Here is a 115,343-nt window from a genome sequence, read left to right as displayed (position 1 = left end):
CGTCCTCGCCGTCGAGGAAGTCAAGGGACACGTTCTCAAGGTCGAGGACGTCCTTGCCCAAGCGGGCGGTGGCCATCTTGCTGAGTGCCACGGAGTCGCGGGGATCCGGTACATCGGCGATGAGGTCGTTGGCGGCTTCGATGCGGAATTTCGGCTTGGCGGTCCGGGCGGGGGCGCCGCGGCGAAGCCAGGCCAGTTCCTTTTTGACCAGTTGCTGGCGCTTGCCTTCGACGACGGCGGCCATCCGGTCACGCTCGGCGCGCGCCAAAACGTAGGCGGCGTAACCGCCGTCGAACATGTCCACCATGGCGTCGTGGACTTCCCAGGTGTAGTTGCAGACTTCGTCGAGGAACCAGCGGTCGTGGGTGACCACCAAGAAGGCACCTTGGTTGGCTCGCCAACGCGACTTGAGGTGGCGGGCAAGCCAGGCAACACCCTCGACGTCGAGGTGGTTGGTGGGTTCGTCCAGCATGATGACGTCGTGGTCTTCAATGAGCAGCTTGGCCAACGCGACACGGCGTTTCTGTCCACCGGAGAGGGCGTGGACGTTGGCGTGCCAGTCGACGTCGCCCACCAGTCCGCCCATGACTTCGCGGATTTTGGGGTTGGCGGCCCATTCGTGGTCCGCGCGGTCGCCGACGATCGCAGCGCCCACGGTGAGGTCGCCGTCTAGCACGTCTCCTTGGTCAAGGTAGCCGACGGTGACGTCGCCGCGTTTGGTCACGCGGCCGGAATCGGGCGTTGAGCGCAAGGCGAGCAGGCGCATCAGGGTTGATTTGCCGTCGCCGTTGCGGCCCACCATGCCGATGCGGTCACCGTCCTCCAAACCGAGGGTGACGCCGTCGAGGACAGTGCGGGTCGCGAACGAAACCGTGAGGTTTTCGCCGCCGAGCAGGTGGGCCAATGGGTACTACTTTCTACTGCTGGAATGCGGTGCAAAAAGCCGGAGGGGTACTACAGGAGGGTATCGGAGATGATCCGGGCGCCGGGAACGGGGCCGTGCACCGCGACCGCGGTGTGGCCCCGGTGGGTCAATTCTTCGGCGAGTACAGAGGCGGAGACGGAGTCCCGCGCAAGTAACGCAATGGTGGGGCCGGAGCCGGAGACCATTCCGGCCAACGCCCCGCGTGCTTCGCCGAGGCCGATCGTGTCACGCAGTTGTGGAGCGAGCGTGATGGAAGCCCTTTGGAGGTCGTTGATGAGGACCCGGCTCAGCGTCTCGGGGTCACCGTGGCGGAGGGCTTGGAGAATGGTGGGATCCACGTCCACGGGCTCCGGAATGTCTACCCCTTCGGAATCCCGGAGTCCGTCAAGGGTGCGGAACACATCGGGAGTTGATAGCCCGTAATCGGCAAAGACCAGCACCCAGTCCATCTGGGCTTTTGCCAGCGCCGGGGAGAGTTTGTCGCCCACGCCAAGGCCGACGGCGGTGCCCCCCAGGAGCGAGAACGGCACGTCTGCGCCCAACTCGGCAGCCAGGTGCGCGAGTTCTTCGCGGGACAGTCCGCTGTTCCACAAGGCATCGCACGCGAGCAGCGTCGCTGCGGCATCTGCGGAACCGCCGCCCATGCCACCCGCAACGGGTACGCGCTTGGTGATTTCCAGGTGCACGCCCGTGGGCTTTTCGGACATTTCCGCCATGATGGCGGCGGCCTTGTAGGCGAGGTTGCGTTCGTCCAGCGGTATCTCGACGCCGTCGAGGTCCAGGGTGCTGTCCGGGCTGATGCTGACGGTGATTCCCTCAGCCTCGGTACTGGTTGCCGCTACTTCCTCGTAGAGGGAAACGGCGAGGTAGACGCTGGCCACCGAATGGTAGCCGTCGGCGCGCAGGGGGCCCACGCTCAGGGAGACGTTGACCTTTCCGGGAGCTTTGACCCGCACTGTCCGGGCATGGAAGCGGTCCCCCACGAACGGCAGGCTGCTCGGCTTACGGGTGCCCGGCGTCATGCGTCCACGGGGTGGCGGGCTTCGGCGATTTTGACGTACGCGGAAATATCCAGGACTTCACCGCGGGCAGTCGGGTCCACTCCGGCAGCAACGAGGCAACGCTCCGCTTCTGCTGCGCTCCCTGCCCAACCGGCCAGGGCTGCGCGAAGGGTCTTGCGCCTCTGGGCGAACGCTGCGTCGATGACGGCGAATACCTGTTCCCGGGTGGCGTGCGTCTGCGGCGGGTCATGGCGGGTGAACGCCACGAGTCCTGAGTGTATTTTGGGCGCGGGCCAAAACACGTTCATGCCGATGACACCTGCCTTGCGCATGTGGCCGTACCAGGCGGCCTTCACGGACGGCACCCCGTAGATCTTGGATCCCGGAGTTGCTGCCAAACGGTCGGCTACCTCGTCCTGCACCATGACCAGGCCGTGCTGCAGGCTCGGGAAATGCTGGAGCAGGTGCAGCACCACGGGCACGGCAACGTTGTAGGGCAGGTTGGCTACCAGTGCCGTGGGCGGCACCGGCAGTTCGGTAACTTTCATGGCGTCCGAAAGCACCAGGTGGAAGTTCTCTTCAGCGTGCGGCCGCCAAGCCCGAACGGTTTCCGGCAACTTCCTGGCCAGGACGGGGTCGATTTCCACAGCCACCACCGATTTGGCCGCGTCCAGCAGGCCCAAGGTGAGGGAACCCAGCCCGGGGCCGACCTCCAACACGGTCTCGCCGGCGTCGATATTGGCGGCGGACACGATCCTGCGGATCGTGTTGCCGTCAATCACAAAGTTCTGGCCCAGGGTTTTTGTAGGGCGTACACCGATTTCCTCGGCGAGCCGTCGAATGTCTGTGGCGCCCAGCAAAGGCGCGACGGCGGCGGGATCGGAATTCGGTTCAGTCACCTAGGTATCGTATCGCCTGCGCGGACCTAGGCTGCGTGCGCGCAGCCCCAGTCGCTGAGGCCGTTCTTTGCGTAGAGGCGGTTGGCGATGTCGATTTGCTGGGCTTTGGTGGCGAGGCTGGCGTTGGCAGCGTAAGCGCCGCCACCGTTGGCCAACCACGTAGGACCGGAGAATTGAAGGCCGCCGTAGTAGCCGTTACCACTGTTGATGGACCAGTTTCCACCGGATTCGCACTGGGCGATCCTGTCCCACATGGCCTCGTTCGGGGCGCCGGTGGGACCGCTGGACGTGGGTGCTCCTGCGGTGGCCTTGGCCGGGGTGGCGACAGGGCGTGCCTTGGTGCCGACGCTGACCTGCTCGGTGACAGGCTTGGTGGTGACGTCGCTGGAAACGAGGGTGCGGGATGCCTCGCGGCCATCAACCATGACCAACTTGAAGTTCTTCGTCAGTGAGCCGGGTACGCCCTTCTGCGTGACCTTCTCTTCGCCCTTGAACAGGTCGGCGGAGTCGGTCTTCACGCTGTCGAAAGGAACTTCTTCGGTGGCCTGGTCGGTCTTGCTGGTATCCACGCGTGAAACCTTGATGACCATGTCCTGGACGATCGGAGCGTTGTCCGGCTGGGACACGCGATCGTTGGCTCCGACGGTGATTTTGGCGTCCTTGAGGACTGTGGCGACGTCGGGCGCCGTCGTCGTGGTGCTGGTGTCCTTGCCGTCAGCGACGAGGCTGATGGTCTTGGGAGTGGAGATCGACACGAAGGAGCCGGTCACCTGGAGTGAGGCTTCCTTGGGCTGGGACACTTCGGCGGAGCTTGCCACTCCGAGTTCGCTCACCAGACCTGCCACATCCGGAGCGGTGGTGTTGACCGTCTTCCGGGCACCGTCCAACTCAATAGAGACGGCTTTGGCCAGGTTGACGTTGACCACAGAGCCGTTCTCGACCTTGCTGTCCAATGCAGGGGAAACGCGGTCTGCGTCCTTCAGCTCGACCTTGGCTGCCTTGACCACCTGGTCTACAGTGCCGCCGAAAGTCTGGATGGAGCTCACTTTGCCGTCGACGTTAAGGGTGACTGTCTTGTTGTTGCCCACGAAGGCGACGACACCGACTACCAGCGCTGCAACAACCAGCAACTGGGCTCCGACTTTGAGGAAGCTGAACTTGCCATCCGTTGTGAAGAACTTGATCACGATTGCCCATTACTCTCAGACCATCCGGGCACGGGGAAAAGCACAGAAGAAATGCCAGCGGCAAAACGGAGGGGCCAGACTACAAGCCTGGTCCCACTCCTGCTGCCGGCATCTGCGCCGCCAAAATCATTCAACTTGTGGGCACGGAATCAACCCGCCCAGTTGTCCGAAGGCCTTCCCCGACCCCGGCTATTTGTTTAACACAGTAACCGATCTGTTATAAAGCGACCAAGACATCTGCATACCCGGTATCCATTGGAGCGGCCCTCCGCCAGCCCTCAAACAGGCATCAGGCCCATGATCCGTAGGCCCGCAGCGTGTTTTCGGCCAACCGCGAACACAGCTCGGCGAGGTCATCTCCTGTCACTTCCGCCATGGAACGGACTGTGTAAGGAACCATGTAGCTCGCGTTCGGCCGTCCTCGATGCGGGTGCGGAGTCAGGAACGGCGAATCCGTTTCCACCAGAATCCTGCTGGGCTCGGCGATTGCCAATGCCTCCCGGAGGTTCCCCGCGTTCTTGAAGGTCATGGTCCCAGCGAATGACATGTACCAACCGTTGTCGTTACAGATCCGGGCCAGTTCCGCGTCGCCGGAGAAACAATGGAAGACCACCCGCTCCGGGGCTCCCTCCTCCCCCAGCACCTGCACCACATCATCGTGGGCGTCGCGGTCGTGGATCTGCAGGGTCAGACCCAGCCTTTTTGCTATGTCGATGTGGCGCCGGAACGAGTACCGCTGATGGGCCAAACCTTCGCCGTGGGTCCGGAAAAAATCCAGCCCGGTCTCGCCTATGGCCCGGATTCGCGGGTGGGATGCCAATTCCTCGATCTCTGCGAGCGCCGCTTCCAGCTCACCGCGGCCTGCATAGATGGGCGCATCGTTGGGGTGTATGGCCACGGCTCCGAGCAGGCGCGCATCGCTCTCCACGGCCTGCACCGTGAACCGGGACGACTCAAGGTCGCAGCCCACCTGCACGGCGCCCTGCACGCCCACGGCCTCGGCTGCGTCCATGGCGTCCCGCACGGAGACTTCGATGAGGCCGTGCCGGAAGTCCAGGTGGGTGTGGTTGTCCATGACTGGCACTGGCAGGGGTTCGGGCGCCGGTGGATATTCCTTTCGGGCATCCGTGGGTTCGGTTGCATCGGCTGGCACGCGGTACGGAGCAGGGGCGAGGGAGTTGCACATCTTTCCACCTTAATCGGACCGCGGTCCTTGGAACGGAGGAGATAAATTCCACTTGGCACATAAATTCCGGAAGCACTCTGTCAGCGACGGCCAAACTCTGGGTAGTCTGGAACGGAAAGGCGGCCAGCACCAGCGGGTTTGCTGTTGTGTGGCCACGGCTGAAGGGCAATCCATGGAGTCCAAGCGACAAGTCACTGTTGAACCCTCGCCCCTCCATGACCAGGCCTACAGTGAACGTCCCCACGATGGCGCTGCCCTGAACGGACACAAGCCGCAGGTCATGGACTCTGAACGGTTCCACGACGCAAGTGAACGCATCCTGGCCTCCATCGGCCAGGTCATCGACGGGAAAGCGGACGCGGCCAAGCTGGCACTGACTGTCCTGCTCGCCCAAGGACACCTTCTTCTGGAGGACGTGCCGGGCGTAGGAAAGACACTCTTGGCGAAGACATTGGCCAGGACCGTGGACTGTACGGTCTCACGCATCCAGTTCACCCCTGACCTCCTGCCCTCGGACGTCACGGGCGTGTCCATCTATAACCAGTCCTCACGGCAATTCGAGTTCCGGCCGGGTGCCGTTTTCGCGAACATCGTGATCGGCGATGAAATCAACCGCGCCTCCGCCAAGACCCAGTCAGCCCTGCTGGAGTGCATGGAGGAGCACCAGGTGACAGTGGACGGCCGCTCCTACCAGCTGGGTCTTCCCTTCATGGTGGTGGCGACGCAGAACCCTATCGAGATGGAAGGCACCTACCCCCTGCCTGAGGCCCAACGCGACCGGTTCATGGCCCGGATCTCCATGGGTTATCCGGACAAGGATGCCGAAATCGAGATGCTTGAGACGCACCAGGCATCCTCGCCGCTGGTCAACGTGACCCCTGTGGTGACGGCCAACGAGGTTGCTGCCATGATTGCTGCCGTCCAGCAGGTCTATGTGTCCACGGCCATCAAGGAATACACGGTTGCCATCGGCCGGGCTACCCGCGACAGCGCCCGCCTTCGCCTGGGTGCAAGCCCCCGCTCCCTGTTGCAGCTGTTGCGTGCCGCCAAAGCCACAGCAGCCCTCGATGGACGTGACTTCGTCCTCCCCGACGACGTGTTGGATGTGGCCGAGTCGGTGCTGGCACACCGGATCATCCTGGACCGCAAGGCAGCGAGTTCCGGCGACACACCGCAAAGCATCCTCCGTGGCATCCTCGCTTCCCTGCCGGTGGCACAGGAAACGCCCGGCCAGGGCCGCAGGGACCGGCACACCGCTTAGGAGGCGGGCATATGGCACTCGTGGATCGGCTTCCCAAGCACTTGTTCACCAATCGCGGATGGGGACTGCTGGCTGCGGGCGCCCTGGCACTCGGTTGTGCGTACGTCATGGGCAGGCGCGACCTGCTGACCTTGGCGGTCCTCCTCCTTATCCTGCCGTTGGTCTCGCTGGCAGGCGTCCGGGTGCTCAAGCCGAAGTTCCAGGTGTATCGGGAGTTCAATCCCTCCACAGTGGAAACAGCCAACACCACCACGGTTCGCCTGGCCGTTGCCCGGTCCACGTACACCAGCGGCCACGTAATCATGGAAGAGCAGCTTCCGCCCCGGTTCGGCGAACCTCCCGCTTTTCGTTTCCCGGCCCGGTCGGCTTCCGGCGGCACCAGCCGCTATGAATACCATTTGCGGTCGGGCAAGCGGGGCCAGTTCCGGATCGGTCCGGTCACCGCTGAGTTCAGCGACCCTTTCGGCCTGTCGTTGCGCCGCCATTCCATTGACGACGGCGACGTCCTCACGGTGACGCCGGCCGCCGTCGAACTTCCCGCTACGGGCTTGGCGGGGGCGCGCGGCAACGACGGCGTAACTGCGACACGGATCCGGGCCAACCCCAGCGACGACGACATCATGACCCGCGAGTACCGGCACGGGGACCCGATGCGCCGCGTCCACTGGGCTGCCACCGCCCGCCATGGCCAACTCATGGTTCGGCAGGAGGAGTCCGTCACCACACCGGAAGCCACCCTGATCCTGGACCAGCGGTTCACCGCGTTTTCGGGCGGCCCTGGCTCCGGGTTCGGAGCCCACGACGACGACTCGGACCTGGTGACCAGCCCCAGCTTTGAGTGGATGGTCACCGCTGCCATGTCCATCGCCGGGCACCTGGCGGAGCGGAACTATTCCCTGCGGGTCCTGGATTCCTTTGGCGGCCCGGCCTTCCTCCGTTCCCGTTCGGCGCCGGAGCCGGACACGGAGGAGTTCGCAGGTGTTGGCGGCTTGCATGCGGTCGCGGAGGGGCTGGCCGCCATAGAGCTCAGTGGCCCCAGGCACGTCCGGGGCGACCACCATCGGATGGAGCATTCCCGCGCGGACCAGCGGAGCCAGGGCAACCACGGTCCTGACCACCGCGAGTCCGGTGCCAGCGCAGCAGAGGACTCCGTGTTCGATGACCGGCTGATGGACAAGCTCGCGGCACACCGCCTGCGGGGCCCGTTGTTGGCCTTGGTCGGGACCATGACCGCCGCCGAGGCACGGGCCCTCGCCCCGGCCGCAGCCTACGGTGCGAATGCTTTCGCCTTGGTCATGACCGACTCTTCACGCAGCAACGACGACGTGCTGGAAATCCTGCGGCAAGCCGGCTGGCGGGTCGCCGCCGTAACGTCCCGGACGTCCCTGGTCGCAGCATGGTCCTCCTTCGATGAGGGCGGCATCGTCGCGGCTGCAGGCGCAGCCATGGACGTGCGGCGTGGGGCGGCGGTGCCCCGATGACTGCCACTTCGCACCGCTCACCCGAACCCGCGACCCAACCCGGCGGAACACCCGGTCAGGACCAGCCCAGGAGGACCCAGCCACGGCGGCCTGGGCCTGGGTTGTATCCGTGGGTCATGGCCGGATCCATCGCGGTGGCAGTCCTTGGAGCCGCGTTGTCCTTGAACGGTGTGCTGAGGGGCTGGGCCTGGTTCATGCCGCTCATCACCACCGTCGCGGTGGTTTCGCTTGCCCTGGCCGGGCTGCGGGCCCTCGGCGCCCGGCCCATCCTGGCCACCCTCGGCTCCTTGGCGAGCCTCACGGGGGTGCTGAGCTTCATTTTCTGCCGCCAGGACAGCCTGGCTGGTTTCATCCCTACCCCCGGTACGTTGACCGCCGTCGGGCGCCTCATCAAGCGCGCCGGCGAGACTGTAGTCTCCGAGAGCGCTCCGGTGGCGCCCAACGCGGGCATCGTCTTTGTGATGTGTGCCTGCCTTGGCCTTCTGGTGATCCTGGTGGATGCGCTGGCTGTTCCGCTGGCCATGCCGGCTGCCAGCGGAATTGGGCTGATTGCCATCATGGTGGTTCCGGCCACCATCAAGCCCCAGAGCGTGGGCATGCCAGGGTTCCTCGGCGCGGCAGTGGGATATCTCCTCATCCTCGGTTGCAGCCATTGGTTCGCCCCCGACGCCCGGTTCCAGACAGGGACGGGGCGCGGTTCCGGCCAGTTTCGCCGATCCGTTGTCACGGGCGGGCTGGCGCTCGCTTTGGCCATGGTGGTCCCGCTGGCCATTCCCGGCTTCGAGACGGGTACGTTCCCGCAGGGATCGAGGCTAAGTCCGTGGGGCACTTCCAACGGCCTGAACCCCATGATCACGTTGGGCAACAGCCTCCGCAGCCCCATTGGTTCGGGTCGGATAACGTATGCCACAAGTTCCGGCTCCGCACTGTATCTGCGTTCGGTCACCATTGACCATTTCGACGGCGAGACCTGGGCGCCGGATGACCGGGCAGCGCAAAGACGGGCCGGTGCCGACAGGATCGAGACCGGCTACTCGGTCCAGGGCGAAGTCGTAAACGCCGTGACCTCAGTGAACGCGGGCCTGTTCACCAGCCCCTACCTCCCTGTGCCCTTCGCGCCGGCGTCAGTGAACGGGCTCAACGGAAACTGGACCTGGGATCCGCAGACCCTCAGCATCATGAGCTCGGAGACAACCACCCGCGCCCAGCGCTACGTCGTTTTCTCTGCCGCACCCAAGGTCACGGCGAAAGCTTTGGCCCAGGCTGCGCCCACACCCAAGGGGATCTCCGATGACTTCCTGCGGATTCCCAACGGCCTGCCGGAGATCGTCCGGCAGACCGCAGATGCGGTGACACGCCCTGCGGCGAATAATTACGCCAAGGCATTGGCCATCCAGAAATACCTGCGCTCCGGTGAGTTCACCTACTCGCTGCAGGCCCCCGTCCAAAACGGCTACGACGGAAACGGCCTCTCGGTGCTGGCTGACTTCCTTGCCGTGAAGAGCGGATACTGCGTGCACTTCGCATCTGCCATGGCCGTGATGGCGCGGGCTGAGGGCATCCCAAGCCGGATCGCCGTAGGCTACGCGCCCGGCCGCCTCACCGGCGAGTCAGTTGCGCTGGTGGGCCAAGGGTCGTTCCCGGAGTACGAAGTTGATGCCCGGGACGCACACGCCTGGCCGGAACTGTACTTTGAGGGCCTTGGCTGGGTTCCTTTCGAACCCACGCCGTCGCGGGGCGTCGTCCCGGAGTACGCCTCGGAGAGCTCCACCGCGGGGAACCTCAGCACCAACGCGGATGAAAAAGACGTCCCCACCACGCAGGCCCCACCGGCAACCGCTCCTGTGCCCCTGCCCGGCGTTGACACGCCGGCAACGACGACAGCCAGCGCCAACCCGTACCCCGCCATGGTTGCCATCGCTGCCGGGGTCCTGCTGCTGATCGGCTTCCTGTGCTCGCCCCGGCTGAGCAGGTCCCTGCTTCGCCGGCGGCGCCTCAACCGGAAGGCTGCCGAGGAGTCCCCCGTCGTTCCGCCGGGTGCTCTTGATACAGCACCGCAGCTGGCATGGGATGAACTGCAGGACCTCGCCACTGACTATGGGGTGGAGTCAACGCCCAGCGAGACGCCAAGGCACTTCTCCGCCAAGCTCCGCTCGAGTCCCGCTTTGGGCGAGGTTGGCGGGATGGACGACGCCGCGCACGCAGCGGTTGCCTCGCTCACCTCGGACTTCGAACGGCAGCGCTATGGTCGCCCCGCAGAGGCCGCCCCGGCAGCGGCGACGCGCATCGCCGTCGTCCGTGAATCGCTGCGGAACAACGCTACCTGGTTGGTGCGCTTTCGCGCGGACTGGCTGCCGCCGTCGATGATGCGCCGCTGGGTCCACGCCCTGGGTGCGCCGTTCCGGGCTGTTGGGGCGCTGGGAAAGCGGCTCGGGTGGACGGTGGCCCGGTGGTGGCGGGCGCTCCGGGGGCTGCTGCCCGAGCGCCGCTGACGCGCCCGGCCACACTGTTGCCCGTTCGACAGCAAAGAGCCCGACGCCGGAACTTGTGGTTCCGGGGCCGGGCCCCTGCCTGTGTCTGCCGTTCTTGTTGCGAGAGCGGCAGACCGGATCCTGTGCAGCCTAGTCGGCGTAAGGGTCCGCGATACCTACGTACTGGGTGTAGAGGTACTCTTCGATGCCTTCGGAGCCACCTTCGCGGCCCAGGCCGGACTGCTTGACGCCACCGAACGGAGCAGCGGCGTTGGAGATGACACCGGCGTTCAGGCCAAGCATGCCGGTTTCAAGGCGTTCGCTGATCCGCAGGCCACGGTTGAGGTCCTTGGTGAAGACGTAGGCAACCAGCCCGTATTCGGTGTTGTTGGCCAGGCGAACCGCGTCATCCTCAGTGGAGAACGTGATGATCGGGGCAACCGGCCCGAAGATCTCTTCACGCAGGATACGGGCGTCCTCGGCCACGTTCTTCAGCACGGTGGGCTGGTAGAAGTAGCCGGGACCGTCAACTGCGGCACCACCGGTGACTGCCTCAGCGCCGCCTTCTACTGCTTCGGTCACCAGCGCGTGCACGCCGTCGCGGGCCTTGCCGTCAATCAGCGGACCGACTTTGGACTCTGCTTCGGTGCCGCGGGCCGTGGTCAATGCGCCGATCCGGGCTGCGAACTTCTCTGCGAAGGAGTCGGCGATGGACTCGTGCACAATGAAGCGGTTGGCTGCGGTGCATGCCTCGCCCATGTTGCGCATCTTCGCGGCGATGGCGCCCTCTACGGCCTTGTCCAGGTCAGCGTCCTCGAAGACGACGAACGGGGCGTTGCCGCCAAGTTCCATGGACGTGCGCAGGACCTTGTCCGCGGCTTCGCGGATCAGTGCCTGGCCGACCGGCGTGGAACCGGTGAAGGAGATCTTGCGGAGACGGTCGTCCTTGATCAGCGGGCCGGTAACAGCGCCGGCCGTGGAGGTCTGGATGACGTTCAGGACGCCGGCCGGAAGGCCCGCTTCCTGCATGACCTGGGCGAACAGCAGGCTGGTCAACGGGGTGAGGTTGGCAGGCTTGAGGACCATGGTGCAGCCAGCGGCGACGGCCGGGGCTACCTTGCGGGTGGCCATGGCCAGCGGGAAGTTCCACGGGGTGATCAGCAGGCAGGGACCAACCGGCTTCTTCTGCACGAGCAGGCGGTTCTTGCCATCCGGTGCTGCGGAGTAGCGGCCGGAGACGCGGACCGCTTCCTCGGAGAACCAGCGCAGGAACTCTGCGCCGTAGGTCACTTCGCCGCGGGCTTCGGCCAGGGGCTTGCCCATTTCCAGGGTCATCAGGAGTGCGAAGTCTTCTGCACGCTCGGTGACGAGCTCGAAGGCACGGCGCAGGATCTCGCCGCGTTCGCGTGGGGCGGTGCGGGCCCAATCAGCCTGGGCGGCAGCTGCGGCGTCGAGGGCCGCGGCGCCGTCTTCAGCACCGGCGTCGGAGATGCTGAGCAGGACCTTGCCCGTAGCGGGGTCCTCAACATCAAAGGTCTTACCGGATCCTGCCGGGCGCCACTGACCGTTGATCAGCAGGCCGGTGGGAACGGAAGCCAGCAGTTCGCTTTCGCGTTCAACCGTGACAGTCATGGCGACTCCTTCGTCTTGGGTGCTTTGGAGTGTTGCACCACTAGGGTTCCTTGCCAGAAGTGGCTTGAATTACTGCCACGGTACTGCCCAGCCGGAAGGAGTGTCTACGCCTTCGCGCACTGCCAAGCGGGCGCCTATTTGTGCAGCTGCACAGCGTCGATCAGCGGGCTGCCAGGACCGCCGAGTACAGTTCCCGTTTGCTGACGCGGGCGTCCTCTGCCACCGCTGCCACGGCTTCCTTCAGGCGGATACCCTGGGAAATCAGCTCGTTGACAGCTGCAACGTGGTCCTCGGGCTTGCCGGGTTCCTGTTCAGGCGCACCACCGACAACCACGGCAATTTCACCGCGGACCTCGTTGTTTTCAGCCCATTCGAGGAGTTCACGGAGGCTACCGCGGATGACTTCCTCGTACGTCTTGGTCAGTTCACGGCAGACAGCGGCGCGACGGTCGGCACCGAAGCGCTCATGCAACGCCCGGAGCATCACTTCGAGCCGGTGCGGCGCCTCGAAGAAGACCATGGTGCGGCGTTCGTCGGCGAGGTCGACCAGGCGGGAGTTCCGCTCACCGGACTTGCGCGGCAGGAACCCTTCGAAGCAGAAACGGTCCGTGGGCAGGCCGGAGAGGGCCAGTGCCGTAAGCACGGCGGAGGGGCCGGGAACCGCGGTGACAGTCAGTCCGGCCGCGACCGCTCCTTCAACCAGGCGGAAGCCAGGATCCGAAACCGCAGGCATGCCGGCGTCGCTGACCATGAGGATGGTCTTGCCTGCACGCACGTGGTCCAGCAGTTCGCCGGTCTTGGCCACCTCGTTGTGTTCGTGATAGCTGATGACCCGGCCGGTAACCTCCACGCCCAGTGCCGTAACCAGCCGGTGCAGGCGCCGGGTGTCCTCCGCTGCCACGATGTCCGAAGTCCCAAGGAGCTCAATGAGGCGGGTCGATGCGTCGCCAACATTCCCGATCGGGGTCGCCGCCAGTACGATCCTGCCAACACCCGGGGTTCCGCTGGATGGTGGACTCTCCAAAAGGGGCGCCCCGTCCATATCTTCTTCGCCGAAAGGAGCCAGGTCCGGGGTGTTGCGTTCTTCGTCCACCTGCCAAGCCTAATGCCGCACGGCCCTCCGCGCCGCACCTCAACGCTGGCATAAGGATCGAAAGGTAGCATGGGCGGGTGAACCAGTCGCCCGTTCCTGCCACAGCTTCCGGCACTCCCGAGGCGTCTTCCGCGACCGCCGAAACAGTCGGCCCCGAGGCCCTCGGTGACCCTCAGCAGTCCGGCTCGGCGGGCAACGCCGGAACTCCAGGCCCTGACGGGTTGGCGTCGGCCTCGACAAACCCAGCCTCGCCAACCCCAAGCGCTCCCCTGCCTGGCCGCGGCTTGGAGCGCCACCGGTGGATAGCCCGGCCCGCGGAGGCGTTCACCGCCACCTCGCTGCGCGCCCGTCTCATCGGCGAGGTGCAGAGCTGGCGCGACTACCCGGCGTCGTTGCGTTTGTGGTTCTGGCTGATCCCCACCATCACCGCGGTACTGGGCGGAATCCTGCGCTTCTTCCGCCTCGGCGAGCCACACAGCCTGGTTTTCGACGAAACGTATTACGTCAAAGACGCTTACTCCTACTTGATGAGCGGCTACGAGCGGAGCTGGCCGGCCCAGGCCAACGACTCATTCAACGCCGGCAACCCAAACGTCCTGCTCAACACGCCCGAATATGTTGTCCACCCACCGGTGGGCAAATGGATGATCGCGTTCGGGATGTGGCTGTTCGGCGGCGACAATCCTTTCGGCTGGCGTTTCAGCGCAGCACTGACGGGCACGCTGACGGTGTTCCTTGTCTCGCTCATAGCGTTGAAGCTCTTCCGCTCCCACACCCTGGGCGTTGTTGCCGGGCTCCTTCTTGCGATCGACGGCCACCACCTGGTTCTCTCCCGGACCTCACTCCTTGACATCTTCCTGGCGTTCTGGATTCTCGCCGCTTTCGGCGCCCTGTTGCTGGACCGCGACGACGGCCGACGCCGGCTTGCTGCCCGGCTCGCCGCGCAGGCGGCTGCTTCGCCGGGGCGTATGCCCACCCCCAGCCAACTCGTCGCTGGCCCATGGTTGGGAATGCGCTGGTGGCGGCTCGTCGCCGGCCTGTGCCTTGGCCTGGCGGTGGGCACCAAATGGTCAGCGCTCTTCTTCGTTGCCGCGTTCGGCCTGATGACAGTCCTTTGGGACATGAGCGCGCGCCGTGTCGCCGGCATCCGCAGTTGGTTCAGCGCCGGCATCATCAGGGACGGCCTGCCTGCGTTCGTCACCATCATCCCCGTCGCTGCCCTCACCTACGTGGCCACATGGACAGGTTGGTTCCTCTCCAAGGACGCCTACTACCGCCAGTGGGCAGCCACCAATCCGGCCCCCGGCTGGGATTGGTTGCCAAACTCTGTGCGGTCCCTGGCGCACTACCACCTGGAAGCGTTCAAATTCCACCAAGGCCTCAGTGCCGACCACCCGTATGAGTCGAGCCCGTGGACATGGCTGGTCATGGGACGGCCTACGTCGTTCTACTACCAGTCCCCCAAGCAGGGCACGGCGGGCTGCGTCGTGGAAACCTGTTCCTCGGCTATCCTCCCGGTGGGGAACCCGGTGGTCTGGTGGGGTGGAACCATCGCGTTGGTCATCCTGTTGTTATGGTGGGCCGGGCGCCGGGACTGGCGTGCGGGAGCAATCCTTGCCGGTGTTGCAGCTGGCTATCTGCCGTGGTTCATGTACCCCGAGCGCACCATGTTCATCTTCTATGCGGTGTCCTTCGAGCCGTTCCTGGTCCTGGCCTTGGCCTATGTGCTTGGTTTGGTTCTGGGGCGCAGCAGCGACCCTCCATGGCGGAGGCGATCAGGGCTTTACGTTGTGGGTTTGGTGTTGGTGCTGGCAGTTCTTGCAACCGCGTTCTTCTACCCGGTGCTGACTGCCGAGGTGATCAGCTACCAGGAGTGGCGGATGAGAATGTGGATGCCGTCGTGGATTTAGGAGGCAAGAAGTGAGGGAAGCAAGCACGGATCTTCTGGTGGAGGTCGATCCCGACACCAACGTGACGGACCTCCTCCTTGAACGCTGTGCCAAGGATCCCTTCGGCATCCTCTACGCCCATAACACCCCCAACGGCTGGTTGAACGTGTCGGCAGCCAGGTTCCTCGCCGACGTCACGGCCTTGGCCAAGGGGCTGATTGCCGGCGGCCTGAACCCTGGCGACCCTGTGGCGGTACTGTCGCGGTCAAGCTTCGAGTGGACCCTGGTGGACTTTGCCATTTGGATGGCCGGTGGAGTGACCGTGCCCATCTACGAGACGTCCTCTGCCAGCCAGATTGAGTGGATACTGGCCGATTCCGGGGCACGCCGGATCTTCGTGGAGGACGCGGGCAAAGCCAGTCTCGTCCACGATGTGGTGGACAAATCTCCGTCGCTGGGAGACGACCCCGTCACCATTGTGCGGATGGAGCACGACGGCGACGCCCCCAACCTGACCAGCGTGTCCGCCGTCGGCGTCGGAATCATGGACTCCGAGCTGGAGCGGCAGCGCAGCGCCGCGACGCTCGCCGACGTCGCCTCCATCGTTTACACCTCCGGCACCACGGGCAAGCCGAAAGGCTGCGAAATCACGCACGGCAACTTTGTCCTGGTGGCGCGCAACGTCATTCCTTTCCTGCCCGAATTGCTGATGCAGCAGGACGCCCGGACGTTGATGTTCCTGCCACTGGCGCATGTTCTCGCACGTGCTGTCCAGGTGGTGTGCCTCACGGCGGGCATCACCCTGGGGCACAGCGCCGGCGCCAGCGGGCTCATGGCCGACCTCGGAACGTTCAAGCCAACGTTCCTGCTGGCAGTCCCCCGCATCTTCGAGAAGGTCTACGCCGGCGCCGGACACAAAGCTGCCATGAGCGGTAAGTCCGCGCTCTTCGCCGCAGCCTCGGCAACCGCTGTTGAATATTCGACGGCGGTCGACCTCGCCGCGCGCGGCAAGGGGCCAGGCCCCGGTTGGCTCCTGAACCTCAAGCACAGTACCTTCGACAAGCTCCTGTACCCGAAGGTCCGTGAGGTCTTCGGCGGCCAGGTGGGTTACACCGTATCTGGCGCCAGTCCCCTGAGCCTGCGTGAGAACCACTTCTTCCATGGCGCGGGGGTCCCCGTGCTGGAAGGCTACGGCCTGACCGAGACCACGGCACCTTGCACGGTCAATACGCCCAGCATGACAAGAATCGGCACAGTGGGGATCCCCTTGCCCGGGACCACCGTGAGGGTGGCCCCGGACGGCGAAATCCTGGTCAAGGGAATCGGCGTGTTCAAGGGTTATCACGGCAATCCGGCCGCCACCGCCGAGGCTTTCGTCGATGGATTCTTCCGGACGGGCGATCTCGGCGAATTGGACGAGGACGGCTTCCTGACCATCACGGGACGGAAAAAGGACCTCTTGGTCACGGCCGGCGGGAAGAACGTGGCTCCGGCTCCCTTGGAGGAGAAGCTCCGCGAACACCCATTGGTGGGCCAAGCGGTGGTAGTGGGCGACGGCAGGCCGTTTGTCGCAGCACTGGTAAGCCTGGATCCTGAAGGGCTCGCCGACTGGTGTGCCGTAAACAAGGTGTCCCTCTCCGTCGAGGAAGCGGCCGGGGACAGCCGGGTGCAGGCCGCGGTTCAGTCCGCAGTGGACGAGGCTAACAAGCTCGTCTCCGAAGCCGAGTCCATCCGGAAGTTTGCCTTCATCACTGCTGACCTCAGCGTCGAGTCCGGGCACCTGACGCCGTCGCTGAAGCTCAAGCGGGCCGCCGTCGTCAGCGACTTCGCGCCCATCGTGGAGAAGCTCTACGGAAAGTAGCTCCGGCACCTAGGCAGGCTCAAACCACCACCTAGTTGCACCGTTCTACCACCTAATTCGGCCGTATTTGCCACCTAATTGAGCCATTGACAATCTAAGGGCTCCTCCTCCCCTCATAACGTTGGCCCCACGAACCAGACGTTTAAGGGGGGGGGATTAATGGCAGTTCCATCAACAGGACCGAGACAGGCGCTCTACTACTCCCGCGCGCGGGCAACATTGTTGCCCCGATCCATCGGGTTCACGATCATCGCATTCGGGGTGCTCTTCATAGCGCTTTCACTGACTCAACGGCGCCTCGATTTTCTACTTCTGCCGTTGATCGCCTTTCCGTTGGGCTCTTTCGTCGGATTCATGACGGCGACCGTGAAAGTGGACGAACACAGCGTGGTCATCGCGTTCTGCGACATCTTCAAACGGACACTGCGTCGCGACGAAATCGCAACGGTGACCACGGACAATGCAGCTGGTCCAAGCGGCTACGGGGTCCGGTACATGGGACCTGGCGCGGTCGGCTACCTCGTGGGAGGTCCGGAGATCAATATCCAGATGAAAAGCGGCAAGACCGTCATCGCCAGCACGAACCGCCCTGAACAACTCATTCGTATTCTGACCGAAGCAGAGAGCTAGTGCCCGCTTAGCGGTCCCTTAGCGGCGGGACTCCGCCTCAGCATCGTGTACTCCGGCTGAGCCAGAGTCCTCATCGGTTTCCGGCATCGACGCGTCAGCCTCGACGCCCTGACGGCCAGCGATGCCCGCGCGACGCCGCTTTGTCGGCCACGTGAAGATGAACGTCAGCGTCGCCACCAGGAACACCAGGGCACCGATGACGATCCCGGCATCCACCCAGAACTGTCCCGGGAAGAGTCGGATGAGGGTGTCATCCAGGGAGAACGTCCACGTCCCGTTGGCGAAGAAGATCCTGTGGAACTCGGTAAAGAACTGCTGCCAGCTCAACGCGGCCAGGACAGCGAGGCCGATGATGATGACCAAGGTGACGATGGATCCCGCGAACAGGCCGCGGCGGATTCCGCCGTTGCTTCGCTTACGCAGGTACAGGATGCCGATGATGCTGAGGATGATCAGCAACAGACCAGCCGCGAAAGAAGTCAGGATGACCACTTTCACATCGGCCATGTGTGCCACTTCGCTGTCCTTGAACAGCTTGGTCCCGTCCTGGTTCATCAAGCCGCCCAGGTACCGCGGACCGGCCCAGTTGCTGAGGTAGTCCACCGCGTACGACCCGAAGGTCATGCGGTCATCGGTGCTGAAACCGTAGCCATCGCCGGGGAAACCGGGACGGTTGTACTCCACCCAGAGGAACAGCGGGCTGGTGACCGCCCTGACAGCGAGCACCAGGAGGATCACGGGGTAGAACACCGCCAACAGCACCTGGAAGATCCGGGGACCCACCGGCTTGACCTTCGCCGCCTGCTCGCGTTCGGCATTGCGCCGGGCTACTTCGTCTTCAGGCGGTCGGACCTGAAGGGCCGACGTCGGCAAAGGCTCCGAATAGTGCGACGGTTCCTTATCCGCTGAAGTACTTGCAAGTGTGTCTGCGAAAAGCGGCGGTTCCGGCTCGGCGTCGGCCGCTTCAGCGGCTTTCCGATCGGCGCGGGTTTCCGGCTGTGCGGTGCTTTCTGAAGCCGTGGGAGTCGCGCCCGTCGTAGTTGCCGGCGCGGGCTGGGCAGCCTTGGGAGTGGGGGCAGCCGCGGGTTCGGGGGTCACTGCCGAAGCACCGGAGGACGTCTTTGGCTTCATCCAGTCGAACGCCGGTTCGTTGGGGTCCTCAGGGACGTCCGTGTCAGGCTCTTGTGGTTTTGGGCTCTTGTCGCTCACAGCGGGTTCACTTCCGTAGGCATGCACCGGCGGCGGTTGGGGACTGCCGGCTCTCTTGTCTGCATTCGAGCCTACCGCCCGCCATGACGCAGACACGCGGAGCCACCCCGCCTGCGACCAGATCGCAACGCAACCGTAAGGTCTATGCCGCGATACTCCGGTAGCCGGCGTCGTGGGCGTCCAGGTCTCCAGTCACACCGGACCGGACCGCCTTCCGGCCCAAAACCAGGGTGTAGGTCCAGTAAGCAGCCAGCACGAACGCGCCGATGCCGATTTTGGCCCACACCGGCAGTTGGCTCGGCGTTACAAAACCTTCAACGATGCCGGATACCAACAGGACCAGCACCAGGCCCAGGGCAACAGTGATCAGGGAGCGGCCCTCATCGGCGACCGCCTGCAGCCGCGTCCGCGGACCGGGCCTCACCATGGCCCAAAAGATCTTCAGCCCCGCCGCGCAGGCAATGAAAACGGCGGTGAGTTCCATGAGCCCATGCGGGAGGATGTAACTGAAAAAGATGTCCAACTTCCCCGTCGCCAGGAAAAGCCCAGCCGCGATGCCCACGCCCTGCGCATTCATGAAAAGGATGAACGGAACCCAGAAACCCGTTACTCCGAATGCCACTGCCTGGGCGGAAATCCAGGCGTTGTTGGTCCACACCGCGCCGGCGAACGACGCCGCGGGATTTTCCGAGTAGTAGTCAATGAAGTCTTCCTCGACGTACTGCTTCACTTTCGCGTCGCTTGCCACAGCCCTCAACGCTTCCGGGGAGGTGCCGATCCAGAGCGCATACGCCCCTGCAACCAGCACGAAGGCCACCCCGCACCACACTGTCAACCAACGGATCCGGTAGAAGGCGGCCGGGAGGGAAATGACGAAAAAGCGCGCCAGGTCTTCCATGAAATTCGAGCGGGCGCCGGTAAACCTGGTGCGGGCCTGCGCCAATGCGGCAGAAAGGGACGCTGACAACCCGGACTCAGGCGCCACGGACCGGATCAGTGACAGGTGCGCAGACACGGTTTGGTACAGACGAAGCAATTCGTCCGCCTCAGCCCCCGTAATCCGGCGTTTATGCGCCAGGAAGTGAAGCCGCGACCATTTGTCCCCATGCACGGCCGAGAAGGCATCTATGTCCACGCCACCACCCTAGCGCCCTTATCCGCCCACCGGGCCTGAACCGCCGCTAGACTCATTGGTGCGGGCACGCCGCCCGCAGCATGGGGGGCGATCTTGAGTTCCATCATTACTGGTGAGGCAGTTGTCCTTGAGCTGCGCCCGGCGTCCTTCGCCTCCCGAGCGCTGGGGCTCATCCTGGACGTCATCTCACAGGTGGTCCTCGCTATCCTCCTCATCATCCTGGTCTCCGCCGCCGCCAGGGACCTCGACGAAGCTGCCGTCCGGGCCCTGATCCTCAGCAGCGTGATCTTCTCAGTCATCGTTGTACCCGTCACCGTCGAAACGCTCACCCGTGGGCGGTCCTTGGGAAAGCTCGCAGCGGGACTACGCATAGTGCGCGACGACGGCGGCGCCATCCGGTTCCGGCACGCCCTCATCCGTGGGCTCCTCGGCTTCCTGGAGATCTACCTGACCTTCGGGGGCCTCGCCATCTTCGTGGCCCTGTTCAACGAGAAATCCAAACGCCTCGGGGACATCGTCGCCGGCACCTACTCGCTCCGGCAACGTGTCAGCTCGAAGCCGCGCATCATGCCCGTCGCCCCGTCCTACCTGCAGGCATGGATCGCCATGGCAGACATCGGCAGGGTGCCCGACGCCACGGCACGCCGTGCCGGAACCTTCGTACAGCAGGCATACCTCATGGCACCTGCATCACGCATCAACATGGCCGCGTCCCTGGCATCCGAACTCGCCCGGTACGTAGCCCCGCCACCGCCCGCCGGGACCATCCCCGAGGATTACATCGGCGCGGTCCTTGGCGAGCGGCGCAACCGGGAACTGGCACGCCTCCGGCAGGCCGAAATACGGAACCGCGCTACCGGCGAAAGGCTCCGCAAGCTGCCTTTTACCAGCAGCTAACCGGCCCGGACGGTGCCCGGGGCCGGTGAGCCGCGTCCTGCTTAGACCCAGTGTTCGGGTCTTGAAAGCCGTATTGGTAAGCGTGTGTCAGAACTGCCCTCAGCGGCATTCACTTGCGGCTGGGTCACGTAAAGAGCACGCGAAAGGTCCGCAGCCTGAAGTTGAGCTCCGCGAAGGTCGGCGCCCAACAAGTCCACCGCGGCCAAGTCACTCCCCCTCAGGTCGGCCCCAATCAAATAGGAGCCACGGAGGTCCGCCCCACAAAGACGCCGGTTGGCCAGTACCGCACCCATGAGGTCGGCACCCGGGCGCAGGCCGCCGTCGAGCGTTTCAGTTCCTTCGGCACCATAAGCACCGCGGACTTCCCCGCTGACCTCCATCAGGAGGTTCCGCACCTCGCCATGGAGGAGTCCGACGTCGGCACCCAGTACCGTCGTCGCGTCGCCTCCGGCGATGATGGCAATGCGGCTGGACAGGAGCCCCGCTTCGTCGGCAAGTTCAGGGTCGAAAGTCCGCAACCCGGCTTCCTCCAGATACCAGAGCATCTCGTGGAGTTGCTTGACTGTTTTGAATACGGCAAACATCGAGTGCCTGGACGACGGATCGTCGGCCCAGCTGACACCCCCAAAGGTGTGCTGGGAGACGGCTTGGCCCGCACCGAAACAATCAAACACGGTGCATCCTCGGAAGCCACGGGGACGCAGGCGTTGATGGATGGTGCAGGAGAAGTCGCCGGCAAGGTTGGGGCAGGGCGCAGCCGCGGGCTTGTCGATGGCGAAATCCGCCGAGCGGGCGAAGCCAAGGGCGGTACAGCAAAGCGCGAAACAACTGCCGCAATCAGGGCGAAGGGTTGGTGAAATAGTCACATGTGCTCCAAAGGGAAAAGGGATCCGGTGGGAAAGGCCGGGGAACCCGTTTACGGGTTCCCCTCAGGGACTCCCGGAATCACCACAAAGGGCAGCACAAAATGGAGGACCAACACTGGGTGGGCGCCTGAGGAATGGGTCAAAGCATGCAGGAAATAATCACTGACTTGATCCTACAACCGGAACTATCGCTGGGCGTAGCTGGCCCACGGGATGTTCCAGTCCCCGAAGCCTTCCAGGGGCTCCACGGCAGGTGCCCCGGTGTTCAGGATCTGGACAACATCTCCGGTCTTCATGTTGTTGAAGAACCAGGCGGCATCATCCGGCAACAAACCCACGCAGCCATGGGAGACGTTCACGCGACCTATGGCGCCCCAAGCAGGTTCAAGGGCTTGGTGTACGTACACTCCGGACCAGGTGAGGCGGTTGGCGTAGTCCACCACCATGGGCGCGTAGTAGCCCTTGTCCCCGGGCTTCAGGCCGATGCTGCCGGCGTTGAAGTTGGATTTGCGTTCCTGTTCCAGGATGACGGCGTACCCCGTGGGCGACAACCAATCTTCGCCTCCCAGGGAGACCGGCGCTGTGTGCACCAACTGGCCATCCGAATAGACATTCATGGTCTTGGTGGTGTCGTCCACCACGGCGACGCGCTGGGGCCCCGTGGTGAACGTGGACACGACATTCCCGTTGCCGATCATCTTGTTGCCGAAATCCACGCCAAGGAGCTTCATGTCGACGGTGACGGTGCTGCCCGAGGCCCAGAAAGCCTCAGGACGGATCCGCACTTTCTTGTCGGAGTACCAGTGCCACGCGACAGGTTGGCCGGAGGACACTGTGATGGCAACCCGCTTCTCCATGGCTGCCTTATCGAGGACGGGCTCGCTGAAGTTGATTTCGATCGGCTGGCCGGAGCCGGCCGTTGAACCGTTGCGCGGGTAAATGGAGGCGTCGGCCTCGTATGCCGCGGAAACTGTGGTGAAGGTTTGGTTCTTCTTGGTTTCCTTGCCCGCAGTATCCACCACGGTGAAGGAATAGGAGTACTGGGTCTTGAACTTCAGCACCTCAAGCGTGGTCCAGGTACTGCCGTCCGGGCTGGTCTTCCCCTGCACAGGCGCACCGCCGCCAACCGGCGTCAGCACCACGTCCTTGACCTTGCCGTTGACCGCCTTGATCTGCGGCCCAACCACGGGGTTCCATTCCACCGCACCGTCAAGGGGCGTGATACCCAGCTCAACGGGCTTGGCTTCAACCGTGGGAGTGGGTGAGGCCGCGGAGCCGGCATTTTGGCTGGATCCAGCCAGCAGGCCTGGAACGGTAGCCACGCCAATCCCGCCCACGGCGATGGCCGCGCAGATCCCCACAATGGCAAGGATCTTGCCCGTTTTGCGTTTGGCGACTTCCGTCATGGTTCCTGTCTTCCTGTCCCCCGGCAAGCAATACTGAACACCCAATTCTAGCCGAAAGGCCGGCCACGCTGGACGCGTGCCGGCCTTTCAACAGCGAATCTGTGATCCACCACCGCTTAGTAGCGGTAGTGCTCCGGCTTGTAAGGACCGGCAACGTCCAGGTCGAGGTAGTCGGCCTGCTCCTTGCTCAGCTCGGTCAGTTCAACGCCCAGGGCGTCCAGGTGGAGCCGTGCGACTTTCTCGTCCAGGATCTTGGGGAGGACGTAGACCTGCTTCTGGTATTCGCGCGCCCCTGCCGGCTGGTCCCTCTTGGTCCACAGTTCAATCTGGGCGATTGTCTGGTTGGCGAAGGAGTTGCTCATCACGAACGACGGGTGGCCGGTGGCGTTGCCCAGGTTCAGCAGGCGGCCTTCGGACAGGACGATGATGGAGCGCTCAGTGTGGGTCCCGGCGTCGAAGACCCACTCGTGGACCTGCGGCTTGATCTCGACCTTTTTCACACCCGGAATCTTCGCAAGGCCCGCAATGTCGATCTCGTTGTCGAAGTGGCCGATGTTGCCCACAATGGCCTTGTTCTTCATGCCCAGCATGTGCTCGGCCAGGATCACGTCCTTGTTGCCCGTGGTGGTGATGAAGATGTCACCCTGCGCGAGTACCGATTCCAGCTTGGCCACCTGGTAGCCGTCCATGGCTGCCTGCAGGGCACAGATGGGGTCGATCTCCGTGACGATGACCCGCGAACCCTGTCCGCGCAGCGCCTCGGCGGCACCCTTGCCGACGTCGCCATATCCACAGACGACGGCGACCTTACCGCCCATGAGGACGTCGGTGGCACGGTTGATTCCGTCCGGGAGGGAGTGGCGGATGCCGTACTTGTTGTCGAACTTGCTCTTGGTGACGGAGTCGTTGACGTTGATGGCCGGGAACAAGAGTTTGCCCTGCTCGGCCAACTGGTAGAGGCGGTGCACGCCGGTGGTTGTTTCCTCGGTGACGCCCTCGATCCGGGCGGCCAGGCGGGTCCACTTCTGCGGGTCGGTTTCGAGGGTCCTGCGGAGGAGGTCGAGGATCAGGACGTACTCCTCGGGGTCAGTCTCCGCAGCGGTCGGGACTGCGCCCGCTGCTTCGAATTCGACGCCCTTGTGCAGCAGCAGCGTTGCGTCGCCGCCGTCGTCGAGGATCATGTTGGGACCCAACTCCGGGTTGGTTTCCGCGCCGGGCCAGGTAAGGATCTGCTCGGCAGTCCACCAGTATTCCTCGAGCGTTTCGCCCTTCCACGCGAAGACCGGGACACCCTGCGGGTCTTCCGGCGTGCCTTTACCGACGACGACGGCGGCGGCTGCTTCGTCCTGGGTGGAGAAGATGTTGCAGGAAGCCCATCGAACCTCGGCGCCCAAGGCTGTGAGGGTCTCAATGAGCACGGCCGTCTGCACGGTCATGTGCAACGACCCTGCGATGCGTGCGCCCTTCAGCGGCTGGGAAGCACCGAATTCCTCCCGAAGAGACATAAGCCCGGGCATTTCGTGCTCGGCGAGGCGGATCTGGTGGCGACCTGCCTCCGCAAGGGTGATGTCGGCCACTTTGAAATCAAAAGTCATGGAAATCCTTTGGGTACCGTGCGGGTTTGGTGAAAAGAGGGTGTTACGCCTTGGAATCGTGCTGGCCGGACGTCGCTGCGTGGGCAGCGGCCAACAATTCCGGCGGCAGGAGAAGCGGAATGCCGTCCTCGATCGAGTAGCGGAGCTTTTCGCCGTCCGCCGCGGCGACGGAGGCAACCAACTCGTCGCCCTCCTGGACCAGCGGTGAACCCGTCACGGGACAGCGCAGGATGGACAACAGTTCAGGACTGACCTTTGGCATGAATGATGCTCCCTGGGTGGCGCCGCCCGGCGCCGCTGGCTGGTTAATCTGCAGATTCCAGACTACCGCGCACGTTCGCGCCGTTTGGAGCACCGCGACGATTTGCGACCCCTGCCTTGGGGTACCCGATCAGGACGGTTCGCGAAGGATCCGCAGGTGACCGCGTCGTGTGCCTTCGGTACCGGCCCGCGGTTCCATGTGCGCATGGTTGTGGCGTACCGGCGCCTCCGGGGCTGCGGAGGCCGCCTCGCGGACGGCGTTGGCGAGTGCGAGCAAATCGTCGGGCCCGGGCTGGGGCGGAGTGGTGGGCATCGCCAGCCGAAGCACTTCCCATCCCCGCGGCACGGTCAGGCTTTCGGCGTGCTGCGAACACAGGTCATAGGCATGGGGTTCCGCATAAGTGGCGAGAGGACCCAGGACCGCTGTCGAATCCGCGTAGACGTACGTCAAAGTAGCCACCGCGGACTGGCGGCAGGCCGACCTGGAACATTGACGAATAGCACCCACAACATCCCAGATTAGCGCCTCGTGCCACCCAAAGTGCGCATTGGCCGTCCGTGGCTTGCCTACTCCGTTTACCGGGAACAGCTGCGGCGCGCTGGTGGCGGTGATGTCGCGCTGGCGGTCGCCCGGTACTAAAGTCGATATATGCAGTCACAGCCACATATCCCCGGTTTCACCATCCGGTGGACTGACGCGGATGGCGACCAGGCCGGGGAACACGCAGGCACGGGCGTGCGGAGCTTTCGGCGCCGCAGGCGCAACCGCCACGGACGGGGGCTGCGCGGTGAACTGATGCTTGCCAATCTGCCCGGTTTCCGTACCCGCTCAGAGCGCTTTGACGACATGGTGCTGGACTCCGCGGAGCGCCTGCAGGACATGTGGGGCAAGCAGTTGGACGGAGTGCTCTTCGCAGTCGATGAAATCCCACCGGACCTGGAGCAGTTGCTCGCTACGGGTGGCACCGCTCCCATGGGCTCCTACACTCCCGGGGGCCGCGGCGAAGCGCCCATGATCACCATTTACCGCAGGGTGGTGGTTCAAGGCGCCAGCACGCGTGAAGAGCTCCAGGACCTGGTCCACGACGTCGTGGTGGAGTACACAGCCGAAATGCTCGGTGTGCCACCGGAAACGCTCGACCCGGTCTACCGTCGCCGCTATCAATAACGACGACGGCAGGCTCGGGAGCGCTGCCTAGTAACCCACCGAAACGGGAACCTTTTCAAGTCCCGCCGCTGCGTCCTGGATCGCCACCACAGACACGTCCGAACGTCCCTGCTTTCCCAGGACAAGGGCGCCGTAGACGGGATCACCGGAAGCCGAGACAACGTATCCGGCCACTATGGCGTCGCCGGATTTTGCCGGGAGCTCGATCATGGACGTTGTTCCGCCGCTCATATCCACGTCCACGGCCTTGCCGATTTTTCCGTCGGCCGTCACGGGAGCGTAGCTCACTGTGGCACGGCCGTCGGGCACGCCAAAGCTGAGGAACCGTTGGCCATCGCGAGGAACAGCAACCAAGTGCTGGCTGCCCAGGCGGGCTGACGCCGGCGACCATGCGAAGTCAGTCGCGTCCTCCGGCTTGGCACCCCGCGTGATCCTGGTCGACGCCACGAACGAGACGTCGGAGGTGGCTTTGACGGTGTAACTTCCGGCAGGAACGCCGTCAAGGTTCAGCGTGGCCACGGAACCACCCTTCACCGTCACTACTCCCCCGTTGGGTACCTTGCGTTCACCATTCGCTCCGTAAAGGCTGACCTGCACCACGGCGTCCGTGGATCCCGGAACAGCTATCTGGAGTGCAGGTACGGCATCAGCAAACCCCGACTTGCCAGCCAGCGCTTTCGCAGCGGCAGGATCCTGGATGTCGACGCCGGACATGACCTGCAGGTTGGACGGGCCAGCTCCTGGCGAGAGGTACTCAACTCCGCCCGGGGCGAGCCCGCGCAGCACGCTCTGCTGGATGGTCCCAGCCACAGGACCTCCGGTGCTGCGTACATGGACGGCCAGCTGCGCTTCATTCGGGGCAAGGCCGGCGAGGTTGACCGAGCGGGTCGTTCCGGGGGCTACCAGGAGCCCCCGCGCTCCGGGCGCCTGGATTTGTCCCTGGTGGCCAAAGAGCTCCAGGTTCACGGTGGCGGGAGTTTCGGAGGCATTGCTCAGGTTCAGGACGGCGGTGCGGCCGACAGCGGTGTTCGCACCCAGCAGCCAGGCATCATTTCCTGGCTGCTGGCATTGGGCAGACGCCAGGCCACGCAGGTCCCCGTCCGTGGCCGAATAGCTGAGGTTCGCAGCCAAGGATGCTTGTTCGTTCCCCAGCGCATCTGCGCCCACCACTGATTCTCCTGTGACGGGGCTGATGGACGCCACGCCGGCGGACAACACCGGCGGACCGGATGTGGGCGTGGGGCTGCTGGTGGGCGCCTTGGCGATCTCCGCCACTGTGCCGCCGCCCAGCGAGGTTATCTTGCTTCCGGGAACGGTACCTGCCGGGTTGCTCAGCACCACGGCATTGAGCGCGCTGGTGGCTGTGGTGGATACCGGGCTGAAGTCGGCATCCGTGCCGACTACCGTTCCGTTGACCAACCGGGCCGGTTCAGGACAGACACCCAGGGCACGTCCCGCCGGGACATCTGCCTGTCGGAAAGCCAGGGTGGTGCCACCGGACGGCTCGGGCATCATCGACGCGGCAGCAACCGCGCCGCCGCCAGCGGCCAGGATGACCACGGCGGAGAGCGCCCCCGTGACGACGCCCTTCCTGGAGCTTCGGGCGCCCTTGCCGGTGCTTCGGGAACTGCCGGCGTCGCCGTCCTTATCGGCGCGGGACTTCCTGGGCACCGGGACATCAGTGGCTTCGTCAGGCACTTTCTTCCGGTCGTCAGACACTGCTGTACTCCTTACGGAGGGAAACTTCGTCCCTCGACATGCCGGTTCGGGTGCGGCGCGCAGGCATTGGAACGGCCAGCAGGAGCGTCAAACCGATCACCACTGCCTGCAGTATGCCGAACCATACAGCCCACGGATTCGTATAACGCACTTCGAGGTTTCCGCCCGTGGCAGGAAGTTCAAAAGCCTGCGCCCAGCCGGACGTCGTGGAGGTCAACTGGCGGCCATCCAGCGATGCGGACCAGCCTGGATCGGCACGTTCAGCCAGCACCACTTTGCGGCCCTCGTCCCCTGGCGCCACGTCGGCGTCAACGGAGACTTCTTCGGAGGGCAAGGAACTGGCTACTGCCCCCTTGGCGTCGATAATCCTTACGCGGTGTGTCGTGTCCGCAGCAGTAGCCGCCGGCTGGTTCCGCGGCGTTACGCGCCACAACCATCCGGCGTCGGTCTGCCCCACAGCAACAAGGCCGGGAACGGCGTCGATCCTGCTGGCAGTCAGCTGGGCGGCATTGTCGGCCGCCTTGAGGACGACGAAACCCGCGCCAAGCTGTTCCAGGTCCGGCCGCGGATCCACACCGGTGCTCGCCACAATCGTGGCTACTGCCCTGCGGAGGGACGTGGTTGCGGCGTCGTCAGCCGTGATCTCCTCACGTCCCGGAGCACCAATGATTGTCCGTGCGGAAGCAATGGTGGACAGGCTGTCCAAGGTGGTTCCCGATCCACGCATCAGGGATGACGTGAAGGCACCCTCCTCACCACTGGTGATAACCAGCGTCCGCGTCCGTTCCGGACCAATCCCGCGGTCGACGGCGGTGGCCGGCAGCGTGCCGGTGTCCACTGGCCGGACCAGGCGAGCGGAGCCAAGGGCCGACGTCGGATGTGTAGCCGTGTTAGGGACCGCCCCGCCTGCTATGGGTGCAGGCTGCAGGACGTTCTGGGAAACCCAGGCACCCAGGCCCGCCAAGGGGCCGGCGACGAGGAGCGTCATGACCACGGCTGAGGAAATCCGGCGCAGCGGAAGCTTCGCCCGCTGTGAATCAGGAGTCCGGCGGCGCGCTGTAAAGAGTTTGTCGGCACCGATGATCCCGGCACCGAGCAGCAACATCCCAGCAGCGGAGACAGCCGGGCCGGTGAAAGGGCCCACCATCACGTTGCCGTTGACGCCAGTGGCGACGTGACCGACCAGCCAGCTGGCCGCCAAGGTAGCCAAGGCCGCCAGCCAGAAGACCCTGGCCATTGCGCTGCGTTTACCGGGAAGGAACAGGGCGGTCACGGCCAGGACCAGGATGGGCGCGCTGATGAGCAAAGCCAGGATCAGCGCCCACGGTACAGAACCCGGACCAAAGAAGGCCAAACCGTTCAGGCCGCCGTCGATACTGAACGCCAGCGGTTGCCCCAGGAACTGCTGCCACAGCGGTGCCGCTTCAAAAGTGAGGGGCAGGCCCGGGTCAGCGAGCAACGAACGTGGCCTGTCCAGTACGGAAATTCCGTACGGCAGGAACAAGGCAATAGTGGGCAGGAGCGACCACCACAGCGTCTTGCCCCGCTGTCCAAGAACCACGGCGGAGAGGATCACTGCGACGGCGATCGGGCCAAGCAGCGACGGCGCGGCCGAGGTGACCACTGCCATCGCAAGGCCAGCCGCAGCGCCGGCCGTCCAGGACGGCGTTCCGTTGATACCGGGCTTACCCAGGATCGGAGCAGGCTTCCGAGTGAGTGCGGAGTTACCAGAGGCCGGTCCTTGACCGATAGCGGATCCGGAGGCGCGCAAGAGCGCCAGGAGCAGCAGGGGCATCATCATGTGCGCCACCAAGGCACCAAGTCGTCCCTGGTTGATGGCGATCTGGAGCGCAGGCGCGGCGGACCAGGCAAGGGCGGCAACGGTGCGGAAACGCCGTTTCGTGGTCAGTGCGCCTGCGGCGAACCAAGCCCCAAGCCCTGAGAGCGGCATGGCCAGGATGAGCAGCCAAACCATGGCGGAATTTCCATCCCCACCGCCGAACAGCGACAACAGCCACAGCACGTATCCAAACGGATCACCATGGCCGGGCAGCCCTGCCCCCAAGGAGATCCACCAGGTGGACGCATTGGCCCAGATGTCTCCGGGGAGCGCAGAAAGGGGCAGGAGTCCCCCACCGGCCACCGCGCCGGAGCGCAGCAATCCCAGAAGGCCTACCAAGGCCGCGGCAAGGGCCAGGACCGCAGCAGCGACGGCACCCGTGCCCACCCAGCCGCGTTCATTGGTTGCCAGTGCCGCGAAGTCATCGGCGGCATCTCCACTCGGCTCCGGAGCCAGGAGGTCGGAGACGGCGGAGGACTCATCGCCGGGACGTATGGCCTCCAGCAGGGAGCGCCGGTTGGCCCTCACGTCTCGCGTGGAGGTTTGCAGGCCACGGATCACGGAGCGGTGTACACGCCGTGTCCTGGCCGCTACCCGGCGGCCCCTGGCGATTGCGCCGGGACGGAACAGGGCAGCCACCGTGGAGGTGAATTGGGAGAACCCGTAACCCGGCTCCTTGACCAGGATGCTGAGCAGCAACCGGACCACCGCACCGAACAAGGCACCGATTGCCTGGAAGGGCACGTTCCACCACGGGGTGTGCTTGAGCCGTAAGTGAATCTGCGCTTTCCTGGCCGCGGAGGAGGTACCCAAACCGTGCGGCCTGTGCTCCACATGGAACATGCGGGCGCTGGGGACCACCACCACACGATTTCCCGCGAGCCAGTTGCGCCAGCAGAAGTCGACGTCGTCGCCGCTGCCTGGAAGGGCGGGGTCGAAGCCCTGCAGCTGCTCCCAGATGTCACGTCGGATCAGCATGCCCGCAGAGTTCACGGCGAACGTGTCAGTCCGCGCGTCGTATTGTCCTTGGTCCACTTCATCGGCGTCGATCAACGTCAGGCGTTCGGCCCAGCGGCTGGTCGACAGACCCACATCAACAAGGTGCCGTTCGTTATCCCATCCGAGCTGCTTGCAGCCGGCTACCGTGACGGACGGAGCACGTTCGACGGCGTGGAGCAGTTCCGCCAGCGCGTCCGGCGCAGGTGCAGCGTCGTCGTGAAGGAGCCAGATCCATTGGACGGATCCCTGCGTGCCGCCTTCGGCTGCGTCCTGGGCGGGGGCAAGTTCGTTCAAGCCCGCCTGGACGGCCGCGCCGAAGCCGGACTTCGGTTGCGTGAAAGTGGTGACGTTGCCGGTTCCGAACGCTTCGCGAAGCAACGCCTGCGAGTTATCCGTGGAACCTGTATCAATGCCAATGGCGGCATCTGCCGAACGCGTCTGGTTCGACAATGCCGCCAAGGTCCTGGGGAGATAGTTTCCGCCGTCGTGGGCAACCACGACGGCGGTAACATGCACTTCCTTGAGAATTAGACCGCTCGCTTCCTTAGCCGACGACGTTCCCGCTCAGAGAGGCCGCCCCAAATACCGAACCGTTCGTCATTTGCCAGGGCGTACTCAAGGCACTGCGAGCGGACATTGCACGCCCCGCAGACCTTCTTGGCATCCCTCGTCGATCCGCCCTTCTCGGGGAAGAACGCTTCAGGGTCGGTTTGCGCACAGAGCGCATCTGTCTGCCAGCCGAGCTCACCTTCGTCATCGAAGTCACCCTGGCTGGGGAGGCCGATCCACACGGGTTGCCCCGGGGTCTCCAGCGGACGACGCAACTCCATGGGAGGGTCGTCAACGTCATCGTCCGGCCCAGCAGGCAGGTCCCCGATCAGTGCTTCATGTGCGGCCAGGAGGGCAGTTGCCTGGTCCTCCAGGGATTGCTGCACATTCTGGTTGTAGCGGTCTGCCGCTTCCGGATCCGCGGGATCGACGTACCAGTCTCCCGGTACTTCCCGTGAACGGTATTTCACCGACGCATGTTCTGCGACGACTGCATCTTCCTGGATACGCAACGCTTGCCCCATGGCGTCCCTCCTGAGTTTGCAGCTGCTGCTTGGATGTATTTCCGATTCCCGGTGGCGTTCCGGTCCTCTGTGCAGCGGCGTTGATTACTAATTACACGCGTGTAACTACCGACAGTCAAGCCGCGCCGGGATAATAATCAAGAATCTGTAGAAACGTGGGATGCGCCACGCCCAAGATTTTCTCCGCGCCGCGGCGTTTCGCGGCGAAAAACTGGGAGTGTCGGATCGATTTACGTGAACGTTCATTGAATTCCTGCGGAAATTTGACCACCGAAGGAGGGCTGTCCTTCAGCCCGGCCGCGTGTGGTGTGCTTCAATTCACAACGCCCCGCGTCCACATAATTGCAGCGTGGCAAGATGGGCCTATGACTATCCCGGCAGCGAACCTGATGACCGCCCTGAGGTCCGGCCACGCAACCTCACCCCGACTCACTTGGTACGGACCGGACTCCGAGCGCGTGGAACTTTCGGGCCGCGTTTTGGATAACTGGGTGGCCAAGACCAGCAACCTCCTGCAGGACGAGCTGGACGCCGAACCGGGCATGGCCGTCCGGCTGGACCTCCCAGCCCACTGGAAGTCGTTCGTGTGGGCCTTGGCTGCTTGGCAGCTCGGGCTGGAAGTCGTGTTTGACGATTCGTCAGCTGACCTTCTTGTTACGGACAAGCCCGACGACGGCGCCGGGGCCGGCTTCGACGCGGTCGTGGCGGTCCCGCTTGCGGCACTCGCCATGCGGTGGCCCGGCGAGTTGGCCGCCGGCGTCGTGGACTACGCCGCGGAAGTCCGCTCCCACGGTGACGTCTTCATGGCACATAACGAACCCGACGGTGATCTGCCTGCGGTCCGCAGCACAACGGCACACGCGCACGCCGAACTGATCGACGGATTTGCTGCCACCCAGGAGCCGGGGGTCCGCCTCCTGGTACGCGCCGCCGACGGTTTGGAAGAAGGCTTGTCCGCGTCGTTGGGTGCATGGAAGCAGGACGGATCAGTGGTCCTGGTTCACCCGGCAGTGGACGTCACCGAACACCTGCTGGAAAACGAACGCGTCACACAACGCTGAAACGCGAGGACTAGCGGTCAGGCTTTTTTGATGGGAAGTTCGCCGGTCGCAGGGCTGGCGGTCTCGCCGTTCCTCTGCTTGGGGTGTCCTTCGATGATCTCGTGATCGTGCGAGAACTCCGGCTCGGCATCCAGTTCCTCGTTGAAGACCCAGAAGCGGTAGGCGAAGAAGCGGAAGATGGTGCCAAGGATGAGGCCCACGACGCTGCCGGCGATGAACAACGACGGCTTGTCGTTCAGGTCCAGGATGTACTTGGCGAACCACACGCATCCTGAAGCGATCAAAAGCCCAACGATGTTCATGACGGCGAACAACACGGCTTCGCGGACAACATTGGCCTGCTTGCGGTGGCGGAAAGTCCAGAAGCGGTTGGCTACCCAGGAGAACACGCTTGCAACAATGGTCGCGAGAGCCTTGGCCCACACCTCACTGCCGTGCATAGGGCCCGAAAAGAGCCAGATGAAGACGGCCGAGTCAATGACGAAGGCAACACCGCCGACGGCGCCGAACTTGGCTACCTCGCGCCAGAAAAGCGAGGCAAGTCCGCGGATGCGATCTGCAAGTGTGGTTATCATGACCCTCCATGGCCGTTGAAGATGGGCCGATGGGCCAAATTTATTTTAGCGCCGATTTGGCGGCGGTGCCCGGGAACAGCCTGTGAGAACACCCATAGAAGACCGTGCGCGCCACCAAAAGGCAGGCAATAGAGCGCCAGAATCAGTGATCCCGCTGCCTGTTCGGTAGGCTGAACATTGTGACTTTTCCAGTAATTGGCGTTGTTGGCGGCGGCCAACTCGCACGAATGATGGCTCCGCCCGCTACCGCACTGGGCTTCGAACTCCGCGTTTTGGCTGAAGCCGAGGACGTTTCCGCCGTTGCCGCGGTGGCCTCGGCCCCGGTCGGCGACTACAAGGATCTGGACACGCTCCTCGAGTTCTCCCGTGGCGTGGACGTGCTGACCTTTGACCACGAACACGTTCCTACCGGGCACCTCCAGGCGCTGTTGGATGCCGGCGTGAATGTCCAGCCCGGGCCGGATGCCCTGGTGAACGCCCAGGACAAGCTGGTCATGCGGGCCGCCATCGATCGGCTTGGACTGCCCAACCCCGAGTGGTCCGCCGTGCACACGGTTGACGAATTGGTGGCCTTCGGCGACCGCATCGGTTGGCCCGTGGTGCTGAAAACGCCGAGGGGCGGATACGACGGCAAGGGCGTCAGGATCATCGACTCCGCGGACGAAGCGCAGGAGACCGGCGACTGGTTCCAGGCCATGAGCCCGCTGCTGGCCGAAGCCAAGGTGGAGTTCAGCCGCGAACTCTCAGCCCTGGTGGCCCGCACCCCCAGCGGCGAGTCCCGGGCGTGGCCCGTGGTGCACACCATCCAGGTGGATGGCGTCTGCGATGAAGTGATCGCACCGGCCCAGAACATTTCCCTCGAGGTGGCTGCCGCCGCAGAGGAAGCTGCCCTCCGCATAGCCAACGAGCTCGGCGTCACCGGCGTCATGGCAGCCGAATTGTTTGAAACGCCCGGCGTCGGGGCAGGCTTCCTGATCAACGAACTGGCCATGCGCCCCCACAACACCGGGCACTGGACGCAGGATGGATCCATCACCAGCCAGTTCGAACAGCACCTCCGGGCTGTCCTGGATCTTCCCCTCGGCGCCACGGATGCCTTGGCCGCCGTCACGGTCATGAAGAACTTCCTGGGCGGCGACAACCAGGATCTCTTCAACGCCTTCCCCATGGCCCTCGCCTACGAGCCTGCCGCCAAGGTCCACTCGTATGGCAAGTCCGTCCGGCCCGGCCGGAAGATCGGGCATGTGAACCTGGTCGGCACGTCGACCTCCGACGTCGACTCCGTCCGCGAGCGTGCCACAGCCGTGGCAAACATCATCCGTGACGGCCGCAAGCCTGAACAGACCACTCTTGAGGAGACCGTATGACCTCCGGTACAACTGCCCCGCTGGTAGGGCTCGTCATGGGCTCCGACTCGGACTGGCCCGTCATGGAGGCCGCCGCGGACGCCCTTGCCGAATTCGGCATTCCCTTCGAGGCAGACGTCGTCTCGGCGCACCGAATGCCCACCGAAATGATCCGGTACGGGCAGACGGCCCACGAACGCGGCCTCCGGGTCATCATTGCCGGCGCTGGTGGCGCTGCACACCTGCCCGGCATGCTGGCATCGGTGACGCCGCTGCCTGTGATCGGTGTGCCCGTCCCCCTGAAAACCCTCGACGGCATGGACTCCCTGCTGTCCATCGTGCAGATGCCTGCGGGCGTTCCCGTAGCCACGGTATCGATCGCTGGAGCCCGCAACGCCGGACTCCTTGCGGTGCGAATGCTGGCATCGGGCACGGACGACCTCGCCTCGAAGCTCCGCGCGGACCTGCTGGCCTTCGCCCAGGAGCTGAACGACGTTGCCACCAAGAAGGGCGAAAACCTGCGCCACAAAGTGGAAGAGGTTTTCTCGCCTGCCAACGCTTCCGCACGGAGCATCCGCTAGGAAGGCAGCGGATGACTACCATGCACAAGACACCGAATCAGCCGGGTAACGCACTGACTGATCCTGTCCGCTACCCCGCCGGAGCCAGCGCTCCGGTGCGGACCAAACGCGCCTTCGTGCTGGTACTCCTGACTCTCTTCATCCCCGGCAGCGCGCAGATCGTTGCCGGCGACCGCAAGCTGGGCCGCATGGCGTTGCGCGTCACCCTGACTGTGTGGGCCGTGGCGCTGCTGACCCTCGTCATCGCCCTAGTAAACCGGACCCTGCTGCTCAGCATCGTCACGCACCCTGTTGGTTCCCTGCTGGTCATTGTGGTGTTGGTGGCCTTGGCGCTGGGTTGGGCCTATCTGTTCCTCAACACGTTGAGGATCATCAGGCCCAACCTCCTGGCGCCGGGGATGCGGCCCATCATCGCCGTCGTGCTGGTCGTATCCACGGTGGTGGCCAGTGGCTCGCTGGGATACATCGCGTACGTCCTGAACGTGAGCCGCAATGCGATCGGCAGCATCTTCGACGCCGGTCCCGCCATCGATCCCGTGGACGGGCGCTACAACTTCCTGATGATGGGCGGGGACGCCGGCGATGACCGGACGGGCCGTCGACCGGACAGCCTCTCCGTCATCAGTGTCGACGCGAAGACGGGCGAAAGCGCCATCATCTCGGTCCCCCGAAACCTCCAGAATGCGCAGTTCAGCGAGGGCTCGCCCATGCGCAAGATCTACCCCGACGGCTACAACTGCGGCGATGAATGCCTCATCAACGCCGTCAACACCGAGGTCACCAACAACTACCAGAACCTGTACCCGGGCGTATCCGACCCAGGTGCACAAGCCACCCTTGAGGCCGTTTCCGGAACCTTGGGGATCACGGTGCAGGCCTACGTCCTGGTGGACATGGACGGCTTCGCAAAACTCATCGACGCCATGGGCGGAATCCGCATCAAGGCCGGGGGCTGGGTACCTATCAGCGGCCCTGTCACTGACGAAGCCCACGGTATCCACGGCATGCCCGACGGCTGGATCCCGGCCGGTGACCAGCACCTGGACGGCTTCCATGCCCTGTGGTACGGACGGTCCCGCGAATTCGTGGACGACTACGCCCGGATCGCACGCCAACAGTGCGTGCAGCAAGCCATGCTCAAGCAACTGGATCCTGCAACCCTGCTGACCAAGTTCGAGGACATCGCCAACGCCGGCACCAAAGTGGTTGACTCGAACATTTCCTCAAACCAGCTCGGCAGCTTTGTCGATCTTGCCCTGAAGTCCAAGAACCAGCCCGTCAAACGGCTGACCATCGGACCTCCGGACTTCGATGCGTCGTTCTCCACCGTTCCCGACTTTGACCTGATCCACTCCAAGGTCCAGGAACTCCTGAAGTCCTCCAACAGCCCCAAAGCGGATGACGCCGTCGTCTCCCCCACCGGCACGCCTGCCGGTGCCGCCGCCGCGGGCCCGGTACCGGCGCGCCTCCCGGCAAGCCAACTCCCGTCGCCGTCGGCGGATTTCACCCCGGTGACCACCACTCCGGACGGCACGCCCATCACCATTGAGTTGTTGAACGGCCTCAAGGCCCAGGGCGATGAGCAAGGTATCCGCGACCTCGTGGCCACCAACGGGCAATGCGCACCGCTCTAAGCCCGGCTGTCGTTCAACCACCACGTCCAGCGCAACGATAAGGACCTTCTTCCGTGTACCAGATTGAGAATGTTTTGCGGCCCTACGTCTGGGGGTCTACGACGGCGATCGCAGACTTGTTGGGTCGGCCGGCCTCGGGCGGGCCGGAAGCGGAACTATGGATTGGGGCGCACCCGGATTCTCCCTCAACGGCGATACACCCCAACGGTGTGACCGAGCCGCTGGATGCTTTGATTGCCTCCAATCCCCGGCATTTCCTCGGGAATGAAAGCCTCGAAGCGTTCGGGCCGCGGCTTCCGTTCCTGACCAAAATCCTGGCCGCCGAGCAACCGCTGTCCCTCCAGGTGCACCCCAGCCTTGAGCAAGCGCGTGAGGGCTATGCGCGTGAGAACGCGGCCGGGCTGCCTGCCGATTCCGCTGAACGGAACTACCGGGACGACAACCACAAGCCGGAGCTGATCTTTGCGTTGACTCCGTTCCAGGCGTTGTGCGGGTTCAGGTCGGCTGCCTCCGCACGACAGGTTTTCGAGCACCTTGCGGCGTGCATGGCCTCCGCCGCCATGGATGTCCCGGACATCATCACCGGTGTCATCGCCGACCTGGGGCAGTCCGAGGAACCGGCAGCACTGAAGGCAGCCTTTACCCGCTTGATCGAGGGTGGCCGGAAGGTCTCGGAGGCCGTTGTCGAGGTCGAAGCTGTCCTCCGCTCGGGAGCGCCCAAGGAACCCCATGAGGACGTGCTGGGTGCGCTCCTGGACATCAACGAAGCCTTCCCAGGGGATCCTGGAGTGCTCATTTCGCTCCTCCTGAACCTCGTTTCACTGGAGCCCGGCGAGGTGGTCTACCTGCCCGCCGGCAACGTCCACGCCTACCTCCATGGACTGGGTGTGGAAGTGATGGCGTCCTCGGACAACGTGTTGCGTGGCGGGCTGACACCCAAGCACGTCGATGTCCCGGAACTGCTGAAGACCGTCCGCTTCGAGGCACTGGGGGTTCCCCGTGTCGAGGCGAGCGGCACCGAATTCGGGCAGGAACTCTATCGCCCGCCGTTCACGGAGTTCCAGCTGCAGCGCATTGAACTTGCTCCCGGGGCAGAACCGGTGCCGCTGGCGCAGACCGGGCCCGCCGTCGTCGTGGTGGTCTCTGGTGAGGTACTGCTGGATTCCCCCAAGAGCGATCTGCAGCTCCAGCGCGGTGGCGCGGCCTTCATTCCGGACATTGAGGCGCCCGTGAACGTGCACCCGATCCAGGGTGCCACGGAAACCAGTGTTGCCTTCGCCGTTACCACAGGGCTGGGGAACTGATCCATGGAGTTTTTCCTGCAAACCCCAGCGTGGGCCGACGTCCAGCGTGCCTTGGGCCGTCGCGTCCATGAACAGTCGGGCCGGGGCTGGAGCTTCCTCGCCATCGAGGAGAAGAACCCCGCGGGCAAGGTCATGTACTCCCCGTACGGTCCGGTCGCTGAGTCGGTGGAAGCTTTCGATGCCGCAACGGAAGCCCTGGTGGCCCTGGCCAAGAGCGAACGTGCGGTCTTCGTGCGCATGGAGCCTGCTGCCGCCGGTTTCACAGCGTCCGACGCCGGTCCCCTCCTCCGCGCACGCGGCTTGCGGCCCGCTCCGGTCAACCAGCAGCCCGAGCTGAGTTGGATTGTGGACCTCGAGGGTGACTTCAAGGATGTCCTGGCCGGGATGAAGCCGACCAACCGGAACCTGTACCGGAACATCCACAAGAAGGGCGTCACCTTCCGGGCGTCCCAGGATCCCGCCGACATTTCGGTGCTGTTGCACTTCCTCCACCTGACGGCAGCCCGCAACGGCTTCAAGCCCCAAAGCGATGAGTACCTCACCCAGGTGGCAGCTTCTTTGCTCCCCGCCGGCGCCGGTACGCTGTTTATCGCGGAGTTGGAGGGCGAGCCGATCGCTGCTGCTTTCGCGTACGATTCGTCGGACACCCGCGTGTACGCACACGCTGCCTTGGACGACACCCACCGCAAACTCAGCGCAGGGATCCCGCTTCTGGTCACTTTGATGGCCGACGCCAAGGAAAAGGGCCTCAAGCACGTGGACCTGTGGGGCGTGGCACCCGAGGACCAGCCGGACCACAAATGGGCCGGCTTCACGTCCTTCAAGAAATCCTTCGGAGGCCGCGAAGTCTCCTACCCCGGAACCTGGGACCTCCCAGTGAACAAACTCCGCTACAGCGCCTACCAGCTGGCCAGGAAGCTCCGCGACAAACTCCGCTGAGCATCTCTTTCCCACAAAAACGCGCGCCAGCCGTAACCTGCGCCTGACACAAAGAAGGACGGCGAGTATCGCGACAGCGGCATCAAATCGACGAGGTACGAGGAGATAACCGCCGAGCAATGCTCGCCGTCCTTCTGTTAGGTGAGGGGATTACGCCTTGCGCGCGTACGTCTCCCACTTGGATGCGTGGTGCTCGGCGTCAACGAAGCGCACGGTCCCGGACTTGGAGCGCATCACGATGGACTGCGTCAGGACGCGGTCCTTCTGGTAACGCACACCGTGGAGGAGGTCACCGTCGGTGATGCCGGTCGCTGCGAAGTAGCAGTTGTCCGAGGTGACGAGGTCATTGGTGGACAGGACGCGGTCGAGGTCGTGTCCGGCGTCGATGGCCTTCTGCTTCTCGTCGTCCGACGTCGGCCACAGGCGGCCCTGGATGACGCCGCCGAGTGACTTGATGGCACATGCGGCAACGATGCCTTCCGGAGTTCCGCCGATACCCATGAGGGCATCTACGCCGGTCCCGGAACGGGCTGCGGCGATGGCACCGGCGACATCGCCGTCCATGATGAACTTGGTGCGCGCGCCCGCTTCGCGGATTTCCTCCACGAGCGGACGGTGCCGGTCACGGTCCAGGATCATGACGTTGAGCTGGTTGACCTTCACGCCCTTGGCCTTGGCGATCAGGTGCAGGTTCTGCTTGACCGGCAGGCGGAGGTCAACCATGTCGGCAGCTTCAGGGCCGGTGACGAGCTTCTCCATGTAGAACACGGCGGAGGGGTCGAACATGGATCCGCGCTCGGCAACTGCCAGTACTGCCAGGGCGTTGTTGATGCCCAGGGCGGTGAGGCGGGTTCCGTCGATGGGGTCCACGGCGACGTCGCACTCGGGGCCGGTGCCGTCACCAACCTGTTCGCCGTTGAACAGCATGGGGGCTTCATCTTTTTCGCCTTCACCAATCACCACGACGCCATTGAAGTGGACGGTGTGAAGGAACGAACGCATGGCATCGACGGCCGCGCCGTCTGCCTTGTTCTTGTCGCCGAAACCTACCCAGTGGCCACCGGCAATTGCCGCGGCTTCGGTGACACGGACGAGTTCAAGCGCAAGGTTGCGGTCGGGTTCGTCGATGCCGACGGCGAGCGACGGCGAAATCGTGGAATACTGCTGGGTCATTGGTGCAGGAGACACTTGAACCTCTTCTTCGAGTGACGATTCACGGGACCGGACATGGTTGCACGGGGCAACCCGGGGTTCCTCTACCAACGATCATAGTCGCCGCATCCACTTGGGGTCGTTGAATGACTACCGACCGCAATAACGGTGGTGAGGTGGCCGGATGTGTGTTCCCTGCTCCGATAAGGGATCATTGAGTGGTGAGTGAAACGCAGGACAAGCCCGCAGCGGACAACCCCTCCGATGCTGCAGAGGCCAACCAAACCCAGGACCAGGCTGCCCCGGATGCACCGTACAAACCCGTCATCGCGGCGAAAGCTGCCAAGCGGGCCAACGCTTCGGTCATCGGTATGGTCATTGCGCTGCTGGTCTGCGTCCTGGCATTCCTTCCGATCGTCCTGATGAACCCGGCACCGAAAGGCGAAGGCTTCAGGCCGCCTGTGGACGTGGCTTCCATCGCAAGGAACGCCACGGATGTGGCGGGATTCACACCGGTTACCCCGGATACCGGCGACACATTCACTCCCAACTACGCCAGATGGGAGTCCGGAACGGGCAGCGGAGTACCCACTTGGGAAGTGGGCTACCTGACTCCCAAGGAGGCTTTCATCGGCCTCACCCAGACCAAACAGGCCAACCCCACCTGGATTTTGCAGCAGACGGGCAACCTGCCGGTCACCGGTACACGCAACGCAGGCGGCCAGGACTGGGAACTGCGGGACTCCGGGAAGGACAAGCGCAGCATGGTGCTGGAATACCGCGGCACCACGCTGATCCTGAGCGGCACAGCCAGCCTTGACGAGTTCGCAACGCTCGCCGCCGCCGTCGTTAAGTCCGCCGACCAGGCCCCGGCTCCCACCGCGTCAGCCAAGCCGTAGGATCAGCGCCCAACTGCGCAACAGTTTCACAGGGCGCCGCACCTGCATCGTAAGGTAATAAGGTGCCTACTAAACTGACTCCAGCCCTGGCTTGGCAACGCCTTCGCGAGGGCAATGAACGCTTTGTATCGGGCGAATCGCGCCATCCCAACCAGGATGCCTCGCGTCGCTCCTCACTCCTTGAGGGCCAGAATCCTTTTGCTGTCATTTTTGGCTGCGCGGATTCCCGGCTTGCGGCCGAAATCATTTTCGACCTCGGCCTTGGCGATGCCTTCGTGGTTCGCACGGCCGGGCAGGTGATTGATGATGCCGTCCTGGGCTCCCTCGAGTACAGCATCAGCGAACTCAAGGTTCCCCTGATCGCCATCCTGGGCCACGACAGCTGCGGAGCTGTCACGGCCACCAAGAGCGCGGTGGAAACCGGCGAGATGCCTCCGGGCTTCATCCGGGACCTCGTGGAGCGCATCACCCCCTCGGTGCTCACGGCCAAGCGCAACGGCCAGGAAGACGTCAACGACATGGTGGTGGAACACGTCAAGCAGACTGCCGAGCGACTGGCGGACAGCTCGCGTGTGATTTCGGACGCCATTGAAGATGGTCGAGTTGCCGTCATTGGCCTTTCGTACAAGCTCGACGAGGGCCAGGCGGCCCTTGTTTCCGCCATCGGCGAGCTGTAGTTAGACGTGCCCCGGCCATGCGGCCGGGGCACGTAGCACTGCCCCCCGGGTTTTCAGTGAGGCGGCCAATCGCCATAAGCTAGCCCCATGACTTCCACCACTGAGTTCCGTATTGAACATGACACGATGGGCGAAGTTCGCGTCCCCGTGAACGCCCTGTACCGCGCCCAGACGCAGCGTGCTGTGGAGAACTTCCCGATCTCCGGCAAGACGCTTGAGCGCACCCACATCGAAGCCCTTGCCCGCGTCAAGAAGGCGGCTGCACTGGCAAACGCCGAACTGGGGGTGCTCGATGGTGAGCTCGCCGAGGCCATCGCCGCAGCTGCCGATGAGGTTGCATCCGGCAAGTACGACGGCGACTTCCCGATCGACGTCTTCCAGACCGGTTCGGGTACTTCCTCCAACATGAACACCAACGAGGTCATCGCCGAGCTCGCTTCGCGTGCACTGGCAGCAGCCGGGAGTGACAAAGTTGTCCACCCGAACGACCACGTGAACGCTTCGCAGTCCTCCAACGACGTCTTCCCGACCTCGGTCCACGTTGCCGCCACCTCGGCCCTGATCAATGACCTGATCCCGGCGCTGGAGTACCTGGCAGCATCCCTGGACCGCAAGGCCGTTGAGTTCAAGGACGTCGTCAAGTCCGGCCGCACCCACCTCATGGATGCAACACCGGTCATGCTGGGCCAGGAATTCGGTGGCTACGCCGCGCAGGTCCGCTACGGCATTGAGCGCATCAACGCCGCACTCCCCCGCGTCGCCGAGGTTCCCCTGGGCGGCACCGCCGTGGGCACCGGCATCAACACCCCGGCCGGCTTCCCGGAGCGCGTCATCGAACTCCTCGCAGCCGACACCGGCCTTCCGCTGACCGAGGCACGCGACCACTTCGAAGCCCAGGCAAACCGCGATGGCCTGATCGAGGGCTCCAGCCAGCTGCGCAACATCGCGATCTCCTTCATGAAGATCAACAACGACCTCCGCTGGATGGGCTCGGGCCCCAACACGGGTCTCGGCGAAATCGCCATCCCGGACCTCCAGCCGGGCTCATCCATCATGCCGGGCAAGGTCAACCCGGTCATCTGCGAAGCTTCCATCATGGTGTGCGCCCAGGTCATCGGCAACGACACCGCCATCGCCTGGTCCGGCACCAACGGCGCTTTCGAACTGAACGTCGGTATCCCCGTCATGGCCGCCAACCTGCTCGAGTCCATCCGCCTGCTGGCCAACACCAGCCGCGTCATGGCCGACAAAATGATCGACGGCATTACCGCCAACGTGGAGCGCGCCCGCTTCCTGGCCGAGGCTTCACCGTCCATCGTGACGCCGCTGAACAAGTACATCGGCTACGAGAACGCCGCCAAGATCGCCAAGATCGCCGTCAAGGAAGGCCTGACAATCCGCCAGGCCACCGAGAAGCTCGGCTTCGTCGGCGAGGGTGAAGGCAAGGTCTCCGAGGCTGATCTCGACAAGGCCCTGGACGTCACCACCATGACCTCCCCCGCCCACAAGGCATAGCCTTCCGGTTCATCCCTGAAGTACGACGACGGCCGGTACCCTTCCGCACGAAGGGTGCCGGCCGTCGTCGTCCCCGGAAGTTTGACCACGTGTGGGAGATGACACAGGAAAATATTTTGCACTCTTGATACAAGAGTGCAAAACTTTACTTTGTGAGCAATAGTGCAAATATCGACGGCGGCCTCCGCGAGCGCAAGCGGGCTGCCACGCGAACGGCGATCACCGCCGTCGCACGTTCCTTGACCGCTGAGCATGGCCTCAACGGTTTCACGGTCGAAGAGGTCTGCGAAGCGGCCGGGATTTCGCGCCGGACGTTCTTCAACTACTTCCATTCCAAGGAAGACGCTGTGATCGGTTCGTTTTCCGACGAGCTGCCGACAGATGCCCTGGACGCGTTCAACCAGAATCCGTCCCGAACGCCGGACAGCATTTCGGAAACGCTCCTCGCTGCGTTGCATGTCCTCACCGTGACCCTGATGGAGCGTTCATCCATCAGCCGCACCGAGGTTCAACAGTTCATCGCAGCCATCACGGCCGAGCCCCAGCTCCTGGCCCGGCTCACCCTTGAAGGGGAAGCCCGCGAGCGCCAATTCGCCGGGCTCGTTGCCGCCCGTGAAGGGCTGGAACCCGATCATCCCGAAGTCATGACGGCCACCGTGTTGTTCGGGGCTGTCTCGAAGAAGACAGCCCAGCAGTTCTTTTCGGAGGACAACACCCGCCCGTACCGCGCGATCCTCGAACAGAACCTCAACGCCGCACGCAAACTCTTTGCCCAGCCGCTGGCCACGTGCCACCAGCTGGGACCCAACCCCCTTGAAACCTCAAAGGACCCCGCATGAGCACCTTATCCAAAGCGGCAGAGCCACTGCTGCTGACCCAGAAACGCATTTGGATCATCTTCTCCGCACTCATCGCCGGCATGCTTTTGTCCAGCCTGGACCAGACCATCGTCTCCACGGCCATGCCCACCATCGTGGGCAAGCTGGGCGGCGTGGAACACCAGGCCTGGATCACCACCGCCTACCTGCTGGCAACAACCATCGTGATGCCCATTTATGGCAAGTTCGGTGACATCCTTGGGCGCCGAAACCTGTTCCTGGTTGCGATCGCCCTGTTCACCCTGGCTTCCGTGGGCTGCGCGTTCGCCACGGATTTCTGGGGCTTCGTGATCTTCCGCGCCATTCAGGGATTGGGCGGCGGCGGTTTGATGATCCTGTCGCAGGCCATCATCGCTGACATTGTTCCTGCCAAAGAACGCGGAAAGTACATGGGACCCCTGGGCGCGATCTTCGGCCTCTCCGCCGTTGCGGGCCCCCTCCTGGGCGGCTTCTTCGTGGACCACCTCACCTGGGAATGGGCCTTCTACATCAACATCCCCATTGGCATCGCCGCCTTCATCACCGCCTGGTTTACCCTGACGCTGCCCAACAAGAAGGCCGAAAAGAAGATCGACATCCTCGGTGTCGTATTCCTTTCCGCCGCCACCACCTGCCTGATCTTCTTCACGGACTTTGGCGGCAAGAAGGATGAAGGCTGGGATTCCCCGCTCACCTGGGCTTTCGGGGCGGGCATGGTCCTGGCAGCAGTGGCTTTCGTGATGACTGAACGCCGCGCGGAGGACCCGATCATTCCGCTCAGTCTCTTCAAGAACCCCATCTTCATCAATGCGACGGCCATCGGATTCACCTTGGGCCTGGGCATGTTCGCAGCAATCGCCTTCGTGCCCACCTTCCTGCAGATGTCCTCCGGGACGTCCGCTGCCGAGTCCGGCCTGCTGATGCTGCCCATGATGGTGGGCCTGATGGGCACTTCCATCTACTCCGGTATCCGCATTTCCAAGACCGGCAAGTACAAGATGTTCCCCATCCTGGGTGCGTCGTTGACCATTGCGGCCATGTTGTGGCTGACCACGTTGACCGCTGCCACGCCTATCTGGGTGATCTGCGTCCAGCTCTTCATCTTCGGTGCAGGTCTGGGCCTCATCATGCAGGTCATCGTGCTGGTGGTGCAGAACTCCGTTCCGGCTGACCAAATCGGTACCGCGACCAGCACCAACAACTACTTCCGTGAAGTGGGTGCCTCGCTGGGTGTTGCAGTGTTCGGTTCGATCTTCACCAACCGCCTGGCAGAGTCCCTCACGGACGCCTTCAAGGGCGCAGGCGCGTCAACTGAACAAGCGTCCCAGTCCACCAGCACCCTGGATCCGCAGGCTCTGGCGCAACTGCCTGAGCAACTGCGGGATGCGATCGTCAACGCTTATGCGAACTCCCTGGCTCCCGTGTTCTGGTACCTCGTGCCCTTCATCGCCATCGCACTGCTCCTGGCCATCACACTGAAGCAGATTCCCCTCTCAGACACCGCGGGAATGGTGGCCCGTGGAGAGGCCGTGGGTGGCGCCGAGGCTGAGAGGCTTGAAGCGGAGCGCTTGGAGACTGCGCAGCTCGAAGCCAGCCTGGCGGCTTCCACAGAGCTCGACGACGATCGTCCCACCGCGGACGCTGGGCGTCAGTAGCCCTCATCCTCCGGCTGGTATGCCACGGGGCCTTCGGGCTCCGTGGCAAGCCTGATGGCTTCAAGGTTCCCTGCGCTCATTTCGGGGAGTTCTTCCAGGCCGAACCAGCCGACGGCAAGGGATTCGTCGTCGTTGACCCGCGCTTCTCCTGACACGTATCTGCAGCGGAACGTGATGTCCAAAAAGTCGCAGACATCGCCATTCGGGAACGTTATTGGCCCCACGACTCCTACACCGATGATTCGCTCGGTCCGTGCCACGACCGCCGTCTCCTCGAAGATCTCTCGCACCAAACCGGGTGCAGGGTGTTCCCCGGGCTCCAGCATGCCGGTGATGAGCGCCCAGTGGCCATTGTCGGCACGTTGGCCCAGCAGCACCTGTCCATCATCGTTGAAGACCACTCCGCGGACGGCGGGCAGCCAGAGGGCATCGTTGCCGATCTTTTCCCTTAGTTTGAGCACGAACTCGGGTGCACCCATTGTCCCGGCATCCTCCTCAGCAGGTCTCAGTCTTCTTTAGTCATCAAGGCCCGTTGTCTTTGCTGACAGGCTAGCCTTAGGCGGGCAACAGCACCATGGCGGCCGCGGCACCAGCCAGCATGAACGGTCCGAAGGGAATGGCCGAGCGCAGGTTTCCCTTCCGGCTCAACAGGATGGCCAGGCTCCACAGCCCACCCAGCAGGAATGCCGCAAACGTTCCGGCAAAGAGGTGCGCCCATCCCAGGTACCCCAGGTACAGGCCCAGTACCCCCGCGAGTTTGACGTCCCCGAATCCCATCCCGGGCGGGTGAATCAGCCGGAGCACAAAGTAGAACAGCCAGAGCCCAACTCCCCCGGTAAGTACGCCGAGGCCAGGAACTCCAAGGAGGTCGCCTGTGGGATGCGGGTCGATGCCGGCAATGGATGCTGCGAGGGCTGCCCCCAGCAGGAGCAACCCGGCCACTGCGTAGGACGGGAACACGATGCGGTTGGGCAGCAGGTGGCTCCGGACGTCAATCACCGTGAGCCGCACGGCCATCACCAGGAAGTACAGGCATGCCACGGCGACCAGCCAGAAGGCCAGCGGGCTGTCGTCCCAGAGGTCGGAGAGTCGTCGGATCACCTTCGTGATGCTATCCCGCTTTGGCTTCCCGGACCGCTTGGACCCCTAGGTAAACTGTGGATATGGGGCGATTCAGTGCAGGCGGACAGGCTTCTGACCTGTCCTCCACATTCCGGAATCTTTGCCGTTCTTCGCCGTGGAAGTGGACCACCCTCCGTTTCGAATACCTCGAGCGGCCAGGGACCGGGGCCACCATGGTCCGGGCCTGGCTTCGGCGTCCGGGTGCCCTCCGCCTTGAAACTCCTGACGGCCAACTGCTGCACAGCACCACAGGCATCAACGATTCCCGTGATGACTTCTACGTCAGCGCTACGCGCCGTTCGTGGTTGCTCCCGCCGCACCTTGTTACACCGGTCTATGACGACGCCGGTTTGGTCCGGCGCCGACCCGAGGCCGCCTACGGCGAGCCTGCGTTTGGCAATGGCCGGCTCGCCGCTGCACTCGACCCCGTGGAACTTGCCGGTAACGCTCCGGTCCCGATCGAATTTCCCGATACCAACAGGGTGTTCCTGGACGAGCCGCGGGAGGTGGACCATGAGGGCCGGCCGGCACTGGAAACGATCGTAACGCCCAGCCGGACCTACGTCCCCTCGGACCCCAAGGAGCCGCTGGTCCACCCTGGACGGACACTGCTAAGGGTCGACGTCGGTACCGGAGTTTGTGTTGCCAGCCAGAGCCTCGACGGGGAGACATCCGGCAAGGGCCACTGGCTCCGGATCCTGGGAGTCGATGAGTACATGCTGGACGATCTCTTCCTTGCGGAATCCATGAACCTCACCGACGTGAGGCGCCACATTCCCTGGGACATCGGCCCCGCCGCCTGATCCGAGCGCTTGACTCGCCCACGCATTGCCGACGGGCTAAGCTACGGCGATGACATCGCTGGCAAACATCTGGCCCCCGTTCGGACTCATCCTCACCACCCCGAGGCTCTCCCTGCGCGCCGTTATGGACGCGGATATCCCCTCCGCTGTGGCTGCCGCCCGCTCCGGTATCCACGAGGCCGGCAAGAGCCCGTTCAGCACCCCGTGGGCCGAACTGCCGAAGGACGAACTGGCACCCAATATGGCCCAGTGGTACTGGCGGTGCCGCGCCAACTTCACGCCGGATTCGTGGACCATGCTGCTCGCGGTCTGGCACGAGGAAGAGTTCCTCGGCGTCCAGGACCTTGGTGCCAAGGACTTCGCCACCCTGAGGACAGTCAGCACAGGCTCGTGGCTCAAGCAGTCCGCGCAGGGCCGCGGCTTCGGCAAGGAGATGCGTTCCGCCGTCGTGGGTTATGCCTTTGACTACCTGAACGCGGAGATCGCCGAGTCCGAGGCCGCCGTCTGGAACAAGCAGTCCTTGGGAGTCTCGACGAGCCTGGGCTACGAACCCAACGGCACCTTCCGCCATGCCTGGGGCGAGAAGGTCGAGGAAGTCCAAAAAGTCAGGCTCACTCCCACCACGTTCAAACGCCCGGACTGGACCCTCCAAGTCCAAGGCCACGAAGCACTGAAAACGTACCTGGGCCTCTAACGGCGCGACGGCGCGGCCCCAGGACTTAGATTTCAGCCCCTTCGAGCAACTCCGTCACCAAGGCAGCAATCGGCGAGCGTTCGGAGCGCGTCAGCGTGATGTGGCCGAACAACGGATGACCCTTGAGCGTCTCGACGACGGCCGCAACGCCGTCGTGCCTGCCGACGCGGAGGTTGTCGCGCTGGGCCACATCATGGGTGAGGACGATCTTGGAGTTTTGGCCGATCCGGCTCATCACGGTGAGCAGGACGTTCTTCTCCAAGGACTGGGCTTCGTCGACGATCACGAAGGCGTCGTGCAGTGAGCGTCCGCGGATGTGGGTGAGGGGAAGGACCTCGAGCATGCCCCGGTCCATGACTTCTTCCACCACTTCCTGGCTGACCAGTGCGCCCAAGGTATCGAACACAGCCTGCGCCCAGGGGTTCATCTTTTCGGACTCGGAGCCCGGGAGGTAGCCCAGTTCCTGTCCGCCCACCGCGTACAGGGGCCGGAACACTACAACCTTCCGGTGCTCGCGGCGTTCCAGGACGGCTTCCAGGCCCGCACAGAGCGCCAAGGCCGACTTACCAGTGCCTGCCCGGCCACCGATCGATACGATGCCCACCGATGGGTCCATGAGCATGTCGATGGCAAGCCGTTGTTCGGCTGAGCGACCGTGGAGTCCAAAGACGTCGCGGTCGCCCTTGACCAGGCGGACCTGCTTGTCGGCCCCCACGCGGCCAAGGGCGGAGCCGCGGTTGGAGAGCAGGACCAACCCGGTGTTGACCGGGAGTTCGGCCGCGGCAGGGATGAAGACGGGCTCGTGTCCGTAGAGCGTGGTGATTTCGTCGTCGTTGGCTTCCACCTCGGCCATGCCAGTCCAGCCGGAATCTTTGACCAGCTCGTTGCGGTACTCGTCGGCATTCAGGCCCATGGCAGATGCTTTGACGCGCATGGGCAGGTCCTTGGAGACAACCGTGACGTTGTGGCCTTCGTTGGCCAGGTTCTTCGCCACCGCCAGGATGCGGCTGTCGTTGTCTCCCCCGCGGAACCCTGCCGGCAGGACGTCCGGGGAGATGTGGTTCATTTCCACCCGGAGGATTCCGCCGTCGGACCCGATCGGAATGGGGTGGTCCAAACCGCCGTGTTCGATCCGGAGGTCGTCCAGGAGCCTGAGCGCTTTCCGGGCGAAGTAGCCCAGTTCGGGATCGTGGCGTTTGCCTTCGAGTTCGCTGATGACAACAATCGGGACGATGACTTCGTGTTCAGCGAAGCGCAATAACGCGTGTGGGTCCGAAAGCAGGACTGACGTGTCGATCACGTAGCTGCGGCCTGTGGCGGACGTGACGGTCTGCGCTTTTTGTGGGACGCGCTTGGCGCGAGAGGTAGCTGCACTTTCCCCGTCGGAAACCATTGCGGGCAGTTGCTCAGAAATAGCCACATCGACTCCAGCCCCGGGCGGTCGCCCGGCCTAATGGTGAAGCGGCTCGGCCGGAAGGCCGGGCGTGGCCTCCCATGTAACTGGTGCGATGTTCCGCTCCATGTACTGGCCTCCCCGATCAGCGGGCGGTTTTGCCTGCTGATGGGATTAACGTAATCCCGGACACATTCATTTCCGCAATCCGTCGTCGGCAAGTCGCATGTCCGTCTCGTTAATTTTCGGTGAACCCGACGGCGGCTAGGTTCCGTACCGGCGCTGGCGCCCGGCATAATCCCTGAGCGCACGCAGGAAATCGACCTTGCGGAAAGCAGGCCACAGGGCTTCGCAGAAATAGAACTCGCTGTACGCGCTCTGCCACATGAGGAAGCCGGAGAGCCGCTGCTCGCCGGACGTGCGGATCACCAGGTCCGGATCGGGCTGGCCGCGGGTGTAGAGGAAGCGTGAAATGTCGTCCACCGAAAGTTCATCTGCGACCTCCGTCATGGTGCGTCCCTTGGCGGCAGCATCGTGCAGCAGTTCCCGCACGGCGTCGACAATTTCGCGTCGACCACCGTAACCCACTGCTACGTTGACGTGGATCTTTTCATGGACAGGCGTCCGGGACGTCAGTTTGTTGAGCCGTTCGGCGAGGTAGTCCGGGAGCAGCTCAGGTGCGCCCATGGCGTGGACCGAGACGTCTTCGTCCTCGTCGAGGCGGTCCATGGTGTTGGCAATGATGCCCATGAGCAGGTCCAGTTCTTCACCGGAGCGGTTCATGTTGTCCGTGGAGAGCATGTAGAGCGTCACGACCTTGACGCCGAGCTCCTGGCACCAGCCCAGGAATTCGTGGATCTTGTCCGCCCCAGCCTGATGCCCTTGGCTCGTTGGAGCGTTGAACTGGCGGGCCCACCTGCGGTTACCGTCCACCATTACGCCAATATGCCGCGGGATCTGGTCCTGCTTGAGTGAGCGCAGCAACTTGCGCTCGTAAAAGCCATAGAGGAAACCGGGCAGCTCCACCGGACTCTCACCTGACTTCCTTGCTTGTACGACGACGACGCACATCCAAGGCTACCCGCCCCAGCCGTCGAGCCGGTGCAGTCTCGGGTCAAAATCCTCCGACGCAGGTTACCCTGCGGTAACTTACCGGAACGTAAGTTATTCTTGAACCATGGCTGAGCTCGTCGAAACCAAGCCCCTCTGGCGTGGATGGATCCACGCCGTCGCCGCTCCTTTCGCGTTGGCCGCCGGGATCATTTTGGTGGCAGTCGCACCCACTCCCGACCGCAAGGTCACCTCGGCCATCTATGCGCTGACAGGGTTCCTGCTCTTTGGCGTCAGCGCCGTTTACCACCGCGGAAACTGGTCACCCCGGGTCAAGATGGTCCTTAAACGTTTGGACCACACCAACATCATGCTGGTGATCGCAGGCAGCTACACCCCACTGGCCTGGTCGCTCCTTGAACGCTCCGAAGCCGTCACCTTGCTGTGGCTCGTGTGGTCCGGGGCAATAGTCGGGGTACTTTTCCGGATCCTCTGGACCGGAGCTCCACGGTGGCTCTACGTCCCCGTCTACATCGCCTTGGGCTGCGGCGCACTGTTCTACCTGCCGCAGTTTTTTGCGGCAAATGCCGCCGCGGCGGTCCTCATCTGCGTCGGTGGTGCGCTGTATATCGCCGGAGCGGTGTTCTACGGCATCAAAAGGCCAAACTTCAGCGCCACCCATTTCGGGTTCCACGAACTCTTCCACGCTTTCACCGTGCTGGCCTTCGCGGCACACTTCATCGCCATCATGGTGGCAGTACTGAGCTAGCTGGTTGCACAGCCACCCGAATTGACCACCCGAAGCCCTGCGTCAGCGATTACCGCGTCAGCGGGTACCCGGCCCGGCGTCGCCGTTCTCGTCCGCCTGGTCGCCGGCCTCGGCAGCCATGCGGGCTTCCTCCACCTGCGCCCGATAGCGGACACGGCGGATACGTCGCACCATGTCCACAATCAGGAAGGTCGTGAGGATCACGATGAAGGCCGTCAGGACGAAGCCCCAAGTACCCGGCGTCACCTGATCCTCGGACAGGCCAGGCCGCAGCGTGCCCGTAGGATCGGGCGACGGAGTAACGGTCAGGGCGAGTAGCAAGTGGTGCACGTTCAAACCTTCTATGGGAGCAGATGCAATTTCTACGAGCGATAGAAACTGGCGGCGTTCCTATCTTATCCCCGCGAAGAGGTCCTTCTCCGGCAGTTCGGACGGGACCCGCGAAGTGACCAGGGTGTAGTCCTCCCACGGCCATACCTTTCGCTGCAGCTCCGGTGACACAGCGAAGAAGAACCCCAGCGGGTCGATCTGGGTTCGGTGAGCGCGCAGGGCGTCGTCCCGGGCCTCGAAGAAGTCCCCGCAATCCACCTGGGTGGTTGTCTGGTGGGCCGGTACCGGCGGGGTGTGCCCCTCGGCGTCAGCTTCCAGCCAAGCAGCGAGCCGCTCGGCATACGGGGACTGCAGGCCGGCCTCTTCCAGGGCGAAGTGCAATGCCCGGAAGCGTTCGGGGCTGAATGCACGGTCGTAGTAGAGCTTGCTCGGCGCCCACGGCTCCCCCAGCCCCGGGTACCGGTCAGCGTCGCCTGCGGCTTCGAAGGCTTCCACAGCCACCTTGTGGGCCATGATGTGGTCCGGGTGCGGGTACCCTCCATTTTCGTCATAGCTGAGGATGACGTGGGGCTTGAAATTCCGGACCAGGCGGACCAGCGGCGCTGTGGCCCGCTCCAAAGGCTGCAGGGCGAAGCACCCTGCAGGGAGCGCAGGAAGCGGGTCACCTTCAGGCAAGCCTGAGTCCACGAAGCCCAGCCACCGTTGCTTGATGCCGAGGACTGCCGCTGCGTTCGCCATTTCCAGGCGCCGCGCACCGGCCATGTCGCGCTTGGGGTGCGGAGCATCCTCCATGGCGGGATTCTGGATATCTCCCCGCGAGCCGTCCGTGCACGTGGCAACCATGACGTCCACTCCGGCCGCGGCATACATTGCCATGGTCGCCGCGCCCTTGCTGGACTCATCATCCGGGTGGGCGTGGACGGCGAGCAGCCTCAGCTGGTGGTCGGAACTGCTGGACGCTGTCACGTGACGGCTCCTCTTTCGTATAACGGGTTTGTGGTACGGACTTGTGGGCGGTGAGCGGGCGCCGGGATCGGCACTAAACTGGATGGGTGACTTCAGAGGACCTATCGGCCACCCACGTACCGGCAAGCACCAGCCTAGCCAATCGCTACGGCGGCCAAAAGCACGCCATGACCCGCAAAACCAAGCGGATCATCGTCCTCGTGGCACTGATCGTTGGTATTGCGTTCGCGGCGTGGGTTGCCACGTCCTCGGCCACAGCCCCCGTCACCTTCAAAGATATCGGGTACAGCACGGTGGATGGGACCCAGGCAGAGGTGGACTACCAGGTCACCAAGAGTCCGGGCGCCACGGCAAAGTGCGCCATCAAGGCCATGGATTCCAAGTTCGCCGTAGTGGGGTGGAAAGTGGTGGAAATCGGCCCCAACCAGCCCGAGCAAAGCGCCGATGGCGGCCGGACCACCGTACAGCGGACCATCCTGCGCACCGAGTCCCCGGCGGTGTCCGGCGTCGTGGATAATTGCTGGATCGTGGACAGCGGAAAATAACAATCGTGTGACCCACGACTCAACCGGTTTGGGTTCGTCCAGAGGATTTACTACAATGGATGAAACCTTCACCCCGTTAAGTTGGTTACTGAGTTCCACGAGTGGCCACCTAGGCGGGGTCTTTTGCATTGTCAGATCAAGAGGAGAAATCCGTGTCTACCACCAACAGCGCCACTGCAGCTTGGCTTACCCAGGAAGCATTCGATCGCTTGACGGCTGAGCTGGACCACCTTTCCGGCGCTGGCCGGGCGGATATCGTCCAGAAGATCGAAGCTGCCCGCCAGGAGGGCGACCTCAAGGAGAACGGCGGCTACCACGCAGCCAAGGAGGAGCAGGGCAAGATTGAGGCCCGCATCCGACAGCTCACTGCACTTCTGCGCGATGCCCAGGTGGGCGAAGCACCTGCCGACGACGGCATCGTTGAACCCGGCATGCTGGTTGTTGCCCGCATTGCCGGCGACGAAGAGAAGTTCCTGCTCGGCTCCCGCGAAATCGCCGGGGATTCGGATATTGATGTTTTCAGCGAAAAGTCCCCCTTGGGCGCTGCCATCATCGGCCACAAAGAGGGCGAGAAACTGAGCTACGTTGCCCCCAACGGCAAGGAAATCCCGGTGGAGATCGTTTCCGCGAAGCCCTACGCCGGCTAAGCTGCAACGCCTTAACCAACGACGCCGGTCCGCCCCTTCCCGGGGCGGCCCGGCGTTTCCTTTGCCACCTTGCCGGCGGTCAGAAAGTTGCTGCGGGCTGCGCTTTAGGGCGTAACAGGACGGCCGCAATCACGCCGCCGACAGCTCCGCCGAGGTGTGCCTGCCAGGAGATGTACCCCATGACCGTGGGAAGCACCCCCAAAAGGATGCTGCCGTAGGCCATGAAGAGCACCACGGAGAGCAGGATCTGCCACCAGTTGCGGTTGAAGAAGCCCCGCACCAGGAGGAATGCGAAGAGTCCGAAGACCAGCCCGGAGGCGCCCACCGTCACCCCTCCCCCGCCGATAAGCCACACAGCCAGTCCTGAGCCCAGCCAACTGAACGCCAGGGCGGTGATGAACACACGGAATCCGGACATGAACGCCAGGAATCCGAAGATGATCAGCGGCAGCGTGTTGGAGAGCAGGTGATTGAAGTTGGCGTGCAGGAGCGGGAACGTCAGGATGTCCAGGACGCCATCCAGGGTCCGGGAACGCAGGCCAAAGGTGCGGTTGAGGCTGTGAAGCATCAGCGTGTTAATAAACTCGATGACGTAGAGCAGGATCACGAAGCCGCCCATGAACAACAGGCCGCCCTTCGCCCGCCCGGCCAACGAATCCTTCGCCTCTACCGGCGTCCCCTCAGGCATTCCCAGCACCAATGGCCCCCCTGTCAGTGCACCACGATTGGCTGGAAGCCCTCGGCACGCAGCGCACCGAGAACCTGTTCGCCGTGTTCGTGGCCCTTGGTTTCCAGGTTGATGGTGATGGAGACATCGCCCATGCTGATGGATCCTCCCAGGCGGGTGTGGTCGAGTCCGGTGACGTTGGCATCGTTTTCGGCGATGATCCGCGCGATGGTCGCCAGCGAACCGGGACGGTCATCCAGCATCATGCGCACCGTCATGAACCGGCCGGCGGCCGACAGGCCTCGCTGGATGACTTTGAGCATCAGCATGGGATCGATGTTTCCGCCGGAAAGCACGACGGCGGTGTTCCCCGGGTTTTCGATCTTGCCATCCATCAGTGCGGCTACTCCGACGGCACCGGCAGGTTCAACCACCATCTTTGCCCGTTCGAGCAGGAAGATCAGGGCGCGGGCCAACGAGTCTTCGCTGACGGTGACGACGTCGTCGACGAGTTCCCGGATGATGCTGAACGGAAGCTGGCCCGGCCGGCCCACGGCGATACCGTCCGCCATCGTAGTGACCTTTTTGAGCGGCACCAGTGCATCTGCTGCAAGGGAGGGAGGGTAGGCTGCGGCGTTTTCCGCCTGCACGCCGATAACCCGGATTTCCCGGCCAAGTTCCTTGGCCCGGGCCTTGATGGCCACCGCCACGCCAGCCAGGAGCCCACCACCGCCGACACCCATGAGGATGGTGTCCACGTTCGGGATCTGGTCCAGGATTTCGAGCCCAATGGTGCCTTGCCCGGCGACGACGTCCACGTTGTCGAAGGGGTGCACGAACACCGCGCCGGTTTCGTTGGCATAGCGTTGGGCTTCGGCCAATGCCTCATCCACGTTGTGCCCGTGCAGGACCACTTCGGCGCCATGGCTGCGGGTTGCTGCCAGTTTGGGCAGGGCAACGCCGAGCGGCATGTAGATTCTGGCATTGATGCCAAGGCTCTTAGCGGCTACGGCCACGCCTTGCGCGTGGTTTCCGGCGGAGGCCGCCACCACTCCGCGCTTCTTTTCGTCTTCGGTCAGGCGGGCCATCCGGACGTAGGCGCCACGGACCTTGAAGGAGCCTGCACGCTGGAGGTTCTCGCACTTGAAAAAGACGTTTCCGCCTACAAGGCTGCCCAACGCACGGGACGACTCCACCGGAGTCTTGGTAATAATGCCCTCGAGCAGCTCCTGCGCCTTGAGGACATCGTCCAGCGTGACGGGCAGGGTTTCGAGGGTATTCACTGACTATTCTCCTTTGTTGGTGTTGGCCGCAGGGTCCTCTACGGAGGTACTCCCTGAAACCTTGGTCTTGCCACCGACGCCGTTACCGGCCCGGGATGGGGGCTTTTGGACGCTGACGTCCTTGAAGTTGGCGTCCCCGTCCGGGGCCGTTGCAGCAGTGCCCTGCTGGAGCTCCACGCCGCCCAGTACTTCATCATGTTCCCACGTCCGGCCCGCAATGTAGCGAACTGCCGTGTTTACTACGGCGAGCAACGGCACCGCGAACAGCGCGCCGGGAATTCCTGCCAAGTAGGAGCCTGCGGCCACCGAGAGGATCACGGCCACCGGGTGGAGGGCTACGGCCTTGCCCATCACCAGCGGCTGGAGGATGTGGCTTTCGAGCTGCTGGACAAGCAGGACGATGGCCAGCATGATCAGCGCGTTGATGGGTCCGTTGGCTACCAGTGCGAGAAGCACGGCGATGGCACCGGTGACCAGGGCACCCACCACGGGGATAAAGGATCCAATGAACACCAGGACGGCGAGGGGCAGGGCAAGCGGAACCTGGATGATGGCAGCACCCACACCAATGCCCACTGCGTCCACGAACGCGACGAACATCTGGATGCGGACGTAACTGACCATCGAGGTCCAGCCGCGGCGACCTGCGCCGTCCGTGGCCCGGCGTGCCGTCTTGGGCAACAGACGGACCAGGAATCCCCAGATCCGGCTGCCTTCAAGCAGGAAGAAGATCAGGATAAACAGTGCCAGGACCAGGCCTGCCGCAAAGTGCCCGGCGGTGCTGCCAAAGGACAGGGCACCGCTCAGGATGCTGCTGCTGTTGTTCTGCAGGGCATTGGCACCATCGGCAATGTATTGGTCGATCTGGTCGGCCGTGAGATGGAGCGGCCCATCTGCCAGCCACGTCTGGATCTGCTGGATTCCGATCAGGGCCTCTTGCCAAAGCTCGCCGAAGCCGGATATGAGCTGCCTGCCCACAAGGGCCAAGGCACCTACGATCACGCCGATGAAGCCCAGGACCGTGACAGCCACGGCAGCACCGTTGGGCATGCTCCGTTGACGCAGCCAAGCGACCACCGGATAAAGCAGGCCTGCCAGGAGGGCTGCCACCATCACGGGGATGATGAGGAAACTGACCTTGCCCAGCAGCCACACGAGGGCGCCGATCATGAGCAGGATCAACCCTGCCCGCCACGACCACGCGGCGGCAATACGCACCCCGTAGGGGATGTCTTCGGCGATTTGGCGGTCAGAACGTGATCTGGCGTCAGGTGTTGGCGTCATGAACCTATACTTCCGCAGCCCGCGCCGTATGGGAAACCGACCCGCGCCGTGGCAGGGCCTGGCTAAAGGGACGCCGTGATGCCCCAGTTCATGGTGAATGCTTCGCCTGGGGCCAGCCAGCGCAGGCCATCGCCGCTGTTGAACGCGTTGGCCGGTCCGGTCATGGGCTCTATGGCCACCGCCCTGGTACGGCCGGGGAAGGTGTCGGTGACGAAGACGTGCACGTACTGGCAGCGTTTGTCCTGCTCCAGGCTCACACTTCGGCCGTCGGCTGCCGTCAGCGTGTGGCGGGCCACACCGCCGTCGAACGCCAAGTCCGTCAAGGCGACGTCCACCAGGAGTCCGCCCACTGTGCGCCCGGCGGAAAAGTCGTACTCCCCGTCTGCCGCAGCGGCGCTCCTGGGGATGAGCCGGTCATCAGCCACCAGACGGGTTCTTGCGTGGACGGTCAGCGTCAGGTCCTCCGGCGCGACGTCGCCGATGCGCAGGTACGGGTGGGCGCCCAGGACGAAGGGGGCCGCTGATGGGGAGTCGTTGAGCAAGGTCTGCGATACGCGGAGGTCCAAGGCTTCGTCCAGCTCGTAACGAACCTGGTGCCGCGCCAGGAACGGGTACCCGTGTTGCGGGAAAACGGTGGCTTCCAGGGTCACGGAAAACTCGGACTCATCCACCAGCGTGTATCCGGTATTCCGGAGGAGTCCGTGGCTGGCATTGTTGCGGGAGGCTTCGGTGATGTCGAGCTGTTGTTTCTTTCCGTCGAGGTACCAGACACCGTCTTCGATGCGGTTCGCCCAGGGAGCCAGGGTGATGCCTGTTGCGCCGGGCGGAATCTGGTCATCGCCGTAGCTTTCGGTCAGCGGGATACCCTTGCGCGAGTACAGGCGAAGGCCGGCCGCGAGCTCCGTAATGACGGCGAGCGCGTCGTCCCTGCGGAGCTCGAATTGGCGGCCCGAGGCGAATCGACGGGAGGCTGGCTGGTCGGTTTGGTCAACGGGCGCAGATGAGGCAGGCATGGCATTACCGTACTGCATCCCAGAAGGTCCGGACCGATCAGCAATGTTTGCTTTTGTTAGAAACTATGCGCTTTTGGTTACTTGTGGAATGATGGATTCATGAGTCGCATCACCAGCACCCGCCTCGCGGACAGCCGAGAGCTGATCTATTTCGATGACCCCGGAACTCCGGAACGAGCTCCCGAATCTCTGGTTGACCACCGCGGGCTTCCCGCCCGAGGCGAGCCCGGGGAAGTCAGGTATGACGCGTTGTCCGGTGACTGGGTAGCCGTAGCGGCCCATCGGCAAGCCCGGACGCATCTGCCCCCTGCAGATCAGTGCCCTATTTGCCCGACCACGCCTGCGAACCCGTCCGAGATCCCAGCACCGGATTATGACGTGGTGGTCTTCGAAAACCGTTTCCCGTCGCTCGGACCTGCAGTAGGTGACATCCCTCCCCTGCCGGCACCGGGCCTCAGCGGCCACGGCACCAAGGGAGTGGCATACGGGCGCTGCGAAGTGGTGGCTTTCACCCCGCAGCACACCGGTTCGTTCGCCGAACTGGGTGAAACGCGCGCCCGCACCGTGATCGAAGCCTGGGCCCAGCGCACGGAAGCCCTGAGCGCCCTGCCCGGGATCAAACAGGTCTTCCCGTTCGAAAACCGTGGTGCGGACATCGGCGTCACCCTGCACCACCCCCACGGCCAGATCTACGCCTACCCCTACGTGACGCCCCGTGCGGCCCAACTGGGCGCCGTCGCCCGCAAGTACTACGACGACGTCGACGCGAAGGAAACCCTGGCGGCCTCGCTCCTCAAAGCCGAACGTGAAGATGGAAGCCGGATGGTCCTGGAGGCCAAACACTTCAGCGCCTACGTCCCTTTCGCTGCGCGCTGGCCCCTGGAGATCCACTTGGTGCCGCACCGCAGCGTCCCTGATTTGGCTGCACTGACCGGGGAAGAACGGGACGAACTGTCGCACGTCTACCTTGACCTGTTGAAGCGGCTGGACTTGCTCTACCCAACACCCATGCCGTACATCTCCGCATGGCACCAGGCCCCGTTGGATCCGGCCCTGCGCCCTGCGGGCCAACTCCACCTGCAGTTGACCTCGCCCCGCCGCGCGGCCGATAAGCTCAAGTACCTGGCCGGTTCAGAAGCGGCCATGGGAGCGTTCATCAACGACACCACGCCGGAGGCCGTCGCCGAACGGCTGCGCAACGTTGCCGCCCCGGCCTCCGCCAAAACCCTGGAAGGCACCCCAGCATGAGCACCGCCACCGACACCAGCGTCCTCGCCGCCCGCTTCCAGGAAGTCTTTGGTGCCGCTCCCGACGGCGTGTGGCAGGCTCCCGGCCGGGTCAACCTCATCGGCGAGCACACCGACTACAACGAAGGGTTTGTCCTGCCCTTCGCGATCGACAAGACAGCAAAAGTGGCCCTGCGCGTCCGCGACGACTCCACGGTGCGCCTGCTCTCCACGTTCGGTGGCCACGGCCTCGTGGAGACGGACCTCAACGGCTTGGAGCCGGGTTCGGGCCACGGCTGGTCGCGGTATCCGCTGGGGGTGGCCTGGGCTTTGCAGGATCGGGACGTAACCGTCCCCGGATTCGACCTGCTCCTCGACTCCGATGTTCCCCCGGGCGCCGGCCTTTCTTCCTCCCATGCCATTGAGTGCGCCGTCATTTCCGCCCTCAACGAGCTCACGGGAGCAGGCTTCGCCGCCGAGGAACTGGTCTTGGCTACCCAGCGTGCAGAGAACGTCTTTGTTGGCGCGCCCACGGGAATCATGGACCAGTCGGCTTCCTTGCGGGGAGCCAAGGGTCAGGCCGTCTTCCTGGACTGCCGCGACCAGCACGTGGAGCTGGTCCCCTTCGATGCCCAGGCTTCAGGTTTGGTCCTGCTGGTCATCGATACGAAAGTGTCGCATTCCCATGCCGACGGCGGTTACGCCTCCAGGCGGGCGTCTTGCGAATTGGGTGCCGAGATCCTCGGTGTCAAAGCACTGCGCGACGTCGGTGTGGAGCGTTTGGAGGAGGCGTCCGGTTTGCTGGACGAAACCACCCTTCGACGGGTCCGCCACGTGGTCACTGAAAACGACAGGGTCCTCCAAACCGTGGAATTCCTTGGCACCCAGGGTCCTGCCTCCATCGGCGCACTGCTGGATGCCAGCCACGCCTCCATGCGGAATGACTTCGAGATCTCCTGCCCGGAGCTGGACCTCGCCGTGGACACGTCCCGGTCCGCCGGCGCCATTGGTGCCCGCATGACCGGTGGAGGTTTCGGCGGCTCGGCCATTGCCCTGACTCCGGTGGGCCAGGAGCAGCAGGTGCGTGACGCCGTCGTGCGTTCCTTCGCAGCGGCGGGCTTCACCGCACCGGACATTTTCACCGTTACACCGGCAGCCGGCGCCCGCCGCCTGGCCTGACGTTCCACCCCGCTGGCGCCCTCAATTCCTCCCGGATGCCGGGCGTAAGCTGGGGCCATGACTGAGGCTGTCATCGTTTCCACCGCAAGGAGTCCCATAGGCCGGGCCTTCAAAGGCTCGCTTAAGGACGAACGTCCAGACGACCTCGCAACCGCCATGGTCCAGGCTGCCCTGGCCAAGTTGCCCGACTTCGATCCCGGAGCCGATGATGGCAAGGGACTCGATGACATCCTGCTCGGTTGTGCAGAGCCCAGCGGCGAGGCCGGCTCCAACATGGCGCGCGTGGTTGCTGTCCTGGCCGGGCTGGACCGCGTACCGGCGGCCACCATCAACCGTTTCTGTGCCTCGAGCCTCCAAACGCTGCGAATGGCCTTCCACGCCATCAAATCCGGAGAAGCCCACGCGATCGTCTCGGCCGGGGTGGAGAGCGTATCGCGGTACCAGAACTGGGCCGGAGCGGGTGAAACCGATACCGCCAACCACAATCCCCTTTTCGAGTCTGCCGCACAGCGCACAGTTGCCCGTGCGGCCTCAAACATCCCGTGGACCGACCCCAGGCTGGGCGGCCGTTTGCCGGACATCTACATCTCCATGGGCCAGACCGCCGAGAACGTCGCCACAAGCTATGGCATCAGCAGGGCCGAACAGGACCAGTGGGGCGTCCTAAGCCAAAACCGTGCCGAAGCCGCCATTGCCTCGGGGTTCTATTCACGCGACATCACACCGTACACACGCAAGGACGGGGTTATGGTGGACCGCGACGATTCGCCCCGGGCCGGGGTGACCCTTGAAGCGGTATCGGCGCTGCAGCCCGTCTTCCGCGCGTCCGGGACAGTGACAGCGGGGAATGCCTGCCCCCTTAACGATGGCGCCGCCGCCGTGGTGGTCATGAGCGACACCCGGGCGCGCGACCTTGGACTTCAGCCCCTGGCGCGCGTCGTTTCGACCGGAGTGAGCGCTCTCTCCCCCGAGCTCATGGGCATGGGACCGGTGGAATCCTCCCGCCGGGCACTCGCGTTGGCCGGCCTGACAATGGACGACATCGATTTGGTGGAGCTCAACGAAGCCTTCGCGGTCCAGGTTCTCGCCAGCGCCCGTGAACTGGGGATCGACCCGGCCAAGCTCAACGTCCATGGCGGTGCCATCGCATTGGGGCACCCCTTTGGGATGACCGGCGCCCGCATGACCAGCACGCTTCTGAATGGCTTGAAGGAGCGTGACGGGACATTGGGGCTTGCGACCCTGTGCGTGGGCGGCGGGCAGGGCATGGCGGTGGTGTTCGAGCGCCTGAGCTAGCAGTGAATACAAAAATGCCCCCAAACATTGTTTGGGGGCATTTTGGCGTTTACTTTGTTCCGGCGGTGTTAGTCGTCGCCGCGCAGAATTGCCAACAGGCGGATAATTTCGACGTAGAGCCACACCAGGGTGACTGTCAGGCCGAACGCGGCAATCCAGGAATAACGTTCCGGGGCACCGGCGCGGACGCCTTGCTCGATGCTGGTGAAGTCCATGATGAGCGAGAACGCTGCCAGGCCAATGGCCAGGATGCCGATGAAGACGCCCAACGGAATGCCCGCGATCGTGATGCTGGTGCGGAGGCCGAACGGCTCCTGCACGGCACCGGTCCACATCATGACCAGGTTAATGAGCGCGAAGACCGCGTAACCGATGGTGGCGATCATGAAGAAGCGGACCATCTTGGGAGTCGCACGGACCTTGCCACTCTTGAACAGGACCAGCGTGACACCGAAAACAGCAAGGGTGCCGATGACTGCCTGCAGGCCGACGCCCGGGTACATTCCATCAAGGATGCGGGTGAGGCCGCCAAGGAACAGCCCCTCAAGGCCGGCGTAAGCCAGGATCAGCGCGGGTGAGGGCTGCTTCTTGAACGTGTTGACGAGGGCCAGGACGAAACCGCCCAGCGCGCCAACGATCATGAGCAGGCTGGAGAGAGCCGGGGCAACGAAGAGGGTTACGCCAGCACCGATGACCAAAACCACGAGGCAGGCGACAGTCTTCATGATGACGTCGTCATACGTCATGCGCCCGGTGTCGGCGGGGCCGGCCGAGGGCTGGTTGTACATCTGCTGCAGCTGCTCGTTGGTCATGTTCTGCTGCTGGGCCGACCATGCGGCTTGGCCATCCATGACCTGCGAGGGCGCTCGACCGGCTTGGTTAAACTGCTGGCCGTAGGGATTTTGCGGTACAGGCGGGGCCTGCTTTGCTCCACGGAAATTCTTTCCGTTGAAGACTGGGTTTCCGCCAAGTGCCATTACGGGTGTCCTCCTGAAAAAGGGCTGAGTGATAGTTCACGGTACCAATTACCACGCCCGGCCGGCAGCGAAAGTTCCCTTGTTCACGAGGCCGAAACACAACCGTGACACGGAATTGGAACAGTGATGGGCGTAGGCGTTCGTCCGAACGTTTAGTAGCACCGTCAAACAACAAAGGTTTACTTAAGAAGCGCTACATTGCTTGTTGCCTCCAGCTTCACAGTTGTTACCTGATCGCGATCTTCGCACCGCCGAACTGGGCATTCATTACTCCCCACGAGCGGTAACATAGGCCACACATGGGTGACTTAGATCACATCGAGGCAGCTAGGCAAAGAGTTATTCACAAGCCCCATGACCGTTCGCACCGGCCGCAATGGCGCAGCCGGGACCACCCCCACTGTGGAGGTTTCCATTTTGAGAAGCACACTGCGCGACCCGTCCATCAGACGGTCCAAGGGACTGCAGAGAGTAGTGGGGGCGCTTTTCGCTTCCCTCATTGCTGTTCTGTTGATCGCCGCCCCCGCGGCGGAGGCAACCACCCCCTCGCCTTCGCCATCAGCAACAAATTTCCAAAACAACATCAGCGGATTCCTCCGCGATGATGCCCGGGCACCCATACCCGGCGTCAAAATCAAGGCCTCAGGCAATGGCTTCCAGGGCGAAGCCACTTCAGGAGCCAACGGTGCCTGGAGCATCGGCGTCCCGGTCCAGGGCACTTACAGGGTAGAGCTGGACACTTCCACCCTGCCGGACGGCATCAAGCTCGCTGAAGGCCAGGACAATCCCCGCGATGTCACCTTCAGCCAGACCTCCAACCTGTCGGTGATCTTCGCCTTCGGCAAAGGCATTGTGATCCAGCAACAGGACTTCGGCCAGAACCTGCTCAACCGCCTCGTCGCAGGCCTGAGCTTCGGCTTGCTCCTGGCCCTTGCCGCTGTTGGCCTTTCCCTGATCTTCGGAACCACCGGCCTCACCAACTTCGCCCACGGCGAGATGGTCACACTGGGCGCGGTCTTGGTGTTCATGTTCAACGGCATGGGTCTGCCCTTCTGGTTGGCCATCCTGCTGGCACTGGTCGGCGGCGGAGTCTTCGGCTACGTCCAGGACGCTGGACTGTGGCGCCCGCTGCGTAAACGTGGCTCAGGCCTTGTCCCCATGATGATCGTCAGCATCGGCCTTGCCTTGGCAATCCGGTATGTCATCCAGTTCTTCTTCGGCGGTGCCACACAGCAGCTGCCCGGAGCCCAAAGTGCCGAGATCCAGATCGGCCCCGTGTCCATCACGCCGAACAACCTTTGGTCACTGATCATCAGTGCCGTGGTCATCGCACTGGTGGGCATCGTCCTGCTGAAAACGCGCCTCGGCAAAGCAACACGCGCTGTGGCGGACAACCCCGCACTGGCAGCGGCATCCGGCATCGACGTCGACTCCGTGATCAGGCTTGTGTGGATCGTTGGCGGTGTCCTTGCTTCCCTCGGCGGCATCCTGTGGGCGTACTACCGGCCAGGCGTCACCTTCGACATGGGCTCGCAGATCCTGCTTCTCATCTTCGCCGGCGTGACCCTGGGCGGCCTGGGAACTGTCTTCGGCGCACTGATCGGCTCGATCGTCGTCGGCGTCTTCGTGGAACTGACAACCGTCTTCGGCCTCCCCGCCGACCTCAAATACGTCGGTGCCCTGTTCATCATGATTGTTGTCCTTCTGTTCCGACCGCAGGGTATCCTCGGCCGGCGTGAGCGTGTGGGTTAGGAGCGGGCCATGGATTTCGGATTTATTCTCTCCAGCGCCCTTGGCGAACTTTTCAGTCCGACGACGGCGGCCTACGCGCTTGCCGCTTTGGGCCTTGCGGTCCACTTCGGCTACTCAGGCCTGCTGAACTTCGGCCAGGCAGGTTTCATGGCCGTGGGTGCTTACGGCTTTGCCATCTCCACCCTGACGTTCAAGGCTCCGTTCTTCATCGGCCTGCTGATCGCCATCCTGTGTTCGGTGATCTTCGCCTTCATCCTCGGCATCCCGACTCTGAGGCTACGGGCCGACTATCTGGCCATCGTGACCATCGCGTCCGCGGAAATCGTCCGGTACGTCGTCACCACCAACCAGCTGACCAGCGTCACTGGTTCGGCAAACGGCCTGGCCGCCTTCGAGGGCGATTTCTACGCCATGAATCCATTCCCCGAAGGCTCCTACATGGGCATGAACAACAGGGACTTCTTCATCCGCGTGGTGGGTTGGGCCTTGGTCATCGTTTGCTGCCTGCTGGTTTGGCTCCTCATGCGCAGCCCCTGGGGCCGCGTACTGAAGGGTATCCGGGAAGACGAGAACGCCGTTCGATCACTCGGTAAGAACGTCTACTCCTACAAGATGCAGGCGCTGGTCATTGGCGGTGTGCTCGGCGCACTTGCCGGCATGATCTTCACCCTGCCCCGCGGCGCTGTCCAACCATCCAACTACGGCACCGAGCTGACGTTCTTCCTGTGGACCTGCCTCCTGCTCGGTGGCATGGCCACTGTCCTGGGGCCGGTCATTGGAGCCATGATCTTCTGGGTAGTGCTCTCGCTGACCCAGAGCCTTCTTTACGGCCTCATCGAATCGGGGGTCATCACGTGGCTGACCACTGTCCAGGCAGGCCAGCTCCGCTACATCCTGGTGGGTGTGGCACTGATGCTCCTGATGATCTTCCGCCCGCAAGGCGTCTTCGGCAATAAGAAGGAGCTTGCATTCGCATGAGTGAAATGAACGAACAAGACATCGACTACATGACCGATTCGCGGCCGATCGCCGTCGGGGAGAACCTGCCCGGCTGCAAGAAGCGTGACCCGATCGTGGTGGCAGAGGGCGTTACCCGTTCCTTTGGCGGCATCAACGCCGTGGACGTCGAGTACCTCGAAATTCCCCGCCATAAGATCACGGCCCTGATTGGGCCCAACGGTGCAGGCAAGACCACGCTGTTCAACCTGCTGACCGGTTTCGACACACCCAACTCGGGCAAGTGGCAGTTTGAAGGCAACAGTCTCGCCGGGGTGTCTTCCTACAAGGTGGCCCGCATGGGCATGGTCCGCACGTTCCAGCTGACCAAGGTCATGGGCAAGTTGACCGTCATGGAAAACATGCGCCTCGGCGCTGCCGACCAGCCTGGCGAACGGCTTTCCAAGGCCCTGTTCAAAGGCATGTGGGGTGGCCGGGAACGGGACATTACCGCACAGGCTGACGTCCTGCTGCAGAAGTTCAAGCTTGACGCCAAGAAGGACGACTACGCTGCGTCGCTCTCCGGCGGCCAGCGCAAGCTCCTGGAAATGGCACGCTCATTGATGGTCCGGCCCAAGCTGGTGATGCTCGACGAGCCCATGGCAGGCGTGAACCCGGCACTGACACAGTCGCTGTTGGACCACATCAAGAACCTCAAAGCTGAAGGCATGACTGTCCTCTTCGTTGAGCACGACATGAACATGGTCCGCCACATCGCGGACTGGGTGGTGGTCATGGCCGAAGGCAAGGTGGTGGCTGAGGGACCTCCGGGAGAAGTGATGAAGAATCCCGCCGTCATCGACGCCTACCTTGGCGCCCACCACGACGTCGATCTTGGCGACGCTGAAGGCATCAAGGAACTCGAAGCGGAACTCGTAGCCGATGACGAGTCGGTTGTCGGAACGGAAGATGCCGGCATTCTGTCCGACATCGAAGAACCCAAGAAGGAGGACGGGAAATGAGCAGTCCCGCTGCAATGCCCGCCTCGGCAGCCGCCCCGGCAAGCGATTCCGTCGTCAAAGTCACCAACCTGGTGGCGGGCTACATCCCGGGCGTCAACATCCTCAACGGCTGTAGCATCGAAGCACGCAAGGGCGAGCTGATCGGCATTATCGGCCCTAACGGCGCCGGCAAGTCCACCCTGCTCAAGGCCATGTTCGGCCTGGTGAAGGTACACTCCGGCACCGTTGTGGTCCGCGGGCAGGACCTCACCGGGTTGAAGGCCAACAAGCTGGTGACCCAGGGCGTGGGCTTCGTTCCGCAGACCAACAACGTCTTCGCTACCTTGACCATCGAAGAGAACCTCCAGATGGGCATGTTCCAGCGGCCCAAGGTCTTCGCCGAGCGCTTCGACTTTGTCACCAGCCTGTTCCCGGAACTGGGCAAGCGGCGCGCACAACGCGCCGGGTCCCTTTCGGGTGGCGAACGCCAGATGGTGGCCATGGGAAGGGCCCTCATGATGGACCCGGCGGTGTTGCTGCTGGATGAGCCGTCGGCCGGTCTCTCCCCCGTCAAGCAGGACGAGACGTTCCTGCGCGTCCACGAGATCAACCGTGCCGGCGTCTCCGTGATCATGGTGGAACAGAACGCACGCCGCTGCCTTCAGATCTGCGATCGCGGCTACGTCCTGGACCAAGGAAAGGACGCGTACACGGGTACGGGCCGTGAGCTCATGAAGGACCCCAAGGTGATCCAGCTGTACCTGGGCACCCTGGCGGACGAGGTCTAGTAGATCCACGACGCTCCAACACCACGTGGGCCCCAGCTCGGTTACTGAGCCGGGGCCCACGCTTTGTTGTGGGGCCCGCTCTGCGCCCCATACTCCCCTCATGGCGCGCAGAGCAGGCCTCACAACCCGCGTCGCCAGCAACCCGTGGCATGCTGGATTGGTGAAAGACGGGATCAGCGAGGAGCAGCAGCGGCTTCTGTCCTCGTGGCTGGGCCCCTTCGAGGTCATCAGCGACCACTCCTGGCCCATGCAGGACACCACGGTCCTGCAGCTCGGCACCCCGGATGGCGGGCGTTTCATCGTCAAGGCCAGCCAAACCAGCCACCACGTCCGCCGGGAAATCGCAGCCTATTCCCGTGGAATGCCAGGTCTGGAAGGCCGCGTCCCTTCACTTGTACACGCTTCCACGGACGCCCGCCTTCTGGTGACGCGCTTCTTGCCGGGCATTCTGGTGGCAGGGAGTCCGGCGGAGCACATTCCCGATACCTACCGGCAGGCCGGAGCGCTTCTGGCACGGCTGCATAGTCCGGCCGGGGTCTCCCGGAGTTACATGCGTTCGCTGGCGGCCAGAACCAGAGCGGTGATCGGCAAAGCGCAGGGCCTCCTGGCTGAAGACCTGGTACGCCGCCTGACAGAGGAGGTTGCCGCCGTCGAGCTTTCACCGGTTGAGTTGGTGACCAGTCACGGTGACTACCAACCAAGGAACTGGCTGTACGACGACGGCGAGGTGAAAGTCATAGACTTCGGCCGTGCCGACCTGCGCCCGTGGGTACACGATCTGGTCCGGCTCACCCACCAACAGTTCCTGGCGGATGCAGCCTTGGCCACAGCCTTTCAGGAAGGTTTGGGAAGGGCAGTCACAAGCCCTGAGGAGGTCTCTGCATGGCGGCTCGAAAACCTCGACCAAGCAGTGGGAACGGTGGTCTGGGCTCACAGCATAGGTGACGAATCCTTTGAACAGCAGGGAGTCGCCATGGTGGAAAGAGTCCTCACGATGGCTTAACGGGAACAGGTCCCCTTCCTCCGGGAGGAAGGGGACCTGTTGCGTTTGCTACCGTCTCAGAGCTTAGAGCTTGCCGAACTCTTCGCGGACCGGCTTGTAGGTGTTGTCATCCTGGTACTGGTAGATACCGATGTACGCCTCGGTGGGGTCACCGGCGTCGGAGAACGTGACTGGACCGGACTGGCCGTCGTAGTCGATGTCCTTGCCCTGGCGGAGCAAGGTAACGCAGGCTGCGTAGCTGTTGCACTTCTCGCCGCCTTCAGAAACTTCCTTCAGCTTGGCTGCGATGTCGGTGCCCTTGGTGCTCTTGGCCGCCTCGGAGGCCAGGGCGATCAGGTTCACGGCGTCGTAGGATTCACCTGCGTAGCTGTAATCCTTCAGGGCCGGGTCGATTGCCAGGAGCTTCTTCTTGAAGTCATCCTTGGCGAACGTGCCGGGAATGGTTCCCTGCGCGCCCTTCAAGGTGCCCGGCTGGAAGTCCTTGCTGTAATCAGAGGTGTTGCCGTCGACCATGAACAGCTGCGTGGGCTTGATGCCCTTGCCGGTGATCAGCGGGACGATGCTCTTGGCCTGGTCGAAGGTGATCAATGCGATGGCGTCCGGCTTGGCGGCCAGTACCTTGTCCACCTGGCTGCTGAACTGCGAGTCACCTTCGTTGAAGAGTTCCTCAGCCACAACCTTTCCGCCGGCCGCCTCGAAGGCTTCCTTGACGTTCTTCTGCAGGCCCGTTCCGTAAGCGTCGTTGAGGACGATCATGCCAACGGTCTGGGCTCCACAGGTGGCCATGTAGTTGCCGAGCACCTTGCCCTGCAGGACGTCGGACGGCGCAGTACGCCAGTAGAGGCCCTTGTCGTCCCACGTTGTGAAGTCAGGCGACGTGTTCGCAGGCGAGAACTGGATGACACCGGCACCGGTGATCTGGTTGATGACGGTCTTGGAAACGCCGGAGGAGGCTGCGCCGATAATGGCGCTGACACCCTGTCCAAGGAGTGCCGTGGTGGACTGCGTGGCGATGTCGGTCTTGGTGTCACCGGAGTCGCGGTGGACCACGGATACGGGAGCACCCAGGACACCGCCGGCATCGTTGACTTCCTTGATGCCGAGGTTCACACCGGCGATTTCCGGTGGGCCAAGGAACGCCAGCGACCCCGTTGTCGGCAGGAGCGATCCAAGCTTAAGCGGCGTGGAAGTGGTAGTGGTCGAGGGAGGTACAGGTCCAGAGTTGGTGGCAGCCGCGCTGTTGCCGGCTCCCGCCCCCGCGCTGGGCGCCGGGCAGGAGATTCCTGCTGCGGCCGCGGCGGATGAAGACCCAGTTTGTGTTGGCGTCGAAGACCCACCACAAGCTGTGGCCAAGAGAGCGACCCCAATGCCAAGCGCGGTTAGCTTGGCGGCTCGGGGCGCCGCTGGGGAAAGATCAAACATTCGTTGTCTCCTCGATCGAAAGGTGCGAACTGCCTTTGATGCGATTACTCAGGTGTTCCTGATTAAGACTCAAACTAATGCAATTGATCGGCGAACATAAGTGATTCAGGTCACATCCCTATAACACTCGTTGCCTGTGGGAAATCTACGAGGTTGCTGGGAAATGGCGCCGAACCCGGCACCCGCGTCCGCGGAAGGGAGAAACAGCTCTCACCTTCCGCCGTGCCCCAGGTGGGACTCGAACCCACAACACGCGGATTTTAAGTCCGCTGCCTCTGCCAATTGGGCTACTGGGGCGCCCGCACCATGGTATCCCAGCTACAGCCTGTTGAAGGGTTCGGCGTAGCGGAAGGTGCCCCGAACGCCGTCGGGCCATTCCGGCAAGGGGAGCAACTGGAAGTGCGCGCCCCACGCCGCCTCCGGCGCTTCAACGCCCAGTGACGAGGCCGGCACGTAACCGAAACGAGGGTAGTAGGCGGTGCTGCCGAGCAACGCTATACCGCGCTCCCCCAGGGCTGTTGCCCGCGCTGTCGTTTCACGCATCAACGCCGATCCGACGCCGCGCCGTTGGAACGTGGGCAGCACACCAATGGGGCCCAAACCCAGGACCGGCAGGCCGTCGATCCAAGCCCTGGTTGAGATGGCGTGACCCACGATCTCCCCACCGATTTCAGCAACAATGCTGAGTTCGGGAATATATCCGCTGCATTCGAAAAGCTCCCGCAGCAAGCCAACCTCAACGGGCGTTCCCTCCACCGGCTCACCCGTCACGGGAGAGACGGAGAATGCGCGGGCCGTCAGGTCCAGGATCTCGGCCCTGTCCCCCGGCCTTTCCGAACGCAGCACCACTCCCCTGGACAGCAACTGGAGCAACTCCATGGCACGGCCCGTATCAGCAACCGCCACCAACAGGTGGTCGTGGTGGAATCCAGCAAGGACGTTGCAGCTGATTCCCGCGTGCGTCAGGGCCGCGCTGACAGCTGCTGTGAGACCTACGGCTTCGAGGGCGGAGTGGACCTGGAGGGTGATCCACGAGGCCACGAAATCGTAGGTGAGGCCCAGGCGATCGGCCTCGTCCCTTCGCAGGACGACGGTCAGCCCTTCGGCCTCACGCACGGCCGCCTCCACCCCGCCCTCCAGGGGACGCCCGTGCGGCCACAGCGCGTACACGTACTCACCGTCGCGGACCACGGGATGGAGGGACTGCAGGAGGGTTTTCAGGTCGGATTCACCGGGCATGCCACCAGTCTAGGGGCCGCGAAATCGCGACCGCTTAAACGCCGACGGCGGCCACTCCCGCTAAGGGGGTGGCCGCCGTCGTGCGTGTACTACTTGGCGTCAGCCGTTACCGGAGTCTTGGTTTCCTCGGCAGCAGGCTTGGCTTCGGCGGGTGCCGGGGCAGCTGCAGGCTTCGGGGCCGGCGTTGCTGCGGCCACGAAGGCACCGCGCGGGTTGTCGAGGTCGATCAGCTGCGTGGTGTCGCGGCCTGCGAAGAAGGCCAGGATCCAGCCGAAGACCACGCGGAACTTGCGCTCCACGGTGGGCATCGCCATGCCGTGGTAACCACGGTGTGCCAGCCAGGCGAGGCCGCCCTTGAGGCCGATACGGCCGAGCAGGTTGATGTTTGCAACACCCTTCCACTCGCCGAAGCCGGCCACAGCACCAAGGTTCTTGTGCTTGTAGTCGTGCAGCGGCTTGTCCCAGCGGGAAGCCCACAGGTTCTTGGCGAGCTTCTTGGCCTGGCGAAGAGCGTGCTGGGCATTGGGGACGCAGGTGCCGTCCGGCAGGCCCTTGCCCGTGAGGTCCGGAACAGCGGCGATGTCGCCAGCGGCCCAGGCGTTCTCCACGATGCCTTCGTCGCCTGCGATGCGCAGGTCCGGGAGGACGCGGACGCGGCCGCGGGGTTCCAGCGGGAAGTCCGTGGAGCGGATCATCGGGTTGGCCTGCACGCCGGCAGCCCAGACCAGCGTGTCAGCTTCAACTTCCTGTGCCGGAGTCTTGTCCGGGAGGTTGATGAGCTTGAGGGTGCCCTCGGCGCTGTCCAGGGAGGTGTTGAGCAGAACTTCGATGCCGCGGCTACGGAGGTGCTCCACAACCCATTCTGCCTGCGAGGCGGTGACCTCGGGCATGATGCGTCCCATGGCTTCGACCAGGATGAAGCGGACTTCTTCCTGGCGGATGCGCGGGTTGTTGCGCACTGCGGCGCGGGCGAGGTCTTCCATTTCGGTGAGGCACTCGATGCCGGCAAAGCCGCCACCGACAACCACGAAGGTGAGGGCCTTGGCGCGCTCTGCGGGGTCGGTCATGGTGGAAGCGGCTTCGATGCGCTCCAGGAGCTTGTTGCGCAGTGCGACAGCTTCCTCGATGGTCTTCAGGCCGATGCCCTTGTCCGCGAGGCCCTTGATGGGGAACGTACGGGTGATGGCGCCAGCGGCCATAACGACGTCGAAGTACGGGATTTCGAAGTTCTCGCCGCCATCGGCCGGGGCGATGACCGCGGTGCGGTTGGCGTGGTCGATGCTGGTGACGCGGCCCTGGATGAGCTCAGTCTGCTTGAGGTGCTGACGGTGCGAGACGACGGCGTGGCGTGCCTCGATGTTGCCGCCTGCAACTTCCGGAAGGAAGGGCTGGTAGGTCATGTACGGCAGGGGATCGACGACGGTGACGATGCCGCCCGCGTTCGCGATCTTCTTCTGCAGTTTGAGGGCTACGTACAGGCCGACGTAACCGCCGCCGACGACGAGGACCCGGGGACGGTCAATGAGCTCAGGGGTGGTTGCCATGAGTCCAGAGTACAACACTTTGTGAAAATCTTCACTAACTACTTCTTGCCGGGTGGATCCACCGCTTCCATCACGCCGGTTTCAGCCTCCTCCACCACCGGATTGGGACGCTTGGAAACCCTTCGGAGTTGAATGGCGGCACCAACGATCAGTGCGACAAAAAGGCCGCCAAAACCCAGGACGACGGCGGCAGGGAGTGCGTCATCCATGGTCGCCGGCGTCTTGGCTACCGGAACGGTGGGATCAGCCAAGGTGGGCGCGGCGCTGGTAGGGCTCGCGACCGGTGCCTGCGACGGCACGCTGAGATCTCCGCGGCGATGGACGCGGATCCAGTCCGCGATGGAGCCCAAGGGATTACTGGCCGCCGCGGGCACATCATCCTTGAGGGCGGCTTCTGCGTTGAGGATGCCGTACCCGTACAGCGGGTCCTTACCCGGAGCACCTGCGTCCTTTGCCGTGCTGACGATCCTGTTGATGACCTGGCTGGCGCTCATCTCAGGCCACTTGGAACGGATCAGTGCGGCAACACCGGAGACGATCGGTGCCGCCCCGGACGTCCCGGCCCACTCGGCGTAGCCCGCGCCCGGCATCGCACCCACCAGCTTTTCGGCAGGGGCCGCCACCCCAATGCTGATCCCCTGGGAGGAGGAGTCCACGCTGGCGCGTCCCTCGCCGTCAAGCCCGGCTACGGTCAGGACACCGGGAATGGTGGCGGGGGCCCCGACCTGGATGTTGCCGCCAACCCGGTTACCGGCGGCAGCCACAATGACAACATCCTTTTGTTCGGCGTAAAGAAACGCCGCGTCCCAGCTCTGTGGCCAGTCAGGCGAGGTGCTGCCCAGCGATATGTTGATGACCTTGGCGCCGTTGTCCACGGCCCAGCGAACGGCGTCCGGGATTTGTTCCTGGTCCGTCTTGCCGCCAGGGTTCGGGGAGCCGAGCCAGGTGGAGACCGAAAGGATCTGCGCCTCAGGCGCGACACCTACGATTCCGTCAGGCCCGCCTGCGGGAGGGGTGGTAGGTGGCGCAGCGGGAGGCGCGGAGGCGGATGCTGAAGGCGAGGCCGTGGGCGTAGTGTGTCCCCGGCCAGCCAACATGCTTGCCACCAACGTCCCATGCTCGGTCTTGGCGCCAATGCTCTTCTGCCCGTTGGGTGCCCCGGCACCGGATACATCGGTGCCTCCGACCACGACGCCGTTGAGGTCGGGATGGCTGCCGTCGATGCCGCTGTCGATGACCGCGACCTTGACGCCTGCACCCTTGGAAACCTGCCAGGCGTTGGTGATCCCGGAGTCCTTGAGCCAGAACTCCTTGTCACGCCAGGCATCGGCGTTGGCGGCCGGAGCCGTGAGCAGCGCACCCGCGAGGGTCCCGCCAGCCAGGGTACTGGCCAGCGCAACCGAAAGGGAGCGGCGTCGCAACGTCATTCGGCTCCCCGGATACTCAGCGCAATGCCGTCCAGGATGTCGTGCTCGCTGGAAACAGCGGCACTGATGGCACCGTCGCTGACCTCGGCCAGCCGCGCCAGGATGCGGCGCCACACCAAGGCGCCGGCACCGATGACGTCTACGCGACCGGGATGCATGTAGGGAAGCGCTGCCCGTTCGGCACGGGTCATTTCGAGCAAGTTGGTGGCGGCGTCGCTGATCGTTTCCAGGTCAAGGGAGGCACCGTGGATCCGGCTTGGCTGGTACTCGCTCAGGCCAAGCGCGTGCGCGGTGATGGTGGTGATCGACCCGGCAACGCCGACGACGGCGGTGGCGCGGTTCAGCGGCACAGCCTGGGCCGCAAGCGCAAGGGCGGCATCGACGTCGGCCTCTGCTGCGGCGATCTGCGCGGCAGTGGGCGGATCGCTGCGAAGGTGGCGTTCAGTCAGACGCACGCATCCAATGTCCACGGAACGGGCAGCAATCACCCCGGTGGAATCCCCCAGGACGAATTCTGTGCTGCCTCCGCCCAGGTCCACGACCAGGATGGCGTCCTCACCCGTTGCGGGAAGGACGCTGCTGGCCCCCGCGAACGAGAGCGCAGCTTCCTCATCTCCGGAAATCACTTCAGGCTCGACGCCCAGCAGCTCCCGGATCCCGTCCACGAAAACCTGGCGGTTGCGGGCATCGCGGGTTGCCGATGTGGCCACGAAACGGACGCGTCCGGCACCGTGTTCCCTGATGAGCCCTGCGTAGTCCGCAGCTGCAGCGAACGTGCGTTCCAGGGCTTCCGGGGCGAGTTCGCCGGTGGCATCAACGCCTTGCCCGAGCCGCACTACGCGCATTTCGCGCACAACGTCCGTCAAGGGCCCCGGAGCTCCCTGGGCCGCGGTGTCCGCGATGAGCAGGCGGATGGAATTGGTTCCACAGTCGATCGCGGCGACGCGGCTCATGCGGTGCCCTCCTGCTCACTGCCGGACTGCTCACTGCCAGCCTGCTCGCCGGCAGTGTCGGTTTTCGGCTTCCGCACGGGTGCCGGCCGGCCCACAATGTCGGGCAGGCCCTGCGGACCATGGCGGCTGAGATCACGGGACGGGGCCTCCCCCGCCGTATCCCAGGCGCCATCGCAGTAGCAGCGGTCCTTGGTCCACCACTCGGAGATGGCTTCCAAGGCCTCGTCCCCCAAGGGGTTCACGCCGGGTCCGGCAGCCAAGGAATGACCCACCAGCACGTGCAGGCACTTGACCCGCGTGGGCATGCCACCGGCGGAGATTCCATCGATTTCGGGCACGGCCCCGGTTCCGGAACGGTCGGCAATATCGTTGCGTGCCTGGAGATACGCCTCATGTGCCCCGCGGTAGGACTCGGCGAGTTCCCCGTCCACGGTCAACCGGTCGTTCATCCGGTTCATGAGCCCGCCCGCTTCCAACCGCGACACCGCGGAGGTGATGACCGGGTGGGTCAGGTAGAACGTCGTGGGAAACGGTGTTCCATTGCTCAGCCGGGGCGCTGTGGCTGCAACCAGTGGGTTGCCGCAGACGCACCGCGCGGGGATCTCAACGACGTCCCGGACCGGCCTGCCGAGCTGGCGGCTAAGGACCTCGAGATCGTGTGCCGACGGCTGGCGGGATTCCTGGGGCAGGGCTGCCGTGTACTCTTCCACGTGCGTTGCCAACCTTCCTGCCCGTTAGTCGTGTCCCAGGCGGGAACGACGGCGGTGGGCGCCGCGTCTAGTCAGTTGCCGACCGTCTGATTGACTCCCAAAGAGCATCCACCCAGGGCAGATTCTCCGGGTTTGCAGACGAGCCGGAGCCGGTGCGGCCACCCGGCGTGCCAGCGGCTTCCTGCCCGCCAAACACCCAGTAGCCCGTTTCACCCGGCATAACCATGTTAATGCGGTCGCGGGCCTGCTGTTTCACATAGTTGGGGTCCTGCCACCGTGAGATCTGTTTGTTCAGCTCGGTTTGCTCGGCCTTGCGGCTGGCGATTTCGCCCTCCAACGCCGAAATCTCGGCACGTTTCTCCAGGAAGATCTTCACCGTAGGAGCCAACATGATGGTGATTGCAATCATGACCACGGCCAACGCAAGCATTCGACCGGAGAATGCCTTCGCAGGAACGGGATCGGCCTCACGCCCGTCCTTGGCAGACGGAGTCGACCGTCCCGAGCCGCCGGACTCAGCTTTGGTGGAGGCAGCCGGTTTCTTTCCGGTGGCGGGGGCTTTCCCGGACTCCGTGGGCTTCTTTGGGCTCTTGCTGCCACTGCCGGCCGCCTTGGCGGGCGTCGCCGTCGTCGTCGGTTTCGAAGCGGTGCGGGTGGCACCGAACTCTGCCTTGATGACGTCGGCCCCGCCCTTGTCCGTGCTTGCTGCCCCGGCCGCCTCGGGACGGGGAGCCGGGGTGGACGGCCGGGCTGCGCTGGAGCCCAAGGCGTCGGCCCTGGGTACCTTCGGTCGACGGGTAGCCATGACACTCCTGTAATGCCCGGTGCTTGCCTGGCGGGTTGCTGCGCTTGCTTGTTTGAGGTGGCCAGCGTTAAACAGAACCGGTGGCCATGGTCTTTCCACCATAGCCACCGGTCAGCTGTTTTCGCGGAATGCTAGCCCTTGAAACGCGGGAACGCGCTGCGGCCGGCGTAGCGTGCGGCGTCGTCGAGTTCTTCTTCGATGCGCAGCAGCTGGTTGTACTTGGCGACACGCTCGGAGCGGGCCGGGGCACCGGTCTTGATCTGGCCCGCGTTGGTGGCAACGGCGATGTCAGCAATGGTGGTGTCCTCGGTTTCGCCGGAGCGGTGCGAGGTGATGGTGGTGTAACCGGAGCGCTGAGCCAGCGAAACGGCGTCGAGCGTTTCGGTCAGGGAACCGATCTGGTTGACCTTGACCAGCAGGGAGTTGGCCGTTGCGGCGTCGATGCCCTGCTGCAGGCGGACCGGGTTGGTGACGAAGAGGTCGTCGCCCACCAGCTGGACCTTGTCACCAATGGTGTCGGTGAGGGTCTTCCAGCCTTCCCAGTCGTTCTCGTCCAGCGGGTCCTCGATGGAAACCAGCGGGTAGTCGGCAACGAGCTCGGCGTAGTAAGCGCTCATCTCGGTGGCCGAGAGGGCCTTGCCCTCGAACTGGTAGGCACCGTCCTTGTAGAACTCCGAAGAGGCGACGTCGAGGGCCAGGGCGATGTCCGTGCCCGGGGTGTAGCCGGCGTTCTTGATGGCTTCGGTGATCAGGTCCAGGGCCGCACGGTTGGACGGCAGGTTGGGAGCGAAGCCACCCTCGTCGCCGAGGCCAGTGGAGAGGCCCTTTTCCTGCAGGACGGACTTGAGGTTGTGGTAGACCTCAACGCCCCAGCGCAGGCCTTCGGAGAAGGTCTCGGCACCGATCGGGGCGATCATGAATTCCTGGATGTCCACGTCGGAGTCGGCGTGCGAACCGCCGTTGAGGATGTTCATCAGCGGAACGGGCAGTACGTGGGCGTTGGGGCCGCCGAGGTACTTGTACAGCGGCAGGTCGGCCGAAGCTGCTGCGGCGTTGGCCACGGCCAGGGAAACACCCAGGATGGCGTTGGCGCCGAGCTTGCCCTTGTTGGGGGTGCCGTCCAGGTCGATCATGGCCTGGTCGATGCTGCGCTGGTCTGTGGCGTCGAAGCCGATCAGGGCCGGCGAGATCTCGTCGATGACCGCGTCAACGGCCTTCTGGACACCCTTGCCGAGGTAACGGCCCTTGTCGCCGTCACGGAGTTCGACAGCTTCGTGCTCGCCGGTGGAAGCACCGGACGGAACTGCTGCGCGGCCGATCTGGCCGTCGGAGAGCAGGACCTCAACTTCAACGGTCGGGTTTCCGCGGGAATCAAGGATCTCGCGTGCGTGGATGGCATCGATAAGCGCCATGGATGTGCTCCTTATGGGCAAATTACAGGAATGAGGAGGGAAATTCTCAACGTCCTCGTCGCTACTAGCGTAGTCCAGAGTGGCTCAGGTTACGGAACGACTTCCAACCTTTCACGTCATGAACCCTGGGCCTGGTTGTTCTGAAACGATCGAACCGTGGCGCGGAGGGCCCGTTCGGCGTCGAGACCTTGCTCCCGGGCCGCGGTGACGATGGCGAGCAGCAACTCACCGAGCGCCTCTTCCGAAGCCGGGACAGCAGGAAGTCCAACGGCGGCCAGCGCGCCTTCCGCGTCGACGTCCAAGCCCGCACGGACGGCCCTGTCCAAGGACTTCTGCGCCGCTGCCAACGCAGGAAGGTGCGGCGGAATGCCCTCGAAGGGGTCCTTCCTTTCGGGCTTCTCGGCCCGTTTTGCGGCGTCCCATTTCACGATGATTTCCTCGACACTGGCCGGGAAACTCTCCTGCAGGGAACCGTCGGCCTTAAAGACGTGCTGGTTGCGCCGGACCATCTTGGCGTTGATGGACCGGGCTACGTCGTCGAAGGTGAAACTGCCGCGCTCCTCGGCGAGCCGGGCGTGAAGTACTACCTGAAGCAGTACATCGCCCAGCTCGCCGCGGAGTTCGCTGTCCCTTACAGGTGAGTCGCCGGCCTCGATCGAGTCCACCACTTCATAGGCTTCCTCGATCAAATACTCCACCAGCGACTCGTGGGTCAGCGCCCCCATCCAGGGACAATGCTCCCGGAGCGCGGCGACGCTGCCCAGCAGCTGGTTCAGGGGAGAATCAGGCGAGGTTGGCGTAGGCATCGTTGATGTACTCGACCAGGGCTTCACGCTCGTCCAGCGGCAGGAAGGCTGCCTCTGCTGCGTTGAGGGTGAGCTCGAGCAAATCGTCGAGGTCGTAGTCGAACGTTTCCACCAGGAGCTCGAACTCGTCCGTCAGGGTGACGCCACTCATGAGCCGGTTGTCCGTGTTGATGGTCACATTGAAACCGAGCTGGAACAGCATGTCCACGGGGTGGCTTTCGATGCCCTCTCCGAAGCTTGCGATCGCACCCGTCTGCAGGTTCGATGACGGGCAGACCTCCAAGGCAATGCCGCGGTCGCGGACCCAGGCGGCCACGCTGCCGATGGTGACCATGCCGATCACGTCCTCGCCGTCGTCGTCGGAGTTGTCCTCGAACTCAACCGAGATGTCCTCGGCGATCCGGACACCGTGGCCGAGGCGCAGGGCCCGGCCGTCAACCAGGGCCGACTGGATGCTGTCCAAGCCTGCAGCTTCACCGGCGTGGACGGTTGCGGGGAAGTTGTTTTCGGCGAGGTAGGTGAAGGCGTCCTTGAAGCGGGACGGCAGGAAACCGTCTTCTGCGCCGGCAATGTCGAAGCCCACGGCGCCGTTGGCCCTGTGGCGGACGGCGAGTTCGGCGATCTCCTGGCCGCGGTCGGCTTGGCGCATGGCGGTGATCAGCTGTCCCACCTGGATCTGCTGCCCGCGCTCCTCGGCCGCGTCAACACCGGCTTCGAGTCCAGTCTGGACGGCCTCCACCACTTCGTCGAGGGTCAGGCCCTTCTGGAGGTGCTGCTCAGGAGCCCACCGGACTTCACCGTAGACCACGCCGTCCTCGGCGAGGTCCTCCACGAATTCCTTGGCGACCCGGAACAGGCCCTCTTTGGTCTGCATGACGGCAATGGTGTGGTCGAACGTTTCAAGGTAGCGGACCAGCGAGCCGGAGTCGGCGGACTCGCGGAACCAGGCGCCCAATGCCACGGGATCGGTGGAGGGCAGGGTGTGGCCGACGGCTTCGGCCAGTTCAATGATGGTGCCTGGGCGAAGTCCTCCGTCCAGGTGATCATGGAGGGAAACCTTTGGCAGGCTCTTCAGGTCGAAGTCAAGGGCAGGGGCGGCGTCAAGTATGGGCTCAGTCACGTACTAAGACTAGTCCCACCGGCAAGCGCAGGCCGCTTAGCCGGTCGGTTTGGAGAGGTCGACGCCGGCAACCGCGTTGTGTTGTGAGTCCGGCTTGGGTGCCTGCGCAGGTGCCGCTGCCTCGCGGGCATGATCCTTTTTCTCCAAGTACTTGTGCCACCAGCGCAATGCGTGGTCCACCACGATGCCCAGGACCACCGCGAATGCCACGGCAATGCCCACACCGAGCAGCGGGTTGTTGTGTACCCACTGGCCCGCGAGGATGCCGATGCCGATGGAGTATCCCACCCACGTGACGCACGCAAAGGCGTCCAGGAGGAAGAAGGTCCGGTGGCGGAAGCCGGTCTGTCCCGCAACGTAGTTCACCGCGACGCGTCCCCACGGAATGTAGCGGGCCGTGAAGATGAGGACCGCTCCGCGCTTATCCAGCTCGTATTGGGCCCAGGCGAACATCTTCTGGACTTTGGGTCGTCGCATCCACTTCCAGCGGGTGAGGCCGATTTTACGGCCCAGCATGTAGGCCATGTTGTCGCCCGCCATGGCACCGATAAGTGCTGTAGCCCCGAGGATCCACAGGTTGGGCTCTCCGCTGTGAAGGGACAGCGCCGAGAGGCCAACGATGGCCGTTTCACTGGGGAGGATGGTGGCAAATCCGTCAATAAAGAAGAAGACAAGGAGTACCGGGTAAATCCAGGGCTGCCCGGCTGCATGCTCGAGCATTTGGTTCAAAGACTCCACGCGGTGGTAGCTCCTAGATGAATATGACTTGACACTGTGACCAAAGTCGCTATTAGTGTCCCACGGCCGGGACGTCGTTCGCTACGTCCCAGCCTTGGGATCACGCGTTTAACGCTACCGGTGGGCTGCTCGTTCCTGCGTCAGCCGCGGGACTGATCTTGGGGAGCCGCCAACGTCATACCGTGGGTGGAGGTGGAGCGCCTTCCCCGGGGATGTTTTTCCGGTCCAGCGGCACGGATCCGCGGACCCTGCTGATGATGCGATCGATAATGACGCCCAGGATCACGGCTACGACGATCGCTATGACAGCGCCCAACAGATGGTTGTGCTCGAACCACACTCCGAAGAAGTAGCCAAGCACCACAGAATACGAGGCCCACAGGATCGCGGACATAGCCGTCAGGCCGACGAAGCGCCGGTGGTTGAACTGCGTGGCACCCGCTGTCAGGTTGACCGCCACCCGCCCGATCGGGATGAACCGCGCCACCATGATCAGGGAGGCTGCCCGACGTCGGAGTTCCTTGCCCGCCCAGAGGAAGGCGCCCTGCATGCGCGGCGTACGCATCCATCGCCAGCGTTGGACGCCAATGCGTTGGCCAATAAGGTAGGCGATGTTGTCCCCCGCGAAAGCCCCCAGGGCCGCCATGAAGGCCAGCAGCCACACATTGGGCACGCCGCTGCTGCCGGAGACGGCGCTCAGGCCCACCACCACCGACTCGCTGGGGATCGGTGGAAAGAAGCCATCGATCACGCAGCAGGCCAACACCAGGAACAACACCCAAGGCTGCCCTGCCGCGGCGAGGATGAAATCGTTGATGCCCTGCACTATGTCCTTAAGGTAGCCGGCTCACCGTAGCGCCGGATGACTCAATTGTCCGGGCTGATCCTGAGGGCCAGCCCGGAACAATTAAGCCTAGGCGATGCGGTCGATGATGAGCTGATGCGCCGGACGTGATCCCTCGGGCGCAATCACCACCGCGTCCTGGAGTGCTTCCTTGGCGCGGTCGAACTTTTCCGGGGTGTCCGTGAGCAGCGTCATCAGGGGCTCGCCGGCGCGCACCAGGGCACCCGGCTTGGCATGCAAGCGGACGCCTGCTCCGGCCTGGACCTGGTCCTCCTTGCGGGCCCGTCCGGCACCAAGGCGCCAAGCGGCGACACCCACAGAGAGCGCATCCAGCTCCATCAGGATGCCGTCAGCGGGTGCGTAGACAACCTCGGATTCCTTGGCCACAGGCAGCGCAGCCCGGGGATCCCCGCCCTGGGCTTCGATCATCCTGTTCCACACGTCCATGGCCCGGCCGTCCTTGAGGGCGGCTGCCGGATCGGCGTCGTGGATGCCCGCACCGGCGAGCATTTCCTCGGCCAACCGGACAGTCAGTTCGACGACGTCTTCCGGACCGCCGCCGGCAAGGACCTCCACCGACTCCTCGACCTCGATCGCGTTGCCCGCGGTCAGGCCCAGCGGAGTGGACATGTCGGTGATCAGTGCCACGGTGTGGACTCCGGCATCCTTCCCCAGGGCCACCATGGTCTCAGCCAGCTCCCGTGCCCGTGCTTCATCCTTCATGAAGGCACCCGAGCCCACCTTGACGTCCAGCACCAGCGAGCCAGTGCCTTCCGCGATCTTCTTGCTCATGATCGACGAGGCAATCAGTGGAATGGCTTCCACGGTCCCCGTGACGTCGCGCAGCGCGTACAGTTTCTTGTCCGCCGGCGCGAGTCCGGAACCTGCCGCGCAAATGACCGCACCCACGTCCTGGAGCTGCGCCATGATCTCGTCATTGCTCAAGTTGGCCCGCCAGCCGGGAATGGCCTCGAGCTTGTCCAACGTGCCGCCGGTGTGGCCCAGGCCGCGGCCCGAGAGCTGCGGGACCGCGACGCCGAAGACCGCGACAAGCGGTGCCAGCGGCAGGGTGATCTTGTCCCCCACCCCACCGGTGGAGTGCTTGTCGCTGGTAGCCTTCCGGCCGCCGTCGGGCGTTGTCAGCGACGAAAAGTCCATCCGTTCGCCCGAGGCGATCATGGCAGATGTCCACCGCGAAATCTCGGCGCGATCCATGCCGTTGAGCAGGATGGCCATGTTCAGGGCCGCCATCTGTTCATCGGCGATCACACCACGGGTGTAGGCGTCGATGGTCCAGTCGATCTGCTCGGGAGTCAGCGTCCCTTTGTCCCGCTTGATGGAAATAATCTGGACGGCGTCAAACGCTTCTGTGGTCACGCGGTTTCCTCCAAATGTTCGGGACCAAAGGCGTCCGGCAGCACCTGGTCCATGGATTTGATGCCCTGCGTTGTCATGAGCTGCATGCCCGGTGCCCGGAATTCGTAGAGCAGCTGGCGGCAACGCCCGCACGGCATGAGGACGTTGCCCTGGCCATCCACGCAGTAGAACGCGGCGATCCTGCCGCCACCGGTCATGTGGAGCTGTCCCACGAGAGCACATTCTGCGCAAAGGGTCAGGCCATAGCTGGCATTCTCCACGTTGCAGCCACTGACAATCCGCCCGTCCTCGGTAAGGGCCGCAGCGCCCACCGGGAACTTCGAATACGGCGCGTAGGCATTCTCCATGGCCCGCTTCGCGGCATCTTCCAGGGCGCCCCAGTTGACGTTGCTTGCCGGCATGGTCAACCCTTCACGTACGGTATGCCGCTTGCGGCCGGTGGCCGCGACTTACCCACCAAACCGGCGACGGCGAAGATGGTCACCAGGTACGGCAGCATGGCCATGAACTGGCTCGGAACCGGAGTACCGATGATGCCCAGGATGGACTGCAGGTTGTAGGCAAAGCCGAACAGCAGCGAAGCCAGGAAGGCACCGATCGGATTCCACCGGCCAAAGATCAGCGCGGCCAGGGCGATAAAGCCACGGCCACCGGAGATGTCCTTGGTGAAGGAATCGATGGTGACCAGCGTGAACACGGCACCCCCGATACCGGCGATGGCACCGCCCAGGGTGACGTTCCAGAACCGGGTGGCGTTGACGTTGATGCCCAACGTGTCCGCCGCCTGCGGGTGTTCGCCGACGGCGCGGACGCGAAGCCCCCACCGGGTCTTGAACAGGCCGAACCAGACCACGGCCACCGCAACATACATCAGGTAGCCGGCGATGGACTGCTCAAACAGGATCGGTCCGATGATGGGGATGTCCGAAAGCAGCGGGATCGGAAGGATGTCCAGGCGGCCCGGGGTGTTGAACTGCTCCTTGTTGGGCACCATCAGGGTGCCGAAAAGGAAGCCGGTGAGCCCGGAGACCAGGACGTTCAGCACCACGCCAACAATGATCTGGTTGACCAGGTATTTGATGCTGAACACGGCCAGGACCATGGACACTGCGGCACCGGCGGCAGCGGCGGCGATCAGGCCGATGTAGGGGCTGCCGGTAATGGTTGCCACCAAGGCCGCGGTGAATGCGCCACCCAGGAGTTGGCCCTCGATGGCGATATTGACCACGCCGACCCGCTCACACAGGACGCCCGACAACGAACCGAAAACCAAGGGTACGGCCAGCGTCACCGAACCGGCGACGAGGCCGGCCAACGAGATGGACGGCTGGCGTGCACCGGCCACGATCCACACCAGCAAGGCGAACACGAACACCACGGCAAACGCAATAGGCAGCCACTTTGGTGACCGCTCACCCCGCGTCCACAAATAGATCGAGTAGGCCGCCATGGCGAGCAGGAGAATGCCCAGGACAACCCCGCCCACCTGGCCCGGGATCATCAAAGCCGGTACGACTACGGCATCCCCGGAGTCGCTGATCTTCATCTCGGCGGTCTTGTCCGGGCCCAGGAATCCGAAGAAGACCAGGGCTATCAGCGCCAGGACGCCAAGTGAGATGGGGACCTTCATGGACGGCCTGAACGCGGGCAGGGCTGTTGCTCCCGCCCTGGGAGCGGTGGTCGTAGCGCTCACTTGGCACCTCCGGTGGCGTTGGCAAGGGCAGCCTTCGGGGCCGCTTTGGGTGTCTTGGTCTTCTTCTTGGCTTCAAGCCTGAAGATGGACCGGATCAGCGGCGGCGCCGCGATGAACAGGACGATCAGCGATTGCACCACCAGCACGATGTCGATGGGTGTGCCAGTCTGGATCTGCATCTGCACGGCTCCAGCGCGGAACGCACCGAACAGCAGGCCAGCGAAGAATGTCCCCCACGGCGTGCTGCGGCCAAGCAGGGCCACGGTGATGGAATCGAAGCCGATCTGGGCTGCGACGCCCCCTGTCAGTACCTTTTCGGTACCGGCAACCTGGGCGACGCCGCCGAACGCAGCCAACGCGCCGGCCATGGCCATCACCAGGATGGTGGCGCGGGATACCCTGACGCCGGCGGTCCTTGCTGCGATGGGGTTCGCACCGACGGCACGGAATTCAAAGCCGATGGTTGACCGGTTGAGCAGCCACCACACGCCGTAGGTCAGTGCCACTGCCACGAGGAAGCCAAGGTGGAGCCTGGAGCCCGGGATGAGCACAGGGTAAGTAGCCGACTCGTCAAGTCGCGGCGAGATGGGGCTATTGTCCCCCGGACGGCGGAATGCCGCCGTGTTCAGGAGGAAGTCCAACAGGAACAACGCCACGTAGTTCAGCATGATGGTCACGATCACCTCATGCGCACCGGTCCGGGCCTTGAGGATGCCAACGATCGCACCCCACACTGCGCCGCCCAGGACACCCATGATGAGGACCACCAGCAGGTGCAGGCCGAACGGCAGGTGCCATGCGAAGCCCACGTAAGCCGCCAGGGTGGCGCTGATAATGATCTGCCCCTGGGCACCGATGTTGAACAGGCCCGCACGGAACGCCAAGGCCACGCCGAGGCCCGCACAGATCAGCGGGGTGGCAACGGTCATGGTTTCCAGGATGGGCTTGAAGCCTTCGCGAGGACTAAAAACGGAGCCTTGGAAGAGTGCGCCGTAGCTCTCGGTCATTGCAGCCCACAAGGCACTCAGGAAGTCCGTGGGCCTGGCGAAGAGGTAGCCGGCGGTCTTGGCGACCTGGCTGTCCGTGCTGGCAATCAGCAGGCCACCCAAGAAGAGCGCGACGATGACCGCCAGGACGGAGACGAAGCCGTTGCCCATGACGATGCGGCGCATGACGCTGCCCTGCTGGTGGCCCGAGTCTCCGCTCTGGGAGGACACCGGAACAATGGACGGTTCCAGCATTCCGCCGGCAGTATCAAGCGAGACGTCCGCGGCACGTACTTCCGCCGTGGATTCAGCGGGGGTCTGATCGCTCTTAGCCTGATCCTTCTCAGTCATCTGAGCCTCCTTCCGGGCCGACGCCGGCCATCATCAAGCCGAGGGTGTCCCGGGGAGTGCCCGCGGGGACAATGCCCACGAGCTTGCCCTTGTACAGCACCGCGATTCGGTCTGCGAGCTCAATGACTTCATCTAGCTCAGTGGATACGATCATCACCGGTGTTCCGACATCCCGCTCGGCAACGATGCGCTTATGCAGGAACTCGATGGAGCCCACATCCACGCCGCGGGTGGGTTGGCTTGCGATGAACAGGCGCAACGGGCGGGACAGTTCCCGCGCCATGACGACCTTCTGCTGGTTGCCACCGGACAGTGTTCCTGCAGCCGAACCGGCCGAAGGGGTCCGGATGTCGAACTCCTCGATCTTGGCTTTGGCGTGCTCTGCGACCTTGGCGGGCTTCATGCTGATGCCACTGGCGAACGGGGCCTGGTCGTAGAGGTCAAGCACCAGGTTCTCGGCCACCGAGAACGGACCTACGAGTCCGTCCACGGTGCGGTCTTCCGGGACGAAGCCGACGCCGGACCGCAGCACATCCTTGACCGGCAAGCCAAGCAACTGCTTGCCGTCCAGTGTCACGGATCCGGTCACGTGCTCCTGCACGCCCAGGATCGCTTCCGTCAGTTCGGTTTGGCCGTTGCCCTGGACGCCGGCGACGGCGAGGATCTCACCTTGGGCGATGTCGAAGCTGATGCCATCCACCACGTTGGTGCCGTTGGCTGCACGCACGGTCAGGTTCTCCACGACGAACGTGGTTTCCTTCGGCTGTGCCGGTGCTTTGTCCAGGCTCAGGCTGACAGGCCGGCCCACCATCATGGAGGCCAGCTCGGTAGCGGATGCCGTGGGAGGGGCGTCGCCCACCACTTTGCCGCGGCGGATGACGGTGATGACGTCCGAAACAGCCTTCACTTCGCGGAGCTTGTGCGAAATGAAGACAATGGACGTGCCGCCCGCTTTGAGCTGCCGCATGATGTCCAGGAGTTCATCGGTTTCCTGGGGTGTCAGCACTGCCGTGGGCTCGTCGAGGATGAGCACCTTGGCTTCGCGCACCAGTGCCTTGATGATTTCAACGCGCTGCTGGACGCCTACGGGGAGGTCCTCAACGAGGGCGTCGGGATCAACATCAAAACCGTACCTGTCGGAGATCTCCCGAATCTTCCTGCGGGTTTCGTCGATGCTCAGGACGCCGCCGAATGTTGTTGGTTCAGCCCCGAGGGCCACGTTTTCCGCGACCGTGAAGACGGGAACCAGCATGAAGTGCTGGTGCACCATGCCAATGCCCGCCGCCATGGCGTCGCCGGGGCCGCGGAAGCTGACGGGTTTGTCATCCACCAGGATGTGGCCGGCAGTGGGCTCGTAGAGCCCGTAGAGCACGTTCATGAGGGTCGATTTGCCGGCCCCGTTTTCGCCCAGGAGGCAATGGATCTGTCCGGATTCGACCACGAGGTCAATGTCTTGGTTGGCGTAGAAGGTCCCGAAGGCTTTCGAGATCCCCTTCAATTCGAGTTTCACAACTCCACCGTTCTGTGAGTCCGAGGGACTTTACTGCCCACAAGCCGTTGGCTTGGGTTCAGCCTAGTCAGGGCAAAAACGCGCCGCCAGTACCGGGGCACGGTACTGGCGGCGCGTTCAGGAATTGTTTACTTCTTGGGGCTCGCTGCCGATTCGACAACCAGCTTGCCGGATACGATGTCCGCCTTCAGGGCATCGAGTTCCTTCTTGGTGTCAGCGGAAACAGCGGAGTCGAGATCGTGGAACGGAGCAATGGCAACGCCGTCGTTCTGCAGCGTGCCAACGTAGGCCGTGTTGCTGAACTTGCCGTCCTTGTCGTCCTTCACCACGGTCTCCACAGCTTCGTCCATCTTCTTGACCACGGAGGTCAGCATGAGGTCCTTGTACTCGGGAGCCGTGAGGTAGCCATCGGAGTCAACCCAGATGAGCTTGACGTCCTTGCCGGCTGCCTTGGCTTCCTTCAGCGCAGCGCCTGCACCCTTGCCGACCGGGCCAGCAACGGGCATCACGATGTCCGCACCCTGGTCCAGCAGGTTGATGGTGACCTGCTTGCCGGTGTCCTGCTTTTCAAAGTCGCCCGTGAACGAGCCATCCTGGGTCTTCTTGTCCCAGCCGACAACCTGGACGGACTTGTTCTTTGCCTTGTTGTAGGCCTGGACGCCGTCGTAGAAGCCGTCCATGAAGATGGTGACCGTGGGGATCTTGATGCCGCCGAAGGTACCGACCTTGCCGGTCTTGGTGGTGGCCGCAGCAGCGTAGCCGGCCAGGTAGGCGGCCTGCGCGGTGTCGTAGACAACCGGCTTCACGTTGGCGATCGGAGTCTCGTACGTGTAGTCGATGATCGCGAAGTGCTTGTCGGTGTTTTTCTCTGCGGCGGCCTTGGTGGCATCGCCCAGGAGGAAGCCGACGGTGACCGTGAGGTTGCAGCCAGCGGAAATCATGCCGTTGAGGTTGGTCTCGAAGTCGCTGTTGGCCTTGGATTCGGCGGACTTCATGGTGATGCCAAGGTCCTTCTCGGACTTCTTGAGGCCTTCGAACGAGGACTGGTTGAAGGACTGGTCATCGAATCCACCGGAGTCGGACACGATGCATCCCACATAGTCGCTCTTGGTGGCCGCGCCGGATCCGGCGTCGGGAGCCTGGCCACAGCCGGTCAGCAGGAGCGCTGCTGCGCCGACGGTTGCAACACCGGCCATTGAACCGCGCTTCAGGGTGGCACGCAGTGGTTTCTTCAATTTTCCTCCAGGAAGAAAGTGATTGGCGCTACGACGGATGGTCAATGAGTGTCCGTTTCCTATACCTGAGGCAGAAATTCTGTTTTCACTGATGCTCGCAGCTGCGCCTAAGCGCATTGATGGAACCAACACTAGTGTCCTAAAACACACCCGGATAGCACATCGCGGTCCCCAAGGGCAGATTGTTGACCTTTTGTTACCAAGCAGTAGCCGGGTGCGCAAGTCACACCCGGCTACTGCTTGGTAAATCCTCGTTGCTAGAGCCGGACGAGCATCTTTCCGGTGTTTGCTCCGTCCAGCAGGTCAATGAAGGCCTGCGGTGCGTTTTCCAGGCCATCGACAATCGTCTCGTCGTAGCTGACGCTGCCATCGGCAAGCCAACCGGCCATCTTCTGCGCGAACTCAGCCGCGTGCTGGCGCTGTCCGCCCACCAGGAAACCGCGCAAGGTCAGCTGCTTGCCGATAGCGACGGCCAGGTTGCGGGGGGCAACCGGCGGCTCGGTCGAGTTGTACTGGGCGATCGCGCCGCACATGGCCACACGTCCGCCCACCGTCAGGGTGGCCAAAGCTGCCTCGAGGTGTTCGCCACCAACGTTGTCGAAGTAGACGTCGATGCCGCGCTCCCCCGCCGCCTCGCGGAGCTGGTCAAGCACCGGGGCGTCGTTGTAGTTGAACGCAGAGTCGAAGCCCAATTCCAGCAACCGGGCAACCTTCTCGGCCGACCCAGCGCTACCGATCACCTTGGACGCGCCCATGGCCTTGGCAATCTGGCCCACCATGGAACCAACAGCCCCTGCCGCGCCGGAGACGAACACGACGTCGCCTTCCTTGAACTCCGCCACCTTCAGCAGGCCGGAGTAGGCAGTCAGGCCGGTCATGCCCAATGCGCCGAGGAACGCGGAGGTGGGAGCAAGCCCACTGGGAACCGGGGTGGTCGCTGCGGCATCCACCACTGCATGTTCGCGCCATCCGAGGGAATGCACGACGACGTCCCCCACCTTGTGCGCGTCCGAACGGGACGCAATCACCTCACCCACGGCACCGCCGTCGAGCGCTGCATCGATCTGGAAAGGAGCCGAGTAGGACTTCACGTCGTTCATGCGGCCACGCATGTAGGGGTCAACGGACATGAACTGGTTCTTGACCAGGATCTGTCCTTCGCCGAGTTCAGGCAGCCCGGCCGTGGCCAGGCGGAAGTTCTCCTGTGCCGGGCGGCCTACGGGACGGGATGCCAGCTGGATTTCGCGGGTCTCTACGGGAGTGGAAACGGCGCTCATGCTGCGAACTCCACGAGCTTGAGGTCTACGGCCATGTTGCCACGGGTGGCGTTGGAGTAGGGGCACACCTGGTGCGCTTTGTGCATGAGCTGCTCGGCCGTTTCACGGTCCAGGGCGGGCAACGCGATTTCCAGTTCAGCGGCGAGGCCGAAGCCTTCACTGTCCGTCAGTGCGCCGATGTGGATCCTGGCCGCGACAGCAGAGTCCGTCAGGTCCACGCGCTCCTTGCGGCCCACCAGGCGAAGGGCAGAGTGGAAGCAGGCAGCGTAACCGGCAGCGAAGAGCTGCTCCGGGTTGGTGCCTTCGCCATTGCCGCCAAGCTCCTTGGGGCTGGCCAGGGCGACGTCCAGCTTGCCATCGTTGGTACGGGCGTTGCCGTCACGGCCTTCGCCGGAGGCCAGGGCCTCAGCAGTGTAAAGAGTCTTCATGGTGGTTCCGTTTCTCTTCGGTAATGGGTGGCTTGGGAAAATTCTCAGAGTGAGCTGTTCAAGGCCGTGGCGAGCTTGCCCAGCGTGGTGTGGAGTTGCTGGATCTCCGCGGCGGACAGTCCAGCGGCATCGGCCAATGCCTGGGGCACGGCCTGGGCGCGGGCACTGAGTTCCCTGCCGGCGTCGGTCAGCACAACGTCAACCCGGCGCTCGTCCTGCGAGGACCGCTTACGCTCCACCAGGCCCAGGCCCTCAAGGCGCTTGAGGAGCGGCGAAAGCGTGCCGGAATCGAGGCCTAGTTCGGCGCCCAGTTCGCGGACGCTGCGCGGTTCCTGCTCCCACAGCACCAGCATGACCAGATACTGCGGGTAGGTCAGGCCCAGGTCCTCCAGCACGGGGCGGTAGACCGCTGTGGCTGCTTTGGACGCCGAATACAGCGCAAAGCAGACCTGGTGGCGGAGGCGGGGTGCATCACTCATGAATAAAACGATAGTGCACAATTCAATTGTGCACAACTCAATTGGCCGGCAATAAGCCGAACAGGTTGCCGATAAGCGAGATTTTGAGGGGAAAGAACGCGCTTGACGGCTTGGTCGGGGTTAGGACTCCAGGTCGCGGATGGTCCGCAGGGCAGCGCCGGTAAGCACCCGCACCGCGTACCCAAGCGCGCGCTCATCCACGATGAAGTCCCCGCGGTGAAGGTCATACTCCTCGCCGCCAGGGGTATGCGTCCCAAGCCGCATCATGGCTCCGGGAAGATCCGCGAGGAACCACGCGAAATCTTCTCCGCCCATGGACTGCGGGGTCAGGACCACGGCGTTCTCGCCAAGTTCCGCCCGCGCGGAAGCCTCGATCAGGGCGGTCTCATGCTCGGAGTTGACCACCGGCGGCACCCCGCGGGTGTGTTCCAGGTGCACATCAACGCCGTAGGGTGCTGCCACCTGCTTGACGACGTCGTCCAGCAATTCGCCGGCACTGTGCCAGGCGTCCCGGTCCAAGCAGCGCATGGTGCCGGCCATGTAGCCCGACGCCGGGATGGCATTGGGAGCCGATCCGGCAGAAATCTGGCCCCACACCACGGAAACACCGCTGCGGACATCCACCCGGCGGGAAAGTACAGCCGGGACGTTGATGGCGATCTGCGACAAAGCGAAGACCAGGTCTTCGGTAAGGTGCGGCCGTGACGTGTGTCCGCCACGCCCGGACAGTTCAATCTTGATGGTGTCCGATGCCGACGTGATCGCACCAATGCGGGTGCCGATCTGGCCCACGTTGATCCGGGGATCACAGTGCAGGGCCAGGATACGGGGAACCCCTTCCAACACACCCTGCTCGATGCAGGACAAAGCGCCTCCGGGCATGGTTTCCTCGGCGGGCTGGAAAATGATGCGTACCGTGCCGCCCAACGGGTTGTTCTTGTGCATCCGGTGCAGCACCAGGGCAATGCCCAGCATGGTGGTGGTGTGGATGTCGTGCCCACACGCATGGGTGACGCCGTGGTTCTTCGAAGCGAACGGCAGGCCGGTCTCCTCGATGATCGGCAGGGCGTCGATGTCGCCGCGGAGTGCTGTGGCAATGGGCCCTTCGCCGACATCCACAGTGAGCCCGGTGCCCTCGAGCCGGCGTGGCTTCAGGCCCGCTGCTTCGAGGCGCTCTACGAGCTTGTCGGTCGTCCTGAACTCCTTGAAGGACAGTTCAGGGTGCGCATGGAGGTCACGCCGGAATTCAATGAGTCCGGGCAGGAATTCGTCAACCCAGGGACCGACAACAGGGGTGGGCTCGGTTTCAGTCGTGTAATTGCGCACGTCACAACTCTAGCCATGCGCGGCCTCCGAAGAACGAAAGCCACCTCTTGGTTACGCTGCGTTCAGACGCAGGGCAACCAAAGAGGTGGCTCACGGTATAAGCAGATGCGTTACAGCACGTCCGTGTCGCCGCTGGCTTTAAGGGCGTCAACGGTGCCCTTGACCAGTTGCGCGTGCTCCTTCGTGGTCACCAGCAGGGCGTCCGGGGTGTCCACGATGACCACGTCCTTGATGCCGATCAGGGCAATGACGCGCTTGGTGTCGGAAACCACCACGCCGCTGGCATTCTCCGCGAAGACGCGGGCGCCCTCGCCCAGGACGGTGACTTCGTCGACGTCGCCGGCGTTGTTCAGTCGACCGATCGCGGCGAAGTCGCCGACGTCGTCCCAACGGAAAGTGCCAGGCACGACGGCGACGTCCCCGGCTTCCGCTGCAGGCTCAGCCACGGCATAGTCGATGGCGATCTTGGGCAAGGTTGGCCAGACACGGGCCTTGACCTCGTCGCGCTGGGGCGTGTCCCACGCTTCGGCGATCTCCTGCAGGCCCGCGAAGAGCACCGGCTGGTTCGCTTCCAGGTGCTTCAGCATGAGTGCGACCGGCGCAACGAACATGCCCGCGTTCCAGACGTAGTCCCCGGCTTCGAAGTACTTGTTGGCCACCTCCTGGCTGGGCTTCTCAACAAACTCGGCCACAGCCATGGCATTCGGAGCACCCTCGACGTTCAGGGCCGCGCCTGAGCGGATATAGCCGAAGCCCGTTGACGGGTGCGTGGGCTTAATACCGATGGTGACGATCTTGCCCTTGGCAGCTGTGTGGATCGCCTCACGCACGGCCTCCTGGAAGAGGTCGTCCGGGCTGATGACCTGGTCTGCGGCGAAGGAACCCATGATGGTCTCCGGATCGCGGCGGTGCAGGATCGCGGCGGCCAGCCCGATGGCAGCGCCGGAGTCTTTGGGCTCGCTTTCGAGGACAAGCTCGTCATCCCCTACCTCAGGCAGTTGGCGGCACACGGCGGCACGGTGCGCTTCACCGGTGACCACCAGCACGCGGTCTCCGGCCAGCGGCTCGAGCCTGTCATAGGTGGCCCTCAACAACGTGCTGCCCGAACCGGTCAGGTCGTGGAGGAACTTGGGCGCAGCGGCACGCGAGAGTGGCCACAGCCGGGTCCCCACACCGCCCGCCGGAATGACCGCGTGAAAGCGGTCCAATGGCGATTCCGGGTATTTCGCGTCTTCTGTACTCACCGCAACACTTTATCCTGTGCAAGCAAGAAGCCCCGCAGAACGCCACGCATGTGGCGTTCGTCTCAGGCAGTTCCCAAAATCGCCTGAATCCGGGCAGGAAACATGGAATTAACAAGCAGAGAAGTCCGCCCTAAATTGAATATGCTGTGAGCGAAGCCTAGATTTAGGCGTGAGCTACGAGTGCTCTCGCAGCAGGCGTTCCCCCCGCATGGATCCCATGCCAGCGCCGCTGTGTTGCAGGAAGGTTTAATCAGTGCCGACAAAACCAGCTGGCACCTTGTACCGCGGCCGTGAAGGCATGTGGTCCTGGGTTGGACACCGTATTACCGGTGTAGTGATCTTTTTCTTCTTGTTGGTCCATGTGCTGGACACCTCATTGGTGCGCGTGTCCCCTGAGGCCTACACCGCCGTCATCGGCGCATACAAGAACCCCCTGATGGCCCTGGGTGAAACGGGCCTGGTCGCAGCGATCATCTTCCACGCCTTCAACGGCCTGCGTGTGATCGCCATCGATTTCTGGAAGAAGGGCGCGAAGTACCAGCGCCAGCTGCTGTGGATCGTGCTTGCGCTGTGGCTGGTCACGTTCGCAGGCTTCGCCATCCGCCACCTTTCCCTTGCGCTGGGAGGCCACTAAGCCATGACAACCATCGAATCCCCGCGCAGCGGGAAAATCGGGAGCGGCAAGATCGCGCCGAAGTACAACCGCAGCGGTTCCAGCCGCGGCAACTTCGAGATGATCGCCTGGCTCTTTATGCGCCTCTCCGGCATCGTCCTGGTGGTGCTGATCTTCGGCCACCTCTTCGTGAACCTGATGGTGGGCGAGGGCATCCACGCCATCGACTTCGGCTTCGTTGCCGGCAAGTGGGCCGATCCCTTCTGGCAGTTCTGGGACCTGGCCATGCTGTGGCTTGCCATGCTGCACGGCACCAACGGCGTCCGCACCATCATCAACGACTACGCCGAGAAGGATTCCACTCGCTTCTGGCTCAAGATGGTCCTTTATGCGGCCACCCTGGTCATCATCATCCTGGGCACTCTGGTGATCTTCACCTTCAACCCGTGCCCCGTCGTCGACGGCGTTCAGCTGCCTGGCGGATTCTGCCCGGCCCCGTAGCGGGCTGTGCCACAGCGGCGGTCCGGCCCCTCCTTGGAGTAAACCGGTTCGCCGGACGTAGCGGAGCAGCCTCCGCCGACCATCTGAATTTTGAAAGAGAGAGCATCTGGTATGCAGGTCCATAAGTACGACGTCGTCATTGTCGGTGCAGGTGGCGCCGGCATGCGCGCCGCGATCGAGTCCGGTCAGCGCGCACGCACAGCGGTACTGACCAAGCTCTACCCCACCCGTTCGCACACTGGTGCGGCACAGGGCGGTATGTGTGCAGCACTGGCCAACGTCGAAGAAGACAACTGGGAATGGCACACCTTTGACACCATCAAGGGTGGCGACTACCTGGTTGACCAGGACGCAGCCGAGGTCATGGCGAAGGAAGCCATCGACGCCGTGCTGGACCTGGAAAAGATGGGTCTGCCGTTCAACCGCACGCCTGAGGGCCGCATTGACCAGCGCCGCTTCGGTGGCCACACCCGCGACCACGGCAAGGCTCCTGTCCGCCGTGCGTGCTACGCAGCTGACCGTACCGGCCACATGATCCTGCAGACGCTGTACCAAAACTGCGTCAAGCACAACGTTGAGTTCTACAACGAGTACTACGTCCTGGACCTGCTGATCGTCGAAGAAGACGCAGTTCGCGAAGACGGTACGCCGTACAAGCAGAAGCGCGTTGCAGGCGTTGTCTCCTACGACCTCGCTTCCGGCGAACTGCACGTCTTCCAGGCCAAGTCCGTGGTGTTCGCCTCCGGCGGCGCCGGCAAGGTCTTCAAGACCACCTCCAACGCCCACACCCTCACCGGTGACGGCATGGGCATCGCGTTCCGCCGCGGTATCCCCCTGGAAGACATGGAGTTCTTCCAGTTCCACCCGACCGGCCTCGCCGGCCTGGGCATCCTCCTCACCGAGGGTGCGCGTGGTGAAGGTGCCATCCTGCGTAACTCCGAGGGTGAGCGCTTCATGGAGCGCTACGCCCCCACCATCAAGGACCTCGCACCCCGTGACATCGTGGCCCGCGCCATGGCCAACGAAGTGCGCGAAGGCCGCGGCTGTGGCCCGAACAAGGACTACGTCCTCCTGGACCTGACCCACCTTGAGCCTGCGCACATCGAGGCCAAGCTTCCGGACATCACCGAGTTCGCCCGCACCTACCTGGGTGTGGAACCGTTCACGGATCCGGTTCCCGTGTTCCCCACCGCGCACTACGCCATGGGCGGCATTCCGACGAACATCACCACCGAGGTGCTGCAGGACAACGACACGATCGTGCCGGGCCTCTACGCAGCCGGTGAAGTTGCCTGTGTTTCCGTGCACGGCTCCAACCGCCTCGGCACCAACTCGCTCCTGGACATCAACGTGTTCGGCAAGCGCGCCGGTATCGCCGCTGCGGAGTACTCCAAGACTGCTGACTTTGTTGAGCTGCCGGCTGACCCCGAAGCCATGACCCGTGGCATCCTGGACCGCCTGCTCACCGGCAACGGCACTGAGCGTGTTGCGCAGATCCGCAAGGAACTGCAGGACACCATGGACGCCAACATGCAGGTGTTCCGTACCAAGGAATCGCTGGAGCAGGTCCTGCGTGACATCGCATCCTTCGAAGAGCGGTACAAGAACGTCACGGTCCAGGACAAGGGCAAGCGCTTCAACCTGGATCTCCTGGAAGCCGTGGAGTTGGGCTTCCTCCTGGACATGGCCAAGGTCATGACCGTCGGTGCGCTGCACCGTGAAGAGTCACGCGGTGGCCACTACCGTGAGGACTTCCCGGACCGCGACGACGAAAAGTTCATGAAGCACTCCATGGCTTACCTGGACAACACCGTCACCGCCGCGTCCTCGGCGGAATCTGTTGCGGGCATCCGTCTCGAGACGAAGCCCGTCATCTTCACCCGTTACGAGCCGATGGAGCGTAAGTACTAATGACGACCGAAATGGCAGAGCCCGCTTCCAAGATCGAGCTCCCGGCAAGCGTTGCCGGCGACGGTGAAATCCCCACGTTCCACATCACGCTTCGCGTACGCCGCTACGATCCGGAAATCTCGGACGAGGCACGCTGGGACGACTACAAGCTGACCATGTACGGCACGGACCGCGTGTTGGACGCCCTGCACAAGGTCAAGTGGGAGATCGACGGAACTGTTTCCTTCCGCCGCTCTTGCGCCCACGGTGTCTGTGGTTCCGATGCCATGCGCATCAACGGCCGCAACCGCCTCGCCTGCAAGACGCTGCTGAAGGACCTGGACACGTCCAAGCCCATCACCGTCGAGCCGATCAAGGGCCTCCCCGTGGAGAAGGACCTGATCGTGGACATGGAACCCTTCTTCCAGTCCTTCCGCGAAGTCATGCCGTTCCTGATCAACAAGGGCCACGAGCCCACCAAAGAACGCCTGCAGTCCGTCGAGGACCGTGAGCGCTTTGACGACACCACCAAGTGCATCCTGTGCGCCGCCTGCACCTCGTCCTGCCCGGTCTTCTGGACCGACGGCCAGTACTTCGGTCCGGCAGCGATCGTCAACGCACACCGCTTCATCTTCGATTCCCGTGATGACGCCGGCGACATGCGCCTGGAAATCCTCAACGACAAAGAAGGTGTGTGGCGCTGCCGCACCACCTTCAACTGCTCCGAAGCATGCCCCCGTGGCATCCAGGTGACCAAGGCAATCGCCGAGGTCAAGCAGGCCATCCTGGCACGCAAGATCTAGTTAGCCGTTCCCTTAAAGAACAGCACGACGACGGCGCCGCTCACCCCACATGGTGACCGGCGCCGTCGTCGTTAATCACCGTCAGCAAACCGGTTATCGCACCACAAGGAGACCAGCGTGTCACGCTCTGAGAAGATCAGTTTCACCGGAAGCACCGGCGACACGCTGGCCGGCATCGTGGATGTCCCTGAGGGACCCGTCCGCGGTTGGGGCCTGTACTCGCACGGCCTGACCCTTGGCAAGGACAGCCCCGCCGCCTCGCGCATCTGCAAGGGCCTTGCTGAGCAGGGAATCGGGATGCTGCGCTTCGACAACCTTGGCCTGGGTGGATCCGAGGGAGAGTGGTCTGCGGGCTCGTTCAGCGTCAAGGTGGCTGACACGATCCTGGCCGCCGGGTTCATGCGCGAACAGGGCCGCTCGATTTCGTTGCTGGTAGGCCACTCCTTCGGCGGTGCCGCTGTCCTGGCCGCGGCCCGCGATATCCCCGGGCTCAACGCAGTGGTGACCGTTGGTGCCCCCTACGAGCCCAAGCACGTCGAGCACATGTTCGACGCCGAGATCGAATCGATCCTGCGCGATGGCAGTGCCGTGGTGGATCTGGGCGGACGGCCCATGGAGGTCCGCAGGCACTTCGTGGAGGACGTGGAGCGGGCCGACCTGCGCGACTGCATCCGGACCCTCCACAAGCCGCTCATGGTGATGCACTCCCCCACCGACAACACGGTGGGGATCGATAACGCCAGCGAGATTTTCCGCACCGCCCGGCACCCCCGCAGCTTCATTTCCCTGGAGGGCAGCGAACACCTGCTCACCGGGAAGGGCCAAGCAGCACGGGTTGCACGAATCATTGCCGCGTGGGCCGACCCCTACCTGGAAGTCTCCTAAAGCAACGCGGGGTCACTTGTGGCCCATGTTCCACCCCTGGACGGGCCAAAAGTGACCCCGCGTTGCTCTTGGCTACTTGCCGATGGCGGCTTTGCTTTCGCTGAGCCACTGTTCCGCAGCCTTCTCGGGAGTGAGCCGCTTGAACAGGACATCGGTGTTGATGCGGGCCGTGATCTCGGAGACCGCCGTTGAACCAGTGGGACCGATGAACGTCGGCGCGAACTCCATCTTGCCGATCTGGTCGATGTACGCTGCCTCGGTCTTGCCCTGTGGCGTCAGGAGATCCTGAATGGCGGTACGCATGCCGGCATTGCTGGGCACACCGCGGTCGCTTTGAACGATCTTAGCCGCGGCCTCGTTGTTGACCAGAAAATTGACCAGTTTGGCTGCTGCATCAGTGTGCTTGCTGCGGGCCGAGATGGTGTAGAACTGCGAGGACTGAAGCCAGATGCCGGGAGTGGGCGTCTCACCCGGCAGCTTGAGGAGTTTCAGCTCGGCACCGGAGGCTTTGCTCAGCGCAGTCAGCGAATTGCTCCAAGTGAGCATCATCCCGGCCTGCCCCATGCCCATGAGCGTCTGCTCGGTGCTGACATTGAGTTTCTCAACGGTCTCCGATGCGCTGGGGGCCGCACCGGTTTCGCTGAGTTTCAACGAATAATCGAAGTAGGCCTGAACCGTGTCCTTGTCCAAGCCAAGCTGTCCGTCCTGCGTGTAAAGCGACTTGCCGCGCTGCCGAGCGAAGGCGTCCAGTGAATCGTGGGTCAGGACGGTGGCTGTACCGTAGGTTCCCTTCGGGCTCTTATCGGTAATGTCCTTCGCGGTCTTGGCGAAATCGTCCCAGGTCCATGAGGTGTCGTCGGGAAGTTCCACGCCGGCCGCCTGGAACACGGCGGGGTTAGCCACAATTGCCAGTGCGTTCGCGCCGGTGGACACCCCGTACTGCGCGCCCTTGACCTGGCCATTCTCCAGGGCACCCGGGTCCAGTTTAGAGAGGTCCAGGGAATCCTTGACCTTGGAAAGGTCCAGCAGCGCTCCCCTGTTTGCGTATTCGGCGGGGTACGCTCCACCCATGGTAATGACGTCGGGAGCGTCGTTTGCAGCTACCTGGGTTGCGAGCTTGTCGAAGTAACCGCTGATATCGCCGTATTCGGGCTTCACCTTGATGTTGGGGTTTGCGGCCTCGAACTCCTTGATGGCTTTGCTGGTGATGTCCGCCCGGGTTGCGTTGCCCCACCAGGAGAACCTGATTTCCACTGGGCCGTTCTCCGGCTGGTTTGAGGACGGGCTGGAGCAGGCCGCAGTGAGGCCCATCAGGCCGAGAGCGGCGACGAAGGCGATGGATTTTCGGATGATACGGAGAGATTTACGCGCCATTGGGTAAGCTTCTTTCAGACTCAAGAAAACGGTTCCTGAAACGTATCAAGGCGGTGTATATTCGTCAATAGTTTGGGGCATGAACTATATCTGCAGCAGAGGAAACCACCGTGTCGCACAGCTTGGATGACATCCAAATCAGGGATCCATTCGTACTAACACTGCCCGCCTCCGGGCGGTATCTGCTCTTTGGCAGTACCGACCGGAACATCTGGTCCGGCCAGGCAACGGGTTTCGATTGCTACGGGAGCCGTGACCTGATCCACTGGGAGGGACCAGTGGCAGCCTTCCGCCCGTCCCCCGGATTCTGGAGCCAAGAACAGTACTGGGCTCCCGAAGTGCACCAGTATCAAGGCCGGTTCTTCATGTTTGCCACATTCATTGCACCCGGCCGGCTCCGTGGAACCCAGGTTCTTGCCGCGGAAGCGCCGGAAGGACCGTTCGAACCGTGGAGCGACGGTCCGCTCACTCCGGCAAACTGGCAGTGCCTGGACGGGACCCTACACGTGGACCAGCAAGGGACGCCGTGGATGGTCTTCTGCCACGAATGGAAGCAGGTGCATGACGGCGCCATGATGGCCCAGCGCCTCAGCCCGGACCTGCGGACCGCCGAGGGCGTGCCGGTGTTCCTTTTCAGCGCCTCGGAAGCGCCATGGTCCCGGGCCTTGGATGTTCCGTCCGCAAAGGACCGGGAGTTTCCTGTCCATGTCACCGATGGCCCGTTCTTATTCCGGCTCAGCAGCGGCAAACTGATCATGCTTTGGTCCAGCTTCGGTGACAACGGCTATGCCATGGGCATAGCGCGCAGCACCTCCGGGACTGTGCTTGGCCCGTGGATCCAGGAGGAAGAACCACTGTGGAACACCGACGGCGGCCACGGCATGATCGGCCGCAGGCTCGACGGCGGCTTGTTCCTTACCCTCCACCAACCCAACAAGACTCCGTATGAGCGGGCCGCATTCTTCCCACTGCGGGAGCTTGAAGACACCGTTGTCCTCCAACCAGCAACCCAGGAACGGGATCCGCACCGTGCGTAACAACAAACCCATCGACCGCGAGAAACTCGTCCGGCGCCACAACGTCCGGCAGCACCAGCTCGACCCGCGCAGCCCTGTATCCGTCGGCAACGGCGAATTCGCCTTCACCATGGACCTGACCGGCTTGCAGTCGTTTCCGGGCGCCTATCCCGTTGGCGCACGCGACGAGCTGCCACCGGGGACCCTGCTGGGGACCCAAGCGCAGTGGGGCTGGCACTCCGTTCCCTCCGAGCAGACGCACGACCTTGCAGGTTCCACCGTCATGTATGACTCACCACGGGGTCCTGTCCCCTACGTGGACATGGTGGGCGACATCGTCAACGACCGGGAAACAGGCACGTCAGAAGCAGAAAACTGGTTGCGGGCCAACGCACACCGGTTGGACTTGGGCCGCATCGGACTGCGCTGGCTGGATCACGGCACTGAACGCCCGCTGGACCAGGCGGACATCACAGACGCCGAGCAAACGCTGGACCTGTGGACAGGCGTGGTGACCAGTCGCTTCACACTGGCCGGTTACCCCGTCAAAATCACGACGGCGTGCCACCCGTACCGCGACGAAGTCGCCTTCCGCATTGAGTCGCCCGCCCTCCGGTCCGGCCTGGTAATAGGCGTGGACTTCCCTTACGGTTCCGAAGCTTGGCATGACGCCGCTGACTGGACCAGGCCGGACGCACATTCCACCGTTGTGGGCGTGCCCATGTCCTCTGCCGATGACCAAGGGACAACCGCTTGGCCGGTCTTCCGTGCACTGGACAACTCCCGGTACCAGGCGTTGATCACCGGGCAACGCCTGGGAGTTGAACAGACAGGGCAACACACTATCCGTGTGTCCGCGGAGGACAGGGATCCGGGAGCTCCAGACGTGCTGGACTTCGCCGTCTTTTTCACCCCTTCCGGAGACGGCGACTGCATTCCACGTGGCTCTATCCGCTCAACCCCAGCGGCACCCCAGCCCGGCCTCCAAGCGGCGGCGGGATACGGCGTCGTGCTTTCAACTGCTGGAATCGTCATCGCTGCCTCCGCGCAGTATTGGCCGCAGTTCTGGTCCTCCGGCGGCGCCTTGGAACTGGAGGCCACGGACGATCCCCGGGCGAAGGAACTGGAACGCAGGATTGTGTTGTCGCAATACCTGACAGCGGTCAACTGCGCTGGTTCCTTGCCTCCGCAGGAAACAGGGCTGGTGTGCAACTCGTGGCGTGGCCGCTTCCACCTGGAAATGCATTGGTGGCATGCCGCGCATTTCGCGCACTGGAACCGGGTGGAGCTGCTCCTGCCGTCCCTGCGGTGGTACTCCACAGTCCTGGACAGCGCTCGGCAGACCGCCAAGGCACAGGGTTTGGACGGCGTGCGATGGCCCAAGCAGGTGGGTCCGGACGGCCGGGAAAGCCCCAGCACCATTGGCACCTTCCTCATCTGGCAGCAGCCACACCCGATTTATCTCGCAGAGCTGGTGTATAGGGCCAACCCCAGCCGCGAGGTGCTGGAGGAGTTCGAGGAGATTGTTTTCGAGTCGGCCGCCTTCATGGCCAGCTTCGCGCATCCCACGTCCCGCGGCTTTGAATTGGGTCCTCCACTCGTGCCGGCCCAGGAAAGCTACGGCTCCATCAGGGCTACGGTCGCCAACCCCACCTTCGAGTTGGCGTACTGGCAGTGGGGGCTCAGAACGGCTGCCGCTTGGCGGGAGAGGTTGGGCCTGGAACCGGTGGAGGAATGGTCGGTGGTAGCGGAAGGCATGGTCAAGCCACGGGTGATCGACGACGTGTACGCGGCCATCGACGTCGAGCCGTTCACCATCCGCACCGACCACCCCTCCATGTTGTGCGCACTCGGCGTCCTCCCGCAGACGGACGTGATTGATCCAGCGACCATGCGGGCAACCCTGACGGCTGTGCTTGCCGACTGGGATTGGGGCAGCACGTGGGGCTGGGACTACCCCGTGATGGCCATGACGGCTGCGCGGCTGGAGGACCCGGAAGCTGCGGTGGACGCACTCCTGCTGGACGCCGGGAAGAACACGTTCCTCGCCAATGGACACAACCGCCAAACCGACTCCCTGCCGTTGTATCTTCCCGGCAACGGCGGATTGTTGGCTGCAGTCGCTTTGATGGCAGCGGGTTGGGACAACGGACCTGAGCAGCACGCCCCGGGATTCCCTTCGGACTGGACCGTGAAGTGGGAGGGGCTGGCCAAGGCCCCGTAGCCTCCCGCGTTGCTTTTAGTTGCGGCGGGGACCCACGGCGGCACCCACGAGAGCCCCCAGCCCCACACCGATGAGGATGCCCAGGAAGGGTGAGTTGAAGATCAGCTGCCCAACGACGAGACCTGCCGCAGCACCGACGAGACAGGCGATCCACAGCTGGTTGTTCATACGCGCCTCCCGGGGCCAGAAAAGAGTCAGGTACGGGGCGCTACGCGGCGCGAACCGAGGACCTTCTTGCGGGGCCCCTCCCCCGATTCGGCATCAGCCTCGCGGATCGCCGCCCACGACGCCGAAACAAGGTAAACCTGGCTCACCAGGTTGAACCAGATCAGCAGGCCGATGATGATGGCGAACGACGCCAGGACGGGATTGTTCCCGGACCGGGCGAGGAGCTCGGTGCTGAAGAACTGGAGGACGGTGGTTCCGACCCCGGCCAGCGCCACCCCTTCGAGGAAGGCCTGGCGCCCCAACTTCAGGCCAGCGGCGACACGGAACAGTACTGCCGCCGTCGCGCAGTTCAAAAGGAGCGGAACCACGATCTTGACAGTGGCGGCGATGGGCGCTGCCACCTCCTCGTTTAGCTTCAGCAAGCCGATGAACCAGTCCGCCGCGGTTCCAAAGATCAGCGAGGCTCCGGCGCTGATCACCAGGATGACGCCGAGGAGCAGGAGCGTACCGGCGTCGATGGCCTTCTGCAGGAGCACATTTCGCACCAGGGGGCCAGCGTTCAAAACCCCCCGAAGACCTTCCCTGACGCTGGCAATCCAACCCAGGGACGTGAAAATGGTGACCGCCGCCGCGATGAGCGCCGTCCACCCCAGCCCGGACGGGTTGAGCAGCGTCTGTGGATCCACCAGCCCTTTACCGCCGTCGACCTGCAGGAGCCCTGGAGCGGCGGCGGCCACGCTGCTGATGACGGCGTCTTCGAGGACCGGATTGCCGCCCAGGACGATTCCGGCGATCGCGAAACCGGTAGTGAGGAGACCTGTCACCGAAAAGAACATGTTGAAGCCAATGCCCGCGCTGAGCAAAGGCCCGTGCTGCCGCGAGTAATGCTGGAACGAGCGCATGGCGCGGTTGGTGTTCAGCCTGGCCATGAAAACGGCGAAGAATGCACCTGCCCTGGCCGGGAAGCCCGCGCCGGAGCGCTTGGCGTGGCCTAATTCCTGCCGTTTATGCAGAAGCTCCAGTTTGAGCTTGGTCAGCTCAGTTGGCAGCGGAGGAGCGTCCGCCGCCGTGGCCTGGATCCGCTTGCTGTTCCTCGTCAGTATCGCCGCCAAAGTCGAGCTCTTCCCGTAGCTGCCATATTCCATTGGTGTCGTGCTCGTAAAGTCCCATGCTAACCACTGGGAACGTCGCCCGGTAATCCCTGAGCACCGTTTCGGCCTCATCAAGGTTCTTCTGGGCGACGTCGTGGGCCACCGTGACGTGCGGGTGGTACGGGAAGGGAAGCATCCGCTCAAGCGGGCCGCTTTGCAGCTTCTCGTGCAGCTGCACGCACTCCTCAAAGCCCTCTTCGACGTTGACGAACACCACGGGCGAGACGGGCCGGAAGGAACCAGTACCCGAGATGGTGATGTTGAACGGTTCCTGCGTTTTGGCGACCGCCCGCACATGCTCGCGGGTTGCTGCCCAGTCCTGGGTGGGCGTAGTGGTGATCAGGGTGATGTGCGCAGGAATGACAGCCGCCATGGGATCACCGAACGATGCCCGCCATTCCTGGAGCTCTTGGGCGATCTCAGGCGGGAAGCCGAGAATCACGCCCACGCACATGGTGTCACCGGCACCACAATCGGCGCCGGTGACAGCCGGCTGGCGAGAATCGTCCGGACCGACACCCTTCCGGGCGTCGGTCTCGACGTTGAGCTGGCCAGCAGAGCACATGGGCTTAGCGGACTCCCTGCTCGCCGTGTACGGCGTCTCCGCGGTACGGCAGGAAGCCGACCTTGGAATAGACATCGGCCAGGGTGGCTGAGGCGATCCCGCGGGCCTTGTCCGCGCCGAGGGCCAACAGGCGGTCCAGTTCTGCCGGGTCCGCCAGGAGCTCGTTGGCCCGTTCCCGGATGGGTGCGAGGTGGGTGGAGACGAGCTCGGCGAGGTCCACCTTGAGGTGGCCGTACATCTTGCCCTGGTAGTCGGCCACGATCTTTTCCACGGGTGTGCCGCTGATGGCCGAGTAGATGGTCAGCAGGTTGGAAACACCAGGCTTGTTTTCGCGGTCGTAGCGGATCTCGGTTTCGGTATCCGTGACAGCGGACTTGATGCGCTTGGCCACTGTCTTGGGATCGTCCAGGAGGTTGATCAGCCCGGCCGGTGATTCGGCGGACTTGGACATCTTGGCCGTGGGGTTCTGGAGGTCGTAGATTTTGGCCGATTCCTTCTGGATGAAGGCTTCGGGCACCTGGAACGTCTCGCCAAACCGGCTGTTGAAGCGGTTCGCGAGGTCGCGGCTCAGCTCCACATGCTGGCGCTGGTCTTCACCGACGGGCACGCCGTGCGGCTGGTAAAGCAGGATGTCCGCGGCCTGCAGGATGGGATACGTGAACAGGCCAACGCTCGCGTGGTCCGAGCCCTGCTTTTGTGCCTTGTCCTTGAACTGGGTCATGCGGGCGGCTTCACCCATGCCCGTGATGCAGTTCAGGACCCAGGCCAGCTGGGCGTGCTCGGGAACCTGGGACTGGACGAACAACGTGCACTTGTCCACGTCCACGCCGCCTGCAATGTACTGCGCGGCCGTAACACGGGTGCGGCGGGCCAGCTCGGCCGGATCCTGCGGCACGGTGATGGCGTGGAGATCCGGAATGAAGAACACGGCGTCGTACTCGTCCTGCATCCGGACCCAGTTGACCAAGGCACCCAGATAGTTGCCCAGGTGCAGGGAGTCAGCGGACGGCTGCATGCCTGAGAGAACGCGGTGCTTGGCGCCGACGGCCAGCTTGGTGGACGCTGCGGCGCGTTCTGTGGCGGCGGTGCCGGTTTCAGTCGTGATGGAACTGGTCATGGAGAAAATACCTTCGGAAGCTCAGAGCCGGTAGTCGACTACCAGCGGTGCGTGGTCAGAGAAGCGGGTGTCCCACGAAGGCGCCCGGTCAACAACGGCCGAGAAAGCGGCTGCTGCAAGGCCCGGGGTGGCCAGGTGGTAGTCGATGCGCCAGCCAGTGTCAGTGTCAAAGGCCTTACCGCGCTGGGACCACCAGGTGTAGGGGCCGGCGACATTTCCTGCCAGGCCCCTGTGGACATCCCTCCATCCGATCTCTTCGCCGAGGAAGCGGTCGAAGTATGCCCGCTCCTCGGGGAGGAAGCCGGCACGCTTGACGTTGCCCTTCCAGTTCTTGATGTCGAGTTCTGTGTGTCCGACGTTGAGGTCGCCAACCACCAAGGCATGATCGCTGTGCTTGGCGAGCTCGGGCAGCCTGACGGCCATGGCATCCAGGAAACGGAATTTGTCGTCCTGCTTGGGCGTCCCCACTTCGCCGGAGTGCACGTAGGCGCTGACGACGGAAAGAGTGGTGAAGTCGCCGGCAGCGGTCTGCACGGTGTAATCCGCCTCGACCCAACGGCCTGAGGTATCGAAATAGGAGTCGCCGATCCCGATGCGGGTAGCTGTGGGCTCCTGGCGGGAGGCGATGGCTACTCCGGCCCGGCCCTTGGCTTCAGCCTCGGTGTGGAGGATGTGCCACCCCTCGCCGATCAGCTTCCTGACGATGTCATCAGGGGCCCGCACTTCCTGCAAGCACAGGATGTCAACCTCGCGGGGCTCCAGCCATTCCGCCATGCCGTTCTTGTAGGCAGCCCGCAGGCCATTGACGTTGACTGATGCGATGCGAAGGAAATCCTTCTTCAATGCCGTACTCACCCGGTCCACTCTAGTCGATGATGGTTCCGGCTACGGGCTCCTCCGAGCCACCTGGGGACTTGATCATGTCCCGGGCGTTGGTGGCCGTGATGGCGATGGTTTCCAGTGCCCGGTTGATGGTGTCCTGGTCCGCAGCGGCTCCCTTGGCGCGTTCCTCGTCCACCACACGCACCTGCACCTGGACGATCTTGAAGGAGTGGTCCAACTTGAGGTCGCGGACTTCGTCTGCCTGGCTGCGTTCAGCGACCACGCGGGTGCCGCCATTGTCAGCAACACCCGACGACGGCGCGCGGCCGGTTGCGGAGTTGAATGCCGCTTGCGCTTCGCTCAGCTTCGCCCCGGCCCGCTGCGCGGCCTTGCGAATGCTCAGGACTACGAAGGTGGCCAGAGCCAGCCAGCCGAAGGCCACTGCGGCGACGACCCAGCCCACCACGTCGTTCTTGTTGGCCGCGAAGATGACGGCCACCAGGAAGGCGATGATGACGACAGTCATCCCCAGGCCGCCGATGCGGAAGCCCTTGAACATGCCTTTGCCGGCGGGGGACGTGGACGGGCGCGGGTCACCGAGAGATTGCATGGCTCTATTCTCTCAAAAGACCCATGGTGCCTGTGCCGGCTTCCACGGACGGCGAACACAGAGGCGTCATTTGAGGAACAGTTGGCGCAGCCGTCCGGTGGTCAACATGATCCCGAGCCCGATCATCACCACGTAATACCCCACGTGGATGGCCGTGGCAGGGCTGAACGAGCCCACGCTGATCTGCCGCAGCAACTCCACGCCGTGCCACAGGGGCATGGCTTGGATGAACCACTGGATGACCTGCGGGTAGACGTTCAGCGGGTAGAACGTGGCACTGAACAAGAACATGGGCAGCAGGAAGAAGTTGATCCAGTCCATCTGCTGGAAGGTCTTCATGAAACTGGTAATACCCATGCCGAAGCTCGCAAAGCCAAAAGCGATCAACACCGATGCCGGGATGACCAGGATTGCCCACCAACTGGTCAGCAGCCCCATGACCCCCATGACGGCCGTGAATCCGGTGGCGTACAGCAGGCCCCGCAGCAGGGCCAGGAAGATCTCGCCGATGGCAACGTCGAGCGGCCCCAGCGATGTGTAGAGCATCCCTTGGTAGAGCTTGGCGAAGTTCATCTTGAAGAACACGTTCCAGGTGGAATCGTAGATGGCCCCGTTCATGGCCGAGACCGCCAGCAGGGCGGGCGCAATGTACGCCGCGTAGCTGATCTCTCCGCCTCCCGGGCCCTGCACGGTACCCACAATGGAACCCATCCCCACGCCCATGGCCAGCAGGAACAGCACCGGCTCGAAGAACCCGGACACCATCACCAGCCAAGTGCTCGACTTGGCCGCCATGAGCCCGCGTCCCACAACGGCCCGGGCGTTGCGGGAGTAGAGCGAGCCGAACTTCCTCTCGCGGGCAAGGTCCGTGGCGCTGTGGCCACCGGTAAGGACACTCATGAGCCCATCCTTTTCACGAATTGGCGCCGGACAAGGACCCATCCAATGATGGCCGTCGCCAGCAGGAACACCACGTGCGTGATGGTCAGCAACGGATCCTGGTCCATGCCGTAAGTGAAGACCCTGCCCAACTCCGTTCCGTGCCAAACAGGCGAGATCCATCCGATCCAGCGGACCGCCAGCGGCAAGATATCAAGCGGGAAGAAGGTACCGGAGAACAGGAACAACGGCATCACGATGAACCGCTGGACCAAGGCGAACTGCCCCTTGTCCTGGGTGATGCTCGCGGCGTAGGCCATCAACGGCAGCCCAAAAGACAATGCAGACACTGTGGCAACAAGGGCCGACACCCAACCCAACGGGCCCGGTGCGGCACCGAACAAGGCCACCACCACGAAGTAGACCACCGACTGCAGCAGGAACCGGACCGTGCTGGCCATGATGTGGCCACTGGCGATCTGCTGCGGTATCAACGGTGAAGCATGCGGACCGTAGAACACCCGGCGCCATTTGAAGCCGTCCATGATGGGGTACGAGAACTCTCCCGACGCCGTCATCACCGCTGCGGAAACCAGCAGGGCCGGAGCCACGAACTCCAGGTAGCTGACGCCGCCGAACGCTGCCTCGCTGTTCGCGTCCACCAAGCTGGCGAGCCCAACCCCCATGGCGAACAGGTACGCCACCGGCTGGCCTACGCTGTAAAGGACCACGGACCAGCCGTAATTGCGCATGACGCGCAGAACCTGTTCCGCATAGAAGAAGGAACCCCAGCGTCGTGCCCTGGCAGCCGAAACCTCAGGTGAGTGGGCCCGCAACGGCTGCGCCGCCGTCGTGATCGGTTTACCCGGTGAGTCAGTCAACAAGGCTCCTTCCGGTCAGCCGCAGGAACACGTCCTCCAGCGATGAACGGCGCACCAGCGACGTCATGGGCCGCAGCCCACGCGACGTGACCTGCTCCAACGCGGCCTCGCCGTCGTGCGCGTAGATGAGCACGCGGTCGGGCAGCGTCTCCAGCCGCTCACCGATGCCTTGGAGTTCGACGCCGATTGTTGCGTTCCGCTCGGACCCGAACCTGAGTTCGAGTACTTCGCGCGAGGAGTGCTCGCGGATCAGGTTGGCCGGCGACCCTTCGGCCATGATCCGCCCCTTGTCCACGACGATCAGCCGGTCGCAGAGTTGCTCGGCCTCGTCCATGTAGTGCGTGGTGAGGATCAGCGTCACTCCACTCTCCTTGAGCCGGAAAAGCCTGTCCCAAAGGATGTGGCGGGCCTGCGGGTCAAGGCCTGTGGTGGGCTCATCGAGGAGGAGGATCCGTGGCTCGTTGATGAGCGACCGCGCGATGGTGAGCCGCCTCTTCATGCCACCGGACAGTGCATCCACCTTGGAGTTGGCTTTGTCCGTCAGCTGCGCGAATTCCAGGAGCTCGTCGGCTTTGGGCCGCAGGTAGCTCAACGGGAGCCCGAAGTAGCGCCCGTACACGATCAGGTTTTCGCGGACCCGTAGTTCCTCGTCCAGGTTGTCTTGCTGTGGGACCACGCCCAGGTGCGCCCTCACCTCCGGGCCATGGGACTCGGGGTCCAGGCCCATGATGTTGAGCGATCCGGAGGTGCGCTGGGAGACGCCGCCGATCATCTTCATGGTTGTGGACTTCCCGGCACCGTTGGGCCCCAGAAGGCCGAAGGACTCCCCCGCGGGTACGTCGAAGGAGATGTTGTCCACGGCGGTGAGGTCACCATAGGCCTTGGTGAGGTTCCGGGCGCTGATGACGGTTTGCGGGTTCATGTCGGGGTTGGTTCGCGACGATTCTGATGGTGTCAGGGACTGTGTCGAGGAGCGGATGGCTTCATTGTGCACCCTCAGCAGACTAGTAGCGCCAGGGAATATGTGAAAGGGCTCTTGCAGATATTCCTGCAAGAGCCCTCTCGTTTCAGTTTGCCGGCTGGTCAACTGCCCGGCTGCGAGCGCAACACCTCCAGCCGCTGGCGGAACTCGGTCTCATCGATCTCGCCGCGGGCGTAGCGCTCCCGCAGGACCCCCTCGGCGCCTTGGGTTGCGGCCCAGTGGTGGTTGCGGCGCCACGTACGCCGGCCCACAAAGATGAACAGGCCGATCACGATGATCCAGAACAGCGGGAAGATGATGAAGAACGGCCAGAACGGTCCGTCGCCCCACGGTCCGTGGGTGGCGACGGCGGCTGGCAACTGTGCCACCGCTCCCCCAAGCGTGGTGGTCTCCCCGACGATTGACGTCAATGCGGTGAACATGTGTTTGATCCAAACTCTGCGTCGCCGGTGCCCGGCGTGAACCGTCTTTCGGCTCTGGTTCGAGTCTGCCCGGGAGCGGCAGGTGGGGCGTCCGCCGTCGGGAGTCACCTTGCCGCGGCCGCCTACTCCCGGCGGAGTCCCGCCAGGGGGTCAGCTGCTCCAGCCCGGTTTCACCAGGCCTGATTCGTAGGCAAGGACTACCAGCTGGGACCTGTCGCGGACCATCAGCTTGGTCATGATGCGCGAAACATGGGTCTTGGCGGTGAGCGGTGTGATGAAGAGTCGTTCGGCGATTTCGGCGTTGTTCAGGCCCTCGCCCACCAGGGCCAGGACCTCGCGTTCGCGCTCGGTCACCTGGTCCAGCGGGACCACCTTGCCGGCAGCGCGGCTTTGGGACGCCAACTGGGCCATGATCCGCCGGGTCACCGACGGGGAGAGCAGCGCGTCTCCATCGTGCACCACCCGGACGGCCCGGATGAGCTCAGCCGGTTCCGTGTCCTTGACCAGGAAGCCTGCGGCGCCGACCCGCACGGCTTCGGCAATGTACTCATCCAGCTCGAAGGTGGTGAGGATGATGATGCGCGTGCCGGCCATGGCAGGATCGCCCAGGATTGTGCGGGTGGCGGTGAGGCCGTCGTCGTCCGGCATGCGGATGTCCATGAGGATGACGTCGGGCCTGTCCCGGGCCGCGGCGCGGACAGCCTCGCGGCCGGTGCCTGCCTCACCCACCACCTCCATGTCCGGTTCGGCATCCAGGAGCGCCCGGAAGCCCGCCCGGATGAGGGTCTGGTCGTCGGCCAGGAGGATGCGGATCATGGGCGGGTTCCTTCGTGATGTGTCGGCAAGGTCGCTTGGACTCGCAAGCCCGGCTCAAGGCTGTGAAGCGTGAACGAGCCGCCTAAGGCGACCGCCCTCTCACGCATGCCCGTGAGGCCGTTGCCGGGGAGCGCGCCACCCATGCCCGCGCCGTCGTCGTCAATGGTCACCTCCAGCTCCCTGTCGGTTTGGGCAATGCGTACGACGGCGGACCGGGCGCCTGAGTGCCTGCCGACGTTGGTGAGTGCTTCCTGGATGATCCGGTAGGCGGCTTCCTGCTGGGCGGGGCCAACACCTGGGTGGTCGGCATTGTCCTCCAACGTGACCCGAAGACCACCGACCTGCGCGTTTCGCACCAACTCGGGGACACGGGCCAACGTGGGCCGTGCGGCGGGAGCCAGCGGGACGTCCTCGCGCAGCACGCCCAGGAGCTGGCGTACCTCGGTGAGTGACTCTTTACTGGCGGCCTTGATGGCTTCGAGGGCAGGCCTGAGCTTTTCCGGATCATCAGCACCGACGTGAAGGGCCACGGATGCTTGGACGTTGATCATGGAAAGGGAATGGGCCACGACATCGTGGATATCCCGGGCCAGGGTGAGCCTGTACTCGTCGCGTTCCGCCTTCTGCGCTTCCTCGCGGCGACGACGATATTCGGCGAACCGTTCGCTCCGCCGTCGGAAGCCCTGCCCCAACAGGACCAGGATCACGGCCCACGCGACGCCCGCGGAGGCACGCACCGCCCAGTTCTCGTCGCCGGTCATTGCCGACCCGGCGATGACCGCCGCAGCCGCGATTGCGGCACCTGCCCACGCCTGCCACCGCAGTCCGGCAGCTGCCGTGAGCACGATTGCCAGCGCCAAGGACAACACGATGGGCCCCCAGGCGTAACCCAACACCAAATAGGCCCCTGTGGCGACGAGAGCGAGCGGAAGCATCACCTGGGGAGCGCGTTTCCGGAGGGCCAACCCGGCCGGGCCAGCCAGGAGCAGCAGGATCGCCAGCCCGTCCAAAGGCCGGGGCGCATCCTGGTGGCCTGCGGAAAACAGCGTCCCCACAACCTGGACCACAGCGACCGTGATGACAATGAAACTTGTGGGCGGGCCTGCGAAACGGCGGGGGCCTGCGATGGGCGGTGGCCCCGGACGCCGTGTGGGCTCAGGGGAACGGGGCTGCATACTCAGAGCCTAGCCGTGGTTGTTGTGCGGCGTCGTCGGGTTAACGGAGCAGGGCGCCTACTCCGTGGGGAGTAGGCGCCCTGCTGTGTTCGCGGGAACGCTGTGCTCGCGGAACCTTAGGCGATTCCGGCCTGGCGTTCGGCGCTCTCCACCACGTTGGCGAGGAGCATGGCCCGGGTCATCGGGCCCACGCCGCCCGGGTTCGGGGACAACCAGGCCGCGACGTCGGCAGCTGCCGGGTCCACGTCTCCGGTGACAACAGCCTTGCCGTTGCCGTCGTCCACGCGGCTGACGCCGACGTCGAGCACTATTGCGCCCGGCTTAAGGTCTTCGGCCTTGATCATGTGCGGCACACCGGCGGCAGCAATCACGACGTCGGCCTGCTTGATTTCAGCGGGCAGGTCCACTGTCCCGGTGTGGGCGAGGATGACGGTTGCGTTGACTTCCTTGCGGGTAAGCAGCAAACCGATCGGGCGGCCGATGGTGACACCGCGGCCGACCACCAGGACGCGCTTGCCCTTGAGCTCGATGTTGTGGCGGCGCAGCAGTTCCACACAGCCCTTGGGGGTACAAGGCAGCGGGGACTTCATCTCGCCGTTGACGTTGGCCACCAGGCGGCCAAGGTTCATGGGGTGCAGGCCGTCGGCGTCCTTGTCCGGATCCATGGCCTCGAGGATGACGTCCTGGTCGATGTGCTTGGGCAGCGGAAGCTGGACGATGTAACCGGTGCATTCCGGGTTGTCGTTGAGCTCGCGGACAACCTCCAGCAGGTCCTCCTGGGAGATGTCCTCAGGAAGGTCGCGGCGGATGGACTGGATGCCAACCTCGGCGCAGTCCTTGTGCTTGCCGCCCACATACCAGGTGCTGCCGGGGTCGGAACCCACCAGGATGGTGCCCAGGCCCGGAACAATTCCCTTGGCAGCGAGGACGGAAACGCGGGTGGTCAGTTCTGCCTTGATGGCTGCGGCGGTGGCCTTGCCGTCGAGGATCTGTGCGGTGGACTGTGTCATTCCATCTGCTCTTTCTGGTGGGTGACCTGTTGGCTCATGCCAACGGGACCCACCGCCGTAGATATGGCGGCGGATCCCGTCGGCTCCGGTTCAATGCCCGGGTAATGCGTGTTCAGCCTTAAAGGGGCTGGTTACCACTGCTCGTGCTGCGGGTACAGCGGGAAATCGGCGGCGAGCTTGTCGACGCGGGCCTGGAGGGCTTCTACGTCCGTAGCCGAGCCTGCCTTGAGCGCTGTGGCGATGATCTCCGCAACCTCGGTGAACTCAGTGGCACCGAAACCGCGGGTAGCCAGGGCGGGCGTACCGATGCGGAGGCCGGAGGTGACCATCGGCGGGCGGGGGTCGAACGGAACAGAGTTGCGGTTCACGGTGATGCCAGCCGAGTGCAGGAGGTCTTCGGCCTGCTGGCCGTCCAACTGCGAGTTGCGCAGGTCAACCAGGACCAGGTGCACATCGGTGCCGCCAGTGAGCACCGAGACGCCGGCCTCGGCAACATCGGACTGGCTCAGGCGGTCAGCGATGATCTTTGCGCCCTCGAGGACGCGCTCCTGGCGCTCCTTGAACTCCTCGCCGCCGGCGATCTTGAACGCAACAGCCTTGGCTGCGATCACGTGCATGAGCGGGCCGCCCTGCTGGCCCGGGAAGACGCTGGAGTTGAGCTTCTTGGCCCACTCCTGCTTGCCCAGGATCACACCGGACCGGGGGCCGGCCAGGGTCTTGTGGACCGTGGAGGTGACGACGTCGGAGTACGGCACCGGGCTGGGGTGCAGTCCTGCTGCAACGAGGCCGGCGAAGTGCGCCATGTCCGTCCAGAGAAGCGCGCCAACCTCGTCGGCGATGGAGCGGAAAGCAGCGAAATCGAGGTGGCGCGGGTACGCGGACCAGCCGGCAATGATGACCTGCGGCTTCTCGGCGATGGCCTGCTCACGGAGCTTGTCCATGTCGATCCGGAAGTTGTCTTCTTCAACCTGGTAAGCCGCTACGTTGTAGAGCTTGCCGGAGAAGTTCAGCTTCATGCCGTGGGTCAGGTGTCCACCGTGAGCCAGGGACAGGCCCAGGATCTTGTCGCCCGGGGTGATCATGGCCGAAAGGGCGGCGGCGTTCGCCTGAGCACCGGAGTGCGGCTGGACGTTCGCGTACTCTGCGCCGAAGAGTTCCTTGACGCGGTCGATGGCGAGCTGCTCAGCGACGTCGACATATTCACAACCGCCGTAGTAGCGGCGGCCCGGGTAGCCCTCGGCGTACTTGTTGGTCAGGACAGAGCCCTGGGCCTCCATGACGGCGCGGGGAGCGAAGTTTTCAGAGGCAATCATTTCCAGGGTGCCGCGCTGGCGGCCAAGCTCCTGGTTGAGGACTGCTGCGATCTCGGGATCGAGATCGGCGAGCGACTGGTTGCTGACAGACGCGGAAGTGGTTGTGGTAGTCACGGAGATCTCCTGGCTAGGCAACGGTGGTGCTACAGGTCAGGCTACCGGCAGCAGCATTCCCGCGTCCCGCAAATTACAGAGGGATTGGTCACGTGCGTGCAGCGGTAAGACATGACCCTCGGCCCAGGCGTACGATCCGTGGTCTTCATGATTGCCGCTCCCTGGTGGTAGTCCACCCAACGCCAGTTGCGACCCATTAACAGTACAACAAGGCAGCACAGGTAGGCTTGATCGTGTGACTGAATCCACCGCTTTCGTAGTAACACTGTCCTGCCCTGACCGCCCCGGCATCGTTCATGCGGTAGCCGGCGCCTTGCTCGAGGCGGGATGCAACATCGCTGACTCCCAGCAATACGGAAGCCCCAGCACCGGCAACTTTTTCATGCGTGTGGAGGCAACGACGTCGAGCACGCAGGCGGAACTGACAGCCGCGCTGCAGCCGGTGGCTGAATCGTTCGGGATGACGTGGCAGATCAATCCCGT

Annotated in this window: 108 protein-coding genes, 1 tRNA gene and 1 riboswitch (2 of these 110 only partly in view); of the genes, 40 read left to right on the top strand and 69 right to left on the bottom strand. The window is 63.7% G+C overall.

Features of this window, described 5'->3' with window-relative positions:
* From QRM57_RS07630 to QRM57_RS07610, 5 genes are all read right to left on the bottom strand, one after another.
* A protein-coding gene (locus QRM57_RS07630) for an ABC-F family ATP-binding cassette domain-containing protein (RefSeq protein WP_284986143.1) crosses the window boundary here: on the bottom strand, positions 1–904 show its start. It extends 935 nt beyond the left edge of the window; the window shows 904 of its 1,839 coding nt (coding positions 1–904); the start codon lies at positions 902–904; its stop codon lies off the left edge, out of view.
* Positions 905–954: 50 nt separating this feature from the next.
* Positions 955–1,947 (bottom strand): 4-(cytidine 5'-diphospho)-2-C-methyl-D-erythritol kinase, encoded by a 993-nt coding sequence (locus QRM57_RS07625; RefSeq protein ID WP_284986142.1) that lies wholly within the window; start codon positions 1,945–1,947, stop codon positions 955–957.
* Positions 1,944–2,825: a 16S rRNA (adenine(1518)-N(6)/adenine(1519)-N(6))-dimethyltransferase RsmA gene (rsmA, locus tag QRM57_RS07620; protein WP_284986141.1), complete on the bottom strand. Its 882-nt coding sequence runs from the start codon at positions 2,823–2,825 to the stop codon at positions 1,944–1,946. The genes QRM57_RS07625 and rsmA overlap by 4 nt, the downstream gene beginning before the upstream one ends.
* Positions 2,826–2,851: 26 nt before the next feature.
* Positions 2,852–4,012 (bottom strand): resuscitation-promoting factor, encoded by a 1,161-nt coding sequence (locus tag QRM57_RS07615; RefSeq protein WP_284986140.1) that lies wholly within the window; start codon positions 4,010–4,012, stop codon positions 2,852–2,854.
* Positions 4,013–4,301: 289 nt separating this feature from the next.
* Positions 4,302–5,198 carry a TatD family hydrolase gene (locus tag QRM57_RS07610; protein WP_284986139.1) on the bottom strand — a complete coding sequence of 299 codons (897 nt, stop codon included), beginning with the start codon at positions 5,196–5,198 and terminating at the stop codon, positions 4,302–4,304.
* A gap of 172 nt (positions 5,199–5,370) precedes the next feature.
* On the opposite strand from QRM57_RS07610, the gene QRM57_RS07605 reads away from it, so the two are divergent.
* Genes QRM57_RS07605 through QRM57_RS07595 form a run of 3 tightly spaced genes read left to right on the top strand, consistent with a single transcriptional unit; the run spans position 5,371 to position 10,432 of the window.
* On the top strand, positions 5,371–6,459 hold the full coding sequence (locus QRM57_RS07605) for an AAA family ATPase (protein ID WP_284986138.1): 1,089 nt from the start codon (positions 5,371–5,373) through the stop codon (positions 6,457–6,459).
* 11 nt (positions 6,460–6,470) lie between these two features.
* Positions 6,471–7,940 carry a DUF58 domain-containing protein gene (locus QRM57_RS07600; RefSeq protein WP_284986137.1) on the top strand — a complete coding sequence of 490 codons (1,470 nt, stop codon included), beginning with the start codon at positions 6,471–6,473 and terminating at the stop codon, positions 7,938–7,940.
* Positions 7,937–10,432 carry a transglutaminase TgpA family protein gene (locus tag QRM57_RS07595; protein ID WP_284986136.1) on the top strand — a complete coding sequence of 832 codons (2,496 nt, stop codon included), beginning with the start codon at positions 7,937–7,939 and terminating at the stop codon, positions 10,430–10,432. The genes QRM57_RS07600 and QRM57_RS07595 overlap by 4 nt, the downstream gene beginning before the upstream one ends.
* Positions 10,433–10,561: 129 nt before the next feature.
* Here QRM57_RS07595 and QRM57_RS07590 read toward each other — a convergent pair whose 3' ends face one another.
* Both QRM57_RS07590 and rsmI read right to left on the bottom strand, forming a co-directional pair.
* Positions 10,562–12,043 (bottom strand): NAD-dependent succinate-semialdehyde dehydrogenase, encoded by a 1,482-nt coding sequence (locus QRM57_RS07590; protein WP_211713185.1) that lies wholly within the window; start codon positions 12,041–12,043, stop codon positions 10,562–10,564.
* A 160-nt stretch (positions 12,044–12,203) separates the two neighbouring features.
* Positions 12,204–13,085, bottom strand: a complete 882-nt coding sequence (rsmI, locus tag QRM57_RS07585) for a 16S rRNA (cytidine(1402)-2'-O)-methyltransferase (RefSeq protein WP_257369016.1) — start codon at positions 13,083–13,085, stop codon at positions 12,204–12,206.
* Positions 13,086–13,213: 128 nt separating this feature from the next.
* On the opposite strand from rsmI, the gene QRM57_RS07580 reads away from it, so the two are divergent.
* From QRM57_RS07580 to QRM57_RS07570, 3 genes are all read left to right on the top strand, one after another.
* Positions 13,214–15,046 (top strand): dolichyl-phosphate-mannose--protein mannosyltransferase, encoded by a 1,833-nt coding sequence (locus QRM57_RS07580; protein WP_284986135.1) that lies wholly within the window; start codon positions 13,214–13,216, stop codon positions 15,044–15,046.
* A gap of 10 nt (positions 15,047–15,056) precedes the next feature.
* Entirely contained in the window at positions 15,057–16,886 is a 1,830-nt protein-coding gene (locus tag QRM57_RS07575) for an AMP-dependent synthetase/ligase (RefSeq protein ID WP_284986134.1), read from the top strand.
* Between the two features lie 159 nt (positions 16,887–17,045).
* Positions 17,046–17,516 carry a hypothetical protein gene (locus tag QRM57_RS07570; RefSeq protein WP_257368640.1) on the top strand — a complete coding sequence of 157 codons (471 nt, stop codon included), beginning with the start codon at positions 17,046–17,048 and terminating at the stop codon, positions 17,514–17,516.
* Positions 17,517–17,534: 18 nt separating this feature from the next.
* Here the strand turns inward: QRM57_RS07570 and QRM57_RS07565 are convergent, their stop codons facing one another.
* Complete coding sequence (locus QRM57_RS07565; RefSeq protein WP_284986133.1) at positions 17,535–18,725, bottom strand: TIGR01906 family membrane protein; 1,191 nt, start codon at positions 18,723–18,725, stop codon at positions 17,535–17,537.
* Between the two features lie 142 nt (positions 18,726–18,867).
* Complete coding sequence (locus QRM57_RS07560) at positions 18,868–19,860, bottom strand: stage II sporulation protein M (protein ID WP_284986132.1); 993 nt, start codon at positions 19,858–19,860, stop codon at positions 18,868–18,870.
* Positions 19,861–19,953: 93 nt separating this feature from the next.
* Between QRM57_RS07560 and QRM57_RS07555 the strand changes: the two genes are divergently transcribed.
* Positions 19,954–20,757 carry an RDD family protein gene (locus tag QRM57_RS07555; RefSeq protein ID WP_284986131.1) on the top strand — a complete coding sequence of 268 codons (804 nt, stop codon included), beginning with the start codon at positions 19,954–19,956 and terminating at the stop codon, positions 20,755–20,757.
* A gap of 41 nt (positions 20,758–20,798) precedes the next feature.
* Here the strand turns inward: QRM57_RS07555 and QRM57_RS07550 are convergent, their stop codons facing one another.
* From QRM57_RS07550 to QRM57_RS07530, 5 genes are all read right to left on the bottom strand, one after another.
* Complete coding sequence (locus tag QRM57_RS07550) at positions 20,799–21,623, bottom strand: pentapeptide repeat-containing protein (RefSeq protein ID WP_284986130.1); 825 nt, start codon at positions 21,621–21,623, stop codon at positions 20,799–20,801.
* 185 nt (positions 21,624–21,808) lie between these two features.
* Positions 21,809–23,029, bottom strand: coding sequence for a L,D-transpeptidase (locus QRM57_RS07545; RefSeq protein WP_257368648.1), 1,221 nt, complete (start codon positions 23,027–23,029; stop codon positions 21,809–21,811).
* A gap of 116 nt (positions 23,030–23,145) precedes the next feature.
* Positions 23,146–24,624 (bottom strand): adenosylhomocysteinase, encoded by a 1,479-nt coding sequence (gene ahcY / locus QRM57_RS07540; protein WP_284986129.1) that lies wholly within the window; start codon positions 24,622–24,624, stop codon positions 23,146–23,148.
* Positions 24,625–24,667: 43 nt separating this feature from the next.
* The gene (locus QRM57_RS07535) at positions 24,668–24,886 is read right to left on the bottom strand and encodes a Trm112 family protein (RefSeq protein WP_257368651.1); all 219 of its coding nucleotides are present in this window, start codon (positions 24,884–24,886) and stop codon (positions 24,668–24,670) included.
* A 129-nt stretch (positions 24,887–25,015) separates the two neighbouring features.
* Positions 25,016–25,393, bottom strand: coding sequence for a DUF3499 domain-containing protein (locus tag QRM57_RS07530; RefSeq protein WP_284986128.1), 378 nt, complete (start codon positions 25,391–25,393; stop codon positions 25,016–25,018).
* Positions 25,394–25,534: 141 nt separating this feature from the next.
* Here QRM57_RS07530 and QRM57_RS07525 point away from each other — a divergent pair, with 141 nt between their 5' ends.
* Positions 25,535–26,053 (top strand): metallopeptidase family protein, encoded by a 519-nt coding sequence (locus QRM57_RS07525; RefSeq protein ID WP_284986127.1) that lies wholly within the window; start codon positions 25,535–25,537, stop codon positions 26,051–26,053.
* Between the two features lie 27 nt (positions 26,054–26,080).
* Here the strand turns inward: QRM57_RS07525 and QRM57_RS07520 are convergent, their stop codons facing one another.
* The 3 genes from QRM57_RS07520 to QRM57_RS07510 are packed head-to-tail and all read right to left on the bottom strand — an operon-like array spanning position 26,081 to position 31,684.
* Positions 26,081–27,772 (bottom strand): DUF5719 family protein, encoded by a 1,692-nt coding sequence (locus QRM57_RS07520; protein ID WP_257368657.1) that lies wholly within the window; start codon positions 27,770–27,772, stop codon positions 26,081–26,083.
* Positions 27,765–31,127, bottom strand: coding sequence for a glycosyltransferase (locus QRM57_RS07515; protein ID WP_284986126.1), 3,363 nt, complete (start codon positions 31,125–31,127; stop codon positions 27,765–27,767). Before QRM57_RS07515 ends, QRM57_RS07520 begins: the two co-directional genes overlap by 8 nt.
* A gap of 11 nt (positions 31,128–31,138) precedes the next feature.
* Complete coding sequence (locus QRM57_RS07510; RefSeq protein ID WP_211713163.1) at positions 31,139–31,684, bottom strand: WhiB family transcriptional regulator; 546 nt, start codon at positions 31,682–31,684, stop codon at positions 31,139–31,141.
* Between the two features lie 365 nt (positions 31,685–32,049).
* On the opposite strand from QRM57_RS07510, the gene QRM57_RS07505 reads away from it, so the two are divergent.
* Positions 32,050–32,745 carry a TIGR03089 family protein gene (locus QRM57_RS07505; RefSeq protein WP_284986125.1) on the top strand — a complete coding sequence of 232 codons (696 nt, stop codon included), beginning with the start codon at positions 32,050–32,052 and terminating at the stop codon, positions 32,743–32,745.
* A 17-nt stretch (positions 32,746–32,762) separates the two neighbouring features.
* Here the strand turns inward: QRM57_RS07505 and QRM57_RS07500 are convergent, their stop codons facing one another.
* Positions 32,763–33,320 carry a GtrA family protein gene (locus tag QRM57_RS07500; protein WP_257368663.1) on the bottom strand — a complete coding sequence of 186 codons (558 nt, stop codon included), beginning with the start codon at positions 33,318–33,320 and terminating at the stop codon, positions 32,763–32,765.
* A gap of 179 nt (positions 33,321–33,499) precedes the next feature.
* On the opposite strand from QRM57_RS07500, the gene QRM57_RS07495 reads away from it, so the two are divergent.
* From QRM57_RS07495 to QRM57_RS07475, 5 genes are read left to right on the top strand one after another with little or no spacing between them, the layout of a single operon-like run.
* A complete protein-coding gene (locus QRM57_RS07495) occupies positions 33,500–34,687 on the top strand; it encodes a 5-(carboxyamino)imidazole ribonucleotide synthase (protein WP_284986124.1) in 1,188 nt (395 codons plus the stop codon).
* Positions 34,684–35,247 carry a 5-(carboxyamino)imidazole ribonucleotide mutase gene (purE, locus tag QRM57_RS07490; protein ID WP_257368666.1) on the top strand — a complete coding sequence of 188 codons (564 nt, stop codon included), beginning with the start codon at positions 34,684–34,686 and terminating at the stop codon, positions 35,245–35,247. Before QRM57_RS07495 ends, purE begins: the two co-directional genes overlap by 4 nt.
* Before the next feature lie 11 nt (positions 35,248–35,258).
* A complete protein-coding gene (locus QRM57_RS07485; RefSeq protein ID WP_284986123.1) occupies positions 35,259–36,881 on the top strand; it encodes an LCP family protein in 1,623 nt (540 codons plus the stop codon).
* A 53-nt stretch (positions 36,882–36,934) separates the two neighbouring features.
* Positions 36,935–38,185, top strand: a complete 1,251-nt coding sequence (manA, locus tag QRM57_RS07480) for a mannose-6-phosphate isomerase, class I (RefSeq protein WP_284986122.1) — start codon at positions 36,935–36,937, stop codon at positions 38,183–38,185.
* A gap of 3 nt (positions 38,186–38,188) precedes the next feature.
* Positions 38,189–39,124 carry a lipid II:glycine glycyltransferase FemX gene (locus QRM57_RS07475; protein WP_284986121.1) on the top strand — a complete coding sequence of 312 codons (936 nt, stop codon included), beginning with the start codon at positions 38,189–38,191 and terminating at the stop codon, positions 39,122–39,124.
* A gap of 150 nt (positions 39,125–39,274) precedes the next feature.
* Here the strand turns inward: QRM57_RS07475 and glpX are convergent, their stop codons facing one another.
* Positions 39,275–40,297, bottom strand: coding sequence for a class II fructose-bisphosphatase (glpX, locus tag QRM57_RS07470; protein WP_235519334.1), 1,023 nt, complete (start codon positions 40,295–40,297; stop codon positions 39,275–39,277).
* A 200-nt stretch (positions 40,298–40,497) separates the two neighbouring features.
* Here glpX and QRM57_RS07465 point away from each other — a divergent pair, with 200 nt between their 5' ends.
* From QRM57_RS07465 to QRM57_RS07445, 5 genes are all read left to right on the top strand, one after another.
* Positions 40,498–41,175 (top strand): DUF4245 domain-containing protein, encoded by a 678-nt coding sequence (locus tag QRM57_RS07465; protein ID WP_284986120.1) that lies wholly within the window; start codon positions 40,498–40,500, stop codon positions 41,173–41,175.
* 62 nt (positions 41,176–41,237) lie between these two features.
* Complete coding sequence (locus tag QRM57_RS07460; RefSeq protein ID WP_235519330.1) at positions 41,238–41,852, top strand: carbonic anhydrase; 615 nt, start codon at positions 41,238–41,240, stop codon at positions 41,850–41,852.
* Between the two features lie 87 nt (positions 41,853–41,939).
* Positions 41,940–43,367: a class II fumarate hydratase gene (locus QRM57_RS07455; RefSeq protein ID WP_211713145.1), complete on the top strand. Its 1,428-nt coding sequence runs from the start codon at positions 41,940–41,942 to the stop codon at positions 43,365–43,367.
* A 152-nt stretch (positions 43,368–43,519) separates the two neighbouring features.
* On the top strand, positions 43,520–44,206 hold the full coding sequence (locus QRM57_RS07450; protein ID WP_284986119.1) for a TetR/AcrR family transcriptional regulator: 687 nt from the start codon (positions 43,520–43,522) through the stop codon (positions 44,204–44,206).
* Positions 44,203–45,879, top strand: a complete 1,677-nt coding sequence (locus QRM57_RS07445; RefSeq protein ID WP_284986118.1) for an MDR family MFS transporter — start codon at positions 44,203–44,205, stop codon at positions 45,877–45,879. Before QRM57_RS07450 ends, QRM57_RS07445 begins: the two co-directional genes overlap by 4 nt.
* Here the strand turns inward: QRM57_RS07445 and QRM57_RS07440 are convergent.
* Both QRM57_RS07440 and QRM57_RS07435 read right to left on the bottom strand, forming a co-directional pair.
* Entirely contained in the window at positions 45,873–46,358 is a 486-nt protein-coding gene (locus QRM57_RS07440; protein ID WP_284986117.1) for an NUDIX hydrolase, read from the bottom strand. The genes QRM57_RS07445 and QRM57_RS07440 overlap by 7 nt on opposite strands.
* 76 nt (positions 46,359–46,434) lie before the next feature.
* Complete coding sequence (locus QRM57_RS07435) at positions 46,435–46,980, bottom strand: prepilin peptidase (protein ID WP_284986116.1); 546 nt, start codon at positions 46,978–46,980, stop codon at positions 46,435–46,437.
* A 62-nt stretch (positions 46,981–47,042) separates the two neighbouring features.
* Here QRM57_RS07435 and QRM57_RS07430 point away from each other — a divergent pair, with 62 nt between their 5' ends.
* Together QRM57_RS07430 and QRM57_RS07425 are read left to right on the top strand one after the other, a co-directional pair.
* On the top strand, positions 47,043–47,804 hold the full coding sequence (locus QRM57_RS07430) for a hypothetical protein (RefSeq protein WP_284986115.1): 762 nt from the start codon (positions 47,043–47,045) through the stop codon (positions 47,802–47,804).
* Positions 47,805–47,853: 49 nt separating this feature from the next.
* On the top strand, positions 47,854–48,498 hold the full coding sequence (locus tag QRM57_RS07425; RefSeq protein WP_284986114.1) for a GNAT family N-acetyltransferase: 645 nt from the start codon (positions 47,854–47,856) through the stop codon (positions 48,496–48,498).
* A gap of 25 nt (positions 48,499–48,523) precedes the next feature.
* Here QRM57_RS07425 and phoH2 read toward each other — a convergent pair whose 3' ends face one another.
* Complete coding sequence (gene phoH2, locus QRM57_RS07420) at positions 48,524–49,918, bottom strand: RNA 5'-3' helicase PhoH2 (protein ID WP_257368683.1); 1,395 nt, start codon at positions 49,916–49,918, stop codon at positions 48,524–48,526.
* 237 nt (positions 49,919–50,155) lie between these two features.
* Positions 50,156–50,962: an isoprenyl transferase gene (locus QRM57_RS07415; protein WP_257368684.1), complete on the bottom strand. Its 807-nt coding sequence runs from the start codon at positions 50,960–50,962 to the stop codon at positions 50,156–50,158.
* Between the two features lie 106 nt (positions 50,963–51,068).
* On the opposite strand from QRM57_RS07415, the gene trhA reads away from it, so the two are divergent.
* Entirely contained in the window at positions 51,069–51,710 is a 642-nt protein-coding gene (gene trhA / locus QRM57_RS07410; RefSeq protein ID WP_284986113.1) for a PAQR family membrane homeostasis protein TrhA, read from the top strand.
* A gap of 57 nt (positions 51,711–51,767) precedes the next feature.
* Here trhA and QRM57_RS07405 read toward each other — a convergent pair whose 3' ends face one another.
* Both QRM57_RS07405 and mca read right to left on the bottom strand, forming a co-directional pair.
* On the bottom strand, positions 51,768–52,040 hold the full coding sequence (locus QRM57_RS07405) for a hypothetical protein (RefSeq protein WP_257368688.1): 273 nt from the start codon (positions 52,038–52,040) through the stop codon (positions 51,768–51,770).
* 60 nt (positions 52,041–52,100) lie between these two features.
* Complete coding sequence (gene mca / locus QRM57_RS07400) at positions 52,101–53,006, bottom strand: mycothiol conjugate amidase Mca (RefSeq protein WP_257368689.1); 906 nt, start codon at positions 53,004–53,006, stop codon at positions 52,101–52,103.
* 86 nt (positions 53,007–53,092) lie between these two features.
* Between mca and QRM57_RS07395 the strand changes: the two genes are divergently transcribed.
* Together QRM57_RS07395 and greA are read left to right on the top strand one after the other, a co-directional pair.
* Positions 53,093–53,551, top strand: a complete 459-nt coding sequence (locus QRM57_RS07395; protein ID WP_257368690.1) for a DUF4307 domain-containing protein — start codon at positions 53,093–53,095, stop codon at positions 53,549–53,551.
* Between the two features lie 152 nt (positions 53,552–53,703).
* The gene (greA, locus tag QRM57_RS07390) at positions 53,704–54,198 is read left to right on the top strand and encodes a transcription elongation factor GreA (protein WP_257368692.1); all 495 of its coding nucleotides are present in this window, start codon (positions 53,704–53,706) and stop codon (positions 54,196–54,198) included.
* A gap of 79 nt (positions 54,199–54,277) precedes the next feature.
* On the opposite strand, the gene QRM57_RS07385 is transcribed toward greA, so the two are convergent.
* From QRM57_RS07385 to QRM57_RS07370, 4 genes are all read right to left on the bottom strand, one after another.
* Entirely contained in the window at positions 54,278–54,886 is a 609-nt protein-coding gene (locus QRM57_RS07385) for a rhomboid family intramembrane serine protease (protein WP_257368693.1), read from the bottom strand.
* Between the two features lie 23 nt (positions 54,887–54,909).
* Positions 54,910–56,148 carry a threonine ammonia-lyase gene (ilvA, locus tag QRM57_RS07380; RefSeq protein ID WP_026542826.1) on the bottom strand — a complete coding sequence of 413 codons (1,239 nt, stop codon included), beginning with the start codon at positions 56,146–56,148 and terminating at the stop codon, positions 54,910–54,912.
* A gap of 3 nt (positions 56,149–56,151) precedes the next feature.
* Positions 56,152–57,432 (bottom strand): AI-2E family transporter, encoded by a 1,281-nt coding sequence (locus QRM57_RS07375; RefSeq protein WP_284986112.1) that lies wholly within the window; start codon positions 57,430–57,432, stop codon positions 56,152–56,154.
* 62 nt (positions 57,433–57,494) lie between these two features.
* A complete protein-coding gene (locus QRM57_RS07370) occupies positions 57,495–58,445 on the bottom strand; it encodes an aldose 1-epimerase family protein (RefSeq protein ID WP_284986111.1) in 951 nt (316 codons plus the stop codon).
* A 99-nt stretch (positions 58,446–58,544) separates the two neighbouring features.
* Here QRM57_RS07370 and galT point away from each other — a divergent pair, with 99 nt between their 5' ends.
* The 3 genes from galT to QRM57_RS07355 are packed head-to-tail and all read left to right on the top strand — an operon-like array spanning position 58,545 to position 62,146.
* Positions 58,545–59,693: a galactose-1-phosphate uridylyltransferase gene (gene galT / locus QRM57_RS07365; RefSeq protein WP_284986110.1), complete on the top strand. Its 1,149-nt coding sequence runs from the start codon at positions 58,545–58,547 to the stop codon at positions 59,691–59,693.
* Entirely contained in the window at positions 59,690–60,850 is a 1,161-nt protein-coding gene (gene galK / locus QRM57_RS07360) for a galactokinase (RefSeq protein WP_284986109.1), read from the top strand. The genes galT and galK overlap by 4 nt, the downstream gene beginning before the upstream one ends.
* A 57-nt stretch (positions 60,851–60,907) precedes the next feature.
* The gene (locus QRM57_RS07355) at positions 60,908–62,146 is read left to right on the top strand and encodes an acetyl-CoA C-acetyltransferase (RefSeq protein ID WP_284986108.1); all 1,239 of its coding nucleotides are present in this window, start codon (positions 60,908–60,910) and stop codon (positions 62,144–62,146) included.
* 68 nt (positions 62,147–62,214) lie between these two features.
* Here QRM57_RS07355 and QRM57_RS07350 read toward each other — a convergent pair whose 3' ends face one another.
* A complete protein-coding gene (locus QRM57_RS07350) occupies positions 62,215–63,123 on the bottom strand; it encodes a Bax inhibitor-1/YccA family protein (protein ID WP_284986107.1) in 909 nt (302 codons plus the stop codon).
* 354 nt (positions 63,124–63,477) lie between these two features.
* Here QRM57_RS07350 and QRM57_RS07345 point away from each other — a divergent pair, with 354 nt between their 5' ends.
* The 5 genes from QRM57_RS07345 to QRM57_RS07325 all read left to right on the top strand — a co-directional run bounded on the left by QRM57_RS07345 (position 63,478) and on the right by QRM57_RS07325 (position 68,603).
* On the top strand, positions 63,478–64,875 hold the full coding sequence (locus tag QRM57_RS07345; RefSeq protein ID WP_257368703.1) for a branched-chain amino acid ABC transporter permease: 1,398 nt from the start codon (positions 63,478–63,480) through the stop codon (positions 64,873–64,875).
* Between the two features lie 9 nt (positions 64,876–64,884).
* On the top strand, positions 64,885–65,853 hold the full coding sequence (locus QRM57_RS07340) for a branched-chain amino acid ABC transporter permease (protein WP_235519291.1): 969 nt from the start codon (positions 64,885–64,887) through the stop codon (positions 65,851–65,853).
* Positions 65,850–66,833, top strand: coding sequence for an ABC transporter ATP-binding protein (locus QRM57_RS07335; protein ID WP_284986106.1), 984 nt, complete (start codon positions 65,850–65,852; stop codon positions 66,831–66,833). Before QRM57_RS07340 ends, QRM57_RS07335 begins: the two co-directional genes overlap by 4 nt.
* Complete coding sequence (locus QRM57_RS07330; protein ID WP_211713109.1) at positions 66,830–67,600, top strand: ABC transporter ATP-binding protein; 771 nt, start codon at positions 66,830–66,832, stop codon at positions 67,598–67,600. Before QRM57_RS07335 ends, QRM57_RS07330 begins: the two co-directional genes overlap by 4 nt.
* Positions 67,601–67,700: 100 nt before the next feature.
* The gene (locus QRM57_RS07325) at positions 67,701–68,603 is read left to right on the top strand and encodes a phosphotransferase family protein (protein ID WP_284986105.1); all 903 of its coding nucleotides are present in this window, start codon (positions 67,701–67,703) and stop codon (positions 68,601–68,603) included.
* Between the two features lie 63 nt (positions 68,604–68,666).
* On the opposite strand, the gene QRM57_RS07320 is transcribed toward QRM57_RS07325, so the two are convergent.
* The 24 genes from QRM57_RS07320 to QRM57_RS07205 form a co-directional block, all read right to left on the bottom strand.
* Positions 68,667–70,025 carry an ABC transporter substrate-binding protein gene (locus QRM57_RS07320; protein ID WP_257368711.1) on the bottom strand — a complete coding sequence of 453 codons (1,359 nt, stop codon included), beginning with the start codon at positions 70,023–70,025 and terminating at the stop codon, positions 68,667–68,669.
* Between the two features lie 223 nt (positions 70,026–70,248).
* Positions 70,249–70,322: transfer RNA gene (locus QRM57_RS07315), tRNA-Leu, on the bottom strand.
* Positions 70,323–70,343: 21 nt separating this feature from the next.
* A complete protein-coding gene (locus QRM57_RS07310) occupies positions 70,344–71,264 on the bottom strand; it encodes an N-acetyltransferase (RefSeq protein WP_284986104.1) in 921 nt (306 codons plus the stop codon).
* An 89-nt stretch (positions 71,265–71,353) separates the two neighbouring features.
* Positions 71,354–72,808, bottom strand: coding sequence for an NAD(P)/FAD-dependent oxidoreductase (locus tag QRM57_RS07305; RefSeq protein ID WP_257368714.1), 1,455 nt, complete (start codon positions 72,806–72,808; stop codon positions 71,354–71,356).
* 38 nt (positions 72,809–72,846) lie between these two features.
* On the bottom strand, positions 72,847–74,235 hold the full coding sequence (locus tag QRM57_RS07300; protein ID WP_284986103.1) for a S8 family serine peptidase: 1,389 nt from the start codon (positions 74,233–74,235) through the stop codon (positions 72,847–72,849).
* Positions 74,232–75,188 carry a Ppx/GppA phosphatase family protein gene (locus QRM57_RS07295; protein ID WP_284986102.1) on the bottom strand — a complete coding sequence of 319 codons (957 nt, stop codon included), beginning with the start codon at positions 75,186–75,188 and terminating at the stop codon, positions 74,232–74,234. Before QRM57_RS07295 ends, QRM57_RS07300 begins: the two co-directional genes overlap by 4 nt.
* Positions 75,185–75,898 carry a DUF501 domain-containing protein gene (locus QRM57_RS07290; RefSeq protein WP_284986101.1) on the bottom strand — a complete coding sequence of 238 codons (714 nt, stop codon included), beginning with the start codon at positions 75,896–75,898 and terminating at the stop codon, positions 75,185–75,187. The genes QRM57_RS07295 and QRM57_RS07290 overlap by 4 nt, the downstream gene beginning before the upstream one ends.
* A 67-nt stretch (positions 75,899–75,965) precedes the next feature.
* Complete coding sequence (locus QRM57_RS07285; protein WP_284986100.1) at positions 75,966–76,703, bottom strand: FtsB family cell division protein; 738 nt, start codon at positions 76,701–76,703, stop codon at positions 75,966–75,968.
* Positions 76,704–76,834: 131 nt separating this feature from the next.
* On the bottom strand, positions 76,835–78,115 hold the full coding sequence (gene eno / locus QRM57_RS07280; protein ID WP_235519264.1) for a phosphopyruvate hydratase: 1,281 nt from the start codon (positions 78,113–78,115) through the stop codon (positions 76,835–76,837).
* 116 nt (positions 78,116–78,231) lie between these two features.
* Positions 78,232–78,921 carry a MazG nucleotide pyrophosphohydrolase domain-containing protein gene (locus QRM57_RS07275; RefSeq protein WP_235519262.1) on the bottom strand — a complete coding sequence of 230 codons (690 nt, stop codon included), beginning with the start codon at positions 78,919–78,921 and terminating at the stop codon, positions 78,232–78,234.
* A complete protein-coding gene (locus QRM57_RS07270) occupies positions 78,899–80,041 on the bottom strand; it encodes an adenosine deaminase (protein WP_284986099.1) in 1,143 nt (380 codons plus the stop codon). The genes QRM57_RS07275 and QRM57_RS07270 overlap by 23 nt, the downstream gene beginning before the upstream one ends.
* A 36-nt stretch (positions 80,042–80,077) precedes the next feature.
* The gene (locus QRM57_RS07265) at positions 80,078–80,761 is read right to left on the bottom strand and encodes a DedA family protein (protein WP_235519744.1); all 684 of its coding nucleotides are present in this window, start codon (positions 80,759–80,761) and stop codon (positions 80,078–80,080) included.
* 193 nt (positions 80,762–80,954) lie between these two features.
* Positions 80,955–81,605 carry a DedA family protein gene (locus QRM57_RS07260; protein WP_257368727.1) on the bottom strand — a complete coding sequence of 217 codons (651 nt, stop codon included), beginning with the start codon at positions 81,603–81,605 and terminating at the stop codon, positions 80,955–80,957.
* An 87-nt stretch (positions 81,606–81,692) separates the two neighbouring features.
* The gene (locus tag QRM57_RS07255) at positions 81,693–83,000 is read right to left on the bottom strand and encodes a thymidine phosphorylase (RefSeq protein ID WP_235519259.1); all 1,308 of its coding nucleotides are present in this window, start codon (positions 82,998–83,000) and stop codon (positions 81,693–81,695) included.
* Entirely contained in the window at positions 82,997–83,401 is a 405-nt protein-coding gene (locus tag QRM57_RS07250; protein WP_284986098.1) for a cytidine deaminase, read from the bottom strand. The genes QRM57_RS07255 and QRM57_RS07250 overlap by 4 nt, the downstream gene beginning before the upstream one ends.
* A gap of 2 nt (positions 83,402–83,403) precedes the next feature.
* The gene (locus tag QRM57_RS07245) at positions 83,404–84,693 is read right to left on the bottom strand and encodes an ABC transporter permease (RefSeq protein ID WP_235519257.1); all 1,290 of its coding nucleotides are present in this window, start codon (positions 84,691–84,693) and stop codon (positions 83,404–83,406) included.
* On the bottom strand, positions 84,690–86,030 hold the full coding sequence (locus QRM57_RS07240) for an ABC transporter permease (RefSeq protein WP_284986097.1): 1,341 nt from the start codon (positions 86,028–86,030) through the stop codon (positions 84,690–84,692). Before QRM57_RS07240 ends, QRM57_RS07245 begins: the two co-directional genes overlap by 4 nt.
* Positions 86,023–87,540, bottom strand: a complete 1,518-nt coding sequence (locus tag QRM57_RS07235; RefSeq protein WP_235519248.1) for an ABC transporter ATP-binding protein — start codon at positions 87,538–87,540, stop codon at positions 86,023–86,025. The genes QRM57_RS07240 and QRM57_RS07235 overlap by 8 nt, the downstream gene beginning before the upstream one ends.
* A gap of 128 nt (positions 87,541–87,668) precedes the next feature.
* Entirely contained in the window at positions 87,669–88,775 is a 1,107-nt protein-coding gene (locus QRM57_RS07230; RefSeq protein ID WP_416404368.1) for a BMP family lipoprotein, read from the bottom strand.
* A 257-nt stretch (positions 88,776–89,032) separates the two neighbouring features.
* On the bottom strand, positions 89,033–90,052 hold the full coding sequence (locus tag QRM57_RS07225; protein WP_284986096.1) for an NADP-dependent oxidoreductase: 1,020 nt from the start codon (positions 90,050–90,052) through the stop codon (positions 89,033–89,035).
* Complete coding sequence (locus tag QRM57_RS07220; RefSeq protein ID WP_062066863.1) at positions 90,049–90,480, bottom strand: organic hydroperoxide resistance protein; 432 nt, start codon at positions 90,478–90,480, stop codon at positions 90,049–90,051. Before QRM57_RS07220 ends, QRM57_RS07225 begins: the two co-directional genes overlap by 4 nt.
* Before the next feature lie 44 nt (positions 90,481–90,524).
* Positions 90,525–90,959 (bottom strand): MarR family winged helix-turn-helix transcriptional regulator, encoded by a 435-nt coding sequence (locus tag QRM57_RS07215; RefSeq protein WP_284986095.1) that lies wholly within the window; start codon positions 90,957–90,959, stop codon positions 90,525–90,527.
* A gap of 120 nt (positions 90,960–91,079) precedes the next feature.
* Positions 91,080–92,285 (bottom strand): amidohydrolase, encoded by a 1,206-nt coding sequence (locus QRM57_RS07210; RefSeq protein WP_235519243.1) that lies wholly within the window; start codon positions 92,283–92,285, stop codon positions 91,080–91,082.
* A 110-nt stretch (positions 92,286–92,395) separates the two neighbouring features.
* Complete coding sequence (locus QRM57_RS07205) at positions 92,396–93,529, bottom strand: mannose-1-phosphate guanylyltransferase (protein ID WP_235519238.1); 1,134 nt, start codon at positions 93,527–93,529, stop codon at positions 92,396–92,398.
* 253 nt (positions 93,530–93,782) lie between these two features.
* On the opposite strand from QRM57_RS07205, the gene sdhC reads away from it, so the two are divergent.
* The 5 genes from sdhC to QRM57_RS07180 all read left to right on the top strand — a co-directional run bounded on the left by sdhC (position 93,783) and on the right by QRM57_RS07180 (position 98,221).
* Positions 93,783–94,163, top strand: coding sequence for a succinate dehydrogenase, cytochrome b556 subunit (gene sdhC, locus QRM57_RS07200; RefSeq protein WP_211713083.1), 381 nt, complete (start codon positions 93,783–93,785; stop codon positions 94,161–94,163).
* Positions 94,164–94,166: 3 nt separating this feature from the next.
* Positions 94,167–94,643 (top strand): succinate dehydrogenase hydrophobic membrane anchor subunit, encoded by a 477-nt coding sequence (locus QRM57_RS07195; protein ID WP_235519237.1) that lies wholly within the window; start codon positions 94,167–94,169, stop codon positions 94,641–94,643.
* A 111-nt stretch (positions 94,644–94,754) separates the two neighbouring features.
* Complete coding sequence (sdhA, locus tag QRM57_RS07190) at positions 94,755–96,554, top strand: succinate dehydrogenase flavoprotein subunit (RefSeq protein ID WP_257368737.1); 1,800 nt, start codon at positions 94,755–94,757, stop codon at positions 96,552–96,554.
* On the top strand, positions 96,554–97,336 hold the full coding sequence (locus tag QRM57_RS07185) for a succinate dehydrogenase iron-sulfur subunit (RefSeq protein WP_211713080.1): 783 nt from the start codon (positions 96,554–96,556) through the stop codon (positions 97,334–97,336). Before sdhA ends, QRM57_RS07185 begins: the two co-directional genes overlap by 1 nt.
* 117 nt (positions 97,337–97,453) lie before the next feature.
* Positions 97,454–98,221: an alpha/beta hydrolase gene (locus QRM57_RS07180; protein ID WP_257368738.1), complete on the top strand. Its 768-nt coding sequence runs from the start codon at positions 97,454–97,456 to the stop codon at positions 98,219–98,221.
* Positions 98,222–98,293: 72 nt separating this feature from the next.
* Here QRM57_RS07180 and QRM57_RS07175 read toward each other — a convergent pair whose 3' ends face one another.
* Positions 98,294–99,595, bottom strand: a complete 1,302-nt coding sequence (locus QRM57_RS07175) for an ABC transporter substrate-binding protein (protein WP_284986093.1) — start codon at positions 99,593–99,595, stop codon at positions 98,294–98,296.
* A 110-nt stretch (positions 99,596–99,705) separates the two neighbouring features.
* On the opposite strand from QRM57_RS07175, the gene QRM57_RS07170 reads away from it, so the two are divergent.
* Complete coding sequence (locus QRM57_RS07170) at positions 99,706–100,632, top strand: glycoside hydrolase family 43 protein (RefSeq protein WP_284986092.1); 927 nt, start codon at positions 99,706–99,708, stop codon at positions 100,630–100,632.
* Positions 100,541–102,835, top strand: a complete 2,295-nt coding sequence (locus QRM57_RS07165) for a hypothetical protein (RefSeq protein ID WP_502868627.1) — start codon at positions 100,541–100,543, stop codon at positions 102,833–102,835. Before QRM57_RS07170 ends, QRM57_RS07165 begins: the two co-directional genes overlap by 92 nt.
* 15 nt (positions 102,836–102,850) lie before the next feature.
* Here QRM57_RS07165 and QRM57_RS07160 read toward each other — a convergent pair whose 3' ends face one another.
* The 14 genes from QRM57_RS07160 to glyA form a co-directional block, all read right to left on the bottom strand.
* The gene (locus tag QRM57_RS07160; RefSeq protein ID WP_235519229.1) at positions 102,851–103,003 is read right to left on the bottom strand and encodes a DUF1269 domain-containing protein; all 153 of its coding nucleotides are present in this window, start codon (positions 103,001–103,003) and stop codon (positions 102,851–102,853) included.
* A gap of 26 nt (positions 103,004–103,029) precedes the next feature.
* Positions 103,030–104,115 (bottom strand): YihY/virulence factor BrkB family protein, encoded by a 1,086-nt coding sequence (locus QRM57_RS07155; RefSeq protein ID WP_284986091.1) that lies wholly within the window; start codon positions 104,113–104,115, stop codon positions 103,030–103,032.
* On the bottom strand, positions 104,042–104,719 hold the full coding sequence (locus QRM57_RS07150) for a 2'-5' RNA ligase family protein (RefSeq protein ID WP_284986090.1): 678 nt from the start codon (positions 104,717–104,719) through the stop codon (positions 104,042–104,044). The genes QRM57_RS07155 and QRM57_RS07150 overlap by 74 nt, the downstream gene beginning before the upstream one ends.
* Before the next feature lie 4 nt (positions 104,720–104,723).
* Complete coding sequence (trpS, locus tag QRM57_RS07145) at positions 104,724–105,836, bottom strand: tryptophan--tRNA ligase (protein WP_235519221.1); 1,113 nt, start codon at positions 105,834–105,836, stop codon at positions 104,724–104,726.
* Positions 105,837–105,857: 21 nt separating this feature from the next.
* Entirely contained in the window at positions 105,858–106,691 is an 834-nt protein-coding gene (locus QRM57_RS07140) for an exodeoxyribonuclease III (RefSeq protein ID WP_235519220.1), read from the bottom strand.
* A gap of 10 nt (positions 106,692–106,701) precedes the next feature.
* Complete coding sequence (locus tag QRM57_RS07135) at positions 106,702–107,268, bottom strand: hypothetical protein (protein ID WP_235519219.1); 567 nt, start codon at positions 107,266–107,268, stop codon at positions 106,702–106,704.
* A 66-nt stretch (positions 107,269–107,334) separates the two neighbouring features.
* Positions 107,335–108,168, bottom strand: coding sequence for an ABC transporter permease (locus QRM57_RS07130; RefSeq protein ID WP_284986089.1), 834 nt, complete (start codon positions 108,166–108,168; stop codon positions 107,335–107,337).
* On the bottom strand, positions 108,165–109,028 hold the full coding sequence (locus QRM57_RS07125; RefSeq protein WP_502868626.1) for an ABC transporter permease: 864 nt from the start codon (positions 109,026–109,028) through the stop codon (positions 108,165–108,167). Before QRM57_RS07125 ends, QRM57_RS07130 begins: the two co-directional genes overlap by 4 nt.
* On the bottom strand, positions 109,021–109,950 hold the full coding sequence (locus QRM57_RS07120; protein WP_257368742.1) for an ABC transporter ATP-binding protein: 930 nt from the start codon (positions 109,948–109,950) through the stop codon (positions 109,021–109,023). Before QRM57_RS07120 ends, QRM57_RS07125 begins: the two co-directional genes overlap by 8 nt.
* A 161-nt stretch (positions 109,951–110,111) precedes the next feature.
* Positions 110,112–110,432: an SHOCT domain-containing protein gene (locus QRM57_RS07115; RefSeq protein ID WP_235519214.1), complete on the bottom strand. Its 321-nt coding sequence runs from the start codon at positions 110,430–110,432 to the stop codon at positions 110,112–110,114.
* Between the two features lie 150 nt (positions 110,433–110,582).
* Complete coding sequence (locus QRM57_RS07110) at positions 110,583–111,248, bottom strand: response regulator transcription factor (protein ID WP_284986088.1); 666 nt, start codon at positions 111,246–111,248, stop codon at positions 110,583–110,585.
* Positions 111,245–112,423 (bottom strand): sensor histidine kinase, encoded by a 1,179-nt coding sequence (locus QRM57_RS07105; RefSeq protein ID WP_284986087.1) that lies wholly within the window; start codon positions 112,421–112,423, stop codon positions 111,245–111,247. The genes QRM57_RS07110 and QRM57_RS07105 overlap by 4 nt, the downstream gene beginning before the upstream one ends.
* A gap of 116 nt (positions 112,424–112,539) precedes the next feature.
* On the bottom strand, positions 112,540–113,433 hold the full coding sequence (locus QRM57_RS07100) for a bifunctional methylenetetrahydrofolate dehydrogenase/methenyltetrahydrofolate cyclohydrolase (RefSeq protein WP_257368745.1): 894 nt from the start codon (positions 113,431–113,433) through the stop codon (positions 112,540–112,542).
* Positions 113,434–113,564: 131 nt separating this feature from the next.
* Entirely contained in the window at positions 113,565–114,860 is a 1,296-nt protein-coding gene (gene glyA / locus QRM57_RS07095) for a serine hydroxymethyltransferase (RefSeq protein WP_284986086.1), read from the bottom strand.
* Between the two features lie 114 nt (positions 114,861–114,974).
* A riboswitch (ZMP/ZTP riboswitch) is annotated at positions 114,975–115,060 on the bottom strand.
* Positions 115,061–115,095: 35 nt separating this feature from the next.
* Here glyA and purU point away from each other — a divergent pair.
* Positions 115,096–115,343: the 5' end (the start) of a formyltetrahydrofolate deformylase gene (gene purU / locus QRM57_RS07090; RefSeq protein ID WP_257368747.1), read on the top strand. The gene runs 604 nt beyond the window's last position; only the first 248 of its 852 coding nucleotides appear in the window; the start codon lies at positions 115,096–115,098; its stop codon lies off the right edge, out of view.

Source organism: Arthrobacter sp. fls2-241-R2A-172 (assembly GCF_030208885.1).
Taxonomy (GTDB): Bacteria; Actinomycetota; Actinomycetes; order Actinomycetales; family Micrococcaceae; genus Arthrobacter.
Note: the sequence above shows the minus strand (reverse complement) of the source record. Positions and strands in the feature narration are given on the sequence as shown.

Excerpts from the sequence above, each read along its gene's own strand:
- rsmI (WP_257369016.1), bottom strand. The coding sequence starts at position 13,085 with ATGGACGGGGCGCCCCTTTTGGAGAGTCCACCATCCAGCGGAACCCCG.
- QRM57_RS07605 (WP_284986138.1), top strand. The coding sequence starts at position 5,371 with ATGGAGTCCAAGCGACAAGTCACTGTTGAACCCTCGCCCCTCCATGAC.
- QRM57_RS07595 (WP_284986136.1), top strand. The coding sequence starts at position 7,937 with ATGACTGCCACTTCGCACCGCTCACCCGAACCCGCGACCCAACCCGGC.
- QRM57_RS07135 (WP_235519219.1), bottom strand. The coding sequence starts at position 107,268 with ATGCAATCTCTCGGTGACCCGCGCCCGTCCACGTCCCCCGCCGGCAAA.
- QRM57_RS07485 (WP_284986123.1), top strand. The coding sequence starts at position 35,259 with ATGACTACCATGCACAAGACACCGAATCAGCCGGGTAACGCACTGACT.
- QRM57_RS07525 (WP_284986127.1), top strand. The coding sequence starts at position 25,535 with ATGCAGTCACAGCCACATATCCCCGGTTTCACCATCCGGTGGACTGAC.
- sdhA (WP_257368737.1), top strand. The coding sequence starts at position 94,755 with ATGCAGGTCCATAAGTACGACGTCGTCATTGTCGGTGCAGGTGGCGCC.
- QRM57_RS07335 (WP_284986106.1), top strand. The coding sequence starts at position 65,850 with ATGAGTGAAATGAACGAACAAGACATCGACTACATGACCGATTCGCGG.
- QRM57_RS07370 (WP_284986111.1), bottom strand. The coding sequence starts at position 58,445 with ATGCCTGCCTCATCTGCGCCCGTTGACCAAACCGACCAGCCAGCCTCC.
- QRM57_RS07415 (WP_257368684.1), bottom strand. The coding sequence starts at position 50,962 with ATGTGCGTCGTCGTCGTACAAGCAAGGAAGTCAGGTGAGAGTCCGGTG.
- QRM57_RS07455 (WP_211713145.1), top strand. The coding sequence starts at position 41,940 with ATGACTTCCACCACTGAGTTCCGTATTGAACATGACACGATGGGCGAA.
- QRM57_RS07100 (WP_257368745.1), bottom strand. The coding sequence starts at position 113,433 with ATGACACAGTCCACCGCACAGATCCTCGACGGCAAGGCCACCGCCGCA.
- QRM57_RS07285 (WP_284986100.1), bottom strand. The coding sequence starts at position 76,703 with ATGGCTACCCGTCGACCGAAGGTACCCAGGGCCGACGCCTTGGGCTCC.
- QRM57_RS07445 (WP_284986118.1), top strand. The coding sequence starts at position 44,203 with ATGAGCACCTTATCCAAAGCGGCAGAGCCACTGCTGCTGACCCAGAAA.
- QRM57_RS07610 (WP_284986139.1), bottom strand. The coding sequence starts at position 5,198 with ATGTGCAACTCCCTCGCCCCTGCTCCGTACCGCGTGCCAGCCGATGCA.
- QRM57_RS07500 (WP_257368663.1), bottom strand. The coding sequence starts at position 33,320 with ATGATAACCACACTTGCAGATCGCATCCGCGGACTTGCCTCGCTTTTC.
- QRM57_RS07110 (WP_284986088.1), bottom strand. The coding sequence starts at position 111,248 with ATGATCCGCATCCTCCTGGCCGACGACCAGACCCTCATCCGGGCGGGC.
- eno (WP_235519264.1), bottom strand. The coding sequence starts at position 78,115 with ATGGCGCTTATCGATGCCATCCACGCACGCGAGATCCTTGATTCCCGC.
- QRM57_RS07535 (WP_257368651.1), bottom strand. The coding sequence starts at position 24,886 with ATGCCAAAGGTCAGTCCTGAACTGTTGTCCATCCTGCGCTGTCCCGTG.
- QRM57_RS07350 (WP_284986107.1), bottom strand. The coding sequence starts at position 63,123 with ATGGCACTTGGCGGAAACCCAGTCTTCAACGGAAAGAATTTCCGTGGA.
- QRM57_RS07320 (WP_257368711.1), bottom strand. The coding sequence starts at position 70,025 with ATGTTTGATCTTTCCCCAGCGGCGCCCCGAGCCGCCAAGCTAACCGCG.
- QRM57_RS07545 (WP_257368648.1), bottom strand. The coding sequence starts at position 23,029 with ATGACGGAAGTCGCCAAACGCAAAACGGGCAAGATCCTTGCCATTGTG.
- QRM57_RS07355 (WP_284986108.1), top strand. The coding sequence starts at position 60,908 with ATGACTGAGGCTGTCATCGTTTCCACCGCAAGGAGTCCCATAGGCCGG.
- QRM57_RS07265 (WP_235519744.1), bottom strand. The coding sequence starts at position 80,761 with ATGCTCGAGCATGCAGCCGGGCAGCCCTGGATTTACCCGGTACTCCTT.
- QRM57_RS07275 (WP_235519262.1), bottom strand. The coding sequence starts at position 78,921 with ATGCCTACGCCAACCTCGCCTGATTCTCCCCTGAACCAGCTGCTGGGC.
- QRM57_RS07330 (WP_211713109.1), top strand. The coding sequence starts at position 66,830 with ATGAGCAGTCCCGCTGCAATGCCCGCCTCGGCAGCCGCCCCGGCAAGC.
- QRM57_RS07430 (WP_284986115.1), top strand. The coding sequence starts at position 47,043 with ATGGGGCGATTCAGTGCAGGCGGACAGGCTTCTGACCTGTCCTCCACA.
- glpX (WP_235519334.1), bottom strand. The coding sequence starts at position 40,297 with ATGACCCAGCAGTATTCCACGATTTCGCCGTCGCTCGCCGTCGGCATC.
- purE (WP_257368666.1), top strand. The coding sequence starts at position 34,684 with ATGACCTCCGGTACAACTGCCCCGCTGGTAGGGCTCGTCATGGGCTCC.
- QRM57_RS07130 (WP_284986089.1), bottom strand. The coding sequence starts at position 108,168 with ATGAGTGTCCTTACCGGTGGCCACAGCGCCACGGACCTTGCCCGCGAG.
- QRM57_RS07375 (WP_284986112.1), bottom strand. The coding sequence starts at position 57,432 with ATGACGCCAACACCTGACGCCAGATCACGTTCTGACCGCCAAATCGCC.
- QRM57_RS07510 (WP_211713163.1), bottom strand. The coding sequence starts at position 31,684 with ATGGGGCAAGCGTTGCGTATCCAGGAAGATGCAGTCGTCGCAGAACAT.
- QRM57_RS07185 (WP_211713080.1), top strand. The coding sequence starts at position 96,554 with ATGACGACCGAAATGGCAGAGCCCGCTTCCAAGATCGAGCTCCCGGCA.
- ahcY (WP_284986129.1), bottom strand. The coding sequence starts at position 24,624 with ATGACTTTTGATTTCAAAGTGGCCGACATCACCCTTGCGGAGGCAGGT.
- galK (WP_284986109.1), top strand. The coding sequence starts at position 59,690 with ATGAGCACCGCCACCGACACCAGCGTCCTCGCCGCCCGCTTCCAGGAA.
- QRM57_RS07590 (WP_211713185.1), bottom strand. The coding sequence starts at position 12,043 with ATGACTGTCACGGTTGAACGCGAAAGCGAACTGCTGGCTTCCGTTCCC.
- QRM57_RS07340 (WP_235519291.1), top strand. The coding sequence starts at position 64,885 with ATGGATTTCGGATTTATTCTCTCCAGCGCCCTTGGCGAACTTTTCAGT.
- QRM57_RS07440 (WP_284986117.1), bottom strand. The coding sequence starts at position 46,358 with ATGGGTGCACCCGAGTTCGTGCTCAAACTAAGGGAAAAGATCGGCAAC.
- galT (WP_284986110.1), top strand. The coding sequence starts at position 58,545 with ATGAGTCGCATCACCAGCACCCGCCTCGCGGACAGCCGAGAGCTGATC.
- QRM57_RS07300 (WP_284986103.1), bottom strand. The coding sequence starts at position 74,235 with ATGACGTTGCGACGCCGCTCCCTTTCGGTTGCGCTGGCCAGTACCCTG.
- QRM57_RS07160 (WP_235519229.1), bottom strand. The coding sequence starts at position 103,003 with ATGAACAACCAGCTGTGGATCGCCTGTCTCGTCGGTGCTGCGGCAGGT.
- QRM57_RS07475 (WP_284986121.1), top strand. The coding sequence starts at position 38,189 with ATGGAGTTTTTCCTGCAAACCCCAGCGTGGGCCGACGTCCAGCGTGCC.
- QRM57_RS07295 (WP_284986102.1), bottom strand. The coding sequence starts at position 75,188 with ATGAGCCGCGTCGCCGCGATCGACTGTGGAACCAATTCCATCCGCCTG.
- QRM57_RS07250 (WP_284986098.1), bottom strand. The coding sequence starts at position 83,401 with ATGCCGGCAAGCAACGTCAACTGGGGCGCCCTGGAAGATGCCGCGAAG.
- QRM57_RS07385 (WP_257368693.1), bottom strand. The coding sequence starts at position 54,886 with ATGCCTGAGGGGACGCCGGTAGAGGCGAAGGATTCGTTGGCCGGGCGG.
- QRM57_RS07625 (WP_284986142.1), bottom strand. The coding sequence starts at position 1,947 with ATGACGCCGGGCACCCGTAAGCCGAGCAGCCTGCCGTTCGTGGGGGAC.
- QRM57_RS07325 (WP_284986105.1), top strand. The coding sequence starts at position 67,701 with ATGGCGCGCAGAGCAGGCCTCACAACCCGCGTCGCCAGCAACCCGTGG.
- QRM57_RS07220 (WP_062066863.1), bottom strand. The coding sequence starts at position 90,480 with ATGAAGACTCTTTACACTGCTGAGGCCCTGGCCTCCGGCGAAGGCCGT.
- QRM57_RS07105 (WP_284986087.1), bottom strand. The coding sequence starts at position 112,423 with ATGCAGCCCCGTTCCCCTGAGCCCACACGGCGTCCGGGGCCACCGCCC.
- QRM57_RS07305 (WP_257368714.1), bottom strand. The coding sequence starts at position 72,808 with ATGGCAACCACCCCTGAGCTCATTGACCGTCCCCGGGTCCTCGTCGTC.
- QRM57_RS07150 (WP_284986090.1), bottom strand. The coding sequence starts at position 104,719 with ATGTGCTCTGCTGGCCAGCTCAACGTCGAGACCGACGCCCGGAAGGGT.
- QRM57_RS07425 (WP_284986114.1), top strand. The coding sequence starts at position 47,854 with ATGACATCGCTGGCAAACATCTGGCCCCCGTTCGGACTCATCCTCACC.
- QRM57_RS07600 (WP_284986137.1), top strand. The coding sequence starts at position 6,471 with ATGGCACTCGTGGATCGGCTTCCCAAGCACTTGTTCACCAATCGCGGA.
- QRM57_RS07195 (WP_235519237.1), top strand. The coding sequence starts at position 94,167 with ATGACAACCATCGAATCCCCGCGCAGCGGGAAAATCGGGAGCGGCAAG.
- QRM57_RS07165 (WP_502868627.1), top strand. The coding sequence starts at position 100,541 with ATGAGCGGGCCGCATTCTTCCCACTGCGGGAGCTTGAAGACACCGTTG.
- QRM57_RS07215 (WP_284986095.1), bottom strand. The coding sequence starts at position 90,959 with ATGAGTGATGCACCCCGCCTCCGCCACCAGGTCTGCTTTGCGCTGTAT.
- trpS (WP_235519221.1), bottom strand. The coding sequence starts at position 105,836 with ATGACCAGTTCCATCACGACTGAAACCGGCACCGCCGCCACAGAACGC.
- QRM57_RS07120 (WP_257368742.1), bottom strand. The coding sequence starts at position 109,950 with ATGAACCCGCAAACCGTCATCAGCGCCCGGAACCTCACCAAGGCCTAT.
- QRM57_RS07345 (WP_257368703.1), top strand. The coding sequence starts at position 63,478 with ATGACCGTTCGCACCGGCCGCAATGGCGCAGCCGGGACCACCCCCACT.
- QRM57_RS07505 (WP_284986125.1), top strand. The coding sequence starts at position 32,050 with ATGACTATCCCGGCAGCGAACCTGATGACCGCCCTGAGGTCCGGCCAC.
- QRM57_RS07240 (WP_284986097.1), bottom strand. The coding sequence starts at position 86,030 with ATGACTGAGAAGGATCAGGCTAAGAGCGATCAGACCCCCGCTGAATCC.
- QRM57_RS07115 (WP_235519214.1), bottom strand. The coding sequence starts at position 110,432 with ATGTTCACCGCATTGACGTCAATCGTCGGGGAGACCACCACGCTTGGG.
- QRM57_RS07225 (WP_284986096.1), bottom strand. The coding sequence starts at position 90,052 with ATGAGCGCCGTTTCCACTCCCGTAGAGACCCGCGAAATCCAGCTGGCA.
- QRM57_RS07570 (WP_257368640.1), top strand. The coding sequence starts at position 17,046 with ATGGCAGTTCCATCAACAGGACCGAGACAGGCGCTCTACTACTCCCGC.
- trhA (WP_284986113.1), top strand. The coding sequence starts at position 51,069 with ATGGCTGAGCTCGTCGAAACCAAGCCCCTCTGGCGTGGATGGATCCAC.
- QRM57_RS07175 (WP_284986093.1), bottom strand. The coding sequence starts at position 99,595 with ATGGCGCGTAAATCTCTCCGTATCATCCGAAAATCCATCGCCTTCGTC.
- QRM57_RS07310 (WP_284986104.1), bottom strand. The coding sequence starts at position 71,264 with ATGCCCGGTGAATCCGACCTGAAAACCCTCCTGCAGTCCCTCCATCCC.